Source organism: Halorubrum shenae (assembly GCF_051194165.1).
In the GTDB taxonomy this organism is placed as follows: Archaea; Halobacteriota; Halobacteria; order Halobacteriales; family Haloferacaceae; genus Halorubrum.
Genome location: NZ_JBLZNI010000010.1, coordinates 1 through 92469, shown reverse-complemented (window position 1 = coordinate 92469; position 92469 = coordinate 1). Strand labels below are relative to the sequence as shown.

The following is a 92469-nucleotide window of genomic DNA, read 5'->3' as shown; positions in this document are numbered from 1 at the left end:
TGTTTGCGGTAGCCGGGCGGGTTCGCTTTCGTATCTCCGTTTTGTCGGTTGCCGTACCAGCCGTTGAACGCCTCAGCAAGTTCTTGAAGGACTCGCTGACTTGACTGCGAATGCAGGTCATCATAGCGTTCGTGGTTTTTGAGGTACGTGGTGAGTTCGTTGTGGTTGGGAATGTGATCGATTTCATCCCAGACCCGACTGCATGTCCACCGGCCGACGTTCCAGAGTTTCGAGGCGGCGAACCCGAGCGAATCAAGGTCGTCTTGCACCCGAGACTGGTTCCGTATGGAAGCAGTGTAGGTGCGAGTAACGACCTGTTTCGCCATACGTAACCTATGTAGAGAAATTCACTTGAAGGCTTGGATGGAGCAGCGTGGAATATCCAGCCGTGCCATCGGACGGTGGACTGTGAAGGGTGGTGTCGGATTCATCCCCGCGCTAAAGCGCGAGGCTTTCTCTTCGATTCTCCGTAACCCGCCGGCGCGCTCATCGCAGCCGTCGGCGACGACTGACGACCGCCGTCGGGAACGACTGACGACGGAACAGGTCCAGTCGGCGGCCTGCGTCGGTACCCACGAAAGCCCTGGTGAGGGTTCGTATCCGGCAGCCCTTATAAAGAAATAACCTATGCTTAAAAAATAGCGGACCTCCTAACAATCAAACGACACTGCGATGGGCACACAGTGTCTCGAACGCTGTTAATCACACCAGACGGAACGCTCCGGGATCAGCACGCTCCGCGGTCGAATTCCGAGCGGGGAGGTGCCCGAAATGGCATCGCAACCAGAGTGTCCACCGTGTCCGACGGAGGCTAGTATGGCGGACACCGTTATCATCTACAACCCGCAGAGCGGAGGCGGCTCACACGCCGACAAGGTCGAGGCCCGAGCGGATCTGAGCGGGTACGCGATTGAACGGTCTGAACAGGCCGGCGAAGCGGTGACACTGACACAGGAGGCCGTGGACGCCGGATACTCGACAATCGTGGCCGGCGGCGGTGACGGGACGATCAACGAAGTCGTTCAGGGGATCGACCAGGCCGACGCGTTCGACGACGTCACGCTCGGTATCCTCCCGCTCGGGTCGGGAAACAACTTCGCGAAACAGATCGGTATCACCGATCTCGAAACTGCGTTCACCGCCATCGATGACGGTGCCAGGCGGACCATCGATATCGGGATGGCGACCGATCGGCCCTTCGTGAACTCCTGCGTCGCAGGGTTAACCGCCGAGTCGGTCAGCGAGACGTCCGGAGACATGAAGTCTCGCATCGGCGGGTTGGCGTACGTGATCACGACGCTCCGGACCGCGACGGAGTTCGATCCGCTAGAGCTTACGATCGACGACGGGGGGGATGACGGAGACACGTCGATCTGGAGCGGTGAAGCGCTCAGCGTGATGGTCGGAAACGGCCGTCAGTTCGCGGCGGACGGGACGACACAGGCCAACATGGAGGACGGCCGCTTCGAGGTCGCGATCGTCAAGGACGTGCCCACCGTTGATCTGATGAGTGACGCGGTACTCGAACGGCTGTTCGGACGGGACTCACCCCACATCGACCGGTTTCAAGCCGCGTCGCTTGACATCAGCGGCCGCTCGTCGGACCCCGTCAGATTCAGCATGGACGGGGAGACGTTCCAGCAACGCGACCTCGCACTCACTGTTCGACCGAACACGCTGCGGCTCGTCGTCGGGGAGGGATACGACTCCTCTCCGATGGACACGTGAATCGACGGACCCGCGACCGGCCGGGAGACAGCGAATCGTCGACTGATGACCCGGTGTTCACGGTCGATCTCCACGCCCACACGCGGTTTTTCCACGGCTTCCAAGCGAAGCCGACTCCGTACGATCCGGTCGGGGCGCAGCTGTTGGGGCTCTGGGGGCGACGCGCCGGACTCGACGGAATCGCGCTGACCAACCACGACTACTACCGCGCGTTCGACGGCACAACGGGGGAACCGCAGCTCATTCCGGGCATCGAAGTCACGACGACGGCCGGCCACCTCTTGGTCGTCGGACCGGATCCGCCACGTCGGACGGTTCCCGGCGAACGCACCCCGGAGGAGGTCGTGTCGCAGGCGCACCGCAACGGGTGTGCCGCGATCGTCGCGCACCCGTATCGACGGAGTCGCGTTCGCGAGAGCGACGCGGAGTTCGACGCCGTCGAGATAAACGGGAAGCACCCCGACAACGCCGAGCGCGTACGTGCGCTCGCCGAATCGCTTGACGTCCCGGTCGTCGGCGGGAGCGACGCCCACTACCCCTTCGAGGTCGGGCGGACGGCGACCCGGATCGAGGCGCCGGAACTCACGCCCGACGCCGTGGTCGCGGCGATTCGAGAGGGAGCGGTCGAGGTGGAGATCCGCAACTCGCGGGTCGACGAGCTCATGCGAACTGCGTACAGCTACACACATCGCTACCTGTGAACAGTATTCTCGACCCGCGCCTTAGCACACCGTTGCCAACCGCTTACGGCCGATCGCGGAACAGCGCGAGATGGCGGAGCGCCATCCGGTTCTCGATCCCGCCTGCGAGAGCGCCCGACAGCACGCCCAGCGTGCTGATGAAGCCTCCCACACGGATGAGATCGGTGAGCCCGACGGTTGGGTCCTCGAGGCTCGGCCAGTTCGTCATCAGGTTCGGCGGGAAGATGGCGAGTTCGATCAGGAGCATGATCGATCCGACGAGGACGAAGAGCCCCATCATCGCCACGACGAGGATGAAGAACACCGTCACGTTCACCAACGCCATGTGTTCGGTGATCACTTGGCTCCGCTTGCGGGGGAAGAACAGCCGCTGGACGTACAGGAGGTGGACGGCGGCGGCGACGATGCTCCCGATGGCGAACAGCGCGGCGACTCGATTGGTCAGGTTCAGCCCCACGTCCCACGTCTCGGCGCTGAACACGAGGATTAGCGTCGGCGTCACCGCGGCCGTCGAGAGGCGCGGAAGCGAGAACGGAAGCAGCGGTGCGCGGCTCTGCAGCAGCGTCGAGACGACGGTCCACGGGTTCCGCGCGAGGCTCAGGGCGTGAAACGCTAGCCGTCGAAGCCGCCCCCGCGAGACGTCTTCTTCGGGGATGCGAGTGGCGATCTTTCTGAGGTGTTGCGTGATGTCCGCGTCGAACGACGGAACGCTCCGCCGATCGGGGTCGAACGAGAACGACGCCATCACGCCGCCGTCGCCGTGGTCCGCACCGAACACGTGTCCGAAGAGATGCACGAGGAGGGTCGCGGCGTTCCAGCGGACGGCCGCCGAATCGAGCGCCTGGACCGTTTCGCGGCCGGATCTCCGACGGAGTCGTCGCGTCGAGACGACGACCACCCGCGCGATCGGCGACGCGAGCCCCTCGACGGATCGCTCGTCGCGCGTAGTCAGGGGCACGTCGGTCACGACGACGACGAGGTCGTAGGGGCGTTTCACCATGTGCAGTGCGGCTTCGTCGAGGAACTCCGACGGCCGCCGGGGCGCGGCGTCGGTAAGTGGGTCGGGTTCGCCGCAGTGAACGTTCCAGGTCGCGTCCGTGGCTGCCGCCAGCTCGTCGACGCCGTCGCGGGCCATCCGCTCACCGAACGACTGCAGCGGCTCGGCGTCCGTCCCCGGCGAGTGCGCGATGAGGACCCCGACGTCGATCTGCGGCGTAGCCTCGTCTCCGTCGGTCATCGCACCGAGAGCGGAGCCGTAACCCGGATTGAAGCGAAGGGCTCACAGTTCGGCAACCGAGCGTCGTCCATCAGTAGCCGGTCACAGATACGCATCGTCCCACTCGTCGGCCAGATGCGTGTTGCCACAGTCCCCGCACTCGAGCCGATCTAGGCCGTCGATAGAGACGTTCGTGCTGCCGCACTGTGAACAGAAGTACCCGTACGTGACCTCCTCGTCGTCGTCCGCAGCGTACACGGTGAAGAACGGGGCCTCACTGCCGGGAACGCTCTCGTCGTGATCGACGGGCAAGTCGGCCCCGTCGACGGTGACGGACTGCGGGACCGTGACGGTCGGTTCGTTCGCCGTCTCCGTCGATTGGCCCTCCGTGAACATGGTGACTGCGAATTCCTCTCCGCCGACCAGTAGCTGATCGTGTTCGCCCTGTTTGAGGCCGAACCCTTCGAGGAACTCGCCGCCCTCCACGGCTTCGTCGAGGACGCTCGCCGCGATCGGCTTTTCCGCGTACCGTTCGCGAACCCGTTCGAGCAGTGCCGTGGCAGCGCCCCCGCCTCGGGCGGTCGGGTCCACGTGGAGCCACCGGATCGTCGCTTCCTCGCCGACGTCGACGGTGACGAACCCGCGGACGGTTTCGGTGCCGTCGACCGTCTCTTCGGCGACGAGAACGCCCGTATCCGCGTCGTCGAGCAGGTCGGTCAGTGCCGCGTCGTCGAACTCCTCTCCGAGTATCGACTCGATCTGGTCCGGACTGAGCGAGTACGACGACTGCAGCGAGTCGCGTGCGATTGCGCTGATCTGTTCTCTGTCATCGGACTCCGCAGGGCGAACATTCATGTGATTTTGTAGTTTTGAACCGTTATATTTTATATTTTATACTGATATTTTGATGTCCCGTGCTGAAAAGGAGGGTTCAGCAGGAGACGGACCGGTAGCGTCCCAGCGGACGGTGTCACCTGGTGAGGTGAATCTCGTCGTCGGAGACGGTCTCGATGCTGGCGGGATCGAGTTGATAGTTGTCTTCGTCGGCGTCGCCCCAGCCCAGTTTGGATCGTATCGTATCTGTCAGTCCCGGGTCGGGATCGACGTGTGCCATGCCGTGTTCCACGCTGATAACACGACCAATCGAGTCACCGTCGGCGTTTACGACGTTCTTGCCCTCATCGTCCGCTGTCAGCGTTATCTTGTCTACCATATCATTCGGATATACAACGCTTCAGACACTGACCGTTCTGCTTGCCTCTGCTAGGCGTCTATATAGAACACTCGTCGAACACCGTACCCTGGCTCTCGACGCGATCACGGGCGACCCCGCGGCTCACGTTGCCTGCGGATGTCACGTCAGTGGAACTCGCACCTGCTGAGGCGCCGGGTCGAATCGGGCCGGCTCCTCGTCGGGCGACAGATCGACGTCTCCACTTTTAAAGGCGCGCCGCGCTCCGGCACCGCGTCTCCCGAGGTCCACGGGGGTATCGAACGCCTCGAACGATTCCGGGCCGAGGTTGGCGACCGCGTTGGAACCGTCGAGGTTGCCCTCGTGGTCGCGAAGGACGTTGAGGTTGCCCTCGTGGTCGCGAACGAAACCCCGCGCGGGTGTGGGAGTCCTCCACGATGACGAATCCCACACATAAACCGGGTTGCGCCTGCAAGCCGCGGTCTTTTGACTTTCAGAGTCGGGTGGTCCTTATGACAGTCGTCGATACGCTGATCGTGTGGTTCACAGCGAATCAACCATGAGCATCGTCGACCACTACTGGGGCCTCCGCGACTGGTTCCCGGTCCCGCACCGAAACGGACGAGTCCACGCGATTCGGTGGGTCCTGCTGGAGGCCAACCGACTCGCGGTATCTGGTGCGCTGCTGACATTTGTGTTCGCGTCGCTCATGATTATCGGAGATATCTGGACCTTCGAGATGCAGGGGGTCCTCACGGAGACGCCCGCGGTCCAGACGATTCTGAGTTCGCTGTTGAGCGGCATCATCCTGCTCGTGTCAATCGTGGTCTCGATCAACTCGATCGTCCTCTCTCACGACATCACCTCCATGGATACGCAAGGCAGGCGCATCCGGGGAATGGTGGAGTTCCGACAGGACATCGACCGGATGGGCGAGAGCGGGAAGAGTCCCACGGACCCGGCCTCGTTCCTCAGCCTGATGGCGTCGATCATCAGCGATCGGGCGACCGCTCTCGAGAGGACTGCCGCGGGGAGCGATGAGGAACTGACCCAGGACATACAGGAGTACGTCGACGAGATCATCAAAACGGTCGAGCCGCTCGGCGATCAACGGAGGAGCGCTTCCGGTGCGGAGTTCGGCATCCTCTGGCTCGGGCTGGAGGCGGACTACGGGATGTACATGGACCGCTCGCGGACGCTCCGGACCGCCTACGAGAGCGACCTGTCCGATACGTTCGGGGAGGAGCTCGACGAACTCATGGAGGCGTTCAAGCTGTTCGCCACCGGGAAGGAGTACTTCAAAACGCTCTACTACACGCAAGAGGTGTCGCAGCTGTCGCGGACGCTGCTCGTCATCTCGCTGCCGTCGATCCTCGTCACCGCGTCGGCCATCCTCGCGATCAATGCACAGATCCTACCCAGCGCGTGGGTGTTCGGCCTCCCACCGCTGATGAGTTTCGTTGCGACCGTGTTCACGGTCGCGCTGGCCCCGTTTCTCGTGTTGACCTCGTACATGCTTCGGCTCTCGACGGTCGCCCAGCATACCGCCGGAGCGGGGCCCTTCTCGCTGAAATAGTAAGGGCCGCGATCGCACACCCGGTCGCGTCGCCCGTTCTGACTACGGACGGTTGTCTCGATCGTCGCGAGGGACGGTCACGGACGGACAAACCGTGTTCTACCGAAAAGGCGATCGACGAGATGGATACCGAGGTTCAGTGAACGGGACGTTCACGGCGGTGAGGATGTCAAACACCACGGAGTGTTCCACACAGTACTCGTGGTGACGATCCTCGCCGCGGTCATCGGTCCCGTTGTCGGGAAGGTCGTCGAGGCAGTCGTCGGTGACACAGACTGGCTGTCCCCCGAAGCGGCGGCCCACAGCATCCGATTCGGCTTCTTGACGGTCTGGATCCCCGGACTCGCCCACGTCTTCGCGGATATGCTCTCGGCGCCGGACCTCGCCGATTCCATCGAACCGCTCTGGCCGATCTACGGTGGGTCGATTGGCGTCGACCTCGTCTGGTACAACAACCCCGTCGTCAATTGGGGGCTCCTCGTCGCCGGCGTCCTCGTCAACATCGGGCTGTACGCGTACCTCGGCGGTCGGTCCTTCGGGGGCTGACCGGGACTTCTCAGGGACGATTTCCCGGCGAAGAGCCTGCGGATGCAAGCCCGACGCTATTGTATCTCGACTCTGTAGCTGTACCATGGGACGATCGATACGCGGCGGACAAACACTACAGAGACTGGGAATCGCATCGACCCTGCTCGACGCCGCCGTGGCGTTCGCCCGTCGGGACAACCGGTTGGGGGTCCTCTTGCTCGGTGCGGCCATCGTCTCGATATGGGTGCCGGGCTTGGGCGTGGTCGCCTCCGCCCTCACCCGACTGTACCGGAGGCTCCGATGAGATCGCCGTCCGGCCCTCGGAGGTGTCCAGCATGAGCGAAGACACGGAGGCGGGGGCGGACCCGGACGACAAGCTCGTCACCCCCGGTGAGTCGGTGTACGACGAGGACGGACAGGTCCTCGGGCAGGTAAGCAAGTACACCGGTGACGGGTTCGAGGTCGCAACCACAGAGAGCGGCTCGACCGGGGGGGACGACGCGGAGACCATTCCGGGGCAGGAGTTCGGTGAGGGGTACCTGATGTGGCGGTGTTCGGAGTGCGGGGAGATGGGCGACCTCGAGGGCGGGATGCCGGAGTCGTGTCCGGAGTGTGGCGCGCCTGAGGAGGAGATCGTCGCGGTCGAAGAGGACTGACGGCAGTACGACGCGCTCGTCGACGGCGCGTTCCCCTCGGCGACGGCGGGACCCACACGGGCGATCCCCGAGATGATTCTCCGGATCTCATACTGGTCAGATTAGTACACTGATAACGTGATTTAATTGTGAACTATACTCTTGTTTTAATATAAAGCTCCAGTAAGGGAGCGACCGCCATGGTCACGCTACTGTCAGCCGCTCTTCCGCACGAAACGTTCGTTCTCTCTGAGACGCTCTCGTCGGTTCCGAACGCGAGCTTCGAGGTTGAGGGTGTGGTTGAGACGTGCGACACCAGCGTGATGCCCCTTATCTGGGCGAGCGCCGCCGACCACGACAACCTCGATTCGGTCCTCGTAGACGATCCCACGACAGAGGAAGTCGAGTTACTCTCGGATCACGCCGACCGGCGGTTGTACCGGATGAAATGGATCAACAACGTCCAGGGCCTGCTCGAGACGCTCGTGACGAACCAAGCGACGATCCTGACGGCGACGACGAGCGACGGGCGCTGGATCGTCCGTCTCATGTTCCCGACTCACGACGGCGTGAGAGAAACGATGGCCCACTGCAAGGAGCACGACATCGACCTGGAGATGATCGCGATCCGCGAGATGAGCGGCCAGCCGGCGGGCCGGTACGGGCTCACCGACGCGCAGTTCGAGGCCCTGACGACCGCCTGGAAACAAGGATTCTACACGGTCCCCCGCGGGGTCGAACTCGTCGACATCGCCGCGGACCTCGGTATCTCTCATCAGGCGCTCTCCGAACGGTTGCGACGGGGCGTCGACGCGCTCATTCGGGACACGTTAATGGTCGACGACCACCCGGCCGAACTCATCAACTGACCGCCTCCCGCGGAGTGATGGAGTCGACCGCGGAGTGATGGAGTCGACCGCGAGGCGACTTCCCGCTCGACTTTTACCGGTGAACCAACTACTCGACCACATGGCGACCCGTGAGGCCCTCTGGGATTACCGCGACGAGTTCGGCGACGCCTTCGGGCGCACTTACTTCCGCCGGTTCGGCCCGGGCGTCGCCTCCAGTGTCGGGCTCGGAACGTACCTCGGCGACCCGACCCCCGCCGTCGACGACGACTCCCGCGAGGCGATCGACCTCGCGCTCCGTTCCGGCGTGAACCACGTCGACACCGCCGTCAACTACCGGTGCGGGCGCGCCGAGCGCGTCGTCGGCGAGGCGGTCCGTAACTCCCCGATCGGTCGCGACGCCGTCGTGGTGGCGACCAAGGGCGGGTTCCTCCCGTTCGACGGCGAGCGACCCGACGACCCCGCCGCCTACGTCCGCGAGCGGTTCGTGGAGCCGGGCATCGTCGCGCCCGCCGACCTCGCGAACGGGGCGCACGCGATAACGCCCGACTACCTGGAGTGGTCGCTCGACCGCTCGCTGGAACGACTCGGCCTCGACGCGATCGACTGCTACTACGTCCACAACCCGGAGACGCAGCTGGCGACGCGCTCTCGGGAGGCGGTGTACGACGGGTTGGAGGCCGCCTTCGAACTCCTCGAGCGGCGGCGCGCCGCCGGCGACGTCGGCGCCTACGGCGTCGCGACGTGGGACGCGTTCCGGGTCGCCGAGGGCGACGACCGATACCTCTCGCTCGCGGAGGTCCTCGCGCGGGCCGAAGCCGCTGGCGAGGCGATCGGCCCCGACGACGACCACGGGTTCGAGGCGATCCAGCTCCCCTTTAACGTCGCGATGGCGGACGCGTTCACGCGACGGAATCAACGTCCGCCCGGCGACGACGACTCAGACGCGGAACCGGTCTCCACGCTGGAGCTCGCCCACGAGGCCGGCCTCTCCGTGGTGACGAGCGCGAGCATCGGCCAAGGCGAACTTGCCGTTGAGGGCGCGATCCCGGCGGAGGTCGACGCGACGCTCGCGGGCGAGACCCCGGCGCAGCGCGCGCTCAACTTCGCGCGGAGCGCGCCGGCGGTCACCGCCTCGCTCGTCGGCACGAACGACCTCGACCACCTCCGCGAGAACGTCGCCGCCGGGACGTTCGACCCCCTCGGCGCGTCGGCGTTCGACGCGGTGTTCGAATAGCGACGCGAGGCGATAAAAAGGGACCAAGTGGCGCGGAGTGACGGAAATCGTGGGGACGCGGGGACGGGCGGTCTCGACGACAGTGCACCGGGAGACGAGGGCGTCAGCGGAGTTCTTTATAAGTGGCTTTGCACTCGGGGCAGACGCGGACCGAGAACACCTCGTCCGGATCGTTCTTCTTTTTCAGAACTTTTTCGCAGTCGGCACAGTTCAGCCGCTCGTACGTGTCTTTGAACAGGTCGCCGTCGCGAAGTCCTTTCCGCGTCGATTTCATGAACCGAGATTGATCGCGAGACGGTATAAAAACCCCGTACGACGCCGGTCGGACGCGGCGCTTTCGCAACGCTTGTCTCCCGCCGCCGAGAATCTCGCCCGTGTCACGGAATCGGCTGTTCGGATCGCTTTGCGCGATCGTCTTCCTCGTCAACTTCGCGCGGGTCGTGTTCGCACCCCTCGTGGGCGAGTTCATCAGCGAGTTTGCAATCGGCGAGGGGACGGCGGGACTTATCGTCACGCTCGCGTGGCTCGGTTCGGCGGCCCCGCGGCTGCCGGCCGGTTGGGCGCTGACGCGCTTCTCCCGCCAGTTCGTGGTCCTCGCCTCCGGAGCGATGCTGACGGTCGGCGCGCTCGGCGTCGCGCTCGCACCGGGCGTCCCGACGCTGATGGTCGCCGCGTTCGCGATCGGCTTGGCGTCCGGCGTGTACTTCGTCGCCGCCAACCCCTTTATCGCGGAGCTGTTCCCGGCACGCGTCGGGCGCGTGATGGGCGTTCACGGGATGGCGAGCCAGCTCGCCGCGGTCGCCGCCGCGCCCGCCGTCACGGTCGCGCTGTGGTACGACTGGCGGCTCGCCTTTTACGGCCTCGCGCTCGCCGCCGCCGCCTCGACCGCCGTCTTCGCCGTCCTCGCTCGTCAGACGGACCTCCCGGACGCCGGCACGGGCGACACCGACTTCGTCGGCGGGGCGCTCTCGGAGTGGAAGCTGATTCTGGCGGGAGTCGTGCTGATGGGCCTCACGAGCTTCGTCTGGCAGGGGCTGTTCAACTTCTACGAGCTGTACATGGTGGATAAGGGGCTCCCGCCCAGGACGGCGCGGAACCTGCTGACGGTGATCTTCGCCGCGGGCGTCCCCGCGTTTCTCGTCTCCGGCGACCTCGCTGACCGCCTCCCCCACGTCCCGTACCTGCTCGGGATCGTGTCGACGTTCATCGGCGGCGTCGTCCTCGTGGTCGTCTCCTCCGGACTGGTTGCGGTCGTCGCCGCCAGCATCGTCGTCGGCTTCGCCATCCACATGTTGTTTCCCGCGGGCGACACCTACCTGCTCGCGTCGCTGCCGGACGAGTCGCGCGCGTCGGCGTACGCCGTCTTCTCCGCCGGGATGATGACGACGCAGGCGGCCGGCTCGTGGGTCGTCGGCGAGGCGATCGAGGCGGGCGCCGGCTACGACGCGGTGTTTCTCTCGCTCGCCGGGGGCCTCTCGCTCGTCGTCGTCGCCTACGCGGCCTTGGAGCGTCTCGGTCGGGTCCCCGGCGGCGCCGCGGGGACGGAGCGCCCGGCCTGACCGGCAGGGGACCGCGGGTATCGGACCTATTTAGGGCGTCCCGCCCGTACGACTGATAAATGGAGTACGTCCAAGAGCGCGTGACCACGCTGCACGCGTTGACTGACCACCAGCCGGACGCCCCAACCGGCCGGGCCGCGGTCGTCGTGCCGATGACGGAGCGCGAGTACGGGACGCTCGCCGCCGACCGAGTCCTGACCGCGCTGGAGTCGGTCGACCCCGCCCGCGTCGTCGTCCCCCTCCGCGCGTCTGCCGAGCGCGTCGGGCCCTTCGCCGACTGGCTCGGCGGCTTCGACGTGAACGTGGAGCCCCTGTGGTGCGGCGGGCCGCGGCTCACGGAGCTGCTCGCCGACCGCGGGCTCGACGGGAGCCGCGGGAAGGGCCGAGACGTGTGGCTCGGGCTGGGTCGCGCCTTACCGGAGGAGTTCGTCGTCGTCCACGACGCCGACACCAAGACGTACTCGCCCGACTTCCTGAACCGACTGCTGTTCCCGCTCGCGCACGGCCACGAGTTTTCGAAGGGGTACTACGCCCGCGTCGAAGACGGGTCGCTGTACGGGCGGCTGTTCCGGCTGTTCTTCAGGCCGCTAGTTCGCGCGCTCGCCGACGCGACCGACCGCCGCGAGCCGGGGGTACTGGAGTACCTCGACGCGTTCCGCTACGCGCTCGCCGGAGAGTTCGCGGCGACGACCGACCTCGTCTCGCGGTGCCGGGTCCAGCGCGGCTGGGGGTTGGAGGTCGGAACGCTCGGCGAGGTGTTCGCACACGCCGGGTTCGCGGGGAGCGCGCAGGTCGACTTGGGGCGGTACGAACACGATCACCGCTCCGTCGACGGGCCGACCGGGCTCGCCGACATGAGTCGGGCGGTCGGCGAGGCGACGCTGCGAGCGGTCGAGGGCGCCGGCGTCGCGATCGACTACGATACGCTCGCCGACCGCTACCGCGAGACGGCCGACGGGCTGATCCACGGCTACGGGACGGACGCCGCGTTCAACGGGCTCGACTACGACCACGCCGACGAGCGCGAGCAGGTCGCGACGTACGCCGACGCCCTCGGCAAGCCGGGGCCGGACACTCGCCTGCCGGCGTGGCGCGACGCGCCGGTCACACCCGCCGAAGTCGCCGACGCGGCGCGGGCCGATCTCGCGGCGGCGCGCGAAGAACACTCCGGAGCTGGAGACCGGACGCCGCGGGAGGGCGACCGCCAACAGCCCGAGGGTCCGAACACCGATTCCACGGCGGGAGAGGAGTAATCCATGGGAGACGGGACCGGAGCCGACACGCCCAGCGTCGCCGCCCGCGACGATCTTGCCGGCGTCGTCGACCTGTTCGAGTGGCTCACCCGCGAGGAGCTGTCGCGGGCGCTCTCGGAACTCGCTTATAAACAGCGGTCCGAGGTCGACGACGAGGCCATCGCCGCCGCCATCGACGTCGCCGTCGCGGAGTACGCGCTCGTCCCCGCGCCGCCCGCAGCGCTCTCGGAGATGGGACCGGGGAACACACTGGAAGCGGTGACGGAGCCCGCCGACCCCACGGACGGGAGCGACGACGACGCGATCGCGCTCGCGGTCGGCCCGGCCGCGTTCCCCTCGCTGCCGGCGGACGCCGAGGACCTCCCGCACATTCTCGACGTGCCCGACCGCGACGTGGACCGGGAGACGCTCTCCGAGGCCGTGCTGGAGCGGCTGTCCGCGGACGCGGTCGCCGCGATCGAGGCGAGCGACGCAGAGCGGCTGGAACGTCTCGCTGACGTGACATACGACATCGAGGCGTGGGCGCCCGTCGACGCCGGCGCCGTGCGGGAGCGGATCGTCGACGAACTGGAGGGATGACCCCCTTCACGCTCGATCGATCCGGTACTGCCACACTGACGACCGCTGTGACTTCCGGAGACACTATCTTTAATGTCACAGCGGGTGACATGGTCTGTGGCAATGAAGAAGCTGATCAACGGCTCGGACGACGTTGTGGACGAGATGCTCGACGGGATGACCGCAGCGTACCCTGACCGCCTCCGGCGGCTCCCGGACACCCAGGTGATGGTCCGAGACGACGGGCCGGTCGAGGGGAAGGTCGCACTCGTGACGGGCGGCGGAAGCGGCCACGAACCGACCCACGCGGGCTACATCGGCGACGGAATGTTAGACGGCGCGGCCGCGGGCGACGTGTTCTCCTCGCCGACCGCCGACGAGTTCGAGGCGCTCATCGACGCCTGCGACGCGGGCGACGGCGTGCTCGCGATCATCAAGAACTACGAGGGCGACGTGATGAACTTCGAGACCGCCATCGAACTCGTCGAGATGGAGGGCGTCGAGGTCGAGAGCGTCGTGGTCGACGACGATGTCGCCGTCGAGGACTCGCTGTACACCTCCGGCCGCCGCGGCGTCTGCGGGACGATTCTCGTCCACAAAGCCGCCGGCGCGAAGGCCGCGCAAGGCGCCGACCTGTCGGAGGTCAAACGCGTCGCGGAGAAGGTGATCGACAACGTCGGCACCATGGGCACCGCGCTCACCTCGTGTGTCACTCCTGAGAAGGGAGAACCCACCTTCGACCTGGGCGACGACGAGATCGAACTGGGGATCGGGATCCACGGCGAGCCGGGAACTGAGCGCACGGAGGTGATGAGCGCCGACGAGATTACCGACGCGCTGACGGAGGCCGTCCTCGACGACCTCGAACTCGACTCCGGACAGGAGGTACTCACGATCGTCAACGGAATGGGCGGCACCCCGCAGATGGAGCTGTTCGTCGTCAACCGCCGGCTGCAGGAGCTGCTCGGCGACCACGATCTCGAGACGTGGGACGCGTGGGTCGGCGACTACATGACCTCGCTCGATATGGCGGGCGCATCGATCACCGTCTGCGCCGTCGACGACGAGCTGAAGGAGCTGTTCGGCGCGCCGGCGGACACCCCCGCGCTCACTCAGACGCAATGAGCGGGGACGAGCCGAGCGAGGCCGATTCAGACGGCGCCGCCGTCGTCGCAACTGTCGAGGCGGTCGCGGAACGCATCGAGGACGAGCGCGACCACCTGACCGAGCTCGACTCCGCGATCGGCGACGCGGACCACGGCGGGAACATGGCGCGCGGCTGGGCCGCCGCCGCCGAGGCCGCCCGGGACCTCGACGACCCCGATCCCCAGACCGTCTGTAAGACGGTCGGCAAGACGCTCATGGCCGAGGTCGGCGGGGCCTCCGGCCCCCTGTTCGGCGGGTCGCTCGTGTTCGCGAGCGCCGAGCTCGACGACGGGGTCACGGCCGAGAGCGCGGTGGCGTTCGCCGAGACCTACCTGGAGAAGGTCGAGGACCGCGGGGACGCTCGGGTGGGCGACCAGACGATGGTCGACGCGCTCACCCCGGCGGTCCACACGTTGAAGAAGTCGGTCGAGACGGACGACCTCCCGCCGCTCGAAGCGCTCGCGAAGGCGGTCGACGCGGCGGAGCGAGGCGTCGCGTTCACGGTGCCGATTCGAGCCCGAAAGGGACGGGCCTCCTACCTCGGCTGGCGGTCGGTGGGACATCAGGACCCCGGCGCGACGAGCACGCTGTACCTCCTCGAAGAAATACTCGCGGTCGCCGCCGACGCGCTCGACAGCGAGATACCCGACGTCGACGCGACCTCGCCGACGATTCCGGACGAGTCGGCCGACGATGACGCTGCGGCGGCGGAGGACGACTGATGGTCGGACTCGTCGTCGTCTCCCACAGCGAGCGGGCCGCCGAGGGGATCGTCGAGGTCGCCGCCGAGATGGCCGGCGACACCCGGATCGAACCCGTCGGCGGCGACGGACAGGGCGGGATCGGCACCGTCCCGGACGCGATCCAGGACGCCATCGACGCCGCCGATGACGGCGACGGGGTCGTCGTCCTCGTCGATCTGGGCAGCGCGGTGATGAACGCCGACGTCGCCGTCGAACTGAGCGACGCGGAGGCGGTCATCGCCGACGCGCCCGTACTTGAGGGCGCGGTCAACGCGGCCGTCGCGGCGACCGACCCGTCCGCCACGCTCGACTCGGTGACGGAGCAGGCCGAAGCGGCTCGGGGAATGGAGAAGCTCTAGCTCAGTCCCCGTCGAGGCCGAGGGCGTCCCGCACCTCGGCCCGCGTCTCGCAGGCGAGCGCCTCGTCGGCGAGCGTGCTCGCCTCCGCCGTGTCGATCTCTCGGATCCGACTTTTCACCGCCGGTACCGTCACCGCACTCATGCTGAGCTCGTCGAGCCCGAGGCCGACGAGCAGCTCCGTGAACGCCGGATCGCCGGCCATCTCGCCGCACATCCCGACCCACGCGTCGGTCTCCGCCGCGGCCGACGCGGTGCGGTCGATCGCGCGCAACACCGCGGGATGGAGCGGGTCGTGGTACGCGGCGACGCCGTCGTTCTCGCGGTCGGCCGCCATCACGTACTGCGTGAGGTCGTTCGTCCCGATGCTCAGAAAGTCGAGCCGGTCGGCGAGGCGGTCCGCGAGGAAGACCGCGGCCGGCGTCTCGACCATCGCGCCCAAGTCGGGAATCGCGTGGTCGATCCCCTCCGCGTCGAGGTCGGCCGCGACCGCCTCGACCGCCGAGACCGCCTCCTCGACCTCCTCGATCCGTGAGACGAGCGGAAACATCACCGCGAGCCCCTCGCCGGCCTCGTGGGCCGCCGCGCGCAACAGCGCCCGGAGCTGCGTCTCGAACAGGTCGCGGTGTTCGTCGAGCGAGAGCCGGATCCCCCGCCGTCCGAGGAAGGGGTTCGTCTCGCTCGGCAGGTCGAGGTACGGCACCTGCTTGTCGCCGCCCACGTCGAGCGTCCGGACGACGACTCGTTCATCCGGGAACGCCGACAGCGCGTCGATCACGGCCTCGTACTGCTCGTCCTCGGTCGGGGCCCTCTCGCGGTCGTAAAAGAGGAACTCCGTGCGGAACAAACCGATCCCGTCGGCGCCGCGCTCGGTCGCGGGGGCGATCTCCGCCTCGCTCCCGACGTTCGCGGCCACCTCGATCGGTCGCCCGTCGGCGGTCGAGACGCGCTCGGACACCGCTGACGCCGCGTCGCCCTCGGCGGCCTCGCGGGTCGCGGCGTCGGGATCGACGACGATCCGTCCCGCCTCGCCGTCGACGAGCAGTTCGAAGCCGTCCTCGATCTCGCGGAGCGACTCGCCGACCCCGACGACCGCCGGGATCGACAGCGACCGCGCGATGATCGCGGCGTGAGCCGTTCGGCCGCCCGCGACGGTCGCGATCCCGGCGACCACGCTCGGGTCCAGTTCCGCGGTGTCGCTCGGGGTGAGGCGCTCGGCGAGCAGCACCGTTCCCGCCGGGAGGTCACCAAGGTCGGCGAGGGCGTCAGCATTTAAAACGACGCGGAGCAGTCGGTCCCGCACGTCTCGCAGGTCGTCGGCGCGCTCGGCCATCTTCCCGTCGAGCGCTTCGAACTGCTCGATCGCGGCCGCGAAGCGGTCGTTCACGGCGTGTTCGGCGGGCGTCCCGTCAGCGATCGCGTCCTCGATGTCCCCGACCAGCTCCGGGTCGTCGAGGAACTGCTCGTGGGCCTCGAACACCGCCGCCTCCTCCTCGCCGACGCGCTCGGCCGTCCGGTCGCGTGCGTCCCGGAGCGCCTCGCGGGCCGCGTCGCGAGCGTCCGCGAATCGGCTCAGCTCGGCGTCGGCGTCGACGGCGGACGGGTCGGGGCGGTCGGGGAGCGTCAGGTCGGCGTTGGGACGATACCAGCGCGCCGTGCCGACGCCAGACAGCGGCGTGCTCCCCACGCCGGTGAGCGTCCTCACGTCGAGTCACCGCCGTCGGCGGCCTCGTCTCCCGCGTCGTCCCCGTCGCCTTCGGCTTCAACCTCGCTCGTGAGCAGGTCGCAGACCGCGTCCAGCGCGTCGGCCGCCTCCGCGCCCTCGGCGACGACGCGGACCGACTCGCCGTGGCCGACGTTCAGCCCGCTCACCGAGAGCATGCTGTCGGCGCGGACGAGTCCGTCGTCGCCGTCGTCTGCGCGGCCGATCGACACGTCAGCGTCGAACCGGTTCGCCGCTTGCACCAGCTTCGAGGCCGGTCGGGCGTGAAGGCCCGCTTCCGGCACCACCGTTACGGTACGTTCCATGCGATCGAATAGGCGCGGCGTGGCCTTATAAGTGAGTTCCGACGGACAATCAGTCTCATCCCGCGCGACCAACCGCTCTCACTCGACGGTGTCGACGATCTCTCCCTCGATCATCCGCGCGAGGACGACCCGCGGCACGTCCGCGCGCTCGTGAACCACTCCGGCGATCTCTCGCGCCGTCTCCTCGTCGTCGCCGTCGTCGACGGCGTTCACGAGCGGGATCGCGGTCGCGTCGTCCGGAACTCCTTTTAACCCACCTCGCTCGTGGGCCAGAACGCGACCGACTAGTTCGGGCGTTATCTCGTCGCCGACCGCCGCGTCGGCGATCGCCGCGACGCGCTCGGGGCGGTGGACGGTCTCCGCGGTCAGCGGCTCCCCCACCGCGCCGACGCTCGCCACCGGAATCACGCGATCCGCGCTCGCCGGGACCTGTGGCTCGCGCTCGTTCGGGGCCTTCAGAAGGCGCGTCCGGGCGCCGTCGGCCTTTATAAGTATCGGCCCGTCGTGCGCGGCTGCGATCTCGTCGACGACGGCCGGATCGTACCCCCGATATCGATCGTCGCGCTCGCGCTCCGGCACGAGGCCGAGCGGAAACGCCTCGGCGGCTTCCGCCGGCTCGGTGTCTCTCGCCGATTCTGTATCTCCCGCCGGCCCGTCTCCGCCGCTCGCCGCGATCTCGTCGAGAACTCCCACCGGGTCCTCGGTGACGCGAACCGCGCCGACCTCGCGATCGAAGATCGGGATCCGGACCGTCGCGGTGATCACCGCCCGGTCGAGCCGCCCCGCGAGCGCGTAGAGCGTGGTCTTCTTCCCGCCGGCGCCGACGAGACAGGTCGTCCCCGCGGCCGCGCCGAGAGCGTCGACGACATCCTTCATGTCCGGATCCGTTGTCGGCCTGGGGCGAAAGCCCATCGGTCGGGGAAGGCTGGATCGACGGCGGACAGGTCCCGCAGCGTGGACCGATCCCGGCGTGTGGTTTAATCCCGTCCGCCCGCGAGGACGCGTACGATGACCGTCTCCGACCGGATGCTCCGCGTCGACCTCTCCGCGGAGCGCGTGCGCAGCGAGCCGGTCCCCGAGGAATGGCTCGCGCGCTACGTCGGCGGGAAGGGGCTCGGCGCGCGGTACCTCTACGAGATGGCACCCGGTATCGACCCGTCGTCGCCGGCGAATCGACTCGCGTTCGTCGTCGGTCCCCTAACCGGCTACCTCCCCGGAGAGCCGCGCTACGCGGCGGTGACGAAGTCGCCGCTTACGGGCACGTTCCTCGATTCCTACGGCGGCGGGTCGTTCGCGGCCCGGCTCGCCGGCTCGCTCGGCGACCACCTCGGAGTCGTGATCGAGGGCGCGGCCGACGAGCCGGTGACCCTCTCGCTCACCGACGGGGAGGCGACTATCGAGCCCGCGAGCGATCTCCGCGGGCTCGACGCGGCCGAGACCGACGCGAGATTTCTGGACGCCGCCGTCGCCTGCGTCGGTCCGGCCGGCGAGGCGGGTGTCCGGTACGCGACGATCGCCTCCGACGGCGGCGACCACCACGCGGGCCGCGGCGGCGCGGGCGCGGTGATGGGCGGGAAGGGGCTCAAGGCGGTCGTCGCTCGGGACCCGGTGCCGGAGATTCCCGACGCGCTCCGCGACCTCCGGGACCGCGACGAGGCGGCGTTCGCCGACAGCGACGCCGGGCGGTGGCTCGCCGCGGGCGACACCTTAGAGAGCGTCGCGTTCGGCGACGAGACCGGCGTGCTCCCGACCCGCGGCTGGCAGGCCCGCCGGTTCGACGGCGCCGAAGAACTCGGCGTCGAGCGCGCGAGCGAGCGAGCGACCGGGCGCGAGCGTCCCGACGACTCGGTCCCGGGCGGGTTCCGAGTGCCGACTACCAACGGAGACGGTCCGAACGACACCCACTCCGACACCACCGTCCCGCGCGGCGGGACTCCCATCGCGCTCGGTGCGGGACTCGGGATCGACGACTTCGACGCGGTGGCGGCCCTCGGCGGCGTCTGCGACCGGCTCGGGGTCGACGTGATCTCCGCCGGCAGCGCGGTCGCGTGGGCAGTTCGCGCGAGCGACGCGGGGTTGATCGACCCCGCCGACCACGGCGTCGACCGCAAACTGGCCTTCGGCGACGAGTCGGCCGCGAGGGCGCTGATCGAGGAGATCGCGGCCCGGTCGACCCCGCTCGGCGACGCGCTCGCGGACGGAGTGGCGGCCGCCGCGGCGCGGTTCGGCGGAACCGACCTCGTGCCGACCGTGAAGGGACTGGAACTGGCCTCCTACGACCCGCGCGGCGCGGCGACGATGGCGCTGGCGTTCGCGACCGGCGACCGCGGGGGCTGCCACCGACGCGCCCGGCCGGTCGAGACGGAGGCGGTGGCCGATCCGGGGTGGACGTCCGCCGAACGGGCCGCCGTCGTCGCCGACGAGCAGAACCGGCGGGCCGCGCTGTGGTGTCTCGTCGGCGACGACTTCCTCGCCGAGAGCTTCGGCCCGGGGGCGGCCGCGGAGTGGCTCGCCGCCCTCGGTGACGAGCGTGATCCGGAGGACATCCGGCTCCTCGGCGAGCGGGTCTGGACGCTCACGCGTCTGTTCAATCTCCGAGAGGGGTTCGACCGCAGCGACGACGGGCTCCCGGAGGCGCTGACGCGGGGGACCGACGGGGCAAGCGAGACCGATGAAGAGCCAGACGACGGTCTCGACCCTGAGGCGTTCGAGGACCTCCTCGATCAGTACTACACGTATCGCGGCTGGGACCGCGAGGGACGACCGACTGCCCTGGTACTCGATCGGCTCGAACTCGCGGACCTCCCCGACGCGTCGACACCGGTCGGGTCGGCGGCGGGCGCGCCGGACTCCGAAAACGACGACTGACCTACGGCGCCGCTTGCTTCGTCGAGATCAGCTCGATCACGTCGCGGTGAGAGAGGTCGTGGTCGGCGCCGACCTGTCGACCGCTCCGACAGTCGGTGCCGTGGAGGAGCCCTTCGCCGATATCGGAGTGGATGTGAAACGCGAAGTCCTCGGTCGTCGACCCGTCCGGGAGGATGAAACAGTCGCGGAAGACCCCTTTCTCGTCTTTGCTCCCGTTCGCGGAGCCCGGGAAGACGGCGATACACCCGAGGACGTCGAAGACGGCCTCCTCCAGGGCGCCCTGTACGCCCGTCCCGTCGTACTCGGCGACGAACTCGGCGATCTGGTCGAGGCCGGCCTCTTGTTCGCCGGAGACGTCGCCGACGATCTCGAAGTCGCTCTCGCCGGGCGTGTAGTCGACGACGCCGGCCTCGTTCGCGTTTTTAAGTGCTTTTTCGGCGTGAGCGCTCGCGGAGACGAACGAGAGGTGGTCGTAGTCGGGGTCGTTCGTGATCTCCTCCCAGTTTGCCTGCGCCTCGGGGGTGTCCATCTTGTTGGCGGCGACGACCATCGGCTTCGTGCGCTTGCGGATCTCGCGGGCGAGCTCGGCCTTGTCGGCGTCGTCCCACGTCTCGGGATCGAGTTCGAGCCCCTCCGCGAGGACCACCCGTTTCATCCGATCCTTATCAATACCGAACGCGGACATCTGGTCGGCGAGCTCCGATTCGATGGCGGCGTCTGCGCCGTGATACCGCGTCTCGAACTTCTCGAGGCCCTTCTCCAACACGTCGAGGTACCACTCGTCGAGCTCCTCCTCTAAGAAGTCGATGTCCTCGCGGGGGTCGTGGCCCTCGGTGGTCTCGCCTTCGATGTCGGTCTTCCCCGAGAAGTCGACGACGTGAATCAGCACGTCGGTCTCGTTGAGGTCGGTGAGGAACTGGTTGCCGAGCCCGCGACCCTCGTGGGCGCCCGGGACGAGGCCGGCGACGTCGACGAGCTTCACCGGGACGAAGCGGGTTCCGTCGCGGCAGACGCCGACGCTTGGCGTGCAGGTCTCGTCGAACTCGGGGGCGGCACAGTCGACGCGGACGTACGCCTCGCCGACGGTCGGGTCGATCGTGGTGAACGGGTACGCGCCCTCCGGCACGTCGTTCATGGTCGCGGCGTTGAAAAACGTCGACTTCCCCACGGAGGGCTTGCCGACGAGGCCGATCCGATAACTCATTACCATCAGTGCGCGACCCGCAGTAAAAAGCGATGCGAGATGCGCCGTGGCGTGGGGACGGGTGACGAGGGGATGGGTGACGAGGGAGAGCCTGCCGTCCGACCGTCAGGCGTCGCCGTCGGACTGTCCCGGCTCCCCGAGCGCCTCGATCGGGAGCACGTTCTGGAGCGAGGCGAAGGCGTCCTCGGCGCTCTCGAACCGTTCCTGGTCGATCTCGGCCACCAGCTCGCCGAGGTCGGCGTCGCCGTCGGCGAACAGCACGGTCGTGCCGGCACAGGACTCGACGAGCTCCTCGCGGGCGGCCGGGTAGGAGTGTCCGTCGAACTCGTTTTCGACGCGCGAAAGTTTAACTTCGGATGTCATAGCTAGATATCAACGCGTGAGGGCTTAAACGCGCGCTTCGCCGGGATCTCGGCTCCGCCGGTCGACGAAGAACCGGCAACACGCGCAAAGAGTTATGTACTGGTGACATCGTGGTATATGCAAACGTATGTCGCTATACGATCGGATCCTCGTTCCGACCGACGGCTCCGCCGAGGGGAGGCGGGCGGTCGCGCACGCGCTCGACCTCGCGTCGGTCCACGGCGCGAACGTCCACGGGCTGTACGTGGTCGACACGGCGAGCTACGCGGGCATCCCGATGGAGAGCTCGTGGGAGGGAGTCGGCGACCTCCTCCGAGACGACGCGAAGGAGGCGGCCGGAGAGGTCGAGTCGCTCGCGGTCGAGACCGACCTCGACGTCGAGACGGCAGTCACAGAGGGATCGCCGAGCAGGGAGATAATCCGGTACGCCGAGGACGAGGGCTGTGACCTGATCGTGATGGGGACGCACGGTCGCGGCGGGATCGACCGGCTCATCCTCGGAAGTGTCGCCGAGAAGGTCGTTCGCGGGTCGAGCGTCCCCGTGCTGACGGTGCGGCTGGACGGCGAGGTGCCGGCGGGCGCGACCGTCGAGAAGGCGGTCGAGAGCGAGACGTCAGCCGAGGTCGAAACCGAAACGACGGGCCAGAGCTAGCCGGACGCTACGGGTTTTCGGACGCTCGCAGAGCTGGACGAGTACCGCTCAGTCGCCGGTATCGCGCAGGTGTTCGCAGTCGCCGGCGTGAACCCGCCGGATCCCTTCGTCCGTCTCGATCACGAGGGCTCCGGGCGGCTCCACGTCGACCGCGGTACCGGTCACCGCGCCGTTCGAAGTGTCGACGCGGACCCGACGGCCGAGGGTACTCGCGCGCTCACGCCACGCCGGGAGGATCCGATCCATCCGGTCCGGCGTCCCCGCGAGCGCCGCGAAGCGTTCGAGGAGGGTCGCAGCGAACCGACGCCTGTCGACAGGCTCGCCGAGTTCTTCCTGGAGAGACGCCGCGCCCGCCGGAAGCGCTTCGGCGTCGATGTTGGCGTTGACGCCGACCCCCGGAACGATCCACGAGATCCGGTCGGCCTCGCCCTCCATCTCCGTGAGGATCCCCGCGACCTTGCGACCGCCGCGACCGGTCGGGTCGGCGTCGGTGTCGGTCCCGCTCGCGGAACCGCCCACGAGCACGTCGTTCGGCCACTTGATGTGCGCGTCGACGCCCGCCTCCCGGCAGGCGTCGGCCGTCGCGACCGCGGCGGCGAGCGTGAAAAGCGGCGCGCGGGCCGGCGGCGCGTCGGGGCGGATCGCGAACGAGAGCCAGACGCCGCCGCTGGGCGCGACCCACTCGCGGTCGAGTCGTCCCCGACTGCCGGTCTGTTCGTCGGCGACGACTGCGATCCCATCGGCTCCCCCTGCCGCCAGCTCGCGGGCGCGGTCGTTGGTCGACGAGACGCGGTCGTGGTACTCGATCACGTAGGGGACGTCGAGCCCGAACTCGATGCCGGCGGCGGAGTAGCCGGGGTCCTCAGGCGCGACGTACCCGTCTCCGGCCGACTCGACCGCGAACCCTTCCTCGCGGAGCGACTCGACCGCCTTCCAGACCGCCGCCCGCGACACCCCGAGGTCCTCGGCGAGCGCGGGACCGGAGACCGGACCGTCGACGAGAGCGTCGAGCAGCGCGCGACGCGTGTCCATGTCGACGGGGTCGGCGCGAGCGTGCAAAGCCGTTCCGGGTCCCGGTTCTCGTCTGACTCCGGGTCACGATTCCCGTCTGACTCCGGCCCCCGGTTCTCCCCGAATAGTCGGAGCAAACACAGGACTATCCGTCCGGGACGCGAAACGCACCCGAATGACTCGTTCCGGCGACGAGACCGTGCCGCTGACCGTACTGAACGACGATGATCAGACGGAGCTCGCGGTCGAACCCGGTCGAAACCTGCGTCGGGTCCTCCTGGAGGCGGACCTGTCGCCGTACGCCGCCGCGACGCGCCGGCTCAACTGCGGCGGGCGAGGCCTCTGTGCGACCTGCGGTGTGCGAATCCGTGAGGGACCCTCACCCGAACACTGGCACGACCGCCTGGCGGAGCGGTTCGGCTACCCGCGCCTCTCCTGTCAGGTGACCGTCGACGGCCCGATGACCGTCGAACTGGTCGACAAGCTGGTGTGGGGTTCGCGGGAGCATTCGGGCGATGCCGAGTGAGCCGGGGACACCGGGTTTCCGGTGAAACGGCGAGCGTTACCGAGTCGCACGGGACCGCGGCGGGCCCAGCGAGAGGACTTCGAGCCCGCCCCGGCGCAAGACACAAGGTCTCACGGGCGAACGCTCCGGTATGCAACCCTCCAAGGAGCGGGAGGCGTCCGACGGCGACCCGATGGACGATCTCGACGACCTCCTCGACGACGACCTCGCGGGCGGCGAGGAGGAACCCGAGGCCGAGACGGGCGGCGAGGAGGAACCCGAGGCCGAGACAGGCGGCGCCGCGACCGCCGAGCCGAGCGCGGGGAGTGTCGGGGACGCGGGCAGAATCGGCGTCTCCGGTCGGTGGTTCTCGGCGAAAGCCTTCGCGCTCGCGCTCGTCACGGTCGGTGTGGGGGTGTTCGTCGGTGGGCTGATCCCGCTCATCGGAGGCACGATCGGGACCGTGGGCGGCGTCCTCCTCGCCGCGTTCCTGCTCGGCCTCGCCTTCTCGACCCGTCGATACGTTGAGACGGGGATCGCCGGGGCCGCGGCGGGCGCGACGAGTGCGGTGACGAGCGTCCTCGGCGTCGGCTTCCTCCCGATCGGGATCGACTACCTCTCGCAGTGGGGACTGCCGCTCGTCGCGGTCGGCGGCGGGGTGGGACTCGTGGTAGCGCTGCTCGGTCACTACTTCGGGCGGGACCTCCGGACGGGGCTGACGGAGGACATCGACGGATAGCGGGACTCGCCGTACCGGACCGTTAGCGGGCCCACGTCGGCTCCTCGACGCCGATGTAGGCGGCGATCTCGTGGCGCTCGAGCACGGCGAAGCCCGCGAGGATCGCGACGAATCCGACGATCGCCTCCGCCTCGATCAGGCTGCCGAGGAGGACCCAGCTCCCGACCGCGGCGACGACCGGCTCCGCGTAGCCGACGAGGTGGAGCTGGGAGGGTCCCACCTCGTCGAGCAGCGCGAAGTAGATCAGGAACGCGACGACGCCCGAAAACAGCGTGAGGTACGACAGCGACGCGATCGACGTGGCGTTCCAGACGATCGCCGCCGGAGACTCGCCGAGCAGGGCGGCGCCGACGAACAACATTCCGGCGCCGGAGACCATCGCCCATCCCTGTAGCGCGGCGACCGGGAGGTCGGTCCGTAGGGGGCGGAGCAGCACCGCGCCGAGCGAGAAGGCGGCCGCGCCGGCGAACGCGAGTACGACCCCGAACAGGGCGGCGCTTCCGAGCCCCGCCTCCATCGGGTCGGCGATCACGATCACCCCGAGAATACCGAGCGCGAACCCGCCGATCTCGAGGGAGCCGAGCCGCTCGTTCGGGAGGAGGACGGCCGCGAACGTGGCGGTCAACACCGGCGAGAGGCTCACGATCACCGCGGCGACCGCGCCCGTGATGTGGAGCTCGGCGACGTACAACAGCCCGTGGTAGACGGCGATCACGAAGGCGCCGGCGACGGCGACACCGAGCCATTCGTCGCGTCCTCGGGGGACCGTTCTGCCGGACATCACCGCGGCGACGCCCAACACGATCGCGCCGGCAACGGCGTAGCGCACGCCGGCGAACAGAAGCGGCGGGAAGTAGTGCAGGCCGGCCTCGATGGCGACGAAGGAGGTACCCCACAGGGTCGCGAGGAGGACGAAGGCGGCGACGACCGATTCGGGACTGGAAAGGAGGGTCCGCAGTTTCATTGAGTGTTGATTCGAAATCGATGGAGATAGTTAAACTAATCTCTCGAATCTGGTGGAATCCGAAATGAACAATCACACATACGAATTGCTTACGACTCGGTCCCGAAATAGGAACAAATCTTGGACGTGACTTCAAGTACATCGGTCGTAATATATAACAGACCGTCACGAGAACGGGGCGCATGGACGAGCGCGACGTGCGGCTGTTGAAAGCGATATCGGATCTCGGCACCGGGAGTCCCGAGCGGCTTCACGAGGAGACCGACATTCCGGTGTCGACGATCCACTACCGGCTGAACAATCTCCGCGAGGACGGCGTGATCGAGAACGACCTGTACGACTTCGACCACGAGGCGCTCGGGCTCGGGGTCACCGTCATCGTCGAGGTGCTCGCGGACTACGAGGGCCCCTACGAGGAGTTCGCGGAGGAGCTACTCGCCGTCGAGGGCGTGACGGAGGCGTTTTTCACGATGGGCGAGACCGACTTCGTCGTCCTCGCGCGGCTCTCGTCGTCCGACACCGTCGAGCGCCTCATCAGCGACTTCGAGGCGATCCCGCAGGTGGAACGCACGAACTCGACGTTCACGATCGCGACCCTGCGCGACGAGTCGCGGGCGCCGGCGACGTACGAACTCGACACGCTCATCGAAGAGCTGACGGAGTCGGCCTGAGCTGCCATCAACTCTCTATCGGGGGACCCACCGTGCGCTCGACGTATAAGAGCGCCACGAGTCCCAAGATTACCGTCCCGTAGGCGACCGCGGCGAACAGCGCGTCCTGCGTCGACGGGTACTCCGACGTCCGGAAGATAATCACTTTCCGGACCATGGCGATGACGCCGGTGTAGATCACCAGTCTGACGATCACCCGGGTGTCGTTCTGCTCGATGTACGCGACGACCGTCTCGTACACCTCGACGATGATCAGCAGCAACAGGCCAGTCTCGATGAACCCGATGACCACGTTCGGGTCCGTGATCTCTCCCGTCGGCACGGACTCGATGATCTGGAGGGCGAGGTCGATAACGCCGATACCGAACAGGAGCGCAAACAGTGCCGCTGCGGCCAACTCGACGCCGTGGATGAACCGGCTCGTCGCGTCTGAGACCTGGTCGCTGCGCGTACGCGGGGCGGGGGGGTCGTCGGATTGATCAGCCGTAGACGGGTCGTTCGATCGGTCGGCCGCGGGCGAGTCGTCCATCGAGTGTCTTCCCTCGAGTAGGGAGAGGGGCCCACCGCACGTAAAGAACGGGGACGGCTGCGGCGTGAGAGCGAGGACCCCCTACGTCCGCTTCCCGATCTCCTCGCGCAGCACGTCGGAGACGACCTCGCCGTCGGCCTTCCCGCGGAGCGCGCCCATCGCCTCGCCCATCAGCCCCGAAAAGGCACCCATCCCTTCGTCCTCGATCTGATCGGCGTTGCGCTCGACGACCTCCGCTACGGCTTCCCGGACCTCGTCCTCGCTCACGCCCGAGAGCCCGGCTTCCTCGACCGCCTCGGCCGCCGATAGCTCGGGGCCCTCCGCGAGCGTCGTCAGCACTTCCGGGACGCCCTCTTTCGCGAGGTCGCCGTCCTCGACGAGCTCGAACAGGTCGAGAAAGTGCTCGTCGGTCAGGTTCTCGACGGGCGCCCCCTCCCGGCGGATCTCCGTCGTCGTCGACTCCAGCGTCGACGCGGCGAAGGTGGGGTCGACGCCGCGGTCGACAGCGGTCTCGAACAGGGGGAACCGCTGGCCGAACGCGACCTGCTCGGCGAGGCCGGCGTCGAGCCCGAACGCCTCCGTGTACCGCTCGGCCTTCTCGTCGAGCAGTTCCGGTCGCTCCACGTCGGAGGGGTCCGGCTCGACCGGCGGCACGTCCGTCTCGGGGTACATCCGCGCGGCGCCCGGCAAGGGGCGGAGATAGCGGGTGGTCCCGTCGTCGTTCGCGCCGCGGGTCTCCTCGGGGACGCCCTCGACGGCGGTCTCCGCGCGCTCCGCGGCGGCCTCGATCGCGAGGTCGGCAGTCTCGGGGTCGGCCGCGACGATGGCGACCGCGTCATCCTCCCCCGCCCCGACCGCGTTGCGGAGGGCGTCGACCTCCGCCGCGGTAACGCCGTACGCCGGCAGCTCGTCGGTGTGGAAGATGCCGCCCGCCCCGTTGCGCTTCGCGTGGTCGGACAGCTCCGTGCCGAGCCGGCGGTCCGATTGAATCTCGCGACCGACGAGCCCGTCGAAGCCGAACAAGGGAACCGCTGTCACCTTGCCGCCGGAGTCGAGCGCGCCGCGGATCACACCCGACTCGGTGTCGGCGAAGGTATCTGTCACGTCCGAGACGCCGCCGACGCTCGCGTCGCGCTCGCGGAGTTCGTCGCGGATGTCAAGTAGTTCGGCCTGTCGACCGACCTCGCCGCGGACGATGTCCTCGATCCCCTGCAGGTCTTGGACGCCCTTCACCTCGACGCGGGCGCCGTCGGCGATGGAGACGTTCACGTCCTGGCGGATCGTCCCCAGCCCGCGCTTGACCGCGCCCGTCGACCGGAGCAACATCCCGATGCGCGCCGCGGCCTCGCGGGCGCCCTCTGGGCTCCGGATGTCCGGTCCCGTCCCGATTTCGACGAGGGGAACGCCGAGCCGGTCGAGCGAGTAGACGACGCCCTCGTCGGTCTCCTCGACGCGCTTCGCCGACTCCTCTTCGAGCATCAGGTCCGCGATCGACACGCGCCCCTCGCTCGTCTCGATCTCGCCCTCCTGCCCGAGCAGGATCGAGCGCTGGAACCCGGAGGTGTTCGAGCCGTCGATGACGAGTTTGCGCATGACGTGGGCCTGATCGACGACGGAGATGTCGAGCAGGTCGGCGATCTGGAGGGCCACTGAGAGCGCCTCGCCGTCGACGCGGCGGGGCGGCTCGTCGTCCTCCTCGACGAGGCAGGTGGTGTCGTACGCGAGGTAGGTGAACTCGCGGTCGACGCGGCTCTCCTCCATCGCGGCGTCGTCGAGCTCGCCGAGTTCGCTCTTCGTCGGGTGGAGCTGCCGGGTGATCTCGCGGTCGGCGTCCTCGGGGTCGCGCTCGGTCGTCGGGGAGTCGCAGAACAGCTTCGTCGCGCTGTCGAGCTGCTGGTGGATCTCCAGGCCGGCGACGAGCCCCAGTTCCTCGTGGTCGTACTCGGGGGTCGCGTCCGTACTCATTACGCCTCACTCCGACGGCGCGCGACTAAAAGGGTGGCAGTTCGCGCGAGTAGTGATCGACCGTGAGTGTGGGCGTCATGGACCGAAGACTGGACCTGGTTTATAAATAATCACGGCTGTGGCGCGCCTGCGAGCGGTCGCCAGCGGCGACCGCGAGACAGCCCGCGAGGGAGTCGGTGGTCCGGAGCGAAGCGGAGGACCACCGACGAGGCTGGGGAGGCGTGAGGCTGTGGTGTTGTGCGGTCGGGTGGGACTCAAAGGGGCAGGCGCGAGGGCGAAGCCCGACGACGCAAGGACCGCAGGAAGCGAGCAATGCGAGCGACTGAGGACCGCAGCGAGTCGCGCGAGCCGTCGCGGCTGGGGCTTTGGAGGTGTTCACCGTCGATCTGCAGTCAATCGTTTATAAGCGAGCGGCTGGGGTTTGCGAGCACCTTAGAGCCGATCAGCAACAAACGCGCACAGTAGCGCTGTCGCTCAGTGTGTAGCGTTCGAACGAAATTATGCGTGGGTGCTGTCGTAGAGACAACACCGTGCATCGTTGGGGGTGTGCCCCGAGCGATGCGTGGGACCGGATTTGAACCGGCGGACCTCTACAGGACAGCGCCCTCAACGCTGCGCCGTTGGCCTGGCTTGGCTACCCACGCTCGCGGTGTTCTGTCGCAACTCCACGTACCCTTCCCCTAATTAAAAGCCCTTCCATTCGAGCGGAGCGTGTCGGCGGTTGCCATCGACGGAAGCGACGGCCCGGAGCGATGCGGTCCGCCCAAACCGGCACGCGTTTGAGAGTGGCGCCCGTCCCTCTCTCTATGTCCGAGTGGGCCCGCGAGAACGTCCCGTTGCTGACCGCGCTCCTGTCCGTCGTCGCGCTCGCGCTCGTGTTCAGCGCCGTCGGCGGCGTGATCCCGAGTCGCGTGCTCCCGCGCGCGAGCGACACTGTCCTCGACGCGCTCCCGCACCTCAACGCCGTGATCTCCGCGGCCGCGATCGCCACCATCCTGCTCGGCTGGCGGGCGATCTCCCGAGGAAACGTCCGGCGCCACAAGGCGTTCATGCTCTCGTCGTTCGGGCTGTTCGTCGCGTTCCTCGCCGGCTACCTCTACCGGCTTATCCTCGTGGGAACGACAGAGTTTCCCGGCCCGGAGGCCGTCTACAGCTACGTCTACCTCCCGTTCCTCTCGGTCCATATCCTCCTCGCGATCGTCTGTCTCCCCTTCGTCTTCTACGCGCTGCTGCTCGCCGCCACCCGCCCGTACGAAGCGCTGTACCACACCCGACACGCGCAGGTCGGTCTCGTGGCCGCAGTGCTCTGGCTGATCTCCTTCACGATGGGAATTGGTGTCTACCTGATGCTGTACCACGCCTTCTGAGGCGTCTGTCTTCGAGTCGCGCGACGAACGTTGAAGCCATCGTCACCCGTACAGCCGGACGTGCTGTTCCCGACCCACCTTCTCGTCGCCGTCGGCGTGAGCCGGCTGACGGGGCACCCGCGAGTCCAGCGAGCCCTCCCGCGCGCGCCGACGCTCTCGGCGGGATGGCTGGTCGTCGGGGCCGCGCTCCCGGACGTCGTCGACAAGCCGCTCGGCGCGCTCGGGGTCGTCGACACCTACCACTCGGTCGGCCACACCGTGCTGCTCGTTCCCCTCGCCGTCGCCCTCGCCGTGAGGCACCGACACGGGCTTGCGCTCGCGGTCGGCTGGGGGTCGCACCTCGCGCTGGACGCGTTTCACGTCGTCGTGAACGGGCGAGCGAGCGACGCGCTGTTCCTCGCGTGGCCGGTTCTCATCCGGTCCGACCCGCTCGCGATTCCGCCGGGCGAGTTCGCGCGGTTCTACGTCGGAAGCGCGTCGTTTTACGTCGAACTACTGCTGTGGCTGGCGGCCGTCCTGATCGTGTCGCGGTCGCGGTTCCGCGTCGGTCGAGAAGACGGTCGGTGACTCCTCTACTCTTCGCTAGCCATCTTGTGGGCCGCGTAGAACAACGGGACGAGCAGCGCCCCGGCGAAGCCGAGCGCGAGCGCAAGCGCCCCGATGTCGTTGGCGGAGAGGTCGGGGGCACCGGACCCGCCGTCGGATGCGTTCCCGCCGTCAGTGGCGTTGCCGTTTCCCCCATCCCCGCCGTCGCCCCCGCCGGGCGTCACAAGGTCGTCGTCGACCGATCCGATCGCGACCGCGCCCTTCATGCCGACCGCCTTGTGCGGGGTGCAGTAGTAGTTGAACGTGTCGCCCTCGGCGGCGTCGTCGAACGTGTACTCGAAGGTGGCACCCTCTTCGCTGACCGTCTCGCCGCTGTCAAACGTCTCGTCCTCGGCGACGACGTTGTGCGCGCCCCCCTCGCCCGTCCACTCCCAGACGACGGTCGTTCCGGGGTCAACAAGGATCGCGGCCGGACCGAACCGCAACCCGTTGACCGCGCCGACGGAGACCATGACCTCGCTCTGGCCGGTGTAGTCGTGAGTGCCGTCGTAGTTATCCACGTCGTCCAGGTAGCCACCGTACTGGGCGGCGACGGTCCCTGACCCGGCGGAGAGGCCGGTCGCGGCGGCGGCGCCCGCGGCGCCCGCCCTGAATAGCCCGCGGCGACTCATCGTCGCGTCGTCGGCGTCAGATGTCATACGGGTATCTCCCGGCGTGGGTGTATTTAAATTCCCGATTCCGGCCTCGCCCCGCGAGAGCACGCCGGCGACGGCGAACGGATCGGTCGGGACGAGGGGCGGCGACTTATTCAGTCGTCGGCCGGAGTCGGGTCGGGCGCGGCGCTCTCGATCTCGCGGTCCGCCTTCTCGCCATCCACGTCGAACGGGTACTCCCCGGTGACACAGCCCAGACAGAGGTCTGCACGGCTCTCGCCGAGCGCGTCGGCGACGGCGTCGATCGAGAGGTACGACAGGGAGTCGGCGCCGACCTCCTCGCGGATCTTCTCGGTGGAGGTGTCAGCGGCGATGAGCTCCTCGCGGGTCGCCATGTCGATCCCGAAGTAGCAGGGGGCGACGATCGCCGGCGCGCCGATCCGAAGGTGGACCTCCTCGGCGCCCGCCTCACGGACCAGTTCGACGAGCTGCGTCGAGGTGGTCCCTCGGACGATGGAGTCGTCGATGATAGTGACCGACTTGCCCTCCACGGTCGATCGGATCGGGTTGAGCTTCAGCCTAACGGCGCGCTCGCGCTCGTCCTGCGTCGGCATGATGAACGTCCGGCCGACGTACCGGTTCTTCATCAGCCCCTCGGCGAACGCGATACCGTCGTCGCCCTCGGCGCGCGGCTCGCCGTCCGGGGTCGTCTCGCCGGCGGCGTCGGCGTAGCCGGAGGCGAATGCCCGCCCGGAGTCGGGGACCGGCATCACCACGTCCGACTCGACGCCGGACTCCTCCCAGAGCTTCCGCCCGAGCTTTCGGCGCACCTCGTAGACGAGGTTCTCGTCGATCACGGAATCGGGGCGCGCGAAGTAGACGTGTTCGAAGAAGCAGTGGGCGGTCGACTCGCGCTCGACCAGCTGATACGTGTCGTAGCCGCTCCCGTCGGGGTCCAAGACGACCAGTTCGCCGGGGCGTACATCCCGAATGAGTTCCCCATCGAGGGTGTCGATCGCGGCGGATTCGCTGGCGAGGACGTAGCCGCCATCGATCTTCCCGAGACACAGCGGGCGGTTCCCGAGGGGATCTCGCACGCCGAGGACCGTGTCGTCGTGGGTGATCGTCAGCGAGTAGGAGCCGTGGATCCGGTTCATTGTGTGTTTGACCGCTCGCACGAGGTCTTCCTCGAGGAGATTACGTGCGAGGTCGTGGGCGATCACCTCGGTGTCGCCGTCGGAGGTGAACGCGTGGCCGGCCGCCGCGAGCTCCTCGCGGACCTCGTCGGCGTTGACGAGGTTCCCGTTGTGCGAGAGCCCGAGCGACCCGGACTTAAAAGAGACCGAGAACGGCTGTGCACAGCTCTTGTCGAGGCTGCCGGCCGTCGGGTACCGGACGTGGCCGATGCCGGTGCCGCCCGACAGCGACTCCAAGTCCCCCTCCTCGAACGCGTCGCCGACGAGCCCGCGCTCGACGTGGCTGTGCTGTTGGAACCCGTCATGTGTGACGATCCCCGCGGACTCCTGTCCCCGGTGTTGGAGCGCGTACAGCGCGTAGTACAGCGGTCGCGCGGCCTCGCGGTCAGCGAGCGAAACGCCGACGACGCCGCACTTCTCTCGCGGCTCGTCAGCGGTGTGGTCCCCACCGGCTTGCATATACACGTCAATGGAGCGTGAGTCGATAAAAACCCTCGTGTTCGTGGCACAATGGCCCGTTTAAAGACCGATTATATGCGCAAACGTGGATCGTATTTGGCTACGTTCCAGACTCGACGTTCGTCTACTCCCCGCCGACGTACTCGTCTAACCGCTCGAAGTACGCCTCTCGAGGCACCTGATAGGCGGCTCGATAGTCCACGTCGCCGGCGGCGAACCGCTCCGCGACATCGACGGCGGCGGCCGCACCGGCCTCGTGGCTCTCGTGCGTCTCCGAAATCGCCTCGATCTCGGGTTCTAAGAAGAAGACGACATGCCACTCGTCGGTCGCGTACTGACCTGATCCGGGGCGCGCGTTCCGCGCGCCGTTCGTCAGGTAGATCGTCGGGAGGCACTCGGCGGGGAGGTCGTCGCCGCCGAAGACGTCCGGGCGGTACACGAGGATGGCCCGGCCGCTCGGCTCCTCGTTCCACACCCGCCAGCCGTCCGCCAGTGCCTCGAAGCTCATACGCGGAATCAGGGGCCGAGGCTTGAAAAGACCGCGCTATGGGCGGCACGACGCGACCTCGTCGATCGCGGCGACGGACGGGCTCAGTCCACGATATCGGAGCCGCCAGCCGGAATGAACTCCTGCAGCAGGTCCGCGCTCGCCACCTTCCGAACGAACGACTGGTCGGCGAAGCGCTCCTTCAGCGTTCGGTACGCCATCATCGCGGCGTCGTTTTGCGCGTACATCCCGGGCTCCAGCGTGACGCTCGTCGCGGTGCGGTCGACGATCGCCGAGGGCGGCCCGCCGATGGCCTGCGTGACGGGTTCACACTGGACGCCGACAGCGATTCGGCAGGGAACGTCCTCGAAGTAGGTGCGGTCGCCGCGGATCACGAAGCTCCCCTTCTCGATGTACTCGCCGCTCTCGGGGGTCTTCGACACCTGATCCGGCTCGACCATGTACGCGTCGCCCGCGCCGCGCCCGTCCTTCCAGTCCGACGAGTAGGAGACGGCGAACTGCGCGGCCTCCCGCAGGGTCTCCTCCGAGAAGTCGACCGGATCGGCCGACTCCGAGGGGCCCGCGGCTTTCAACAGCGTCACCGGCCCCCCGTGCGCCTGCGTGTGGAAGAACCGGTCGTGTTTGCCCATGTACTTCTTGACGAGCTCCTCGTTCTGGTCCGCGTTGCGCCCGCCGATGACGAGGTAGCCCGTCGAAGTGTGGAACCACCGGAAGCGGTCGTACCAGTCGTCGGGACTCCGGATTGGGATCGAGGAGCGCGAGAGCCAGTCGGTCTCGTACTCCTCGTCGTCGCCGTCTTTGTCCTCACCGTCGGAGCCGTCCCCAGCGGTCTCGTCGTCGGCCGCCTCTTTCGCCTCCCACTCGGCCTTCCGCTCCGTGACGGCCTCCAGCTCTCGTCGGGTCGACTCGATGGCCTCCATCGCGCCCTCCTTTTTACCCTCGATGCGCTTCGCCTCTTGGTAGAGCCGGTCGGCGTTGACCTCCACGCCCGCGCTCGCGTCGAGCGGAACGCGGACCGAATCGCCATCGTCGTCGTCGAGTTCGACCGTCACCGTCCCCTCGCCGCCGTCGACATCGACGACGGCCTCCGCCGCGGGGATCCCCTGCTCTGCGCCGGCGTCGAGGGTCTCGGCGATATCGTCCCACGGCACGTCGCTCTCGCGGGCCTCCCGCACCGTCGAGAGCACCTCGTCGACGAGGTCGTACCGGGCGTAGAGTAGCTCCGCGCGCTCGCGCTCCGCTTCGGCCTGTTCTTCGAATCCCTCGATCGCCCCCTTCTGTTGTTCGATGATCCGCTCTTGTTTGGCGATCTCCTCCTCGAATTCGGGGCGGGACGGGCTGGCGTCCGCGGGGGCCTCTCCCGCATCGGTCTCCTCGCCTTCGAGCCGGTAGAAGTACTCGTCGACAGCGGTGTTAAAGGAGTCGAAGCCGACGCTCGGGAGCCCCTCGTGCTCCGAGAGCGGGAAAGGCGTGACGTCGACGACGCGGGGGTCGCGGTCTTCGTCTCCGTTTTCTGTGTCTCCATCGCCTCCGTCCAGTTCTTCCTCATACACCCGCGGGTCGATATCGCCGGAGCGGAGCCGGTCGCCGATCCGTTCGAGCGCCTCGTGGAGCGCGCGGAGCTGGTCGTCGGTCGCTTCGTCGATGGCGGTCTCCTTATCGACGCCCGCACGGGTGCACACCTCTTCGGCGTAGAGCCCGCCGAGGTTGAGCTGCGTGGCGAGGGTCCGCACCACGTCGCTGTCGGATTCGCGCATGTGCCGTTTGAACCCGCCGAGGCTGACGTCGAGGGGGTTGAGCCGCGAGGCGGGGTACTCGTACTGTGCGCCGGGCGCGACAGTCCGGGACTTGAGCCGGACGGTCGACAGCGACCCGACGACCTCGCCGGTCTCGTCGAGGGCAGCGACGTTCCCCTGCCCGAACAGCTCGGCGACGAGCGTGGTGTTCTCGTCCTCGCGCTCGAACTCGAACGTGAGGATCCGGTCGAACTCGTACTGCTCGACGCCCGCGAAGTCGGCGCCGGACATCCGGTTTCTGAGCATCTTCGCGAAGTTCGGTGGGCGACCCGGGGCGTCCGCGACGTGCTCGGCGTCCGCGACGTGGGCGCGTTTGATGTCCCCGACCTCGATCATCAGCTCGACGCGGCCGCGGTCGAAGTCGCGGAGCTTCAGCCGGAGCAGGTCGTCGTCGTAGAGGTACGCCTTGTCGACCTTCGCACCCTCGTACCGATTGAGCTCGGTGACGAGGGCCGCGAGGTCGATGCTCGACAGCTCCCGCTTCTGGTCCATACCGTCCCAACAGGCGGCCCGGAAAAAGGGGTGTCGTTGTGGCTGAGTGAGACCGCCGGGTCGTATTTCTCGACGATTCGACGGCTCTCGCCCACTTGAGAAAATTCATAAATATAATCATGCACAAATTATATATATGAATATTACTACGAACGTGATGTATGCCTAACACATCCAAGCGAACGTTTCTCAAACTGAGCGGATCGCTACTCGGGGGGATCGCCGTCGGGACGACGGTGACGGCCGCGGAGCGAACGGATCGGTTCATCGTTTCGACGGAGGGGAACGCCGATCTGAGCGATCTGACGGTGGTCCACGAGATGCCCGGGATCAACTACGCGGTCGTCCGGGGCGCCGAATCGGACGTTAAGCGTTCCGTCAGCAGTTACGCGGCGGACGTACAGATCGAACTGGACTCGCCGAACGTGAACGAGGAGGCGCCGACGCTGGACGCCTCCGACTACGAAGGACAGCCGGGCGACTTCCTCCAGTGGGACAAGGCCGACCTCGACGTTCCGAAAGCACACGAGACGACCGAAGGGGAGGGGACACGGGTCTCGATAATCGACTCGGGGGTCCTTGAGACGCACCCGGATCTAGCGGGACCGTTGAACGTCGACCTCTCTCAAAACTTCACCGACGACGGCGGAGACCACAACCCCGTCGGCGGCGGCGATCACGGAACCCACGTCGCCGGGATCGTCGCCGCGGACAACGGCGCCGGGGTGGGCGTCAACGGGACCGCTCCGAAGACCGAACTCGTCGACTGCCGGGTGTTCTCGGCGGAAGGCGGCGCGACCTTCGGCGACATCCTCGCCGCGATCGTCTACAGCGTCGAGATCGACGCGGACGTAGTGAACCTCTCGCTGGGAGCGTATCCGATCCCGCGACAGGCACAGGGGCAGTTCTACGGAAAGGTGCTCAACAGCGCGATGACGTACGCGAACAAGGAGGGGACGCTGCTCGCCATCGCGGCCGGGAACGACAGCGCCGACCTGCAACACGACAAGAATCTCGTCAGCCTGCCGAATGAGGGCGCACAGGCGGTTTCGGTGTCGGCGACCGGCCCCATCGGCTACGGCTGGGACGCCGACGCCGACGGCGACGGCGAGCCGACCGACGTAGCGTCGCCACCCGAGAGCCCCGCGTTCTACACGAACTACGGGACCAACGCCATCACACTGGCTGCGCCCGGTGGAGACGCCGATCTCGCTGCCATCGGCTCTGGCGTTCCGTGGTTCAACGATCTCGTGTTCAACACCGTGTACACGCACAACGGTTCGCTCACTTCCGGGACGTTCGGTCCGAAGGCCGAGGAGTACAGCGGGGACGTCACTGCCACGTGGAGCGGTGACTACGACGGCAACGTCACTGTCAAAGGCTCTCCCCCACACACGACTGACGACGTTCCATGGTACTCCTCAGTCGGGTTTGGCGGTGTCGAGTTCGCCGTTGACGGAGACACATTCACCGGCGACGAAACGATAACCGTCAACTACGAGGCCGGTCCCGACCACGAACGATCGGCACCGGATTGGATATCGGTCTATCTGGTCGCGCCGCCAGCTGACGACGATGACGACCCGACGAACTACGTCGCGATCGACTGGCAGGTGTCGGCGTCTTCGGGCTCGACGGTGTCTTGGGCCGCGAGCGACACGTTCGGTGACGGTCCCGGCGGCGTGTTCAAGGCAGCCGACATCGCAGAGATATTCTCGAACCCCGATATCGACCCGTCGTCTCCGAACGCGACGGAGAGAGACATCGTCGATTCCGCGGTAGTGACCGGCATCGGCGTCTTCAGCGGGGGTGGCGTGGGTCGAGGTGACTCGGTCGACATCACGTACTCCGGCGTCACGTTCGAGGGGGACGATCTCTTGATCTCGCAAACGCCAGACTACGGCTGGAAGGCCGGCACGTCGATGGCGGCGCCGAACGTCGCGGGCGCTGCGGCCCTCGTCAAGTCGGCGAACCCGAACTACAACGCGAATCAGGTCGAGGCCGCACTGAAGAAAGCCGCCGAGGTTCCCGACAGCTACGGGAAGGAGTACTACGGCGCAGGGTACTTAAATATCGTCGACGCGCTCTGACTGCCGTCGGTATCTCCGTTCTTCCTGCTACAGCCGCTTCGACACGTACGGCCCGTCCTGGTGGTACCCGAGCTTGGTCCGGTAGTACTCGCGGGCGCCGATCCCCGAGATGATCGCCATCTTCCGGTAGCCGGCGTCGCGGGCGAGTTCCTCCGCATGTTCGAGGAGCTTCGTCCCGTACCCCTGGTGTTGCCAGTCGCCGTCGCCGCCGATGGCGACCTCGCCGCCGTACACGTGCAGCTCGCGGATCAGCGCGGCGTCCTCCAGTTCGCGGCGGATCGCGTCGTCCTCGGAGCCGGGCGCGCCGGGTTGGTCGGGCGCGAACGAGGGGAACCGGAGGCGACAGAACCCGACGAGCAGGTCGCGGACGGGGTCCTCGAAGGAGATGAAGTGTTCCGTCCCGCCGCCGGCCTCGTAGGTCACCACGTCGAGTTCGATGTCGTCCGGGTCCGGGTCGGCGTCGTTGTGTCCGACCTCACGGGCGCGGATGTCGCGCTGGACGATCCCCTTCTCCTCGGCCCGCTGATCGGCGAGCTGTCGGAGGTTCGACTTCCAGACGCCGCCCTCGATGAAGTCGGCGGGGATGTCGCGCTGGACGCGCTGGAGCCGCGTGTACTTCGGGATCTGGTCCATCGCCTCGGCGACCACGTCGGCCGCCTCTTCGTTCGAGAGCGGCTCGAACGAGTCCTGCCGCCACCGGTCGTACACCCGAGTCCCCTCGACGACGAGTGTCGGGTAGATCTTCAGGTAGTCCGGTCGCCAGTCGGGGTTTGCGAACAGCTGGCGGAAGTCCTCGATACACATCTCGCGCGTCATCCCCGGCTGCCCAGGCATCATGTGGAACCCCACCTTGAACGCGGCGTCGCGCAGGTGGCGGTTGGCGCTGCGGCTCGCCTCGTTCCCGTGCCCGCGGTGCATCTCGCGGTTGATGCGCTCGTAGGTCGTCTGGACGCCGACCTCGACTTTGGTCCCGCCGAGGTCGAGCATGCGGTCGATCTGTTCCGGATCGCACCAGTCCGGCTTCGTCTCGAACGTCGTGCCGATGTTGCGAATCTCGTTGGTCTCGTTTGCCGCGATCACGTCTTCGAGGTACTCGAACGACGTCTCCTCGGGGTCGGGCGCGAACGATTTCTCCTCGGCGGGTTCGGGCTCCTTGTCGAGGTCGTAGTCGTTCATCGCCTGCAAGGCGCGCTTCACGAACCACTCCTGGTAGTCGTGCGAGCGCGCGGTCATCGTCCCGCCCATCAGGATGAGCTCCACCTTGTCGACCGGGTGGCCGATCTTCCGGAGCTGTTCGAGCCGGAGCGTGACCTGCCCGTACGGGTCGTAGTCGTTCTGCTCGCCCCGTGCCGCGGCGGGCTCGTGACCCGTGTACGACTGCGCCGAGGAGAACTCGGAGGCCGGTCCGCCGGGACAGTAGAGGCACTTCCCGTGCGGGCAGAGCTTCGGCGAAGTCATGATCGCGACCGGCGAGACGCCGGAGGCCGTCCGGACCGGCTTCCGTTGGACCACCTCGATCACGTCGTCGCGGGCCTCGGTCGGGGCGTGGTCCAAGATTTCGGTGTTCTTCGGCACCTTCGGCGAAGAAAACTCCGAGCAGGCGTCGAGCTTGGCGGACTCGAGGTCGTCGCGGTCGATCTCGCCCGCGAGGATCCGGTCGACGAGGTGCTCGCAGGTCCGGACGAAGGCCTCGGGCTCGGCGTCGGTCGCCTCACCGCCGGATTCCTCTCCGGCGTCGCCATCGCTCCCGGCGTCCGCGTCACTCGCCGCGTCGGTACTCATTACCCTCCGATCGACGGGTTTCGGAGTTAAGGGTGTCGCACCGAGAGAACCGGCCGGTTTTAGGTCGACGCTCGCGTAGCCGCCGCCGTGTTACGCAAGGACCTCCTGCGCGTCTCGCGGGCCGGCGGCGGGTACCGCCCGCGCTTTACGACCCGCGAGCACCGCCCGCTCGCGGCGCGGGTGCTCGGGACCTTCGAGTCCCACGTGGGAGAGCGGCGCGGCGACCTCGACGACGCCCTGGCGGAACTGGAGGCCGACGCCGCCGGGTCCGGCGGCGACTTCAAGCTCGTCCGCGGGCTCGCCGCCTTAATCGAGCGCGAGTGCGCCTTCGAAACCCGGGCGCCGGTCCCGCCGCGTCGCGTGCGGCGCGCCGCGTTCGAGGCCGCGGAGACGGTCGGCGTCGCGAGCGAGACCGAACGCGAGGAGGCGATCGACCGGGCCGCCGACGCGCTCGGGGTCGACACCGGAGACGTGGAGAGATCGCTGTACGCCGACCGCGACGTCAACGAGGTTCTCGTCGACGCCGACGTGCGGTGGGACCCCGACTCGCTCCTCGAACAGTACGATCTCTCGCTCGCCCAGACCGCCCTGTTCGACGCCACCGAGGTCCGGGTCCGATCGAACGACCCGAAGCGGCTCGTCTCGGCGGTCAAGCGACTCCGACTGATGTACGAGGTAGAGAAGACCCCCGAGGGCCGGGAGCTGGTCGTCACTGGGCCGGACGCACTCTTCTCGCGCACCCGACGCTACGGGACCGCCTTCGCGCGGCTGCTCCGGACCGTCGCGGAGTCGGCGGAGTGGGAGCTGTCGGCGACGATCGACGATCGCGGCCGCGAGCGCACCATGCGCCTCTCCGACGGCGACGTGGCGGTACCGGGCGTCGAGCCGGTCGCAGAGCCCGACTTCGACAGCGGCGTCGAGGCCGACTTCGCCGGTCGGTTCCGCGGGCTCGACCTCGACTGGACCCTGGTTCGCGAACCGGAGCCGCTCGAAACTGGAACCCGGGTGATGATTCCCGACTTCGCGTTCGACTACGACCACGCCGACTTCCGCCTCTTTTTCGAGGTGATGGGCTTTTGGACCCCCGAGTACGTCGAGAAGAAGCTCGGCCAACTCGCCGGCGTGGAGGACGTGGATCTCTTGATCGCCGTCGACGAGAGCCTCGGCGTCGGCGAGGCGATCGCCGCGCGTGACCACCGCGTGGTGAGCTACTCGGGGACCGTCCGGGTGAAAGCGATCGTCGACGTGCTCCGCGAGTACGAGGCCGAGTTCGTCGCAGACGCGGCAGACGACCTCCCCGAATCGCTCTCACCGGACGCCGACGCGATCGGGCTCAACGCGGTCGCCGACGACTACGGCGTGAGCGTCGAGGCGATCGAGGACAAGTCGTTCCCGGACCACGAACTGGTTGGGAGGACGCTCGTGCGGCCCGCGGTGTTGGAGGCGGCGAGCGAGAAACTGGAAGCCGGGATGGCGCTCTCGGTGGCCGAGGGGGTCCTCGACGAGTACGGCGTCGATGACGCCAGCGCGGCCCTCTCGCGACTCGGGTTCCGCGTCGAGTGGGAGGGGCTCGGCGGCGGGACGGTCAGACGGAAACAGTAGCGTGGCGACCGCGGATTCTCTGGGCCTAAAAATGAGGATACTTTTATATATCTTGCGAAAGCGGTTATTAAATTGAGGACACCGATGGTTACCAACATACAGACACAATTACTCGGAAGAGACGTATCGTTCCCGGTAGAGGAGTCGCGATTCGCGTACTGGCTCGTCGTGATGCGCCTGATCGTCGGCTGGTGGTTCCTCCACGCCGGGCTCGACAAGTTCCTCGGGTGGCCCTTCGACGCGAGTTGGTTCGTGGGCGGCGCGGCCGCCCAGACGACGCTCGGTCCGGTCGTCACGCTGTTCTCGGACGGAGTTCTCCTGTCGTTCACCAACGTCATGGTTCCGCTCGGACAGACGCTGATCGGGTTGGGGTTGATCGTCGGTGCGCTGACGCGGCTCGCCGCGTTCTTCGGCGCGTTCCTGATGACGTTCTTTTACTTCATCAACGGCGAGACCGGCGGCTGGGCCCACGGTGTGATCACCGGTGACCTGCTTGGCCTGCTGATCTTCGCGATGATCGCCACGCTCGGTGCCGGACGCGTACTCGGCGTCGACGCCTATCTCGCGAAGACGGCGTTCGTCAGGGACCACCCGCGGATGCGGTACCTCATCGGGTAACGAGGTGACAAAATATGACTGAACTCACTACAATGGAACGAGTCGGACTGTACGGCGGCGCAGTATTCCTCCTGATCGGTACGGTCGGGATGGGGCTGTTGGAAATCATCGCCGGAGCGCCCCATCCGGTGTCGGGGGAAGGGCAAGTGGTCCACGAGACGCTGATCAGTCTCAGCGTCCGGTCGTACACCATCCTGCTCGGACTGGTGCTGCTGGCGGCGTACGGGATCAGCAACCTCGCCACGAAGCCGCCGAAAGACACGTCGATTTGAACCGCGCGTCGTGCCGGGGCGCCATCGGTGACCGGCGTTCCGACGAACCGTATTTTTAAGGGAAACAGGGAGACCGCTTACTCGACGACCGGCAGGTCCGCCCGGCTCCCCTTCGGGACCACGGAGCGGAGTTCGTCGTAGAGGTACAGCCCTACGCCGATCGGCGCCTGCTCGCCGGCGACCTCGTGGGTCGCGATCAGGTATCCCCAGTCGCCGTCCCACGCCGGGAGGTCTTGGTCGTCGCCGGCGATGAAGGCGACGGCCTGCTCGGGATCGAGTTCGATCACGTTTTTCGTCGCGTGATGGCCGAACCGGGTGACCGCTCGGCTCGTCGGCTTCCAGTGCTCCTGTCGCGTCCGGAGGAGGGTCATCCCGATCGCCTCCACTTCGCTGGGGTCGGTCGCCTCGCCGTTGAAGATCCAGACCTTGCCGGCGCCCTTCTCCCAGAAGCTGTACCCCTCGAGAACGCTCGCGTCGATCCCGAACCGTTCTTGCCACCAGTCGAGCACCTCCTGCCGGCTCGCACGCCCGTCGACCTCGCGCTCGGCGGGGGTCTCGGGGAGCCGATCGAACTGCTGGCCGTCGTTGCTGGGGGAGTCGGCGGTCACGCTTCGACCTCCGTGTTTTCGTCCCCACCGACGCACAGCTTCGCGCAGAAGAACCCGCCCGTGTCGTTGTGGTGCGGGTAGACGCGGTGGGCTCGCGTCACCGACTCGTCGAACGTCTCGCCCTCCCATTCGGTGACGCCGGGGGCCGCGTCGAGCGGGAGGTCGAACTCGACGATCTCGCAGTCCTCCGCCGCCAAGACGTGATCGAGGACCGCCTCGTTCTCCTCGGGCGCGAACGTGCAGGTGGAGTAGACGACGGTCCCGCCCGGTCGGGTCGCCTGCACGGCGCGCGCCAGGATTCCCTTCTGGATCCCGGCGACGCCGTGAACGTGGTCGAGCGTCCACTGGTCGACGACGTCGGGGTTCTTCCGGCAGGTCCCCTCACACGAGCAGGGGGCGTCGACGAGCGCGCGGTCGAACTCGTCGAACGCCAGCGGCTTCGTCGAGAAGTTGCGCGCGTCCTGGTTCGTGACGATCGCGTTCGTGATCCCGAGCCGCTCGGCGTTGTGCCGGAGCGCGGAGAGCCGCCCGAGGTTGTTGTCGTTGGCGACGATCGTCCCCTCGTCGTCCATCGCGTCGGCGATCTGGGTGGTCTTGCTGCCGGGCGCCGCGCAGGCGTCCCAGACGCGCTCGCCGGGCTGCGGGTCGAGCGCGAGCCCCGGGAGCACGGAGACCTCCTCCTGCCCGTGGGTCCAGCCGTGGACGTACGGCCAGTTCCCGCCGGGGTTGCCGTCCGGGAGTCGAAAGAGGCCGTCGTGCCAGTCCACGGGCTCGTAGGCGACGCCTTCCTCGTCGAAGGCCTCGCGGACGCGGGCCGGCGAGGCCGCCATCTCGTTCACGCGGACGACCGACGGCAGCGGGCGGTCGCAGGCCGCCCTGAACGCCGACGCGTCGTCGACGAGCGGCTCGTACCGCTCTAACGGATTCATGACACCCCTTGCGCGCCGGGCGGTTAGTCGGTTTCGGGACGGAGACAGACAGGTACCGTTCCCGCCTCAGTCTGGATTGTACGGATCAACTGCCGTATCGAGTCGATAGATATCTGTGACCGCATCGAAATCGTCGTCGAGGGCGTAGAGGTAGCCGAGACCCTCTGTCTGCATGTACGCGACGATACAGGCGTCGACGAACGATAACGGCTCGTGCCGTCTGAAGAGGGCTTTCGCGGCAGCGAGCGCGTCCGCCGTGAGTGATCCGACGTGGAACCGGGAGTTCTCTTCGATCCGATTAAGGAGGTCGACGGCCGCGTCGTGGCCTACGTGCGTCGTGAGCCCGTTGAGCGTTTCCGCGAGCACGTAGTCGAGGATCACCGCTTCAGGCAGCGATCCGTCATCAGCCCCGCGGAGAATCGGAAGCGCGACGTCGTGGGCGCTATCGTGTCGGTAGGCCGCCGCAAAGAGGACCGTCGTGTCGATGAGTGCGCGGGGCATTCACTCGGTGTCGACTCCCCACGCGTCGTGATCCGCCGTTACGTCGGTCGCCGCTCCCCCGTCGTATCCGTCGAAGTCGCTGAACGTTCCCGAACGCTGTTGGACGACGTGGACCCGGACGGTTCCGTCGTCTTCGAGATGCCACCGGAGCTGGTCGCCGTCGTCGATATCGAGTTCGCGACGAATCCGAGCGGGGATATTCGCCTGATTGCCCGACACCTTGCTTTCGGCGTCGACTCGATCGGTGCTCATACCTTTTGGTACGAGATCGGCCGTGAAAAGTGTAGTGTGTCGATACACTAGTTGGGGTGCGGAGGGGACAGCCGACCACCATCTCGCGCCCTACCTTTAGGTCGCTGCCCGGAGTACGAGCGCGCATGGCACGTATATCCGTACTCGAGGACGATATTACGCTGGACGAGCCGACGCTGGTGGAGGGATTCCCCGGCGTCGGGCTCGTCGGCAAGATCGCGACGGACCACCTGATCGAGGCCCACGACATGGTCCACTACGCGAACGTCCACTGCGATGGCATCCCGCGGGCGGTCGTTTACCACGAGTCTGACCCGTCGCTGACGACGCCGGTCCGGCTGTACGCCGATCCCGAACGTAACCTGGTCGCGCTCCGCAGCGACGTACCGGTGAACCCCGACGCCGCGACCGAGGTCGCCGGCTGTCTGGACACGTGGTTCGCGGAGACCGGCGCGTTCCCCGTCTTCCTCTCCGGGCTCGGTCGCGAGAAGGACGAGGCGCCTCCCGATCTGTACGGCGTCGCGACCGGAAACGGCAGCGATGCGCTGTCCCGAGCCGACATCGAGGAGCCGCCGGAGTCGGGACTCGTCTCCGGGCCGACCGGCGCGATGCTCGCGGAGTCGCTGGAGCGCGGCCGCGACGCGGCCGGGCTCGTCGTCGAGTCGGACCCGCAGTTCCCCGATCCGGAGGCGGCGCGGGTGCTCATCCTCGACGGCATCGACCCGGTCGCCGGAACGGAGACCCCGACTGAGGGGCTCGTCGATCAGGCGACCGAGATCCGGAACGCGAAGCAGGCGTTCGCGAAGCAGATGCAGGAGGCGACAGAAGAGAGCTCGCAGGCCGAGCCGCTGAAAATGTTCCAGTAAGGCTCACCGAGCGCTGACGGTGAGCGGGCGGTCACTCCCCGTCCTCGAGTTCGTCGAGGATCGGTCGATACTTGAGCTGGACCTCGTCCCACTCGCGGTCCGGGTCGGAGTCGGCGACGAGCCCGACGCCCGCGAAGAGGGTCGCTTGACGGGCGGTCGCCACCGCGGACCGGATCGCGACCGCGAACGCCCCGTTGCCGGCGGCGTCGATCCAGCCGACCGGCGCCGCGTACCAGCCGCGGTCGAACGGCTCCGTGTCGTGGATCGTGTCGAGCGCGCGGTCCGGCGGGAGCCCGCCGACCGCGGGGGTGGGGTGGAGCGCCTCGACTAAGTCGAGGACGTGGCGGTCCGCGCTCAGCTCGGCCGTGATCGGAGTGTGGAGGTGTTGGACCGTGGCGAGCCGTCGGACGCGACGCTCGCCCGCGGAGATGGAGGCCGCGAACGGCTCCAGCTGCTCCCGGACGGTGTCGGCGACGAGCTCGTGTTCATGGACGTTCTTGGCGTCGTCGAGCAGCTCCTGTGCGAGCCACTCGTCTTCTGCGGGCGTCTCCCCGCGACCGGTCGTCCCCGCGAGCGCGTCGGTCTCGACGGTCCGGCCGCGCAGCGCGACCAGCCGCTCCGGGGTCGCGCCGAAGAAGGCGCTCCCACCGGCGTCGGGCTCGAAGTAGTAGCGATGGCAGTCGGGGTACTTCTCCGCGAGCCGGTCGAGCGTCGCCGCGCGCGGGAATGCCTCACCCAGGTCCGCCTCCAACGCCTGCGCGAGTACCACTTTTTGCAGGTCGCCGCCGCGGATCCGGTCGACCGCGGCCTCGACGCTCTCGCGCCACGCCTCCCGGCTCGTCGTTCGGCGGGTCGCCGCGATTCCCGGGCGCGGCGGGCGGTCGCCCGACGCTGTGAGACCCCCGATCCGATCGCGCTCCTCGGCGAGTCGCTTCTCGACCGCATCTGGATCGGCGTCGTCGCCGACCGCGTTCACCGTGAGCCACGCGCCGTTGGTCGCGAACGTGACCTGCACGCGCGGAAGGACGAACCGCGCCTCCGGGAACGGTCCCCACGGGTCGCCGTCGCACCCGCCCTCGTGGAAGGCGAATCCCCCGAACAAGCGCGGGCGAGCGGCCTCGGTCCCGGCGTGGACGTCGCCGGAGTCGAACAGGTCGTCGGCACCGGTGCGGATCGCGGCGAAGCGCTCCGGTCCGCTCGCGGTCACGGTCGCGGCCGCGCCGCTCGCGAGTACGAGCGCGTCGCCGGGGGCGTTCCACGTCGTTCGCGGCGCGGGGAGCGCGTCGAAGGCGGCCGTGAACGCGGGCGCGTCGATCTCGACCGTTCGGCTAACGAGGGTCGACGCCGGGGACGAACGCGCCCATTCCATTGCAGTTAGATCGGGTCTGGGGAACCTTTATCCTGACTATCTCGGAGACCGGCGGACGGGCGGACGAGCGGTTGAGGGCGATCTAGCTGTACCGCTCTTCGTTCCACGGGTTCGCGGTGTCGCTGTAGCCGCGCCGCTCCCAGTAGCCGAGCTCTTTCTCCGTGAGGAACTCGACGCCGGAGACCCACTTGGCCCCCTTATACGCGTACTTGTGTGGCGTGACGACCCGGATCGGGCCGCCGTGGTCGGCGGGGAGGTCGTCGCCGTCGAAGCCGTACGCGAACAGCACGCCCTCGCGAGCACACTCCGCCAGCGAGAGGTTCGTCGTGTAGCCGTCGAGCGCGTGGAAGAGGACGTGTTCGGCGTCGTCTCGCACGCCCGCGCGCTCGACGATCTCGCCGAACTCGACCCCGGTGAACGCGCAGTCGAACTTGCTCCAGCCGGTCACGCAGTGGAAGTCCTGCCGCTGGGTCACGGACGGGAGATCGCGGAACGCGGAAAGCGAGTACGCGAGCGGGTCCTCGACCGCGCCCCAGACCTCGAACTCGAACGTGTCGGGGCCCCACGAGGGCGTCCCGCTCTTCGAGAGCACCGGGAAGCGGTCGGTCTCCCGCTGCCCCGGCGGGAGTCGATCGGCTCCGTACTCGCGGTAGAGGTCGGTGAGATCCTCGATCGCGGCGGAGTTCGCGGTATCGGCGTCAGCGCCGCCGGCTTCGGTCATGATCGCCTGTACGCCCCGGCGTCACCTATGAATGTCGCTCTCGCGGCGACGGCCGCCGAACACGGTCGAAGAAGCGGTTCGCAGATATCTTGGAATTAGTTCAGGAGTTTTGATACCTAGAAGATATATTTAAGAAGAAAAAATTAGGATTCTACTAACGCCCGAAATCGGTTGCTAATAGCCGTACCATCGACGCCACATTTATATACTCATTCCCATTACCTCCGGGCAGGAAATGCCACAAGTAGAGATAACCGTGCCGGAGCATCTGGAGATGCAGATCGCTCAGATGGTCGAGCAGGGAGAGTTCCTCAACCGCGAGGAGGCGGTTGAAGAGCTCCTATCGACGGGAATAAAAGCGTTTAAGACGAGCGGTCCGCGAGACGACGAGGACTCCAGCGGGTTCGAAGACGAGGGAATGATGGGACACGAAGACGAGTACGTCTTCTGAGTCGGCGCGTCTCCCGGTCGTCCTCGCCCCGATCGGCTCCGGTCCCCGCGACTGTCCGCCGGTTTCTCCGCCGTGACTCTCGTCGGTCCCGATTCCGATTTCGCGGTCCGGAGTCGAAACGCCGCAGAAGCGTGCGTATGCCCCTCAACAACGCTTAAAAGGTATACGCCCCGTATCTAGGGTATGCACAAAGACGAGCTGCTCGAACTCCACGAACAAATGGTGACGATCATGGAGCACTTCCGCAACCACGAGACCGTGGACAGCTCGCTTTTCGACCCGTACGACGGACTCGACGTCGACCCCTCCCACGTCCACAAATCGAAGAGCGAACACAAACACGCCGTGTTCGTGCTCGGTAACGCCCTCGCGAACGCGATGAGCGAAGACGAGTTCTCCCCCGCCGGTCGCGTCGGAAAGCGGATGGAGGAACTCGCCGACGACGCCGAAAACAAAATCTGAATCCGAAAGCGACCCGCGAACCCTTAAGCGCCCGGCCGCCCCCTCACCGATATGGTCGCGGAGGCGCTCTCGTCCGACGCCGCTCATCTCGTCGCCGGCGGCGCCCTCGTCGCCGTCGCGCTCGCCGTCGTTTACAAGGCTGACCGGCCGAGCGGAGCGTGGACGCGAGCGCTTCGCTCACGCTTTCTCCTCGGCGTCCCCTGGGGGACGCTCGTCGCGGTCGCGGCGGTCGTCGCGGTCTACCTGTTCGTCCAGAGCGGGCTGGAGAACCCGAACCGACCCGTCGTGATCCCGTTCCGCTCGTGGTCGTACTTCTACCCCGAGGGGATGTTCTGGTCCGGCCTCGCGCACTCCGGGCGGAGCCACATCACCGGGAACCTCCTGTCGACGCTCGTCGCCGGCGCCCTCGCCGAGTACGCCTACGGGCACTTCCCCGGCGGCCGCGACGTCGACGACGGGACCGGAACCGTTCGAGCCGCGCTGCCGTCTGTCGGATCGCTCTCCCGCGGGTCGCTCGCCGCGAACCCCTACGTCCGGGCGTTCGTCGTCGTTCCGGGGGCGATGTTGTCCTTCGGCGTCCTCTCGTCGCTGTTCGCGCTCGGACCGGTGATCGGGTTCTCCGGTGTGGTGTTCGCGCTCTGGGGATTCGCGCTCGTCTTCTCCCCGATCAAGACGGTCGCCGCGCTCACCGGGGCGACGCTGGTGAGGGTGACCTACGGGGCGCTCCGCACCCCGGTCGTCGTCTCGGAGGCGAGCGGCTCGTACGGCGCGCCGAGCTGGGCGAACATCGCGATACAAGGGCACGTGATAGGGCTGATCGGCGGGATTCTCGCCGCGGTGTGGCTCGTTCGGCGGCGGCGCCGGCGCCAGCGGGGAACGACCCAGAGGACCGATCCGGAATCGAGAACCACCGCACTGGTCGCGTTCGGCGCAGTTCTGTTGTTCGGGGCCTCTCGCCGGCTCTGGGCCGTCTACTGGTACCTCGGGAACGAGCGATACGAACTGTACCGCGCGGTCGGACTCGGGCTGCTCGCGGTCCTCGCGGCGATCGTCGCGCTCGCGGTCGCCGGACGGGACGAGCCGTTTCGCCCGGATCTGGCGGTCGCTGCTCCCGAGACGATCCGCGAGGGCGTCCGATCCGCCACGCCCGCGGCGGTCGGCCTGCTGCTGCTCGTCTCGGCGCTGGCGGTCGTGGCCGGCCCCGGGATCGCCCCGAACCTCACCGCCGTCGACGACGACGACCTCCCGGGCGACCCGATCGAAGTGTCGGGATACCAGGTGACCTACGCCGAGAACGTCGAGGACCGAGTGGTGAGCGTCGTCGACGTGGAGGCGTTCGGCCGGTCGACGACCGTCAACACCTCCGGGGTGATCGTGGCGAACGCCGACCGGGAGATCTGGACCACGGCGGTCTCGACGGGGAACCTCGCCTTCTGGGGGTACCGCGCGGTCGACGTGGGCGGGACGGGCTGGCGCGAGACCGTCTGGGTCGAGCGCACCGGCTGGGTGGCGGCGAACGGCGGTCCGACCTACCGGGTCGACGCCGTGCGCGACGAGACGCGCTCGACGCTGTTCACGAGCGAGCCGGTGCGGGCCGAACCCCGGATCGACGGCCGGAACGTCACGGTCGCCGCCGTCGAGGGCGGGTTCGAACTGCGCGTCGACGATAGGGGTAAAGGGGCCGAGACCGCCCCGATCCCGGCCGCGAACGAGTCGGTGACGCTGCGGGGAGTCACGTTCGTCCGGGAGAACGATGCGGTGTTCGCTGAACGCGGGGAGACGCGGGTGCGGATCGCACAGCGGGAGCGGTACGAGGGGCGGCAGTGAGATGGCGTCGTTCCGGTGAACGCCGGCTTTCGGCCAGCTCCGCGTCCGAAGCGGTCGATCGGTGAAGGCCACGAACTGACTCATGGGATATCCGTCGAGACAAAGAGATATTCCGGCGGTTTTGGCGGGCAAAACGGGCGTATCCGGTGAGAACGATCTCGTTGCGAACCCGTGCCTGCCGACTGGGCATTTAAAAAGTGGGGTTATTCTCATGTAATGGAAGCTTCAAAATGTATATTAATGATAGTTTGCCGTACTGTAACTCATTGTGGATTCACAGAAGGACCGGTATGAAGACAACCAAGTGGCAGAGGGAGAGTTACCGCCGCGGTTAGCCCATGAGCAGTTCTATCGGGCGCTGGCTCCGCCCCCGCGTCGACGCCTCCTCTACTATTTGCTGGCGGAGAAGGAAAGCACGGTCGATGAACTCGCGACCGTCCTTAGCGGGTGGCAAGCGACGACCACCGGAACGATGCACACGACAGCGGATCGGTCGGACATTCGCCTCAGTCTGGTTCACAATCACTTGCCCCGACTCGCCGAGGCAGAACTGATCGACTACGATCCGTCCGACGGATCCGTCCAGATCGCATCGCTGCACCCGCGAGTCACCACGATTATTCGGCAGAGTATCGAGGCGGAACCCGGTGAATAGTCGTAAGAATGCTCGACTCGCTGATCGCCGAGATCCGACACCGGGAGCATCAGTGTACCGTCTACCGGCGTAGTGACCGCCCCGACATCGAAGCGTGGCTCGTAGACCACGGTGTCGCCGTTGAGTCTCGCTCGCTTCCATCCGGTGGTCCAGACCCGTTCATGGAAGTCAGAACTGACGGCGAGGTCGTGGGCGTTATCGGAGTCGATGCGATCGAAGGGCTGCTTACGCCGCCGATCCGCCACCCTGGCGACAGAGACGGGATTTCCGATGGCTACCGGGCGCTCTTTGACGTCCTCGAGAAGACGCTCGTGTCCGGGATGAACCGCCGCGAACTCCTCGCGGTGAGCCGGGAGATCGAAGATCGGGCCTATCGCGTGGGGGAGGGAACGCTACGCGTGAGTTTCCAGACCCTCTCGACGTTCAGATCGCAGACGGCGGTCTATCGAACACTCGCGACCGAGACAGATCTCGATATCCACATTTACGGCCTCGACGACTGGACCCCGCCGAAGATAGGCGGACTCACGTATCACACCGAAGACGTCGAGCGGTTGGAACCTCACTGGGCGCTCGCTTACGACGGCGGACCCACGGACAGCCAAGCCTGCGGGCTGGTCGCCAGAGAGCACTCGGAGGACTACGCTGGGTTTTGGACGAACGATCCAACGCTCGTCGAGGAAATCGCGACGGCGCTTGCCGAGACCTGATCCGCGGCGGGCCGTCTCCGAAGAGGACGGTACTCGCCTCCGGTCGTGTTGAGAGCCGGCGTCGTCAGGCCCACTCGATCCGATACACTTCGGCGTCGATGTCTCTGGAGGAATCGGTGTGGTGGTCGAACTGCGCCTCGATAGCGAAGTCGGCGGCGAACGCGTGGGTGACCTCGCCGCCGTTGTCGGCCGCGAACGCCTCGACGAAGTCGCGGCTCCCGACGTTGTGGACCGAGTAGGAGACGGCCGCGACGCGGCTCGCGGTCGCAAGAAACCCGCGGTCGGCGTTCCGATTCCCGTCCTGCGCGCCGAACGGCGGGTTCATGACGACGGTCACTGGGTCGGGCACGTCGATCGGGAGCCGCGTCGCGTCGCCGTGGAGCCAGTGGACGGGCGCGCTCGCGGCGACGCGTCGCTCGTTTTCGGTCGCGGTCGAGAGCGCGTCGCGATCGATCTCGATCCCGAACACGCGCGCGGGACCGCGGAGGGCGGCCGCCAGCGCGAGCATCCCGGTCCCAGTGCCCAGGTCGAGGACGGTCCGACCATCGATGTCGCCGTGGAGGTCGGCGAGGTGGACGACGTGTGCCGCCAGATCGGGGGGCGTCGGATACTGTTCGAGGGCCGCGCTGGGGGCCTCGAAGCCGGCGACCACGCCGAGTTTGGTGGCAAGCGAGCGCTTCGACGCCATCGACTCAGGCGGCGACCGAGCCGTCGTCGACGCGGACGAGTTCGACGCCCTCGCGGCGCGCGCGTTCGGCGAGCGCCGACAGCGCCGGCTCGGCGGCGTCTTGATCGATGACGTCGTCGAGTCGAACCTCGATCCGCCCGGCACCGAGGAACGACGCGGCGCGAACGAACTCCCGGAGCCGGTCGGCCTCGCGCTGGGTGGCGAGGGTGTCGCCGCCGTCGAATCGGGCCGAAACGGAGAGGGTGGCGGGCTGGTAGCCGCGGGCGGAGAACTCGGCTTTCAGGTCGCGGAGGTGTTCGGGCGCGGTGCTTTCGAGGTCGGCGGCGTCGACGACGATCGGGTCGATCTCGGCCGGGCGACAGCCGCGGAGCGCGGCTTCGAACCCGTCGGACTGTGTCGTGCTCATACGCCGTCATATGTATTAGTAATACAAAAGATTTGTTAAATGTATAGTAGTAATATCTAAGCAGTCACGTTTCGTGTTTACTTCGACAATGAACCGGGACCAACTCCAGAGGTCAACGAGAAGAATACTGACGGTTGAATCGCCCGTATAGCCGCTAGAGAGCCCTTTTAGTGCGGGTTTCGCAGAGAGAATTGATAGCATTGATCTGCGGTTCCGGACAAAGATTTAAATACGGCAATAACCAGAAACCTTATAATGGAACGTCCGAGCCGCCAGCGCCAACAAGAGCGGGAGACTGAGCAAGAATCGGACGAAGAAACGCTCTCATGTCCGGAGTGCGATTCGACCGAGATCGTTACCGACGCAGACCAAGAGCTCGTCTGCGAGGACTGCGGCCTGGTGCTGGACGAACGGAACATCGACCGCGGCCCGGAGTGGCGGGCGTTCAACCACTCGGAGCGGCAGTCGAAGTCGCGCGTCGGCGCCCCCATCACCGAGACGATGCACGACAAGGGGCTGACGACGACGATCGACTGGAAGGACAAGGACGCGTACGGCCGGTCGCTCTCCTCCGAGAAGCGGTCGCAGATGCACCGGCTGCGCAAGTGGCAGGAGCGGATTCGGACGAAGGACGCCGGCGAGCGCAACCTCCAGTTTGCGCTCTCCGAGATCGACCGCATGGCCAGCGCGCTCGGCGTCCCGCGGTCGGTACGCGAGGTCGCATCGGTCATTTATCGGCGCGCGCTCAACGAGGATCTGATCCGCGGGCGATCGATCGAGGGCGTCTCCACCGCCGCCCTCTACGCGGCCTGCCGACAGGAGGGAATCCCCCGGTCGCTCGATGAGGTTGCCGATGTCTCGCGGGTCCCGCAAAAGGAGATCGGTCGGACGTACCGCTACATCTCTCAAGAGCTCGGCTTAGAGCTGAAGCCGGTCGACCCGAAGCAGTTCGTCCCGCGGTTCGCGTCGGCGCTCGAACTGAGCGAGGAGGTCCAGTCGAAGGCGACGGAGATCATTGACGTCTCCGCCGAGCAGGGGCTCCTCTCCGGGAAGTCGCCTACTGGGTTCGCCGCGGCAGCCATCTACGCCGCGTCGCTCCTCTGTAACGAGAAGAAGACGCAGCGCGAGGTCGCCGACGTCGCACAGGTCACCGAGGTGACCATCCGCAACCGGTATCAAGAGCAGATCGAAGCGATGGGCTTTCGGTAGGGCCGGTACCGAGGACAGTCTTCCGTGATCGGGTTTTTAATCGACACCGAGCGTAGCTTGTGACGAGATGTACTCCCAGATCCTCGTGCCGACCGACGGCAGTCCGGCGTCGGACGCCGCGATCGAGCACGCGATCGACCTCGCACGACACTACGACGCGCGCCTGCACGCCCTCTACGTCGTCGACGGCGCGGCGTACTCGACGCTCGAAGCGGGCGCCGAAGTCGTCGTCGAGGCGCTCGAATCCGAAGGGCGAGAGGCGACGGATCGCGTCGCCGACGCCGCCGATGCCGCGGGAGTCGACTGCGAGACAGTAGTAACCACGGGCACCGCCTACCAGTCGATCCGCGACTACGTGGACGAAACGGACATCGACGTCATTGTGATGGGAACCCACGGCCGGAAGGGACTGGACCGCTACCTGCTCGGCAGCGTCACGGAGCGGGTCGTTCGGACCTCGGACGTACCGGTACTGACGGTGCGCCAGCCTGCGGATGAGTAAGCGACGCCCGGGAGCACGGTGACCATAATGAGAGACTGGCTGTCACACCGCGTCGCCTCCTCGCCTGATCACACCGCGCTGATACGAGCCGAGGACGGGGAAGCGTGGACATACACCGACCTCGACCGATTGGTCGACGAGACCGCCGGTCGGCTCGTCGCTCACGGGATCGAGACGGACGACAGGGTCGGCGTTCTCACGCCGCCGTACGTCGGCACCGTCGGGCTCGTCCACGCGGCGATGCGGATCGGGGCGACGTTTGTCCCGCTGGGACAGGAGCTCACTGAGCGCGAGCTCGCCGAGCGCGTCGATCGGGCTGACCTCGACGCGGTGGTGTGCGCGGAGCCGACGGAGGACGCCGCGCTCGGGGCCGTTGAGCAATGCGACGACGCCTTCGACGTCCCGGTGTTCTCCGTCGACGACCCGATTAGAAAAGACGTTACGGCGGTACACAGCGTCGACCCGGAACCGGTCGATCCGCCGGAATGGGCCGATTCGGACACCCTCTGTATCCTGTTCACCTCGGGGACAACAGGCGATCCGAAGCCGGTACCACTCACCGCGGGCAACGTGTACAGTTCGGCCGTCGCCTCCGCGTTCCGGCTCGGTGTCGAACACGAGGACCGGTGGCTGGTGACGCTGTCGCTCCACCACATGGGCGGGCTCGCCCCGGTGTACCGATCCGCGCTGTACGGGACGACGCTCGTGCTCCGCGAGGGGTTCGACCCGGGCGGCACCGCCGACGACATCGACACCTACGACGTGACCGGGGTCTCGTTGGTCCCCACGATGCTCAAGCGGATGCTCGACAGGCGAGGGACCCTCTCGGACACGCTCCGAGTGGTGTTGCTCGGCGGGGCACCCGCCTCGGACGAGCTGATCGAGCGCTGCCGCGACTACTCGGTCCCGGTGTACCCGACCTACGGGATGACCGAGGCAGCCTCGCAGATCGCGACAGCGCCACCTCGACAGACGAGGAACCGACTCGGAACCGTCGGTCGAACCCTGTTCGGGACCGACGTGACGATCGTCGACGAGGACGGAACGCCGGTCGAAGGCGGGGAGACCGGTGAGATCGTCGTCGACGGCCCGACGGTGACGCCCGGATACATCGCCGGAGGGGACGAACCCGACGGAGACGAACGGGACGGAGACGAACGGGACGCCGGCGCCCTCGATCGCTCGGAGTTCGGGCCGTACGGTCTCCACACCGGCGACGCGGGTCGCTTCGACGACGAGGGGTTCCTCTACGTGCTTAACCGTCTCGACGATCGGATCGTCAGCGGCGGCGAGAATGTCGAGCCCGGCGAGGTGGTGGACGTGCTCCGAGGGTTCCCGTCGATCGAAGAGGCCGCCGTCATCGGGCTCGACGACGAACTATGGGGCGAGCGCGTCTCAGCGCTGCTCGCGGTCGGCGACCAGTTTCGAGACGGTGTGGCGAGCGGAGACGAAGGTGACGCCGGAGACGAAGGTGCGGTCGACGCTGAAGACGGAGACGGCGCCGAGGCGAACAACGGAGAGACGGGAGATCAAAGCGCTGGCAGCGAGGAGACGGGCAGCGAGGAGACGGGCAGCGAGCCCCCAGAGGAGGAACCGGCCGAGAGCGACTCGGCGTCCGTCATCGACGACGAACACCTCATGGCGTTTTGCAGAGACCGGCTTGCGGGGTTCAAGATCCCGAAAGCCGTCGCCTATATCGACGAGCTTCCCCGAACCGTGTCGGGAACCGTCGATCGGGAAGCAGTGCGTGAGATCCTCGAGGAGCGCGGACACGATCCGCGCGACGACGGCGACGCCAACTTAGAGACGGCTGGGTTCGAGCCGGCCGAGCCGACTGAGCCGGCCGAGCGAAGCGAGTCGACCGAGACGGACGATCCGTCGACAGCGGACGCATCGTCGGACGAGGACGTCGAGAACGGAGACGGAGAGGAGGGCGACAGCGAAGGCGAAGACGGCGATGACGACGGCGTCGAAGGCGATGAAGACCGTCCTGACGACACGGAAACTGATGAGGAGGCGGCCGAGCGCTCCGAGGACGACGGGACGGCAGACTCCAACGACGGTCCAGAGACGGAAGATTTCGACGATGAGCCGGCGAGCGACACCGGCGATAGCTGACGTCCCCTTCTCGTAGTTTATAAACCACCCCGGTGTTTGTCATTGTTCCACGAACGTTTTGACCACGGAGTCCACACGTAACCTATGGATCTGCTCGACGACAGCGTCGTTCCGGAGCATGCGAGGGACGTGAAGATGGAGGCCCGCGAGTTCGCCGACGAGTACATCGCGCCGAACGCCGAGGCGTACTACGACTCCGGCGAGTATCCGTGGGAGGTGCTGGAGGCCGGAATGGACGCCGGGCTCATCGCACAGGACATCGGCGAGGAGTACGGCGGAAAGGGATTCGACCTCGCGCAGGTGCTCGCGATCGCGGAGGAGTTCTACCGCGCCGACGCCGGCATCGCGCTCACGCTCCAACTCGCGAGCTTCGGCGCCGAGATGGTCGAGCAGTACGGTACCGACGAACAGAAGGAGGAGTACCTCCGGCCCGTCGCCGAAAACGATCAGATATCGGGGCTCGCCGTCTCGGAGCCCGAGACCGGCTCCGACCTCGCGGGGATGACGACGAAAGCCGAGACGGTCGAGGGCGGCTACGAGCTCACCGGCGAGAAGTACTGGGTCGGCAACGCGGTCGAGGCCGACTGGCTCACCGTCTACGCCAAGACCGGCGAGAGCGACGACCGCTACTCCAACTACACGCTGTTCATCGTCGAGACCGACTCCGACGGCTACGAGGCGGAACACATCCCGGAGAAGATGGGGATGCGCGCCTCCAAGCAGGGCCACATCGTCTTCGAGGACTGCTTCGTCCCCGAGGAGAACGTCGTCGGCAGCGAGGGCGGCGGCTTCTACGTCCTCGCGGACTTCTTCAACCACGGCCGGGTCATCGTCGGCGGGCACGGGCTCGGGCTCGCCGCCGCCGCCATCGAGGAGGCGGAGGAGTTCGTCCACGGACGCAACGCCTTCGGCCGCACCGTCAACGAGTTCCAGGCGGTCCAACACACCCTCTCGGATATGCGGATCGGGTTCGAATCGGCCCGCGCGCTCAACTGGCGCGCCTGCGAGAAGGTCGCCGACAACGACAACGCCGGCTACTGGGCCGCGCTCGCAAAGACCAAGTCGACTGAGGTCGCCACCGACTGCGCCGAGAAGGGGATGAAGCTCCACGGCGGCCGCTCGATCCTCACCGACCGCCGGATCGCTCGCGTCTACCGCGACGTGCGTATTCCGGTGATCTACGAGGGCGCAAACGACATCCAGCGGAACTTGATCTACCGGCAGTCGCGGTGAACGCGGTCACAGCCGCGCGGCCAGCCGCGCCAGCGCCTCGGCGCCACCGGTCGCGAGCGGGTCGCCGTGTCCGACGCAGGCGACGTCGAAGGGGGGCGCGTGTTCCGCGAGTCCGCGCACGCTCGTCTCGACCGCGTCGGTGTCGTAGCTGATCAGCCACCCGGAGGGGGTCAGCTCCCCGTCCGACTCGGAGACGAGATCGCCGAGGAGCCCGACGCCCAGTTCCTCGCTGACGTACGCGACGTGGCCCGGCGTGTGGCCGGGCGTGTGGTACGCGGTGAACGAGCCGAGCGTCTCGCCGTCCGCGACGCCGACGACATCGACGTCCGGTGACTCCGCGACCAGTGCGCCGAGCCGCTGGATCAGGCCCTTATGATTCCGGAGCGGCGGGCTCCGCGTTCCTCGAAGTAACGTCGCGTCGAAGCCGTACGCGTGAACGGTCGCGTCGAGGTCGGGTGCCAGCGCCGCCAGCGTCCCAACGTGGTCGAGGTCGTAATGGGTGAGCAGCACTCGCCCGATATCGCCGACTTCGAGGCCGGCCTCGTCGATGCCGGACCGGATCGTCGCTTCGTCCCACGGCGTCCCGGCGTCGACGAGCGTCGGGACGTCGTCGAAGACGAGGTACGCGTTGACCCCGCGGCAGTCGAACCGCCAAACGCCGTCCGCGATTTCCGTCGCCATGTGGAACCGGTACGCCCCGGAGCGGGATGAACGCTGCCGTGCCCGGCACGGGTCGAAAATCTCGGGTGCGGCCGTGCTCGAACGGGATCGGTGACGGCAACGACGAAAACGCCAAGATGCCGGGGCGACACCACGACGTATGCGACTCGAGGACTACTGGGGGATCGGCCCGAAGACGAGCGAGCAGCTCGTCTCGGCGCTGGGAACCTCGCGGGCGATCGAGGCGATCGAGGCGGCCGACGTCCGGGCGCTCGTCGACGCCGGACTCCACCGCGGCCGGGCGACGCGAATCCTCCGCCGGGCCAACGGCGAGGCCGGCATGGACGTCCTCGCGACGGGGGACACCCGATCGGTGTACGACGACCTGCTCTCGCTGGCGGCCGGTCACGCGCTAACGGCTCACGCCGCGGACCGGATCCGGGTGTTGACGCCCCTCGCAGATCGAGCCGCGGTCGAATCCCGCCTCGACGAGGTGGTCACCGCTCGCGACGCGTGGGAGGGGCTGGCCGAGGCCGACCGCGAGCGGGTGATCGAAGCGTTCGACGCGTACGACGCGGCCGAGGGGTCGGATCTCGCGGCCGTCGAGACAGCCGTCGCACTGCGCGAGGCAGGCCTCACGAGCGGGCCGTTCGAGGACATCGGAACGCTCGACGGGGACGCTCTGCTGGACGCCGCCGACGCCCTCGCGGACGTGCGTGGCGCGATCGACCCGACGGGCGGCGGTGGCGACGGAGACATCGAGGTCGCGAGCGGTGCGGACGACGAACTAGACCGGCGGCGCGAGCAGCTCGACGCCGCCAGCGATCTCGCGAACTCCGCCTTCGACGTGCTCGACGCGGTGCGAGACGGCTCCTTGCGCGACTTCGAGGCGCTGAAGGCGGCGACGATAGACCACGTCGCGCGCGAGACGGGCGTCGACCCGGCGACGGTTCGGTCGGTCGCGCCGGACGACGCGCTCGACGCCGCCGACTTCGTCTCCGCCACGCTCCGCGATCTGGTAACGGAACTCGAGGAGTCGGTCGCGGAGCGCGAGGAGACCGTCACCGCCGACATCCGCGAGCGGATTGGCGGGATGCGGGGCGCAAGCGGGGAGGACGGATCAGATGACGAGGCGACCGGCACCGTTGCGAGGGCGGTCTCGGCCGTCTCGGACGCCGCGTTCCTGCTGTCGCTCGCGCGGTTCGCGGTCGCTCATGGCCTAACTCGACCGACCCTCGTCGACGACGGCGTCGCCGTGCGAAACGCCAGAAACCTCTTTCTCGACGGCGACGTCCAACCGGTGTCGTACGCGATCGGATCGCACTCGCTCGCCGACGAGTCCGGCGTGGCGAACGCCGAGTCGCCGCCGACCGGCGACCGCGTGAGCGTGCTCACGGGGGCGAACTCCGGCGGGAAGACCACCCTGTTGGAGACGCTCTGCGCGGTAGCGCTGCTGGCCTCGATGGGGCTCCCGGTGCCGGCCGAGGAGGCCGAAGTCGGCGCGTTCGACCGGATCGTGTTCCACCGCCGGCACGCCTCCTTTAACGCCGGGGTGTTGGAGTCGACGCTGAAGTCGGTCGTGCCGCCGCTGGTCGCGGACGGTCGGACCCTGATGCTCGTCGACGAGTTCGAGGCGATCACGGAGCCCGGCCGCGCCGCCGACCTCTTAAACGGGCTCGTCACGCTCACCGTGGACCGAGGTGCGTTGGGCATCTACGTCACCCACCTCGCGGCCGACTTGAGCCCGCTCCCGGAGCCCGCCCGGATCGACGGTATCTTCGCCGAGGGGCTCACGAACGACCTGGACCTCCGGGTCGACTACCAGCCGCGGTTCGGCACGGTCGGAAAGTCGACGCCGGAGTTCATCGTCTCGCGGCTGGTGGCGAACGCGAAAGACCGCGGCGTCCGCGCCGGCTTCGAACACCTCGCCGGTGCAGTCGGCGAAGAGGCGGTCCAACGCACCCTCTCGGACGCCGAGTGGTCGGCGGGCGATGACTGACGACGACCCGTCCGAGTCGGGCGATCCCGGCCGGATCCGATCGATCGCGGTCCACCGCGACGACGTGGCGACCGCGCTGGAGGCGACGCTCCGGAGCGATCGTGAGGTCGTGCTCCGCGTGACGCCGCCCTTTTCAGGGCGAATGCGGGCCCGCTTGCACAGTCTCGGGTCGGTCGGGGAGACGGACGCGGGTGCGGAGACAGACACCGACGACGACCCCGCCCCGATCCACGTCGATCCGCGCGACCTCGTCTCGGAGGTTCCCCCGTACCCGGAGGTCGACGAGACGACCGCGGACCATCCGGACACCGACGTCGACACCCGCCGGAAGCGACACACCGAGTCCGTCGAGTCGTGGCGCGAGGCGGTTCGAGAGTCGGTGGTCGACAGCGTCGAACTCGACGCTGGCGGGGGTGACGGAGACGTTGACACCGTCGAAATCGACGTGGCCGCGCTCGGGTGAGCGATCTCCGTGTCAACCGTCCTGTCGAAATCCTCCGTCGATGCGATCTTCTGACCCCGCTGCGGTCAACACAGCCCTAGCGGTAATCGATAGCGGATGCGAGCGTTGCAGCCCGTCGATGTAAAATCCCGTGAGCGGCGCCGACCATCGCTTATAAAGAACTGGCAGTGGCGCGTGCCTCTGAGCGGGCCGCAGGCCCGCGAGGAGCGCGCGCGAGGGAGTCGCTGGCGCGTCCGCGCCAGCGACAGGGCGAGAGCGGAGCTCTCGCTTGCAGCCGGACGCAGTCCGGCGACGAGGTTGGGGAGGCGTGAGGTACGGTTGCGGGGCGGGACTCAAAGGGGCAGCCGTGAGGCGGGCGCAGGCGACGTAAGCACCGCAGCGAGCAACGCGAGCGAGGAGCGCAACGAGCGTGCGCCCGCCTCGCGGCTGGGATTTGGAGGTCGTCACCGCAGGGTCGTCGATCGCCGATAAAAAGCCGACAGCGACACCACTCGATCACGTAAAAACCGCTCTCAGCTACAGCCGAATTCGTTCGACCGCCGTGCCGGCGCCCGCGAACTCGTCGAGGGTCGCGTCGGCGTCGTCCGATTCGCCGTCCGTCGCGGCGCCGGTGTTCGCGGCGGCGACGACGACCGTCGTCGCGTCGGGCGCGGGATCGAGGGTGACCTCGTACTCGCCGTCCGCCGTCGTCGCGAGCGTGGACCCGTCTGCCGTGAACACCGCGACCGTGTCGCCGGTGGTCTCGCCGTCGACGACGAGCTCGTCGTCGACGTACGCCGCGGTCGCCGTCAACTCCGGCGTTGCCGACCGGTCGCGCTCGACGTAGCGGTCGCGAACGACCGTGGGCGTCTCGACCGGTTCGCCGGCGTCGACGCCGTGCGCGAGCCGGATGAATCCCGCCATCGACCACGCGAGCGGGGTGGCCCCCCCGGTTCCCTCGCCGAACTCCCAGCCGTACTTGGTCGGGTGTTCGCGGTCCCACACCTGCTCGGGGAGCATCCGCCCGGAGTTGCCGAAGCCGGCCATCGTCTCCAAGAGGGCGCCGGGTTCGAGCGCGTCCTCGTCGGTGCCGCCGAAGGCGTCGGGGCCGTCGGCGCGAGCGCGGAGCTCGTACTCGCCGCGCTCGCCGGTGAATATCGGCCACAGGCGTCCGCGGCCGTCTCCGGTCCCGGCCCACGGGGCGCCGGGGTCGCCGCGCGCGAGTTCGCCGTACGAGTCGCCGACGTACCGGTACCAGCCGGGGCCGTACGGGGTGTCGACGCGGATCGAGTCGTCGACGACCGACACGGAGTTACGGATCGCGTCGTCGTCGGCGGGCTTCACGCCGAGTCGGACCAGTTCGAGGAAGCCGCCGTCGACGATCTCCCGCTCGTCGTACGTCGGACCGTCGTTGGCGATCGTTCGGGGGCGTCCCGACTCCGGATCCGCGTCGGCCGTGATCCGCACGTAGTAGGGCGTCTCGCTGTGTCGCTCGGTGCCCGTGTCCGTCGCGCACCAGCTTTCGACGCGGCTCGTCCAGTCGTCGGCGAGCGCGAGCCACGCGAGCGCGTCGGCGCGGAGCGAGGCGGGCGACTCCTCGGCGGAGGCGTCACCCGCCTCGATCCGCTCGGCCTCGGCGACTGCGAGCGCGGCCCCGCAACAGAGCCCCGCGATCTCGGCGGCGATGCTCGACGGCGAGTATCCCGCCTCCTCCTCCCAGCGCTCTTGAGCCGTCTCCGGGCCGTTGGCGGCGATGTACCCGAGCGAGCGTCGGACTTGGTCGTAGGTGTAATCGGCGTCCGCGGGCGTCGCCCCGTGTTCGTACAGCTGCCACGCCATCACCGACGGGAAGGCGATGTTGTCCATCTGCTCGCCGCCCCATCGCGTGCGCCCGTCGATGTAGGTGTTCTGCGGGAGGAACCCGTCGTCGTCCTGCTGGGTGTTGTACAGGTACGCGAGCGCCTCGGCGCCGCGGTCGACCTCACCGACCTCGATGAGCGCGGTAAACACCTGATACAGGTCTCGCGACCAAACGAAGTTGTAGCCGTACCCCCGGTCCTCCGCGGCGTACTCCGTCTCGCCCCACGGCACGGACGGGCTGGCGATCCCGGCGCCGTCGTGCCGCTTGTCCTCGACGGCCGCGAGCGTCATCAGCGCGAACCGGTACTGCGTCTCCAAGTCCGCGTCGCCGGTCACGGAGGCCGGGAACTCCCGGTCCGCGAGCCACTCGCGCCACGTCTCGACGTACGAGTCGCAGACGTCAGCGAACCCGCGTGAGAGTGCGCTTTTCGCTTCGTTGAGCGCGGACTCGGCGTCAGCCTTCTCGGCGAACCCGAGCGCGACCGTCTCTGAGACCGCCGTTCCGCTGCCGACGAGTCCGGCGAGCGTGACGTTGCCGCTGGCCTCCGTCAGACCGGGGCCGCGCTCGCCATCGCTGAACAAGCGCTTGGCCTCATGGCCGCCGGCCAACAGCGTGCTCGCCCACTCGAACTGACTCTCGCTCGTGAGCGCGAGCGCGACCTCGAAGGACTCGCCGTCGTCGTCGACGAGCTTTCCCGGAGCGCGTTCGGCCGCGTCGTTGTTGCGCGCGAGCAGGTGGTAGCCGTCCGAGTCGTCGACGCGGTCACCCCGGTCGTTCGTTCCGACGTTCGTGACCGTCGTGTCGACCACGGCGTACACGTCGTACTCCCGACCCCCCTCGAACGTCACGTCGGCGAGGATCGCGTCGCCCTCGGTGTCGACCGCGTACTCGACGGTGAGGCTCCAACGGTGGCCGTGGCCGTCGCCGGTCTCGCGGATCGTCTGGGTGTAGGCGAGGGCGTCATCGACGGTCGGTTCCGTGGTTCGCTCGACCGTCTCAGTGGTCGTCACGTGGCTCGTCTCGTCGAAGGTCCGGACCGTGTATCCCGTCTCAGGATCGGCGACGAGGAAGTCGAACGTCCGGACGTTCATCACGTCGATCCGCGGGAACCGCGCCTCCGTGAGCGCCCCTTCGGTCAGCGTGAACCAGATCGGCACCGAGTCGTCGGCCTTGTGGTCTGCGGGGGTGCCGACGCCGAACTTCCGACCGGTCGTCCAGTGGGGCGCCTCGTCCGGCCCCTGCGGCTCGTCGTGCGGGACCGGGAGCGCCCCGTGTCTCGCCAGCGTCACCGTCGCGTCGATCCGGAGGGCGTGCGACCACGCGATCGGCGTCGCGCCGTCGAGCTCGCCGTCGTCGAACACCTGCTCGGCGATGAGCCCGGCATCGTTGACGAACGGCCCGTCCGGGTCACACAGCGCGTAGAGATCACGCGCAGCACTGAACAACGCGCTGGCGTCCCCGCCGCGCTGTGCGACGAGGCCGCCGAGTTCGGCGGCCGCCGTCGATCCCCACAGCGTCGCGATCGACCACACCTTCGCGGCGCCCTGCTCGGCGGTGCGCCAGTCGTCGCCGGTGAATCTGACGAGGCCCTCCACGTCGGCCGTCTCGCGGTGCAGATCCTCGATCGTCGTCAACACGTGCGTCGTCACGCGGTCGAGGAACGCGTCGAAATCGACCGCGACTGAGTCGTCGGCGTCGGCCTCACCGCGCACCTCGCGCTCGTCGCGTAGCGCGGCGTACTCGGTCGCGGCGCTCGCGAGCGCGAACGTGCTGGCGTCCGACCGGTCGTCGCGGCTCTCAGCGCTCGCGCGCTGTGGGAACCGCTCCGTGTCCGGGTTCCATCGATTGTGCAGGCCGACGAGGGCGGCGTCGGCCGCGTCGGTCGCGTCGGAACGCACGTCGTCGGGGAGGGGAGCGCGCGCCACGGCGGCGAACGCGCGGAGATACGTCGCGCCGGTGTGGGTGAACCGACCGAGCGCGTTCTCCCAGCAGTTCTGACACCGCCGGGGGAGCCCGTCGTTTTCGGTCGTCTCACGGAGGAACGCGAGCGCGTCCGTGACGGCGTCGTCGACGCGGTCGCGCCACTCCGGGGGGAGCTCCGTGGTCCGGCGGAGCCGGGCGAGGAAGGCGACGACGGACGCGGCCTGATCGAGTTGGTCGTTCGGGCCCGCGGTGCCGTTCGCGCCCTCGATCCGGGCGTTCGCCCACCCCGGGGCGACCTTGCCGGAGTCGGCCCACACCCGGTGGGGCCACGAGCCGTCCGCGTCCTGCGTGCGACAGAAGAAGGAGGCCGTCGCGAGCAGCTCCTCGTCGGCGTCCAAGCCGAGCTCGTCGCTCGCGCCGAGCAGGGCCAGTGACGTCTCCGCCTCGTCGCGGAACCACGTGTAGCCGTAGCCGCCTGACGTGGAGTAGAAGGGGTCGAACTCGGGGGCGGCGATCCGCGCGCCGGACTCCGCGCTGAGTAAGTCGAGCGTGCGGAGGTCCCCGGCGACCACTGACCGACGGGGCACGTCCTCGGGAAGGGTCGGGTCCCGCCCTTCGGCGGCGTCGCGGAGGTCGTCGGCCTCGGGGTACGCGGTCGCGATCCGTGACAGCTCGTCGATTCGGCGCTGGCGGTCCGGACCGTCCGAGATCGCGTCCTTGGCGTCGTCGACCGTCTCGCGGGTCTCCCGCCTGTCGAGGATCGCACGGCTCGCGAGCGTGACGCGCTCGGTCCGACCGTCGCGCTCGAACGGCGCGCGGACGACCACGTCGGGGGTGAGCCGGGAGTCCTCGCGCTGGTCGATCTCGCCGCGGTGGGGGAACCCCTCGCCGTTCTCGCCGAGCAGCTCGGAGATGGTGCGGAGCCGCTGGCCGTGCGCGGCCGACAGGCCAGTGGACGCGGTGAGGAAGTCGTGTTCGGTCCGGTGGTACACCTCGACGACGCTTCCCGACTGGGGGCCGGCCTCCTCGTGGACGAGGTTGCCGACGCGCCCCTCGACCATGTCGGGCGAGAACGCGCAGGCCGCGACGAGCTCAGCGCCCGCGGGCGGGGCGCCGCGCAGTTCGACGTGCGTGAGGTGGGTGTCGCTCACGACGAGGTCAAACTGGTGGATGGTGTAGCGGCCGGCGTCGTACTCCGTCTCGACGAGGGGAGTATTGCCGTCGTAGTGCTGTCGGGTCGTGGTCAGGTCGTCGAACCAGCGGACGCCCCGCCCGGCGGTGATGCCCATGCGGAGCCGGTCGGCACCGCCGACCCCGGACAGAGAGTACGAACAGTCGTGAACGGTCCCGTTCGCTCCGACGTGGACCAGCCGACCGTCGTCGCCCGTGAACGCGCCGGCAGTGGTGGGACGCTCCGCGGGGTAGCGCTCGCCGCGTCGACGTTCGTGTTCTGTGAGAGCGGTTCGCAGTCGCATAGGTTCTCTGTGATTTCCGGCGTAAAAGCCTTGACGAACGACGCCGTCCGCCCTCGGTGACGTGCGTCCCGACGCAGTCGGCGGCGTCCGGCGCGGCTCGCCGAGGAGCAACAACGAAGACCCCGGGCACCGATGAGGGTGATATGCACCATCCCGGACCCCCGCGATTCCTCGCGACCGGCGAGACCACGGAGCTTGCGCCGCGAGATCCGGACCCGAGCGGATCCTACGAGTGGTACGTCGTCGACGCCCCGCCAGACAGCGAGGCGACCGTCGGAACCGACCCGGTGACAGAGTTCACCCCCGACGTGCCCGGACGCTACCTGATCGGGCTCGACGCCCCGGACGACGACCACCTGTTGACCGTCCGCGCGTTCCCGTCGAGCTACGAGGGCGTCGACGTCGAGGGCGGAAGCGGGACGGCGATCCGCGACCGCACCGCCGGGGACGCACCGGTCAGCTACGGCGAACCGCACGGCGACGAGGGCGTGGGGAAGCCGCGCGTGCGGCTGGACGCGAGCGTGGTCGACAGCGAAAACGACGACGGGGACCCCGAAATCGTGGTCCAAGCGATGCCGACACCCAACCCTCATTCCTCGCTCGGCGCGGACGACCTCCGGGTGGCGTTCATCGTCGACGACCGCGACGTCGCGAGCGCGGTGGCGGAGGGGCGAACGAATCCGCGAGGCGCGCTCGAGACGAGCGAGGACGGGCGAGAGCTTCGGATTCCCGTACCCGCCGTCTCGAACCGGCTACGCGTCCACGGGGTCGCGGTCGCCGCGGAACCCGGAGCAGAGCCCCGCGTCAGCGTCGCCGACGCGGTCGCGGTCGATCGGAGTGATTCCGACGCGGGTCGAGGAGACGGCGAGGGCGGACCGATCGACGGCCCGAACGGCCCCGCTTTCGAGACGGTGCAGCTCAACGATCCGCCGACGTGGACGAAAGAGGCGACCGTCTACGAGGTGTACGTCCGGACGTTCGCCGACGAAAGCGACGGCGAAGGCGACGACGAGGAGACGGGGAAGACGTTCGAAGCGATCGCCGATCGGATCCCCGAGATCGCCGACCTGGGCGTCGACACCCTGTGGCTCACGCCGGTCCTGAAAAACGACGGGAAGCCGCACGGGTACAACATCACCGACTTCTTCGACGTGGCCGAGGACCTCGGCGACCGCGACGACTACGAGGCGCTCGTCGAGACGGCACACGACCACGGGATGCGCGTGCTGTTCGACTTCGTCGCCAACCACACCGCGCGCGACCACGAGTGGTTCCGAGACGCCTATCGGAACCCGGACTCCCCGTACCGCGACCGCTACGAGTGGCAGGACTCCGGCGAGCCGGGGACGTACTTCGACTGGGAGCTGATCGCGAACCTGAACCACGCGAACCTCGATGTCCGGCGGTTCCTCCTCGACGTGATCGACGAGTGGGCCCCGCTCGTGGACGGGTTCCGGTGCGACATGGCGTGGGCTGTGCCCGACTCCTTCTGGCGCGAACTCCGCGACCGCGTGAAAGACATCGACCGGGAGTTCCTGCTGATGGACGAGACGATCCCGTACATCCCCGGCTTCCACGAGGGGATGTTCGACGTTCACTTCGACGCGACGCTGTACTTCCAGCTCCGCCAGATCGGCCGGGGCGTCGACCCCGCCACGTCGCTGCTCGACGCGATCGACCAGCGCGCCGAGATCGGGTTCCCGGACCACGCCGAGTTCCTCCAGTACATCGAGAACCACGACGAAACGCGCTACCGCGTCGAGTGCGGCGACGCCGCCGCGGCCGCCGCGGGAGCGGCGATCGTCACGCTGCCGGGCGTCCCGATGATCTACGCGGGCCAGGAGATCGGCCAGCGCGGCCGCCGCGACGCGATCGCGTGGGAGCACGCCCGAGAAGGGGTCCGCGACCGCTACGAGCGACTGCTTGCGGTCCGGGCCGGCCACCCCGCGCTCGGGCCCGACGGCGACCTCGACCGAGTGGCGTACCACGTCGCCAGCGGCGATCTCTCGGCGCGACCCATCGTCGCCACCGGCGACGTTCACCCCGACGACGTGGTGGCGTTCCGGCGGAGCAACGGCGAGGAATCGCTGGTCGTCGTCCTCAACTTCGCGCCCGAACCGGCGAGCGTCTCAGTCGGCGTCGATCACGACGACCGGAATCTCGTGACCGACGAGCCCTGCGTGGTCGTCGACGGAGACGGGACCGAGCGGATCCGCGTCGACGACGTGGCGGTCGTCCGAGACGCGGGACGCTGAGGAGATCGGCGAAGCGGGCGAACGGTGACCCGGTCTCTGAGACCGCATGGGCGCAACGCTTGAGTCGGTGGGAGTCGCAGGGGAACGCATGCGACTCGATCGCTCCGGCGGTGTGTTCTGTCACGTCACCTCGCTCCCGGGGAGACACGGCATCGGTGACCTCGGCGACGGGGCGAAGGCGTTCCTCTCCTTCCTCGGCGACGCCGACGTCCGCCACTGGCAGATCTGCCCGGTCGGGCCGACGACGGACGGCGCCGGAGAGTCTCCGTACCAGTCACCCTCCGCGTTCGCCGGTAACCCCCTCCTGATCGACCTCGACGGGCTCGTCGACGACGGGTGGCTCCGCGAATCGGAGCTCGAACCGATCCCCGACTTCCCCGACGACCGGGTCGACTACGAAGCGGTCCGCGAGTACAAACAGCCGCTGTTACGGGCCGCGTTCGAGCGGTTCGACGATGAGGGAGCCGGCGGAGTGCCGGACGAGTTCGACGCCTTCCGGGAGCGCGAGCCGTGGCTCGACGACTACGCGCTGTTCCGGGCGCTCTCGGACGCGAGAGACGAAGATACATGGGTCGACTGGCCCGATCCGCTCCGGACGCGAGAACACGATGCGCTCGCCGAGGCCCGCGAGCGACACGCGACGGAGGTCCGGTTCCGAGAGTTCCTCCAGTGGACGTTCGACCGGCAATGGCGCGACCTCCGGGCGGTCGCCGACGACGAGGGCGTGTCGATCGTCGGCGACGTGCCGATCTACGTCGCGTTCGACTCCGCGGACGTGTGGGCGAACCCGGAGGCGTTCCGGCTCGACGCCGAGAACCGTCCGGCAGCAGTCGCGGGGGTCCCGCCGAACGCGGGCGATAACGGCCAGCGCTGGGGGAATCCCGTCTACGACTGGGACCGGCTCGCCGAGCGCGACTACGACTGGTGGATCGCCCGGTTCCGGCGGCTGTTCGACCTCGCCGACGTGGCCCGGCTCGACCACTTCCTCGGGTTCGTCAAGTACTGGGCGATCCCGGCCGACCGCGACGACCCGGCCGCCGGCGAGTGGCGCGAGGGGCCGGGACGCGACCTGTTCGAGACCGTCGAGCGCGAACTGGGGCAGGCGCCCTTCATCGCCGAGGACCTCGGGTTCGAGGAGCAAGCGATGGACGAGCTGATGGCGGAGTTCGGCTTCCCCGGGATGCGCGTCCCGCAGTACGCCGACTGGTGTGCGGAGGGTAACGAGTACCAGCCGATGCACTACCCCGAAGGCGTCGTCGGGTACACGTCGACGCACGACACGAACACGTGGGTCGGTTACTTCGAGAGCCTGCCTGAGCGCCAGCGCGACTGCTTCCGGTTCAACGTCGGCGCCGACGGCGACAGCCCGACGGAGTGGGAGATAATCGACGAGGTGTGGGCCTCCGACGCGGTGTTAGCGATGACGACGGTACAGGACCTGCTCGGGCTCGGAAGCGACTCGCGGTTCAACGAGCCGGGCACCCTCGACGGGAACTGGGAGTGGCGCGTCCGCCCCGAGGCGCTCGACGGCGAGATCGCCGACCGGCTGTGGGAGCTCGCCGGGCAACACGTGAGATAGCCCGATGTTCGGTGGGATCCTCCCAGACGCCTCGATCGTCCACGTCGCCGTGATCGCCGTCGCGACCGGGGCCATCTGGATCGGGAGCGGCTGGCTGGAGGAGTCCGCGGAGACGCTCTCGGGGTACTACGGGCTGCCGGCGGTGGTACAGGGGTCGGTCGTCGTCGCCGTCGGATCGAGCTTCCCCGAGTTCGCGAGCGTCGTCGTCACCGCGGCCACCGGGGTCTTCGACATGGGCGTTGGCGCGCTCGTGGGGTCCGCGATATTCAACATCCTCGTGATTCCCGGACTCTCCGGGTTCAGCGCCCCCGATGACCTCGAGGCCAGCCGCGCGATCGTGTACAAGGAGGCGCAGTTCTACATGATCGCGGTGTCGGCGCTGATCGTCACCTTCTCGCTCGCGGTCATCTACTTCCCCGTCTCGTCGGACCCGATCGTGGGGGAGCTGACCCGCCCCGTCGCGGCGATCCCGTTGGCACTGTACGGGCTCTACCTGTTCATCCAGTACCAGGACGTCGGCGACGCGGCGATCGATCGGGTCAAGAAGGGCATCGATATCCGCCGCGAGTGGGGGAAGCTCGCGGTCGGCCTGCTCGTTATCGGCGTCGCCGTCGAGCGGCTGGTCGGGTCGGTGGAGTCGCTCGGAGCGACGTTCGGCGTCCCGGAGTTCCTCGCCGGCATCACGGTCGTCGCGGCGGCGACGAGTCTCCCGGACGCGCTCGTGAGCGTCCGAACTGCTCGCGAGGGGCGGGGCGGAACGAGCCTCGGGAACGTGCTGGGGTCGAACACGTTCGACCTGCTCGTCGCCATTCCGGTCGGCGTGTTGATCGTCGGGAGCGTCAACGTGAACTTCTCGACCGCCGTTCCCATGCTCGGCGTCCTCACCGTCGCGACCGTGCTGTTGTTCGCGACCCTACGGACCGACCTGTCGCTCACGGAGCGAGAGTCGGCGGTCCTGTTGATCGCGTACCTCCTGTTTATCGCGTGGGTGATCGCAGAGACGGTCGGAGCGACGACGATTCTTAAAGGGATTTAAGACCCCTCGTCGACGGCGGCGTCAACCCCCCAGCCGGAACCCGGTCATCAGGACGATGATCCCGAGCATCGTCGCGGCCTCGAACAGCCCGACGGCGAGGTTCTTCTTCTCGATCGCTTCGAGCCGCGAGGCGTCCGGATTCGGCGAACGCGTCTCGTAGTACGCGCTGAGGTGCAGCCGATGCGGGACCGCCAGTCCGAACGCGAACAACCCCCACCCGACGCCGAGCGCGAGCGACGACCATCGGCCCGCGAACCCGTATCCGAGCCCTAAGTCGGGCGTCAAGAGTACCGTTCCCGACAGCACCGTCGTCAGCGAGAAGCCGACGAGGAAGAAGACCGCCTTCGGAACGAGCGTGGTCGTCACCGCGGCCGACGCCTCCTCGTCGAGTCCGCCGAGCGTCGGGCCGATGATCGCCGGGAAGATCAACGCGAATCCGAACCACACCGCGCCCGCGGCGACGTGCGTGTAGAAGAGCAGCTCCGTACTCGAAAGCAGGAGGCTCGCGCCGAGGAACGCCAACGGGACGAGGAGACTGCCGGCCGCGAACGCCGGGTTTGCGGCCGTTGCGAGGTGCTGAACGCGCTCCACGAAGCTTCCGTCTGCGACGCGACTGGTCTCGTGACTGACAGCCATAGAACGCTGATCGATGAATTTTCTGATAAAAATTGGGGTCGCCGCAATCGGTCGGCGTCGAAGAGGGTCTCGTGTTCGCTCGCGCCCGCCAGTCGACGGTCGAGAGCTGACTCGTTTATAAGCCCTCCCTCCGGTCGACCACTCGGCTCGCGGGCCAGAGGCCCGCTCGTTTGCAGTGGCCTCGCATTCGCTCGGCCACTCGGCTCGCGGTTTCACCGCTCGCCTACGATACCTCGCTTCGCTCGGTCTCGCTACTCGCCGGCCGGAGGCCGGCTCGTTTGCATTGGCCTCGCATTCGCTCGGCCACTCACTTCTCAATAATACTCTCTTCAACCGCCTCGCCGAAGTGGCGCGCCACGTCCTCGTAGTAGACGAGCGCCTCGTCGCCTTCCTCCAGATCGGTGACCGCCTTCTTGCCGTCCGCGGTCGCGACCTTCACCGTCTCGGCGTTCTGAATGAGCGTCTCGATGCGGTCGATCCCGTCGTCCGTCTCGATCTCCGCCTGAAGCCGGAACATCGGTCGCTTCTCGATCTTCACGCGCCCGACGATCGCCTCGCGCGTGTGACCCGCGGTGTCGACGACCTGCACCTCGTCGCCGCTCGACAACTCCGCGAGGTAGTTGGTGCCGCCCTCGGCGTTGCGGACGTACGCGTGGACCGCGCCGGCGTTCACGCGGAACGGGCGCGACTCGACGTACGGCGACTCCGCGGTCTCGGCGTGGACGAAGAACAGCCCGCGCGACATCGACCCGACCAACATTCCCTCGTCGTCGTCCATCAGCGACCCGGTGTCGATACAGACGCGGTCGGCCATACCGGTGCGCTCGACCGCGGTCACCTCGGCGTGCCGGAGGTCGAGCGTCTCGCGGTCGGCGGCGTCGCGGGCGTCGACCGCGCCGCGGATCTCGTCGGGGGAGTCGGAATCGAGGAGGACGCCGTCGGCGCCGATCTCAAGGGTCTCGAAGGCCGTCTGCGCCTCGGCGGCGGTGGTCGCGCCCGCGACGAGGTGCGTCTCCTCGCCGACCCGCGCGATCAGGTTCTCGAGCGGAATGATCGACCAGTCCTCGCCGACGACAACGGTGAAGTCGGCATCGGTGGCGGCTTCCTCGGCGAAGCGCTCGTACTCGGTGCCGAGCACCCGGACGTACACGCCCTGCGCGCGGTCGTCGCGCCGACGGACCGTCGTGAGGTCCGCGGACCCGGACAGCTCCTCGGGCATGTCGATCGTGCCGTCGCCCTCGCCGCCCTTCCCGACGAAGTAGGCGTCGGCCTCGGCGTCGCTCTCGACGTCGTCGATCACGTCCGCCTCCGAGCGAAACGCGGCGACCGAGATGTCGCCGAGGTCGCGGACGCGGCCCACGTCGCTCTCGTCGACAAGTACCCAGTCCGCGCCGGCCTCGATAGCGGTCGTAATCCGTCGCTTGCGAGCCTCCCAGTCCCCGACATCTCCGTCGGCTTTCACCCAGACCGTGCGTGTCATTGTCGGAACCTCACGGCGGGCGGGCTTGAAAACTGCGGAAGGGTCGTGCGTTGCGGGCGAGGGCGAGAGCGGTCCGGGTCTGCCCGAGCGTTTTACTGCCGCTGGCGCGTCGTCCGGAGCATGTCCGACTCACCACACGTCGTCGGCATCGCCGGGAGCCTTCGAGACGAGAGCTACACCCGACTCGGCGTCGGTCGCGCGCTCGACGGCGTCCGCCGTGCCGGGGGAACCGCTGAGCTAATCGACCTCCGCGCCTACGACCTCCCGACGTACGACGCCGATCACGCCGAGGCGGGGGACGCGGACGCGTTCAAAAGGCGGGTCCGCGAGGCCGACGCGGTCCTCCTCGGCACGCCGGTGTACCACGGCTCGTACTCGTCCGCGGTGAAGACGGCGCTCGACTACTGCGGCTTCGAGGAGTTCGAAGACGAGACGGTCGGGCTGCTCGCCGTCGCCGGCGGCGGGTTCCCGGTGACGGCGTTAGAACACCTCCGCTCCGTCTGTCGCGCGCTCAACGCGTGGGTTATCCCTCACCAGGTGGCCGTCCCGAGCGCCCACGCGCAGTTCGAGGACGGTGACCTCGTCGACGACGCCATCGACGAACGGGTGCTCACGCTGGGGCGTCGCGCGGTGCAGTACGCCGATATCGAACCGGACCCGGACTCGTTCGAGAGCGGACAGAACGTCGGCGCCGAGTGAGCCTCAGGCCTCGACGAACCCGCCGGCCCGGAGCGCCTCGTCGACGCCCGCGTCGTCGTGAACGACCGCCGACACCGCGCGAGCGATCCCCTCGGGGTCCTCGTGCTGGAAGATCGACCGCCCCATCGACACCCCGGCCGCGTCGCCGTCCATCGCGCCGCGAACCATCTCCACCGTGTCGCGGTCGGTCCCCTTCGAACCGCCGGCGATGACGACCGGGAGCCGGGTCGATTCCGTGACGCGTTTAAACGAGTCGCCGTCGCCGGAGTACCCGGTCTTCACCACGTCTGCGCCGACCTCCTCGGCGAGCCGAACCGCGTGCCCGAGCGCCTCGGGATCGGTCTCGTCGACGCCGGGCCCGCGCGCGTACGCCATCGCGAGCACGGGGAGGCCGAGACGGTCGGCGTCGGCGGTCAGCTTCGCGAGCTCTTCGGTCTGATCCGGCTCGTGGTCGGAGCCGACGTTGATGTGGAAGGAGACCGCGTCGGCGCCGGCGCGCACCGCGTCCTCGGCCGTGGCCGTGACGCGCTTGTCGCTCTCGTCGGGGCCGATCGTCGTCGACCCGTTGACGTGGACGATGTAGCCCGCGTCGTTTTTGTTCGGGTGAACGCGCGGTGCGATCCCCTTCTGGGTGAGTACCGCGTCCGCGCCGCCGCTCGTCACGCCGTCGATCGTCGACTCGATGTCGACGAGGCCGTCGACGGCGCCCATTGTGAGCCCGTGGTCCATGGGGACAATGAGGTATCGGTCGTTCGTGGAGATGCGGTTGAGTCGTGCCGAGAGTCCTGCTGTCATGATGGTGTCGGTCGTTGTGTGAGAGTGTGGCAATCGAAGGTAAGTGGGTTTCGTTCGGGGACGTATTGACTCGAAGCCGCGGTCACTGCGACTGTGCGGCCTCGACGCGTGCGGCGTAGCCGCGGTCGGCACCCTCTTTCAGCTCCCGCGAGAGCGCCTCTAGCCGGTCTGCGACCGCGGCGGTCGACAGGTCGTCGTCGACTCCCTCGGCGACGATGTCGACGAGCGCCGAGCCGACGATGATCCCGTCGGCACCGCCGGAAACGATGCGCTCTGCGTGCTCACCCGACGAGATTCCGAACCCGACGGCCTTCGGCACGTCGTACTCGCGGAGCCGATCGAGGCTCTGCGTGGTCTGGTCGGACACGTCGCTGCGCGCGCCGGTGGTTCCGAGCCGCGCCTGGACGTAGACGTATCCCGAGACGTGGCTCATGATCCGGTCGAGTCGGTCGTCGACCGTGGTCGGCGCGACGATGAAGACGAGGTCGAGCCCGAACTCGTCGCACGCTTCTCGTAGGGGATCGGCCTCCTCGGCCGGGAGGTCGGGGACGACGAGTCCCTCGATGCCGGCCGCGGCGGCGCGCTCGACGAAGGGGCGGGGGCCGGTTTCAGATCCGTATTGGTAGATCAGGTTGTAGTACGTCATGCAGACGAGCGGCGCCTCCACGTCGGCCTCCTCCGCGAACGCGAAGAACCGGTCCGGCGTCATCCCCGCGTCGAGCGCGCGGACTAAGGCCCCCTGAATGGTCGACCCCTCCGCGATCGGCTCCGAGAAGGGGAGCCCGAGTTCGATAATGTCCGCGCCGCCGCGGTCGAGCGCCTCGACGTACGCCATCGAAGAGTCGTAGTCCGGGTCGCCGACGGCGAGGTATGGGATGTAGGCGGGGCCGTCGGCGAACGCGGCCGCGATGGCCTCGGAGTTGCCCGTCTCCGGGACTCGGTCGGCCATTTAAATCCCCCCCGTGAACATCGACATGTCCGGCGCCTCGTCGATGTCGCGTTTGTCCGTCTCCTCGATGGCGGCGTCGAGGTCCTTGTCGCCGCGCCCGGAGACGTTCACGACGACGCTATCGCCGAGGTCCTCGTGGTGTTCCTCCAAGAAGCCGAACGCGTGGGCCGTCTCCAAGGCGGGGATGATCCCCTCGGTCGAGGAGAGCCGATGGAACCCCTCTAACGCGGCGTCGTCGTCGACGGCGACCGGGTCCACGCGACCCTCGTCGACGAGATACGCGAGCTCCGGGCCGACGCCGGCGTAGTCGAGCCCGGACGAGATCGAGTGGCTCTCCATGATCTGGCCGTCGGAGTCCTGCAGGAGCTTCGTCCGCGCCCCGTGGAGCACGCCCTCGTCACCCGTGTACAGCGACGCCGAGTTCGGGGCGACGCCCGCCTCTTCGTCGACCTCCAGCGTCGACCCGCCGGCCTCGACCGCGTGCAGGGCGACCGCCTCGTCGTCGACGAAGCCGGCGAACGTGCCCATCGTGTTCGAGCCGCCGCCCGCGCAGGCGACCACGTCGGTCGGGAGGTTGCCGATCTTCTCGATCGCCTGTGCCCGCGCCTCCTCGGAGATGACCGCCTGGAAGTCCCGGACCATCACCGGGAACGGGTGCGGGCCGACGATAGAGCCGATGACGTAGTGGGTGTTCTCGACGGTGGTCGCCCAGTCGCGCATCGTCTCGGAGATGGCCTCCTTCAGGGTGCCGCGGCCCGCGGTGACCGGGTTCACCTCAGACCCGTTGAGCTTCATCCGGAAGACGTTGGGGCGCTGGCGGTTGATGTCGCGCTCGCCCATGTAGATCTCACAGGGCATATCGAGGTGCGCGGCCGCCATCGCGGTCGCGGTGCCGTGCTGGCCGGCGCCCGTCTCCGCGATGATCCGCTCTTTGCCCATGTACTTCGCTAACAGGACCTGCCCGAGGGCGTTGTTCAGCTTGTGCGCGCCGCCGTGGAGGAGGTCCTCGCGTTTGAGGTACACCTCCGTATCGTAGCGGTCGGAGAGCCGGTCGGCGCGCTGGAGCGGCGTCGGCCGACCGCCGAAATCCGCGAGTCGCTCGCGGAACTCGTTCATAAACCCGTCCTCGTTGTTGAGCACGTAGCGCTCGTAGGCGTCCGCCAGCTCCTCGATCGCGGGCATCAGCGCCTCGGGGACGTACTGACCCCCGTAGCGGCCGAACTTCCCGTCGTCGCGCCCGCGCTCGCGGCCGGGGCGTCGCGACGGGGTCGCCGCGTCGGCTCCGTCTCCCGCGCTCGTCGCCTCGCTCGTCGTGGATTCCGTCTCGCTCATGTGGGTGTCTCCGTGGTGTCTCGGGTGTCGCTCTCGCCGTCCGCCTCCGCCCGCACCAGTTCGCGCGTGTTCGCTTCGACATCGCCGTCCATGATCGCGCTGCCGACGAGGAGGGCGTCGGCGCCCGCGGCGCGCATCCGCTGGACGTCGGCGCGCGATCCGATTCCGCTCTCGGCGATGAGTGTCACGTCGTCTGGGACGTGGGGCGCCACCGACTCGAAGGTTCCGAGGTCGACGACCAGCTCGGCGAGGTCGCGGTTGTTCACGCCGATAATCGTTGCGCCCGCGTCGACCGCGCGCTCCAGCTCGTCCCGGTCGTGGACCTCGACGAGGACTTGGAAGCCCCGGTCGCGCGCGGCAGCGAGCAGGTCAGAGAGATCGTCGCCGACGAACCGGGCGATCAGCAGGACCACGTCGCTCTCGACCGCGTCGAGCTGCGACTCGGCGACGACGAAGTCCTTCCGGAGGACGGGCACGTCGACCGCCTCTCGGACGCGTTCGAGCGTTTCGACGCTCCCGCCGAAATGTGCCGGCTCGGTGAGCACGCTCAGCGCCGCCGCGCCGCCGGCCACCATCTCCCGTGCGAGTTCGACCGGGTCGTCGTCGCGGGTCCCACGAGTCGTCGGACTCGTGGGCTTGACCTCGGCGATCAGCGGGACGCGTACGTCCGCCTCGGCGCGGTCGAACGCCGCCCGCAGGTCGCGCGGCTCGACGGCGACCTCGCCGGATCGACCCTCGGCCGCCCGATCCCGGGCCGCCGACAGGATCGATCTGACCGCCGGGGCCAGCTCGTTTTGATCCTCCATTAGTGTACACTAATGCACGTATTTGTTCATAAGGCTTGCGGGCGCGGTCACCCCTGCTCGGGAGGCCGGAGACCCGATTGCGACCCGGGTCCGGACGGCCCCCGTCGATTTAACCGTCGCGGCCACGGATCGCGGGTATGAACACGACGGGAACGTCGGGCGTCTTCGCCCGCGAGTTCGAGGAGTTCGGGCGGGCGGTCGAGGTCGGCGTCGCCGGCGGCCGCGTCATCTCGGTGGCCTTCCCGGCGACGGCGCCGGCGGACGCGGGCGCGGACCACGACCTGCTCGACCGGATCGAGGCGTCTCTCGGCGGCGAGCGCGACGCGTTCGACGGCGTCGCCACCGGACTCACCGTCCCGACCGACCGTCGGGCGGTCCTCGAAGCGCTCGAAACGATTCCCTACGGCGAGGAGACCTCGGTCAGTCGCCTGACGCGGCTGGCCGCGCTCGACGCCGACGACCCGGAGGATCTGGAACTCGTGACCAGCGCCCTCCGCGAGAACCCGATCCCGATCCTCTTCCCGGACCACCGCGTGCAAGGCGGACCGTACGCCACGCCGGGCGAGGTTCGCGAGGCGCTTCGGCGCGTCGAAGGACTGTAGCGGTCCGATTGCGGCGGAGGGGCGGGGGAATTCGCGTCCCGGTTGAGGCCTGACGGGACGGACTTATCGGGCGGACGCCCCTGTCTCCGACCATGATCGAACTCTCGCGGGCGGCCTACGACGACGTCGTGTTCCGCGCGTACGGCGGCGGCGAGGCGGAGGTTTGCGGCGTCCTCGCGGGTACTCACGGAACCGAGGGGGAGCCGAGCGTCGTCACAGAGACGTACGAGGCGGAGAACGTCGCCGAGACGCCCCAGATACGGTACGCGATGGATCCGGAGGAGCAGCTCGAACTCATCGAGCGGGCCGAAGACGACGGACTCGACGTGGTCGGGTTCTACCACTCGCACCCGACCGGGCCGACGAACCCGAGCGAGACGGACGCCGCGCGGGCGACGTGGCCCGGCCACTCGTACGTCATCTGCGCGCTCGACGGCTACCCGTTCGTCGGCTCGTGGCGCTGGCGCGGCGACGACGACGGGTTCGAACAGGAGACGGTCACCGTGCGGAGCGAGCGCTGATCGGAGACGGTGTTCGCCGCTCATCAAAGGGGTTACGTCGTCACGGGCGTACTCGCTCCTATGAGCCACTCATCCCGAGACGAGGTCGTCGGACGGACAGACGACGGGACCACCGAAGCGCGTTCGGAAGCCGCGACTGCACACCCGCGACGGTCGACGGGCGGTCACGAGCGGATCTCTCTCGGGGAGGACTGACGATGGTCGAGGAACTCACCCCGGAAGAGGTCAGCGAGCGGGTTCAGAACGAAGACGTCCGCGTCATCGATACGCGATCGCCGGCGCAGTACGAACAAGGTCACATCCCCGGCGCGATCAACGTCCCGCTCGGCGACCTCTCGTCGATGGTTCCCGACATGGATTGGGACGACACCGACGTGGTCTGCGCCTGTCCGATCGGGCAGTCGTCGAAGCAGGCCGCGATGCTGATCCAGAGCTACGAAGACGTCGAAGACGACGTGCTCGTCGCCAGTATGGCCGGCGGCTACGAGGAGTGGGACTTCGAACTGGAGTCCGGCGAGCCGGCGGACGACTGAGCGCCGGGGGGAGCCGTGACGCGGAGCCGCCTTTTAAGTACGCTTGCCGCCCCGTTGCTGATCCGCCGAGCGCCGCGTCGATCTGTACGAGCCCTTCGACGACAGTCCGACCGCAACAACGACGCCGACGGCTGGCGGGTGCGCTCGAAGCCGAGTGTTTACGTCGTTTCGTCCCAACGTGGAACCAGTACACATGGTATCTAGCGACACCCGCTCCGTCGACGAACTCGAACGGCGCGTCGACGGGTTCGACGCGACGACGCCGGGGGAGATGGACGCGGACGACCGGGAGCGGCTCACGGACGCCCTCGTCGCGCTCGCCGACGCGTACGGCGACCGCGGAGAGTTCGAGGCGGAAGCCGAGATGATCGAGCGGCTGGACCGACTGCGTCGCGCCGGGGACGACGGCGACGACGTCGACGTCCACCTCGCGAACGCCCTCGCGAACGCGACGAGCGTACGGGACCGCGACGACGTCTACGAGACCGCGATCGACCCCGACCGGATCGAGGAGTACCGAGAGCGGATCGAGGAGCTGTACGGCCGCCGCCCCGAGGCGTCGATCGCGGCGCCGCTGGCCCGAGCGACTGCCGAGACGATCCACGCGAACGGGAAGGCGGACCGGCGCGACCGGATCGGACCGCTGCGAGACCGTCTCGAACGCGTGTACGACGCGCACCCCGAGCCGGACGTCGCCGCCTCGCTGCTCCGGGCGTACGCTCACGCGGAGCTGTATCTCGACAACGATCCCGATAACGCCGACGGAGCCCCCGAAGACGCTCCCTCCGAGCGCGGCGCGGGACGCGATCGCGTCGCCCGCGCCGAGGAGCTGTTCGGGACCCACCCGGACGGGGACGTCGCCGCGGGGCTGGCCGGCGTCCTCGCCGGGCGCACGAACGCGGACACGAAGCGCGCAGACGTGGAGGCGATAGAGGAGCGGATCGGTCGGATCGAGGCGCTCGCCGACCGATACCCGGCACAAGAGGAGTCTATCCTCCGCTGGCTCCCGGTCGCGACGGCGAACGCCGCGCGCGCCGGCTTCGAGGCGGCCGACGTCGGTCGGGTCGAACACTGGGCGAGCCAGACCGCCGACTACCACGAGCGGCTCTCGACCCCGTCGAGCGCGACGTGGACCGCGGTCGCGACGTTCTTCTCCGCGCGGGCCTCGTTCTTCGACGGCGACGTGGAGGCGGGCGAAGAGAAGCTCGAACGCCTCGAGGCGCTCGAACGCCGGTACGACAACCCCGTCTTCGCGCACTGGCTCGGCCGGGCGATGTTCGACGCGGCCCGCAGCTACGTGGAGACGGACCGGCCCGAGCGCGCGCGAGCCATGGTCGACGACCTCGCCGAGTTCGCGGTCGGCCACGAGGACCGCGAGGAGATCGAGGCGGGGCTGGAGGCGCTGCGCACGCACGCGCCGAACCTGTTCGACGAGGCCGACGGCTCGACCGCCGAGGCGGACCAGTCGATCGAGGTCGCCACTACTCCGGATGACGCGACGGACGCCGCGGACGGGGTGGGAGCGAAGTCGCGCTCCGAAACGAGCTCACCCGAAGCGACCGATTCGCCCGATGGCCCGAGGACGATGGAGGAGCGGTTAACCGAGAGCATGCCGTCATCCCCCGCGCAGGAACGGACGGCGGCCGGCGACGAGACCGACTCGGACGCACCCGGCTGCGGGGACTGCGGCGACGACGGGTGCGGCAGCTGCGGTTCGGACCGCGACCTGAAACCCCCGGCGTCCGGTCCGGTGCTCGCCGCTGCCGGGGCGACCGTCGTCCTCGTCGGCCTCTCCGTCGCGTACACCCTCTACCGGGCGCAGCGCGCCGTCAGGAGCGCGTTCGACGGGTCGTAACGCGTCTCGCGTTCGAAGCCGGCTAGATCTCGAAGTCGGGCGTATCGAACGCGCCCTCGTCGGACTCGACGTCGTACCCTTCGATCGCCGTGAGCGCCAGGTCAAGCGTCGCCTCGGCGTTCCAGCGGCCGGTGTTGATCGCGAGGTCGTAGATGGAGCGGTCGGACAGGTCGATCCCGTAGTACGACTGGTAGCGCTGCTCTTCGATCACTTCGCGGACCTGCATCTCCGAGGTCATCTCCTCGCGGTCGAGGGTGCGGTCGGCGCGCACCTCGTCGGGCGCGTCGAGCCAGATCCGGATGTCGGCGCGGTTGCCGGCGATCCAGCCGGCGAGCCGCGATTCGAGGACGAACGCCTTGTTCGCGGTCCCCCACTTCTCGGCGATCCGGCGGAGCCGCTCGTCGAGCGCGCGGTCGATCTCTTCGGACTCGCCGGCCTTCGCGATCAGCTGTGAGAGGCTCATGTCGCGTTCGGCGGCGATCTCGCGGAACAGCTCGCCGCCGGAGACGTAGCCGCAGTCGAGCGCGGCCGCGACCCCTTCTACCAGCGTCGTCGCGCCGCAGCCCGGCGGCCCCGAGACGGTGACGAAGAGGTTCCGGTCGATCTCCCGTTCTGCCGCCCCCGAGGTTCCACTCATACGTGCGCCGCCACGGGCGGACCGCGGATAAACGGGGCGGTTCGCGCGAACCGGCGCAGATTCGCTCGAATTCGGGTTGCCTCGCGCCGCAGTCGACGTAACCGCTTTCCCGCGGCGCGCCCACCATGAGACAGTGAGCGAACTCACAGACGACGGTTCGCACGGGAGCGGAGAGGACCCCGAGCCGTCTGCGCGAGCGCTCCTCAGAGGAGCGCTCGCTCGCGAGGGCGCGCCCAACGTCGAGTTCGATCCGGAGACGGTTCCCCTCCCGGACGCCGACGTGCTTGACCGGCTTTCGCCGCCGGTCCGTCGCTGGTGGGTCTCGCAGTTCGCGGCGTACGCCGGCGAGAACGGCGGGCTCTTTACCCCGCCACAACGGGGGGCGATCCCTCGCGTCGACGACGGCGAGAACTGTCTCGTCGCCGCGCCGACGGGGAGCGGCAAGACGCTCGCCGCCTTTACCGCCGTCCTCGACGACCTCTTCGCGCGCGAGCGGGCCGACGAACTGGAGAACTCCGTCTACTGCCTGTACGTCTCTCCGCTGAAGTCGCTCGCGAACGACATCGAGCGGAACCTCGAGGCGCCGCTCGCGGGGATCGCGGCGGAAATGACCGCTGCGAGCAAGAGCGACGAAGACGGAGACGTCGATCCCGACCCCGGCGTCCGCCAAGCGATCCGCCACGGCGACACGAGCGAGGCCGACCGGCGGGCCATGCTCGAGGAGACGCCGCACGTGCTCAACACTACGCCGGAGACGCTGGCGATCCTGCTCAACGCCCCGCGGTTCAGGGAGAAGCTCCGCACCGTCGAGTACGTCGTCGTCGACGAGATCCACGCGCTGGCGGGAAACAAGCGCGGGACCCACCTCTCGGTGTCACTGGAGCGGCTGACGGAGATCGCCGACGGCTCGCCGACCCGGATCGGCTGCTCCGCGACGGTCGAGCCGCTCGACGAGGTCGCCGACTTCCTCGTCGGGCGCGAGCGCGTCAGCGGCGAGGTCGGCGACCCCGAGGGGTTCACGCCCCGCGACTGCGAGGTCGTGGACGCGCGGTTCGGCCGGGAGTTCGACCTGCAGCTCCAAACACCGGCCGCTGACCTCATTCATACCGACGAGTCGGTCGTCACCGATCGCTTCTACGACGCCCTCCACGAACTGATCGAGGACCACGAGAACACGCTAGTGTTCGCGAACTCGCGGTCGGGCGCCGAGCGCACCCTGCGGGAGCTGCGCGAGCGGTTCGGCTACGACGAGTCGGACTCGGGCTGTCATCACGGGAGCCTCGGCGAGACGCAGCGCACCCGGATCGAGGAGGGACTGAAGGCGGGCACGCTGGACGTGGTGACCACCTCGACGAGTCTCGAACTCGGCATCGACATGCCGCACCTCGATTTAGTCGTGCAGGTGGGGTCGCCGAAGTCGGTCGCGGCCCTGCTCCAGCGCGTCGGGCGGGCGGGCCACAGCCCCGGCGAGACCGTCGAAGGGCGGGTGTTCGCGCTCGACCGCGACGAGCTGGTCGAGTGCGCGGCGATGCTCGCCCGCGCCGAGTCGGGGTTCGTCGACGGCGTGTCGCTCCCCGAGGGCGCCGCCGACGTGGGCGCCCAACACGTCTACGGGATGGCGATCAACCGGGTCCGCCCCGACCGGGAGATCCGCGAGGTCCTCCGGCGCGCCCACCCCTACCGCGCGTTTGGCACAGGGGAGTACGAGCGGCTCATGCGATACCTCACCGGCGACTACGAGGGGTTGGCGGAGCGGAACGTCTACCCGAAGGTGTGGCGCGACGCGAACGACCCGCCGGACGGCGAACACCACCACGAGGAGCATCCGGTCGGCGAGACGCTCGTCGGCAAGCGCGGCCGGCTCGCGCGGGTCATCTACATGACGAACGTCGGAACGATCCCGGACTCGTTCGGCTGCGACGTTGTCACCCGGGACGGCGAGCCGGCCGGGACCCTCGACGAGGGGTTCCTCGACACCCTCGCGCCGGGCGACGTGTTCGCGCTGGGCGGCGAGCGGTTCGCGTTCCGCTACCGCCGCGGCTCGAAGGTGTACGTCGACCGGACCGACGAGCGCCCGACCGTGCCGACGTGGTACGCCGAGCGGCTCCCGCTGTCGGCGGACCTGGCGGCGGAGGTGCTCGCGTTTCAGGCCGACCTGCTCGACCGATTGGAACGCGGCGGTCCCGCCGCGGTTCGGGCGTGGCTCCGGGAGCTTCCGATCGACGGCAACTCGGTGCGAGCGATCGCCCGGACCTACGACGAGCAGGTCGCGTACGCGGGCGTGGAGAGCGCGTCGACCTCCTCGCGGCTCGCCGTGGAGGAGGTGCTCGACCGCGACGCGTACAAGCGTCGGTTCCACGTCCACGCGACGTACGGTCGACGATTCAACGAGGGACTCTCGCGGCTGGTCGCCGCCGAGTGCGCGGCCCGCACCGACGCCGAGCCGACGGTCGCGGTCGCCGACCGCGGCTTCAGCCTCGCGCTCCCCCTGAACCGCAAGGTCGACGTGGCGGAGATCGTTCGCGAACTGGACCCCGAGACGGTCCGCGGAGACCTCCGGGCGGCGCTGCGCGGGACCGACCTCCTCCAGCGCTACTTCCGGATCAACGCGGCGCGCTCGTTCATGATCCTCAAGCGGTACAAGGGGTACGAGAAGTCGGCGGCCGAACAGCAGGTGTCGGCGGAGACGCTGCTCTCGCTCGCGGAAGGGCTCGACGACTTCGCGGTGATCGAGGAGACGTACCGCGAGCTGTTAGACGACCGGCTCGACGCGCCCCGGATCCGCGCGGCGGCCGAGCGGATCGCCGAGGGCGACCTCGCGGTCGTCGACCAGACGGTCGACTCGCCGACCCCGCTCGCGTTCGGGCTCGCGACGCTCGTCGACTCGGATTCGGTGCTCGCGGGCGACGAGTCGGCGACGCTCCGGGAGTTCCACGATCGGGTGCAGTCGGCGATCGAAGACGCTTAAACGGGGCCCGGCCGCGGCAACTCCGGAGGGAGAACCTCCGGCAGTCCGTCGAGGAGCGCGACGGTGTAGTGGCGGAACACGGCAAGCGCGACGACCGACAGGAGCAGCAAGAAGAGTAGGATCAGTCGCTCGTCGCTGCGAACGATCGCGCTAGCGTCGGCGGCGAACCGACTGAAGGTCCGCTGTGACCGCATATGCGGCGATACGTCTCGTGGGATTTTAAAAAGACGGGCGCTACCGCCCGGCTCAGTCGCTTTCGGCGGTCGGCGTCCCCGACCGCGACAACGGCTCGCCGTCGACCGGCTCGTCCGGGTTCGCGTCGATCGCGGCCTCGCTCAGCCCCAACTGGGCGTCGACGTCGGCGTCCTCGCGGACGTGGACCGTGCCGCGGTGGATCGCGATGGCGTCCGCGAGGTGGAGTCGGACCGCAGCGAGCAACACGTCGGCTTCGAGGGGTTGCCCGCGGCGCTTGATCTCGGCGACGTCGGCCCCCGGAGGCACGTCGAAGGCCCGCTGGGCGATCACCGGTCCCTGATCGAGGTCGGTCGTCACGTAGTGGGCGGTGACGCCGGCGACGCGGACGCCCGCGTCTTTCACCTGCCGATACGCCTCCGCGCCGGGGAACGCCGGCAGGAGAGAGGGGTGGACGTTGATGATCCGGCCCTCGTACCGGAAGACGACCTCCGGGGAGAGGATGCGCATGTAGCGGGCCAACGCGATCAGGTCCACGTCGTACTCGGCCAGCAGGTCGAGCAGACGTTCCTCGTCGGTGTTGCCGTTGCCGTCGCCCACGTCGTAGAAGGGCTTGTCGTAGCGCTCCGCGAGCGACCGGAGATCGCCGCGGTTACCGATCACGACCGGGATCTCGGCCTCCTCGCCGTCGTCGGCCAGGTCGCCCGCGGCCTCGGCCTCCAGTAAAGTCTCCGGCGCGTGGGTCTCCTTCGTGACTAACAGCGCGATCCGGCGGGCGTCGCGGTCGCTCGGGAACCGGACCTGAATGTCCACGTTAAGTTCCCGACCGAGCTCGGCGAGCGCGCGCCGGAGCTCACCCCGAGAGGTCTCCATCTCCGAGGCATCGACGCGGGTGGTCATCCGGAAGACGCCCTCGCGGACCGCCTGATCGAGGTCCTCGATGTTGATTCCCCGCTCGAACAGCAGGGAGGTGACCCGCGCGATGAGTCCGGTCTTGTCTCCTCCGACGACCGTGATTTCGGTCAGTTCGCGGGTCATGCGACGATCACCTCCGATGGTTCGAACGGCTGCATACATCCGGAGAAGAACGCGGAGGGGTTTGCCCCTTTCGCTCTGTACCGACCCCACCTCCTGCACGATCGACCAATATGTATCCACGAACATGGATATAAAAGATGTTCCAAAACGGTTTTTACACACGACTCCGCACTACCGCACATGACGGCATACACCGCGACGGTGACGGTCCGCTTGAAGCGGGGCGTCCTCGACCCGGAGGCCGAGACGACCCAGCAGGCTCTCGAACGCCTCGGGTTCGAGCTGTCGGACCTCCGGTCGGCCGACCGGTTCGAAGTGGACCTCGACGCCGCCGACGCCGACGAGGCCGCCGACCGCGCCGACGAGATGGCCGAGCGGCTCCTCGCGAACCCGACGATCCACGACTACGAGGTCGCGGTCGCGGAGCGATGACGGTCTCAGTTATCCAATTCGGCGGGTCAAACTGCGACCGCGACGCGGTCCGCGCGCTCGAACACGTCGGCGTCGACGCCGAGCGCGTCTGGCACGAGGACGGGCTCCCGGCTGACACGGAGGGGATCGTGCTTCCCGGCGGGTTCTCGTACGGCGACTACCTCCGCGCCGGTGCGATGGCCGCCCGCGCCCCGATCATGGAGGCGGTCCGCGAGGCCGCCGCCGACGGCGTCCCCGTGATCGGCGTCTGCAACGGCGCACAGATCGGCTCGGAGTCCGGCCTTACACCCGGCGCGTTCACCACCAACGCCTCCGCGCGCTTCCAGTGTGAACCCGTCCACCTGCGCGTCGAACGCGCGGACACGCCCTGGACCGCCGCCTACGAGGAGGGCGAGGTCATCGAGGTTCCCATCGCGCACGGCGAGGGTCGTTTCGAGATCAGCGAGGAGGCTCACAGCGACCTTGTCGCCGAAAATCGGGTGCTCTTCCGCTACTGCGACGCCGACGGCGAGGTCACCGACGACGCCAACCCCAACGGCTCGACCGACAACGTCGCCGGCGTCCTCGGCGAGCGCGAGTCGGTCGCCGTCCTGATGCCCCATCCCGAGCGCGCCACGCTCCCCGACCTCGGTCGAGGCACGGACGGGGCGGGGATCCTCGAAGCGTTCGCCTGACCGACCCGTCTCCTCACCGGTCGTCTGCGGGGTCCGAGCGCTCTCGCGGTTCCGTATCGAGATTGCTTATGCGCTCGCGGTCGGCCCCGCTGACGCCGTCGTCGTCGGCCAGCTCGCGTTCCAGCGCCCGTTCGAACTCGGCTTCGCTGAGATCGCCTTCCATGTATCGCCGCTGGAGCCGCTCCACCGGGTCCTCGTCGTCGGCGTCACGGGGAGCGTCCCGTCGGTGGGACTCGGTCTCGCCGTTGGCGGACAGCGCCTGAACGCCGACGTACGCGAGGACGAGCATCGCCGCGAGCGGCAGGAGAACGAACAGGAACGAAGCGATTCCCGGTCCGCCCATGCCGCCCATGCCGCCCATGCCGCCCATCATCCCTGCCGCCCCCATGCCGCCCGTCATTCTCGCCGACCCCATGCCGGTAGCCGTTGGCGTGATGCTTGCGGTGGGGACCCGACGAGGAGCGCACCGAGATCGAACGCGCCGAGCGACGCGAGACGGACGACTCCCGCGATCCGTCTGTCGATGCCGGTCGTAGTCATGTGCAATCGTTCCATTTCCATACATATATACGACGCGCTCGCTCCCGTCGGCTCGGATCCCGGTCGGTGGTGCCCAGCTCCGACCGGCTCGCTTTTTAAAATTCGCGCTCGAACGGAACTCCATGCAGGCACGCCATATCGACCACGTCAACCTCCGGATCCCCGCCGACGGCGTCGACGACGCCCGGGCGTTCTACGGCGAGCGGCTCGGCTTCGGGATCGAAGACGGGCCGTACGTGGCCGGCGAAAAGCCCTTCTTCGACGTGCGTCTGTCGCCGACCGCCGTGATCCACTGCTGGCCGAGCGAGGAGTTCGAGCCGCCGACGGCGACGAACTACGACCACGTCGCCGTCGTCGTCGAGGAGTCGGCGGACGAGATCGAGGCCGAACTCGGCGCCGCGGGCGTCGAGATCGAGAAGTCGCTCGACGAACCGCTCGGTGCCGCGGGCGAGTCGGCAGCTGTGTACGTCCGGGACCCGTTCGGGTATCGGGTGGAGCTGAAGACCGAGGTGTAAACTTCTCTATGTGCGAAACGCGAAACGACACCGAGCGGATCGTGTCGTTCCTCGATCAGAACGACGACCGCGCGTGGAAAGCGGCAACGATCGCCGAGCAGTTCGGATTGGACACGGACGCCGTCAGCGCGATCCTCTCGCGACTGAAGGAGCGGGGACTCGTACGTCACAAGAGCCCGTATTGGGCGATTACCAACGACGAAGATCAGCTTCGAGCCGCGTACCGACTTCACCGACACCACGAGGCTGCAAACGAACAATACGGTGAGGAACGTCTCGAAGAGTTACGGACCGATGAGATGGAGGAGGTCCAGTGACGGCGTTCGCAAGTCGCTGCGCCGGTTCGTCAGCAACGTTTTACTTTTAAGAGGGTGCGCACCCGAACTTTCGGGAAGATGGACGAGGAGACGGTGTCGGACTACGTCGAACGCTCCCGGTCGCTCGTCGAGGCGTCTCCACAGATGGACGAGCAGAACACCCGGGCACGGCTGATAGACCCATTTATAAAAGACGTTCTCGGTTGGGACTTCTACTCGACCGAGATCGAGATGGAGTACTCGGTCCAGATGGGATCGACGAAAAAGAAGGTCGACTACGCGCTGTTCACCGACGGGTCGCCGGCGGTGTTCGTCGAAGCGAAAGGCTGTGACACCACTATCACCGAGTCGCACGCTGACCAACTACGGAGCTACATGCGACAGGAGTGGGTCGACTGGGGACTTCTCACGAACGGAAAGTCGTTCCACATCTACCGACTCAAAAAAGACGGCGACAAGCCCGATGTGAAACTCCTCCGACGCATCGATCTGTCCGGCCTCACGGCGAACGACTGGCTGCTCGCGGCGCTGTCCGAAGAGTCGATCCGGTCGGGCGCGTCTACGGAGATTTACCAACGTGTCGAACGCCGCAGACAGGCGATCGAGACGCTCACAGACCGAAAAGCGGGGGTCGCCGAGGCGCTCCGCGAAACCGTCGTTGACCGCGTCGGCGAGGTGGTCTCCCAGCCGGCGGAGTCGCTCTCGAAAACGTTCGTCGACGATCTGATCGCGGAGTTGGAAAGCGATCAAAACGACAGCCACACCGCCGCGAGCAACTCTGCACAGCCGAGAACTGAGTCGGACCATAGCGAACAGACCGACGCCGGTGATTTGTCCGATGAATACGTGGTCGAAATCGCTGATCAAACGGAGTCAAGCTCGTTCAGCGACGAGAGTCAAGCTGACCTCATGGGGACCGTTGTGAATCATCTTATTAGAGATCACGACCTGATCGACGCGTATGCCCCGCTCCCGTACGTTCCCGGGAAGAAGATTGCAATATTAAACGACGAACCGGCACATCCGTCAGGCGAAGAAATGCGGTTGTATCGTGCGGTTGGTGGCGACTACTACGTGTACACCTCGCTGAACAAGGGCGATAAGAAGCGCCACCTCCGCGATTTTGCCGACGCCTGCGGCGTCGATATTGCCTTCGATGGCGAGTGGTAACTCCCACCCCGAACTGGTTCGCCCCACCGAGCAACCCTCGCCCCGTTGCGTCCGTTTAAGACCCCCGAGGGACAGGATCGGATATGAGCGAACAGCAGCCGCAGTCAGAGGGAGACGGCTCCCGAAGGCGCGACAACGCGGACCGATTTGCGGGCGAGAAAGACGAGAATCTACCGAGCAGAGACGTGACGGAAGGAGCTGACAAGGCTCCGCACCGCGCGATGTTCCGGGCGATGGGGTTCGACGACGAGGACCTCTCCTCGCCCATCATCGGCGTCCCGAACCCGGCGGCAGACATCACGCCGTGTAACGTCCACCTCGACGACGTGGCGGACGCCGCGATCGACGGGATCGACGCCGCGGGCGGGATGCCGATCGAGTTCGGGACGATCACCATCTCCGACGCCATCTCGATGGGGACCGAGGGGATGAAGGCGAGCCTCATCTCCCGGGAAGTCATCGCCGACTCCGTCGAGCTGGTCTCCTTCGGCGAGCGCATGGACGCGCTGGTGACGGTGGCGGGCTGTGACAAGAACCTCCCCGGCATGCTGATGGCGTCGATCCGCACCGACCTCCCGTCGGTGTTCCTCTACGGCGGCTCGATCATGCCCGGCCAACACGACGGCCGCGACGTGACCATCGTGCAGGTGTTCGAGGGCGTCGGCGCCTACGCCGAAGGCGACATGAGCGGCGAGGAGCTCGACGACCTGGAGCGTAACGCCTGTCCCGGCGCGGGCTCCTGTGGCGGGATGTTCACGGCCAACACGATGGCCTCGATCGCCGAGGCGCTCGGGATGGCGCCGCTCGGCTCCGCCTCCGCGCCGGCGGAGGACCCGGAGCGCTACGAGGTCGCCGAGCGCGCCGGCGAGCTCGCCTTGGATTGCATCCAGAACGACCGCCGCCCCTCCGACATCCTCTCGCGGGAATCCTTCGAGAACGCGATCGCGCTCCAGACCGCGATGGGCGGGTCGACGAACGCGGTCCTCCACCTGCTCGCGCTGGCCGCCGAGGCCGACGTGGACCTGTCGATCGAGGACTTCGACGAGATCTCGCGGCGCACGCCGAAGATCGCGAACCTCCAGCCCGGCGGGAGCCGCGTCATGAACGACCTCCACGAGATCGGCGGCGTCCCGGTCGTGCTCCGGCGCCTCTTGGAGGCCGACCTGCTCCACGGCGACGCGATGACCGTCACCGGGCGGACAGTGGCGGAAGAGCTGGCGGAGCTGGAGGAGCGCGGCGCGCTTCCGGACGACGACGATATCGAGGCGGACTTCTTCTACACCGTCGACGAGCCCAAACAGGAGGAGGGCGCCATCAAGATCCTCCACGGGAACCTCGCCCCCGAGGGCGCCGTGCTGAAGGTGACCGGTGAGGACGCGTTCTACCACGAGGGGCCGGCGCGCGTGTTCGAGAACGAGGAGGACGCGATGGAGTACGTCCAGTCGGGCGCGGTCGACTCCGGCGACGTGATCGTGATCCGCAACGAGGGGCCGACCGGCGGTCCCGGAATGCGCGAGATGCTCGGCGTCACCGCCGCCGTCGTGGGCGCGGGCCACGAGGAGGACGTGGCGCTGCTCACGGACGGCCGCTTCTCCGGTGGGACCCGCGGCCCGATGATCGGCCACGTCGCGCCCGAGGCGGCCGACGGCGGTCCGATCGGGCTCCTCGAGGACGGCGACCACGTCACCGTCGACATCCCCGAGCGCGACCTCTCTGTCGACCTCAGCGAGGAGGAACTGGCGGAGCGACGCGAGGAGTGGGAGGAGCCGGCACCGCAGTACGAGGGCGGCGTCCTCGCGAAGTACGCCCGCGACTTCGCCGGCGCGTCCGACGGCGCCGTGACGAATCCGCGGCTGACTCGCGATTTATAAGGAGCCGAGCGAGCGACGCCGAGCGTTTATAAGCGCTCCCGGACCGTTCCCGTTTTTCTTTCCCTACGCTCCTACTCACCTGCCGTCCCACCGTCGGTGTGCGCCGTCCGGACGGACTCGGCGCGCCAGACGTTGCTACGGCGACCAGCGCGCGACAGTTCCATTTTGACTACCGACCCTACCGGGAGGTCGGCGACGCGATCGCGCGCGTCTTCGTCGGCGTACTCGACGACGTGAAACGTCTCGTTGCGTGGATGTGCACGTACCGTGGTGCAATCGTGATCGTTCTGCTCGGAAATGACGGTGTACGCGTTTGATTCCGACATCATACACTGTTATTCTTGGATATCCTACTTCAATACTCCGTATATTCAATACAGTCGTCGATCAGGTGGTAATACGAATATAAGGTGTTCACAAGTCGAAACGACGGCGTCGCGTCGCGCTCGCGATTCCGCTGGCCGAACTCCGGCGGCTCCCGACAGCTTACGGAGAATCGAGGAGAAAGCCTCGCGCTTTAGCGCGGGGATGAATCCGACACCACCCTTCACAGTCCACCGTCCGATGGCACGGCTGGATATTCCACGCTGCTCCATCCAAGCCTTCAAGTGAATTTCTCTACATAGGTTACGTATGGCGAAACAGGTCGTTACTCGCACCTACACTGCTTCCATACGGAACCAGTCTCGGGTGCAAGACGACCTTGATTCGCTCGGGTTCGCCGCCTCGAAACTCTGGAACGTCGGCCGGTGGACATGCAGTCGGGTCTGGGATGAAATCGATCACATTCCCAACCACAACGAACTCACCACGTACCTCAAAAACCACGAACGCTATGATGACCTGCATTCGCAGTCAAGTTCGTTCGAGACGGCGGAGCCGTCTCGTGATGCCAATGAGCTTCGCTCATTGAGCACAGCGAGTCCTTCAAGAACTCGCTGAGGCGTTCAACGGCTGGTACGGCAACCGACAAAACGGAGATACGAAAGCGAACCCGCCCGGCTACCGCAAACA

93 protein-coding genes, 1 tRNA gene and 2 pseudogenes are annotated in these 92469 nt (G+C 67.9%); 55 read left to right on the top strand and 41 right to left on the bottom strand.

Annotated features, from left to right (window positions below):
* Positions 1-326, bottom strand: a pseudogene (locus ACNS88_RS12610) (RNA-guided endonuclease TnpB family protein); the annotation flags it as partial.
* Between the two features lie 490 nt (positions 327-816).
* Here ACNS88_RS12610 and ACNS88_RS12605 point away from each other — a divergent pair.
* Both ACNS88_RS12605 and ACNS88_RS12600 read left to right on the top strand, forming a co-directional pair.
* The gene (locus tag ACNS88_RS12605) at positions 817-1728 is read left to right on the top strand and encodes a diacylglycerol/lipid kinase family protein (protein WP_435098151.1); all 912 of its coding nucleotides are present in this window, start codon (positions 817-819) and stop codon (positions 1726-1728) included.
* On the top strand, positions 1725-2429 hold the full coding sequence (locus tag ACNS88_RS12600; protein ID WP_435098148.1) for a PHP-associated domain-containing protein: 705 nt from the start codon (positions 1725-1727) through the stop codon (positions 2427-2429). The genes ACNS88_RS12605 and ACNS88_RS12600 overlap by 4 nt, the downstream gene beginning before the upstream one ends.
* Positions 2430-2472: 43 nt before the next feature.
* Here the strand turns inward: ACNS88_RS12600 and ACNS88_RS12595 are convergent, their stop codons facing one another.
* The 3 genes from ACNS88_RS12595 to ACNS88_RS12585 all read right to left on the bottom strand — a co-directional run bounded on the left by ACNS88_RS12595 (position 2473) and on the right by ACNS88_RS12585 (position 4858).
* Entirely contained in the window at positions 2473-3666 is a 1194-nt protein-coding gene (locus ACNS88_RS12595) for a hypothetical protein (protein ID WP_435098145.1), read from the bottom strand.
* Between the two features lie 81 nt (positions 3667-3747).
* Entirely contained in the window at positions 3748-4500 is a 753-nt protein-coding gene (locus tag ACNS88_RS12590) for a GNAT family N-acetyltransferase (RefSeq protein ID WP_435098142.1), read from the bottom strand.
* Between the two features lie 115 nt (positions 4501-4615).
* Positions 4616-4858 carry a DUF8593 domain-containing protein gene (locus tag ACNS88_RS12585; protein WP_435098139.1) on the bottom strand — a complete coding sequence of 81 codons (243 nt, stop codon included), beginning with the start codon at positions 4856-4858 and terminating at the stop codon, positions 4616-4618.
* Positions 4859-4996: 138 nt separating this feature from the next.
* Between ACNS88_RS12585 and ACNS88_RS12580 the strand changes: the two genes are divergently transcribed.
* The 7 genes from ACNS88_RS12580 to ACNS88_RS12550 all read left to right on the top strand — a co-directional run bounded on the left by ACNS88_RS12580 (position 4997) and on the right by ACNS88_RS12550 (position 9661).
* Positions 4997-5278, top strand: a complete 282-nt coding sequence (locus tag ACNS88_RS12580; RefSeq protein WP_435098136.1) for a hypothetical protein — start codon at positions 4997-4999, stop codon at positions 5276-5278.
* A gap of 118 nt (positions 5279-5396) precedes the next feature.
* Positions 5397-6413: a DUF7972 family membrane protein gene (locus ACNS88_RS12575; RefSeq protein ID WP_435098133.1), complete on the top strand. Its 1017-nt coding sequence runs from the start codon at positions 5397-5399 to the stop codon at positions 6411-6413.
* Positions 6414-6473: 60 nt separating this feature from the next.
* A complete protein-coding gene (locus tag ACNS88_RS12570) occupies positions 6474-6959 on the top strand; it encodes a metal-dependent hydrolase (RefSeq protein WP_435098160.1) in 486 nt (161 codons plus the stop codon).
* An 85-nt stretch (positions 6960-7044) separates the two neighbouring features.
* Positions 7045-7245, top strand: a complete 201-nt coding sequence (locus ACNS88_RS12565; protein WP_435098130.1) for a hypothetical protein — start codon at positions 7045-7047, stop codon at positions 7243-7245.
* 31 nt (positions 7246-7276) lie between these two features.
* The gene (locus ACNS88_RS12560; protein ID WP_435098127.1) at positions 7277-7597 is read left to right on the top strand and encodes a DUF7130 family rubredoxin-like protein; all 321 of its coding nucleotides are present in this window, start codon (positions 7277-7279) and stop codon (positions 7595-7597) included.
* A gap of 179 nt (positions 7598-7776) precedes the next feature.
* Positions 7777-8445, top strand: coding sequence for a helix-turn-helix domain-containing protein (locus tag ACNS88_RS12555; protein ID WP_435098124.1), 669 nt, complete (start codon positions 7777-7779; stop codon positions 8443-8445).
* A gap of 100 nt (positions 8446-8545) precedes the next feature.
* Entirely contained in the window at positions 8546-9661 is a 1116-nt protein-coding gene (locus tag ACNS88_RS12550) for an aldo/keto reductase (RefSeq protein WP_435098121.1), read from the top strand.
* Positions 9662-9764: 103 nt separating this feature from the next.
* On the opposite strand, the gene ACNS88_RS12545 is transcribed toward ACNS88_RS12550, so the two are convergent.
* Positions 9765-9935: an HVO_0758 family zinc finger protein gene (locus tag ACNS88_RS12545; RefSeq protein ID WP_435098118.1), complete on the bottom strand. Its 171-nt coding sequence runs from the start codon at positions 9933-9935 to the stop codon at positions 9765-9767.
* A 100-nt stretch (positions 9936-10035) separates the two neighbouring features.
* Between ACNS88_RS12545 and ACNS88_RS12540 the strand changes: the two genes are divergently transcribed.
* From ACNS88_RS12540 to dhaM, 6 genes are all read left to right on the top strand, one after another.
* Positions 10036-11220 (top strand): MFS transporter, encoded by a 1185-nt coding sequence (locus tag ACNS88_RS12540; RefSeq protein ID WP_435098116.1) that lies wholly within the window; start codon positions 10036-10038, stop codon positions 11218-11220.
* A 59-nt stretch (positions 11221-11279) separates the two neighbouring features.
* A complete protein-coding gene (locus ACNS88_RS12535) occupies positions 11280-12473 on the top strand; it encodes a glycosyltransferase family protein (protein WP_435098113.1) in 1194 nt (397 codons plus the stop codon).
* Positions 12474-12476: 3 nt separating this feature from the next.
* Positions 12477-13052 (top strand): DUF7109 family protein, encoded by a 576-nt coding sequence (locus tag ACNS88_RS12530; RefSeq protein WP_435098110.1) that lies wholly within the window; start codon positions 12477-12479, stop codon positions 13050-13052.
* A 102-nt stretch (positions 13053-13154) separates the two neighbouring features.
* The gene (dhaK, locus tag ACNS88_RS12525; RefSeq protein WP_435098157.1) at positions 13155-14156 is read left to right on the top strand and encodes a dihydroxyacetone kinase subunit DhaK; all 1002 of its coding nucleotides are present in this window, start codon (positions 13155-13157) and stop codon (positions 14154-14156) included.
* Positions 14153-14899, top strand: coding sequence for a dihydroxyacetone kinase subunit DhaL (gene dhaL / locus ACNS88_RS12520; protein ID WP_435098107.1), 747 nt, complete (start codon positions 14153-14155; stop codon positions 14897-14899). Before dhaK ends, dhaL begins: the two co-directional genes overlap by 4 nt.
* Positions 14899-15279, top strand: coding sequence for a dihydroxyacetone kinase phosphoryl donor subunit DhaM (dhaM, locus tag ACNS88_RS12515; RefSeq protein WP_435098104.1), 381 nt, complete (start codon positions 14899-14901; stop codon positions 15277-15279). The genes dhaL and dhaM overlap by 1 nt, the downstream gene beginning before the upstream one ends.
* Before the next feature lies 1 nt (position 15280).
* Here dhaM and ptsP read toward each other — a convergent pair whose 3' ends face one another.
* The 3 genes from ptsP to yqeC form a co-directional block, all read right to left on the bottom strand.
* Entirely contained in the window at positions 15281-16981 is a 1701-nt protein-coding gene (gene ptsP, locus ACNS88_RS12510) for a phosphoenolpyruvate--protein phosphotransferase (protein ID WP_435098101.1), read from the bottom strand.
* Complete coding sequence (locus ACNS88_RS12505) at positions 16978-17304, bottom strand: HPr family phosphocarrier protein (RefSeq protein ID WP_435098098.1); 327 nt, start codon at positions 17302-17304, stop codon at positions 16978-16980. Before ACNS88_RS12505 ends, ptsP begins: the two co-directional genes overlap by 4 nt.
* 78 nt (positions 17305-17382) lie before the next feature.
* Positions 17383-18180, bottom strand: a complete 798-nt coding sequence (gene yqeC / locus ACNS88_RS12500; protein ID WP_435098095.1) for a selenium cofactor biosynthesis protein YqeC — start codon at positions 18178-18180, stop codon at positions 17383-17385.
* Between the two features lie 132 nt (positions 18181-18312).
* Here yqeC and ACNS88_RS12495 point away from each other — a divergent pair, with 132 nt between their 5' ends.
* Complete coding sequence (locus ACNS88_RS12495; protein WP_435098092.1) at positions 18313-20172, top strand: aldehyde ferredoxin oxidoreductase family protein; 1860 nt, start codon at positions 18313-18315, stop codon at positions 20170-20172.
* 1 nt (position 20173) lies between these two features.
* Here the strand turns inward: ACNS88_RS12495 and ACNS88_RS12490 are convergent, their stop codons facing one another.
* Together ACNS88_RS12490 and ACNS88_RS12485 are read right to left on the bottom strand one after the other, a co-directional pair.
* The gene (locus ACNS88_RS12490) at positions 20174-21376 is read right to left on the bottom strand and encodes a redox-regulated ATPase YchF (protein WP_435098089.1); all 1203 of its coding nucleotides are present in this window, start codon (positions 21374-21376) and stop codon (positions 20174-20176) included.
* Positions 21377-21481: 105 nt separating this feature from the next.
* On the bottom strand, positions 21482-21739 hold the full coding sequence (locus ACNS88_RS12485; protein ID WP_435098086.1) for a DUF5789 family protein: 258 nt from the start codon (positions 21737-21739) through the stop codon (positions 21482-21484).
* A gap of 127 nt (positions 21740-21866) precedes the next feature.
* Between ACNS88_RS12485 and ACNS88_RS12480 the strand changes: the two genes are divergently transcribed.
* Complete coding sequence (locus ACNS88_RS12480; protein WP_435098083.1) at positions 21867-22391, top strand: universal stress protein; 525 nt, start codon at positions 21867-21869, stop codon at positions 22389-22391.
* Between the two features lie 48 nt (positions 22392-22439).
* Here ACNS88_RS12480 and ACNS88_RS12475 read toward each other — a convergent pair whose 3' ends face one another.
* Entirely contained in the window at positions 22440-23423 is a 984-nt protein-coding gene (locus ACNS88_RS12475) for a biotin--[acetyl-CoA-carboxylase] ligase (protein ID WP_435098080.1), read from the bottom strand.
* A 154-nt stretch (positions 23424-23577) separates the two neighbouring features.
* Here ACNS88_RS12475 and ACNS88_RS12470 point away from each other — a divergent pair, with 154 nt between their 5' ends.
* Together ACNS88_RS12470 and ACNS88_RS12465 are read left to right on the top strand one after the other, a co-directional pair.
* A complete protein-coding gene (locus ACNS88_RS12470; RefSeq protein ID WP_435098077.1) occupies positions 23578-23928 on the top strand; it encodes a 2Fe-2S iron-sulfur cluster-binding protein in 351 nt (116 codons plus the stop codon).
* A gap of 130 nt (positions 23929-24058) precedes the next feature.
* Positions 24059-24646: a DUF8526 domain-containing protein gene (locus tag ACNS88_RS12465; protein ID WP_435098074.1), complete on the top strand. Its 588-nt coding sequence runs from the start codon at positions 24059-24061 to the stop codon at positions 24644-24646.
* Between the two features lie 22 nt (positions 24647-24668).
* Here ACNS88_RS12465 and ACNS88_RS12460 read toward each other — a convergent pair whose 3' ends face one another.
* On the bottom strand, positions 24669-25610 hold the full coding sequence (locus ACNS88_RS12460; protein ID WP_435098071.1) for a DMT family transporter: 942 nt from the start codon (positions 25608-25610) through the stop codon (positions 24669-24671).
* A 182-nt stretch (positions 25611-25792) separates the two neighbouring features.
* Here ACNS88_RS12460 and ACNS88_RS12455 point away from each other — a divergent pair, with 182 nt between their 5' ends.
* The gene (locus tag ACNS88_RS12455; protein WP_435098069.1) at positions 25793-26281 is read left to right on the top strand and encodes an Lrp/AsnC family transcriptional regulator; all 489 of its coding nucleotides are present in this window, start codon (positions 25793-25795) and stop codon (positions 26279-26281) included.
* Positions 26282-26288: 7 nt separating this feature from the next.
* On the opposite strand, the gene ACNS88_RS12450 is transcribed toward ACNS88_RS12455, so the two are convergent.
* The 3 genes from ACNS88_RS12450 to ACNS88_RS12440 form a co-directional block, all read right to left on the bottom strand.
* Complete coding sequence (locus tag ACNS88_RS12450) at positions 26289-26810, bottom strand: phosphate-starvation-inducible PsiE family protein (RefSeq protein ID WP_435098067.1); 522 nt, start codon at positions 26808-26810, stop codon at positions 26289-26291.
* 81 nt (positions 26811-26891) lie between these two features.
* On the bottom strand, positions 26892-28775 hold the full coding sequence (gatE, locus tag ACNS88_RS12445) for a Glu-tRNA(Gln) amidotransferase subunit GatE (protein ID WP_435098065.1): 1884 nt from the start codon (positions 28773-28775) through the stop codon (positions 26892-26894).
* Positions 28776-29334: 559 nt separating this feature from the next.
* Positions 29335-29419, bottom strand: a tRNA-Leu gene (locus tag ACNS88_RS12440).
* 162 nt (positions 29420-29581) lie between these two features.
* Between ACNS88_RS12440 and ACNS88_RS12435 the strand changes: the two genes are divergently transcribed.
* Positions 29582-30142 carry a DUF420 domain-containing protein gene (locus ACNS88_RS12435; RefSeq protein WP_435098063.1) on the top strand — a complete coding sequence of 187 codons (561 nt, stop codon included), beginning with the start codon at positions 29582-29584 and terminating at the stop codon, positions 30140-30142.
* 60 nt (positions 30143-30202) lie between these two features.
* Positions 30203-30709, top strand: coding sequence for a metal-dependent hydrolase (locus tag ACNS88_RS12430; RefSeq protein WP_435098061.1), 507 nt, complete (start codon positions 30203-30205; stop codon positions 30707-30709).
* A gap of 5 nt (positions 30710-30714) precedes the next feature.
* On the opposite strand, the gene ACNS88_RS12425 is transcribed toward ACNS88_RS12430, so the two are convergent.
* The 4 genes from ACNS88_RS12425 to rqcH all read right to left on the bottom strand — a co-directional run bounded on the left by ACNS88_RS12425 (position 30715) and on the right by rqcH (position 35792).
* Complete coding sequence (locus tag ACNS88_RS12425; protein ID WP_435098059.1) at positions 30715-31386, bottom strand: halocyanin domain-containing protein; 672 nt, start codon at positions 31384-31386, stop codon at positions 30715-30717.
* A gap of 110 nt (positions 31387-31496) precedes the next feature.
* Positions 31497-32996: an amidophosphoribosyltransferase gene (purF, locus tag ACNS88_RS12420; RefSeq protein WP_435098057.1), complete on the bottom strand. Its 1500-nt coding sequence runs from the start codon at positions 32994-32996 to the stop codon at positions 31497-31499.
* 124 nt (positions 32997-33120) lie between these two features.
* The gene (locus tag ACNS88_RS12415; protein WP_435098055.1) at positions 33121-33504 is read right to left on the bottom strand and encodes a DUF5820 family protein; all 384 of its coding nucleotides are present in this window, start codon (positions 33502-33504) and stop codon (positions 33121-33123) included.
* A gap of 83 nt (positions 33505-33587) precedes the next feature.
* A complete protein-coding gene (gene rqcH / locus ACNS88_RS12410; protein ID WP_435098050.1) occupies positions 33588-35792 on the bottom strand; it encodes a ribosome rescue protein RqcH in 2205 nt (734 codons plus the stop codon).
* Between the two features lie 161 nt (positions 35793-35953).
* Here rqcH and ACNS88_RS12405 point away from each other — a divergent pair, with 161 nt between their 5' ends.
* The gene (locus tag ACNS88_RS12405) at positions 35954-37882 is read left to right on the top strand and encodes a S8 family serine peptidase (RefSeq protein ID WP_435098045.1); all 1929 of its coding nucleotides are present in this window, start codon (positions 35954-35956) and stop codon (positions 37880-37882) included.
* Positions 37883-37909: 27 nt separating this feature from the next.
* On the opposite strand, the gene ACNS88_RS12400 is transcribed toward ACNS88_RS12405, so the two are convergent.
* Positions 37910-39664, bottom strand: a complete 1755-nt coding sequence (locus ACNS88_RS12400) for a tRNA uridine(34) 5-carboxymethylaminomethyl modification radical SAM/GNAT enzyme Elp3 (RefSeq protein ID WP_435098042.1) — start codon at positions 39662-39664, stop codon at positions 37910-37912.
* A gap of 87 nt (positions 39665-39751) precedes the next feature.
* On the opposite strand from ACNS88_RS12400, the gene ACNS88_RS12395 reads away from it, so the two are divergent.
* The 3 genes from ACNS88_RS12395 (at position 39752) to ACNS88_RS12385 (ending at position 42156) form a co-directional block, all read left to right on the top strand.
* On the top strand, positions 39752-41266 hold the full coding sequence (locus tag ACNS88_RS12395; protein WP_435098039.1) for a DUF790 family protein: 1515 nt from the start codon (positions 39752-39754) through the stop codon (positions 41264-41266).
* 84 nt (positions 41267-41350) lie between these two features.
* The gene (locus ACNS88_RS12390) at positions 41351-41884 is read left to right on the top strand and encodes a DoxX family protein (RefSeq protein WP_435098036.1); all 534 of its coding nucleotides are present in this window, start codon (positions 41351-41353) and stop codon (positions 41882-41884) included.
* 14 nt (positions 41885-41898) lie between these two features.
* The gene (locus tag ACNS88_RS12385; protein ID WP_435098033.1) at positions 41899-42156 is read left to right on the top strand and encodes a hypothetical protein; all 258 of its coding nucleotides are present in this window, start codon (positions 41899-41901) and stop codon (positions 42154-42156) included.
* Between the two features lie 77 nt (positions 42157-42233).
* On the opposite strand, the gene ACNS88_RS12380 is transcribed toward ACNS88_RS12385, so the two are convergent.
* The 4 genes from ACNS88_RS12380 to ACNS88_RS12365 form a co-directional block, all read right to left on the bottom strand.
* A complete protein-coding gene (locus ACNS88_RS12380) occupies positions 42234-42764 on the bottom strand; it encodes a DUF7122 family protein (RefSeq protein WP_435098030.1) in 531 nt (176 codons plus the stop codon).
* Entirely contained in the window at positions 42761-43693 is a 933-nt protein-coding gene (locus tag ACNS88_RS12375) for an RsmB/NOP family class I SAM-dependent RNA methyltransferase (RefSeq protein ID WP_435098027.1), read from the bottom strand. The genes ACNS88_RS12380 and ACNS88_RS12375 overlap by 4 nt, the downstream gene beginning before the upstream one ends.
* A 66-nt stretch (positions 43694-43759) precedes the next feature.
* Positions 43760-44194 carry a PIN domain-containing protein gene (locus ACNS88_RS12370; RefSeq protein ID WP_435098024.1) on the bottom strand — a complete coding sequence of 145 codons (435 nt, stop codon included), beginning with the start codon at positions 44192-44194 and terminating at the stop codon, positions 43760-43762.
* Complete coding sequence (locus tag ACNS88_RS12365) at positions 44195-44446, bottom strand: AbrB/MazE/SpoVT family DNA-binding domain-containing protein (protein ID WP_435098021.1); 252 nt, start codon at positions 44444-44446, stop codon at positions 44195-44197.
* A gap of 125 nt (positions 44447-44571) precedes the next feature.
* Between ACNS88_RS12365 and ACNS88_RS12360 the strand changes: the two genes are divergently transcribed.
* Entirely contained in the window at positions 44572-45312 is a 741-nt protein-coding gene (locus tag ACNS88_RS12360; protein ID WP_435098018.1) for a proteasome assembly chaperone family protein, read from the top strand.
* A gap of 31 nt (positions 45313-45343) precedes the next feature.
* Here ACNS88_RS12360 and ACNS88_RS12355 read toward each other — a convergent pair whose 3' ends face one another.
* Both ACNS88_RS12355 and ACNS88_RS12350 read right to left on the bottom strand, forming a co-directional pair.
* A complete protein-coding gene (locus ACNS88_RS12355; protein ID WP_435098015.1) occupies positions 45344-46681 on the bottom strand; it encodes an isochorismate synthase in 1338 nt (445 codons plus the stop codon).
* Positions 46682-46763: 82 nt separating this feature from the next.
* A complete protein-coding gene (locus tag ACNS88_RS12350; protein WP_435098012.1) occupies positions 46764-47402 on the bottom strand; it encodes a sulfite oxidase-like oxidoreductase in 639 nt (212 codons plus the stop codon).
* Between the two features lie 235 nt (positions 47403-47637).
* Here ACNS88_RS12350 and ACNS88_RS12345 point away from each other — a divergent pair, with 235 nt between their 5' ends.
* The 5 genes from ACNS88_RS12345 (at position 47638) to ACNS88_RS12325 (ending at position 51507) form a co-directional block, all read left to right on the top strand.
* The gene (locus ACNS88_RS12345; RefSeq protein WP_004045951.1) at positions 47638-47853 is read left to right on the top strand and encodes a DUF7120 family protein; all 216 of its coding nucleotides are present in this window, start codon (positions 47638-47640) and stop codon (positions 47851-47853) included.
* Between the two features lie 183 nt (positions 47854-48036).
* Positions 48037-48315: a UPF0058 family protein gene (locus tag ACNS88_RS12340; protein WP_435098009.1), complete on the top strand. Its 279-nt coding sequence runs from the start codon at positions 48037-48039 to the stop codon at positions 48313-48315.
* A 51-nt stretch (positions 48316-48366) separates the two neighbouring features.
* Positions 48367-50142 carry a rhomboid family intramembrane serine protease gene (locus ACNS88_RS12335; RefSeq protein WP_435098006.1) on the top strand — a complete coding sequence of 592 codons (1776 nt, stop codon included), beginning with the start codon at positions 48367-48369 and terminating at the stop codon, positions 50140-50142.
* A gap of 268 nt (positions 50143-50410) precedes the next feature.
* A complete protein-coding gene (locus ACNS88_RS12330) occupies positions 50411-50797 on the top strand; it encodes a DUF7344 domain-containing protein (RefSeq protein WP_435098003.1) in 387 nt (128 codons plus the stop codon).
* A gap of 8 nt (positions 50798-50805) precedes the next feature.
* Positions 50806-51507 carry a DICT sensory domain-containing protein gene (locus tag ACNS88_RS12325; protein ID WP_435098000.1) on the top strand — a complete coding sequence of 234 codons (702 nt, stop codon included), beginning with the start codon at positions 50806-50808 and terminating at the stop codon, positions 51505-51507.
* 64 nt (positions 51508-51571) lie between these two features.
* Here ACNS88_RS12325 and ACNS88_RS12320 read toward each other — a convergent pair whose 3' ends face one another.
* Positions 51572-52195 carry an METTL5 family protein gene (locus ACNS88_RS12320; protein ID WP_435097997.1) on the bottom strand — a complete coding sequence of 208 codons (624 nt, stop codon included), beginning with the start codon at positions 52193-52195 and terminating at the stop codon, positions 51572-51574.
* A 4-nt stretch (positions 52196-52199) separates the two neighbouring features.
* Positions 52200-52601, bottom strand: a complete 402-nt coding sequence (locus ACNS88_RS12315; protein ID WP_435097994.1) for a DUF7961 family protein — start codon at positions 52599-52601, stop codon at positions 52200-52202.
* A gap of 255 nt (positions 52602-52856) precedes the next feature.
* Here ACNS88_RS12315 and ACNS88_RS12310 point away from each other — a divergent pair, with 255 nt between their 5' ends.
* The 4 genes from ACNS88_RS12310 to ACNS88_RS12295 all read left to right on the top strand — a co-directional run bounded on the left by ACNS88_RS12310 (position 52857) and on the right by ACNS88_RS12295 (position 57663).
* Complete coding sequence (locus tag ACNS88_RS12310; protein WP_435097991.1) at positions 52857-53810, top strand: transcription initiation factor IIB; 954 nt, start codon at positions 52857-52859, stop codon at positions 53808-53810.
* A gap of 67 nt (positions 53811-53877) precedes the next feature.
* Positions 53878-54312 (top strand): universal stress protein, encoded by a 435-nt coding sequence (locus ACNS88_RS12305; protein WP_435097988.1) that lies wholly within the window; start codon positions 53878-53880, stop codon positions 54310-54312.
* Between the two features lie 27 nt (positions 54313-54339).
* The gene (locus tag ACNS88_RS12300; protein ID WP_435097985.1) at positions 54340-56430 is read left to right on the top strand and encodes a class I adenylate-forming enzyme family protein; all 2091 of its coding nucleotides are present in this window, start codon (positions 54340-54342) and stop codon (positions 56428-56430) included.
* An 84-nt stretch (positions 56431-56514) separates the two neighbouring features.
* The gene (locus tag ACNS88_RS12295; RefSeq protein WP_435097982.1) at positions 56515-57663 is read left to right on the top strand and encodes an acyl-CoA dehydrogenase family protein; all 1149 of its coding nucleotides are present in this window, start codon (positions 56515-56517) and stop codon (positions 57661-57663) included.
* 6 nt (positions 57664-57669) lie between these two features.
* On the opposite strand, the gene ACNS88_RS12290 is transcribed toward ACNS88_RS12295, so the two are convergent.
* A complete protein-coding gene (locus ACNS88_RS12290; RefSeq protein ID WP_435097979.1) occupies positions 57670-58344 on the bottom strand; it encodes an MBL fold metallo-hydrolase in 675 nt (224 codons plus the stop codon).
* A 139-nt stretch (positions 58345-58483) separates the two neighbouring features.
* On the opposite strand from ACNS88_RS12290, the gene ACNS88_RS12285 reads away from it, so the two are divergent.
* Together ACNS88_RS12285 and ACNS88_RS12280 are read left to right on the top strand one after the other, a co-directional pair.
* The gene (locus tag ACNS88_RS12285; RefSeq protein ID WP_435097976.1) at positions 58484-60322 is read left to right on the top strand and encodes a MutS-related protein; all 1839 of its coding nucleotides are present in this window, start codon (positions 58484-58486) and stop codon (positions 60320-60322) included.
* Complete coding sequence (locus ACNS88_RS12280; RefSeq protein WP_435097973.1) at positions 60315-60785, top strand: DUF8009 family protein; 471 nt, start codon at positions 60315-60317, stop codon at positions 60783-60785. Before ACNS88_RS12285 ends, ACNS88_RS12280 begins: the two co-directional genes overlap by 8 nt.
* Before the next feature lie 516 nt (positions 60786-61301).
* Here the strand turns inward: ACNS88_RS12280 and ACNS88_RS12275 are convergent.
* A complete protein-coding gene (locus ACNS88_RS12275) occupies positions 61302-66023 on the bottom strand; it encodes a DUF7997 domain-containing protein (protein WP_435097970.1) in 4722 nt (1573 codons plus the stop codon).
* A gap of 143 nt (positions 66024-66166) precedes the next feature.
* Between ACNS88_RS12275 and malA the strand changes: the two genes are divergently transcribed.
* From malA to ACNS88_RS12260, 3 genes are all read left to right on the top strand, one after another.
* A complete protein-coding gene (gene malA / locus ACNS88_RS12270; RefSeq protein ID WP_435097967.1) occupies positions 66167-68278 on the top strand; it encodes an alpha-amylase MalA in 2112 nt (703 codons plus the stop codon).
* A gap of 88 nt (positions 68279-68366) precedes the next feature.
* Positions 68367-69857, top strand: coding sequence for a 4-alpha-glucanotransferase (gene malQ, locus ACNS88_RS12265; RefSeq protein ID WP_435097964.1), 1491 nt, complete (start codon positions 68367-68369; stop codon positions 69855-69857).
* A gap of 4 nt (positions 69858-69861) precedes the next feature.
* Positions 69862-70893, top strand: a complete 1032-nt coding sequence (locus tag ACNS88_RS12260; protein WP_435097961.1) for a sodium:calcium antiporter — start codon at positions 69862-69864, stop codon at positions 70891-70893.
* Between the two features lie 21 nt (positions 70894-70914).
* On the opposite strand, the gene ACNS88_RS12255 is transcribed toward ACNS88_RS12260, so the two are convergent.
* Together ACNS88_RS12255 and ACNS88_RS12250 are read right to left on the bottom strand one after the other, a co-directional pair.
* A complete protein-coding gene (locus ACNS88_RS12255) occupies positions 70915-71529 on the bottom strand; it encodes a hypothetical protein (protein ID WP_435097958.1) in 615 nt (204 codons plus the stop codon).
* Between the two features lie 307 nt (positions 71530-71836).
* Positions 71837-73009 carry a 3-dehydroquinate synthase II gene (locus ACNS88_RS12250; RefSeq protein WP_435097955.1) on the bottom strand — a complete coding sequence of 391 codons (1173 nt, stop codon included), beginning with the start codon at positions 73007-73009 and terminating at the stop codon, positions 71837-71839.
* A gap of 120 nt (positions 73010-73129) precedes the next feature.
* On the opposite strand from ACNS88_RS12250, the gene ACNS88_RS12245 reads away from it, so the two are divergent.
* Positions 73130-73708 (top strand): NADPH-dependent FMN reductase, encoded by a 579-nt coding sequence (locus ACNS88_RS12245; protein ID WP_435097952.1) that lies wholly within the window; start codon positions 73130-73132, stop codon positions 73706-73708.
* A gap of 3 nt (positions 73709-73711) precedes the next feature.
* Here ACNS88_RS12245 and ACNS88_RS12240 read toward each other — a convergent pair whose 3' ends face one another.
* The 4 genes from ACNS88_RS12240 to trpC all read right to left on the bottom strand — a co-directional run bounded on the left by ACNS88_RS12240 (position 73712) and on the right by trpC (position 77590).
* Positions 73712-74503 (bottom strand): 2-amino-3,7-dideoxy-D-threo-hept-6-ulosonate synthase, encoded by a 792-nt coding sequence (locus tag ACNS88_RS12240; RefSeq protein WP_435097949.1) that lies wholly within the window; start codon positions 74501-74503, stop codon positions 73712-73714.
* 82 nt (positions 74504-74585) lie between these two features.
* Positions 74586-75452, bottom strand: coding sequence for a tryptophan synthase subunit alpha (gene trpA / locus ACNS88_RS12235; RefSeq protein WP_435097946.1), 867 nt, complete (start codon positions 75450-75452; stop codon positions 74586-74588).
* Positions 75453-76784 carry a tryptophan synthase subunit beta gene (trpB, locus tag ACNS88_RS12230; RefSeq protein ID WP_435097943.1) on the bottom strand — a complete coding sequence of 444 codons (1332 nt, stop codon included), beginning with the start codon at positions 76782-76784 and terminating at the stop codon, positions 75453-75455.
* Positions 76781-77590: an indole-3-glycerol phosphate synthase gene (trpC, locus tag ACNS88_RS12225; RefSeq protein WP_435097940.1), complete on the bottom strand. Its 810-nt coding sequence runs from the start codon at positions 77588-77590 to the stop codon at positions 76781-76783. Before trpC ends, trpB begins: the two co-directional genes overlap by 4 nt.
* A gap of 137 nt (positions 77591-77727) precedes the next feature.
* Here trpC and ACNS88_RS12220 point away from each other — a divergent pair, with 137 nt between their 5' ends.
* The 5 genes from ACNS88_RS12220 (at position 77728) to ACNS88_RS12200 (ending at position 81101) form a co-directional block, all read left to right on the top strand.
* Positions 77728-78192 (top strand): MGMT family protein, encoded by a 465-nt coding sequence (locus tag ACNS88_RS12220; RefSeq protein ID WP_435097937.1) that lies wholly within the window; start codon positions 77728-77730, stop codon positions 78190-78192.
* Between the two features lie 92 nt (positions 78193-78284).
* Entirely contained in the window at positions 78285-78713 is a 429-nt protein-coding gene (locus ACNS88_RS12215; protein ID WP_435097934.1) for a desampylase, read from the top strand.
* Positions 78714-78773: 60 nt separating this feature from the next.
* Positions 78774-78908: a hypothetical protein gene (locus ACNS88_RS12210; protein WP_435097931.1), complete on the top strand. Its 135-nt coding sequence runs from the start codon at positions 78774-78776 to the stop codon at positions 78906-78908.
* A gap of 2 nt (positions 78909-78910) precedes the next feature.
* Positions 78911-79246, top strand: coding sequence for a rhodanese-like domain-containing protein (locus ACNS88_RS12205; RefSeq protein WP_435097928.1), 336 nt, complete (start codon positions 78911-78913; stop codon positions 79244-79246).
* Between the two features lie 193 nt (positions 79247-79439).
* Positions 79440-81101: a hypothetical protein gene (locus ACNS88_RS12200; protein WP_435097925.1), complete on the top strand. Its 1662-nt coding sequence runs from the start codon at positions 79440-79442 to the stop codon at positions 81099-81101.
* A gap of 22 nt (positions 81102-81123) precedes the next feature.
* On the opposite strand, the gene cmk is transcribed toward ACNS88_RS12200, so the two are convergent.
* A complete protein-coding gene (gene cmk / locus ACNS88_RS12195; RefSeq protein WP_435097922.1) occupies positions 81124-81738 on the bottom strand; it encodes a (d)CMP kinase in 615 nt (204 codons plus the stop codon).
* A gap of 133 nt (positions 81739-81871) precedes the next feature.
* On the opposite strand from cmk, the gene ACNS88_RS12190 reads away from it, so the two are divergent.
* A complete protein-coding gene (locus tag ACNS88_RS12190; RefSeq protein ID WP_435097919.1) occupies positions 81872-84706 on the top strand; it encodes an ATP-dependent helicase in 2835 nt (944 codons plus the stop codon).
* On the opposite strand, the gene ACNS88_RS12185 is transcribed toward ACNS88_RS12190, so the two are convergent.
* Complete coding sequence (locus ACNS88_RS12185) at positions 84703-84900, bottom strand: hypothetical protein (RefSeq protein ID WP_435097916.1); 198 nt, start codon at positions 84898-84900, stop codon at positions 84703-84705. The two genes, ACNS88_RS12190 and ACNS88_RS12185, sit on opposite strands and share 4 nt — an antisense overlap.
* A 52-nt stretch (positions 84901-84952) precedes the next feature.
* Entirely contained in the window at positions 84953-85936 is a 984-nt protein-coding gene (locus ACNS88_RS12180; RefSeq protein ID WP_435097913.1) for a formyltetrahydrofolate deformylase, read from the bottom strand.
* Positions 85937-86116: 180 nt separating this feature from the next.
* Here ACNS88_RS12180 and purS point away from each other — a divergent pair, with 180 nt between their 5' ends.
* Both purS and purQ read left to right on the top strand, forming a co-directional pair.
* On the top strand, positions 86117-86368 hold the full coding sequence (gene purS / locus ACNS88_RS12175) for a phosphoribosylformylglycinamidine synthase subunit PurS (protein ID WP_004045690.1): 252 nt from the start codon (positions 86117-86119) through the stop codon (positions 86366-86368).
* A complete protein-coding gene (gene purQ, locus ACNS88_RS12170) occupies positions 86365-87042 on the top strand; it encodes a phosphoribosylformylglycinamidine synthase I (RefSeq protein ID WP_435097909.1) in 678 nt (225 codons plus the stop codon). Before purS ends, purQ begins: the two co-directional genes overlap by 4 nt.
* A 13-nt stretch (positions 87043-87055) precedes the next feature.
* Here the strand turns inward: purQ and ACNS88_RS12165 are convergent, their stop codons facing one another.
* The gene (locus ACNS88_RS12165; RefSeq protein ID WP_435097906.1) at positions 87056-87442 is read right to left on the bottom strand and encodes an SHOCT domain-containing protein; all 387 of its coding nucleotides are present in this window, start codon (positions 87440-87442) and stop codon (positions 87056-87058) included.
* Between the two features lie 262 nt (positions 87443-87704).
* On the opposite strand from ACNS88_RS12165, the gene ACNS88_RS12160 reads away from it, so the two are divergent.
* From ACNS88_RS12160 to ilvD, 4 genes are all read left to right on the top strand, one after another.
* A complete protein-coding gene (locus ACNS88_RS12160; RefSeq protein WP_435097903.1) occupies positions 87705-88097 on the top strand; it encodes a VOC family protein in 393 nt (130 codons plus the stop codon).
* Positions 88098-88105: 8 nt separating this feature from the next.
* The gene (locus ACNS88_RS12155; protein ID WP_435097899.1) at positions 88106-88414 is read left to right on the top strand and encodes a MarR family transcriptional regulator; all 309 of its coding nucleotides are present in this window, start codon (positions 88106-88108) and stop codon (positions 88412-88414) included.
* 78 nt (positions 88415-88492) lie between these two features.
* Complete coding sequence (locus ACNS88_RS12150; RefSeq protein ID WP_435097895.1) at positions 88493-89584, top strand: type I restriction enzyme HsdR N-terminal domain-containing protein; 1092 nt, start codon at positions 88493-88495, stop codon at positions 89582-89584.
* A gap of 83 nt (positions 89585-89667) precedes the next feature.
* Positions 89668-91455: a dihydroxy-acid dehydratase gene (gene ilvD / locus ACNS88_RS12145; RefSeq protein WP_435097892.1), complete on the top strand. Its 1788-nt coding sequence runs from the start codon at positions 89668-89670 to the stop codon at positions 91453-91455.
* A gap of 71 nt (positions 91456-91526) precedes the next feature.
* Here ilvD and ACNS88_RS12140 read toward each other — a convergent pair whose 3' ends face one another.
* Positions 91527-91781: a DUF7999 family protein gene (locus tag ACNS88_RS12140; RefSeq protein ID WP_435098154.1), complete on the bottom strand. Its 255-nt coding sequence runs from the start codon at positions 91779-91781 to the stop codon at positions 91527-91529.
* 307 nt (positions 91782-92088) lie between these two features.
* Between ACNS88_RS12140 and ACNS88_RS12135 the strand changes: the two are divergent.
* A pseudogene (locus ACNS88_RS12135) lies at positions 92089-92469 on the top strand (RNA-guided endonuclease TnpB family protein); the annotation flags it as partial.

Excerpts from the sequence above, each read along its gene's own strand:
- ACNS88_RS12305 (WP_435097988.1), top strand. The coding sequence starts at position 53,878 with ATGTACTCCCAGATCCTCGTGCCGACCGACGGCAGTCCGGCGTCGGAC.
- ACNS88_RS12310 (WP_435097991.1), top strand. The coding sequence starts at position 52,857 with ATGGAACGTCCGAGCCGCCAGCGCCAACAAGAGCGGGAGACTGAGCAA.
- purF (WP_435098057.1), bottom strand. The coding sequence starts at position 32,996 with ATGCAAGCCGGTGGGGACCACACCGCTGACGAGCCGCGAGAGAAGTGC.
- ACNS88_RS12360 (WP_435098018.1), top strand. The coding sequence starts at position 44,572 with ATGGCACGTATATCCGTACTCGAGGACGATATTACGCTGGACGAGCCG.
- ACNS88_RS12185 (WP_435097916.1), bottom strand. The coding sequence starts at position 84,900 with ATGCGGTCACAGCGGACCTTCAGTCGGTTCGCCGCCGACGCTAGCGCG.
- ACNS88_RS12390 (WP_435098036.1), top strand. The coding sequence starts at position 41,351 with ATGGTTACCAACATACAGACACAATTACTCGGAAGAGACGTATCGTTC.
- ACNS88_RS12320 (WP_435097997.1), bottom strand. The coding sequence starts at position 52,195 with ATGGCGTCGAAGCGCTCGCTTGCCACCAAACTCGGCGTGGTCGCCGGC.
- cmk (WP_435097922.1), bottom strand. The coding sequence starts at position 81,738 with ATGAGTGGAACCTCGGGGGCGGCAGAACGGGAGATCGACCGGAACCTC.
- ACNS88_RS12470 (WP_435098077.1), top strand. The coding sequence starts at position 23,578 with ATGACTCGTTCCGGCGACGAGACCGTGCCGCTGACCGTACTGAACGAC.
- ACNS88_RS12245 (WP_435097952.1), top strand. The coding sequence starts at position 73,130 with ATGTCCGACTCACCACACGTCGTCGGCATCGCCGGGAGCCTTCGAGAC.
- ACNS88_RS12415 (WP_435098055.1), bottom strand. The coding sequence starts at position 33,504 with ATGAGCTTCGAGGCACTGGCGGACGGCTGGCGGGTGTGGAACGAGGAG.
- ACNS88_RS12345 (WP_004045951.1), top strand. The coding sequence starts at position 47,638 with ATGCCACAAGTAGAGATAACCGTGCCGGAGCATCTGGAGATGCAGATC.
- ACNS88_RS12210 (WP_435097931.1), top strand. The coding sequence starts at position 78,774 with ATGAGCCACTCATCCCGAGACGAGGTCGTCGGACGGACAGACGACGGG.
- dhaK (WP_435098157.1), top strand. The coding sequence starts at position 13,155 with ATGAAGAAGCTGATCAACGGCTCGGACGACGTTGTGGACGAGATGCTC.
- trpA (WP_435097946.1), bottom strand. The coding sequence starts at position 75,452 with ATGGCCGACCGAGTCCCGGAGACGGGCAACTCCGAGGCCATCGCGGCC.
- ACNS88_RS12495 (WP_435098092.1), top strand. The coding sequence starts at position 18,313 with ATGACCGTCTCCGACCGGATGCTCCGCGTCGACCTCTCCGCGGAGCGC.
- ACNS88_RS12400 (WP_435098042.1), bottom strand. The coding sequence starts at position 39,664 with ATGAGTACCGACGCGGCGAGTGACGCGGACGCCGGGAGCGATGGCGAC.
- ACNS88_RS12505 (WP_435098098.1), bottom strand. The coding sequence starts at position 17,304 with ATGGAACGTACCGTAACGGTGGTGCCGGAAGCGGGCCTTCACGCCCGA.
- ACNS88_RS12465 (WP_435098074.1), top strand. The coding sequence starts at position 24,059 with ATGCAACCCTCCAAGGAGCGGGAGGCGTCCGACGGCGACCCGATGGAC.
- ACNS88_RS12450 (WP_435098067.1), bottom strand. The coding sequence starts at position 26,810 with ATGGACGACTCGCCCGCGGCCGACCGATCGAACGACCCGTCTACGGCT.
- ilvD (WP_435097892.1), top strand. The coding sequence starts at position 89,668 with ATGAGCGAACAGCAGCCGCAGTCAGAGGGAGACGGCTCCCGAAGGCGC.
- rqcH (WP_435098050.1), bottom strand. The coding sequence starts at position 35,792 with ATGGACCAGAAGCGGGAGCTGTCGAGCATCGACCTCGCGGCCCTCGTC.
- ACNS88_RS12160 (WP_435097903.1), top strand. The coding sequence starts at position 87,705 with ATGCAGGCACGCCATATCGACCACGTCAACCTCCGGATCCCCGCCGAC.
- ACNS88_RS12290 (WP_435097979.1), bottom strand. The coding sequence starts at position 58,344 with ATGGCGACGGAAATCGCGGACGGCGTTTGGCGGTTCGACTGCCGCGGG.
- ACNS88_RS12200 (WP_435097925.1), top strand. The coding sequence starts at position 79,440 with ATGGTATCTAGCGACACCCGCTCCGTCGACGAACTCGAACGGCGCGTC.
- ACNS88_RS12370 (WP_435098024.1), bottom strand. The coding sequence starts at position 44,194 with ATGCCCCGCGCACTCATCGACACGACGGTCCTCTTTGCGGCGGCCTAC.
- ACNS88_RS12205 (WP_435097928.1), top strand. The coding sequence starts at position 78,911 with ATGGTCGAGGAACTCACCCCGGAAGAGGTCAGCGAGCGGGTTCAGAAC.
- ACNS88_RS12385 (WP_435098033.1), top strand. The coding sequence starts at position 41,899 with ATGACTGAACTCACTACAATGGAACGAGTCGGACTGTACGGCGGCGCA.
- ACNS88_RS12260 (WP_435097961.1), top strand. The coding sequence starts at position 69,862 with ATGTTCGGTGGGATCCTCCCAGACGCCTCGATCGTCCACGTCGCCGTG.
- ACNS88_RS12285 (WP_435097976.1), top strand. The coding sequence starts at position 58,484 with ATGCGACTCGAGGACTACTGGGGGATCGGCCCGAAGACGAGCGAGCAG.
- purS (WP_004045690.1), top strand. The coding sequence starts at position 86,117 with ATGACGGCATACACCGCGACGGTGACGGTCCGCTTGAAGCGGGGCGTC.
- ACNS88_RS12350 (WP_435098012.1), bottom strand. The coding sequence starts at position 47,402 with ATGACCGAAGCCGGCGGCGCTGACGCCGATACCGCGAACTCCGCCGCG.
- ACNS88_RS12545 (WP_435098118.1), bottom strand. The coding sequence starts at position 9,935 with ATGAAATCGACGCGGAAAGGACTTCGCGACGGCGACCTGTTCAAAGAC.
- malA (WP_435097967.1), top strand. The coding sequence starts at position 66,167 with ATGCACCATCCCGGACCCCCGCGATTCCTCGCGACCGGCGAGACCACG.
- ACNS88_RS12165 (WP_435097906.1), bottom strand. The coding sequence starts at position 87,442 with ATGACGGGCGGCATGGGGGCGGCAGGGATGATGGGCGGCATGGGCGGC.
- ACNS88_RS12550 (WP_435098121.1), top strand. The coding sequence starts at position 8,546 with ATGGCGACCCGTGAGGCCCTCTGGGATTACCGCGACGAGTTCGGCGAC.
- ACNS88_RS12405 (WP_435098045.1), top strand. The coding sequence starts at position 35,954 with ATGCCTAACACATCCAAGCGAACGTTTCTCAAACTGAGCGGATCGCTA.
- ACNS88_RS12365 (WP_435098021.1), bottom strand. The coding sequence starts at position 44,446 with ATGAGCACCGATCGAGTCGACGCCGAAAGCAAGGTGTCGGGCAATCAG.
- ACNS88_RS12485 (WP_435098086.1), bottom strand. The coding sequence starts at position 21,739 with ATGACATCCGAAGTTAAACTTTCGCGCGTCGAAAACGAGTTCGACGGA.
- ACNS88_RS12480 (WP_435098083.1), top strand. The coding sequence starts at position 21,867 with ATGTCGCTATACGATCGGATCCTCGTTCCGACCGACGGCTCCGCCGAG.
- ACNS88_RS12435 (WP_435098063.1), top strand. The coding sequence starts at position 29,582 with ATGTCCGAGTGGGCCCGCGAGAACGTCCCGTTGCTGACCGCGCTCCTG.
- ACNS88_RS12595 (WP_435098145.1), bottom strand. The coding sequence starts at position 3,666 with ATGACCGACGGAGACGAGGCTACGCCGCAGATCGACGTCGGGGTCCTC.
- ACNS88_RS12300 (WP_435097985.1), top strand. The coding sequence starts at position 54,340 with ATGAGAGACTGGCTGTCACACCGCGTCGCCTCCTCGCCTGATCACACC.
- ACNS88_RS12580 (WP_435098136.1), top strand. The coding sequence starts at position 4,997 with ATGTCACGTCAGTGGAACTCGCACCTGCTGAGGCGCCGGGTCGAATCG.
- ACNS88_RS12275 (WP_435097970.1), bottom strand. The coding sequence starts at position 66,023 with ATGCGACTGCGAACCGCTCTCACAGAACACGAACGTCGACGCGGCGAG.
- ACNS88_RS12355 (WP_435098015.1), bottom strand. The coding sequence starts at position 46,681 with ATGGAATGGGCGCGTTCGTCCCCGGCGTCGACCCTCGTTAGCCGAACG.
- ACNS88_RS12155 (WP_435097899.1), top strand. The coding sequence starts at position 88,106 with ATGTGCGAAACGCGAAACGACACCGAGCGGATCGTGTCGTTCCTCGAT.
- ACNS88_RS12605 (WP_435098151.1), top strand. The coding sequence starts at position 817 with ATGGCGGACACCGTTATCATCTACAACCCGCAGAGCGGAGGCGGCTCA.
- ACNS88_RS12240 (WP_435097949.1), bottom strand. The coding sequence starts at position 74,503 with ATGACAGCAGGACTCTCGGCACGACTCAACCGCATCTCCACGAACGAC.
- ACNS88_RS12315 (WP_435097994.1), bottom strand. The coding sequence starts at position 52,601 with ATGAGCACGACACAGTCCGACGGGTTCGAAGCCGCGCTCCGCGGCTGT.
- ACNS88_RS12560 (WP_435098127.1), top strand. The coding sequence starts at position 7,277 with ATGAGCGAAGACACGGAGGCGGGGGCGGACCCGGACGACAAGCTCGTC.
- dhaL (WP_435098107.1), top strand. The coding sequence starts at position 14,153 with ATGAGCGGGGACGAGCCGAGCGAGGCCGATTCAGACGGCGCCGCCGTC.
- dhaM (WP_435098104.1), top strand. The coding sequence starts at position 14,899 with ATGGTCGGACTCGTCGTCGTCTCCCACAGCGAGCGGGCCGCCGAGGGG.
- ACNS88_RS12375 (WP_435098027.1), bottom strand. The coding sequence starts at position 43,693 with ATGAATCCGTTAGAGCGGTACGAGCCGCTCGTCGACGACGCGTCGGCG.
- ACNS88_RS12475 (WP_435098080.1), bottom strand. The coding sequence starts at position 23,423 with ATGGACACGCGTCGCGCGCTGCTCGACGCTCTCGTCGACGGTCCGGTC.
- ACNS88_RS12490 (WP_435098089.1), bottom strand. The coding sequence starts at position 21,376 with ATGAGTTATCGGATCGGCCTCGTCGGCAAGCCCTCCGTGGGGAAGTCG.
- ACNS88_RS12535 (WP_435098113.1), top strand. The coding sequence starts at position 11,280 with ATGGAGTACGTCCAAGAGCGCGTGACCACGCTGCACGCGTTGACTGAC.
- ACNS88_RS12180 (WP_435097913.1), bottom strand. The coding sequence starts at position 85,936 with ATGACCCGCGAACTGACCGAAATCACGGTCGTCGGAGGAGACAAGACC.
- ACNS88_RS12530 (WP_435098110.1), top strand. The coding sequence starts at position 12,477 with ATGGGAGACGGGACCGGAGCCGACACGCCCAGCGTCGCCGCCCGCGAC.
- ACNS88_RS12325 (WP_435098000.1), top strand. The coding sequence starts at position 50,806 with ATGCTCGACTCGCTGATCGCCGAGATCCGACACCGGGAGCATCAGTGT.
- ACNS88_RS12575 (WP_435098133.1), top strand. The coding sequence starts at position 5,397 with ATGAGCATCGTCGACCACTACTGGGGCCTCCGCGACTGGTTCCCGGTC.
- ACNS88_RS12215 (WP_435097934.1), top strand. The coding sequence starts at position 78,285 with ATGATCGAACTCTCGCGGGCGGCCTACGACGACGTCGTGTTCCGCGCG.
- ACNS88_RS12335 (WP_435098006.1), top strand. The coding sequence starts at position 48,367 with ATGGTCGCGGAGGCGCTCTCGTCCGACGCCGCTCATCTCGTCGCCGGC.
- ACNS88_RS12590 (WP_435098142.1), bottom strand. The coding sequence starts at position 4,500 with ATGAATGTTCGCCCTGCGGAGTCCGATGACAGAGAACAGATCAGCGCA.
- ACNS88_RS12555 (WP_435098124.1), top strand. The coding sequence starts at position 7,777 with ATGGTCACGCTACTGTCAGCCGCTCTTCCGCACGAAACGTTCGTTCTC.
- ACNS88_RS12455 (WP_435098069.1), top strand. The coding sequence starts at position 25,793 with ATGGACGAGCGCGACGTGCGGCTGTTGAAAGCGATATCGGATCTCGGC.
- trpB (WP_435097943.1), bottom strand. The coding sequence starts at position 76,784 with ATGAGCGAGACGGAATCCACGACGAGCGAGGCGACGAGCGCGGGAGAC.
- ACNS88_RS12150 (WP_435097895.1), top strand. The coding sequence starts at position 88,493 with ATGGACGAGGAGACGGTGTCGGACTACGTCGAACGCTCCCGGTCGCTC.
- ACNS88_RS12140 (WP_435098154.1), bottom strand. The coding sequence starts at position 91,781 with ATGTCGGAATCAAACGCGTACACCGTCATTTCCGAGCAGAACGATCAC.
- ACNS88_RS12280 (WP_435097973.1), top strand. The coding sequence starts at position 60,315 with ATGACTGACGACGACCCGTCCGAGTCGGGCGATCCCGGCCGGATCCGA.
- ACNS88_RS12565 (WP_435098130.1), top strand. The coding sequence starts at position 7,045 with ATGGGACGATCGATACGCGGCGGACAAACACTACAGAGACTGGGAATC.
- ACNS88_RS12460 (WP_435098071.1), bottom strand. The coding sequence starts at position 25,610 with ATGAAACTGCGGACCCTCCTTTCCAGTCCCGAATCGGTCGTCGCCGCC.
- ACNS88_RS12250 (WP_435097955.1), bottom strand. The coding sequence starts at position 73,009 with ATGACACGCACGGTCTGGGTGAAAGCCGACGGAGATGTCGGGGACTGG.
- malQ (WP_435097964.1), top strand. The coding sequence starts at position 68,367 with ATGCGACTCGATCGCTCCGGCGGTGTGTTCTGTCACGTCACCTCGCTC.
- trpC (WP_435097940.1), bottom strand. The coding sequence starts at position 77,590 with ATGGAGGATCAAAACGAGCTGGCCCCGGCGGTCAGATCGATCCTGTCG.
- ACNS88_RS12255 (WP_435097958.1), bottom strand. The coding sequence starts at position 71,529 with ATGGCTGTCAGTCACGAGACCAGTCGCGTCGCAGACGGAAGCTTCGTG.
- yqeC (WP_435098095.1), bottom strand. The coding sequence starts at position 18,180 with ATGAAGGATGTCGTCGACGCTCTCGGCGCGGCCGCGGGGACGACCTGT.
- purQ (WP_435097909.1), top strand. The coding sequence starts at position 86,365 with ATGACGGTCTCAGTTATCCAATTCGGCGGGTCAAACTGCGACCGCGAC.
- ACNS88_RS12295 (WP_435097982.1), top strand. The coding sequence starts at position 56,515 with ATGGATCTGCTCGACGACAGCGTCGTTCCGGAGCATGCGAGGGACGTG.
- ACNS88_RS12220 (WP_435097937.1), top strand. The coding sequence starts at position 77,728 with ATGAACACGACGGGAACGTCGGGCGTCTTCGCCCGCGAGTTCGAGGAG.
- ACNS88_RS12425 (WP_435098059.1), bottom strand. The coding sequence starts at position 31,386 with ATGACATCTGACGCCGACGACGCGACGATGAGTCGCCGCGGGCTATTC.
- gatE (WP_435098065.1), bottom strand. The coding sequence starts at position 28,775 with ATGAGTACGGACGCGACCCCCGAGTACGACCACGAGGAACTGGGGCTC.
- ACNS88_RS12340 (WP_435098009.1), top strand. The coding sequence starts at position 48,037 with ATGCACAAAGACGAGCTGCTCGAACTCCACGAACAAATGGTGACGATC.
- ACNS88_RS12585 (WP_435098139.1), bottom strand. The coding sequence starts at position 4,858 with ATGGTAGACAAGATAACGCTGACAGCGGACGATGAGGGCAAGAACGTC.